The sequence below is a fragment of the Paracoccus sp. R12_2 genome (genome assembly GCF_017744015.1).
Taxonomy (GTDB): domain Bacteria; phylum Pseudomonadota; class Alphaproteobacteria; order Rhodobacterales; family Rhodobacteraceae; genus Paracoccus.
Genome location: NZ_JAGHRA010000004.1, coordinates 1 through 111,792, shown reverse-complemented (window position 1 = coordinate 111,792; position 111,792 = coordinate 1). Strand labels below are relative to the sequence as shown.

Genomic DNA, 111,792 nt, shown 5'->3' with positions numbered 1-111,792 from the left:
AGGCTCTGTGGCTGCGCGGTCGTCCGCCTGATCGCGTTCCGTGCGGGCCTCGACGGTCTCGACAGTCTGGACCTTCTCGGATGGCTTCGGCCCGCCCACAAGCAGCGGCAGCATCTCGGCCCCGGCGCTGTTGACCGCGCCGCGTCTGGTTTCGGGTTCCCGCCATGTCAGCGTATCGAAGCCGCCACAGCTGTCGCAAACCGGTGCCCAGTCCTCCATGACATTGTGGCATTTGTCGCACACCCATTGCGGGCCGCGCGACGCCGTCAGGGCCTTGGCCAGCCAGCCTCGCACCACGCTGTCATCCGCCCCTTCGCCGCGCTCGACCGCCGCCATGATCGACAGCGTCCGCACCGTCGGATGGGTTTCGGCCAGATCCCCCAGGGCGCGGCGCGCTCCGGGAAAATCCTCGGCCGAAAGCAGAAGTTCTGCCTTCAGCAGCCGGGATTCCTCGTTCTCGGGGTTCTTCTTGATCAGCCGGTCGAATCGCTTCAGCCGCGCCGATGGCGTCTCATCGGGCACAATCTCGGCATAGGCGGCTGCCACATCAGGATGCGGGCGGACCGACCAGGTCTTTTCCAGAACCCGCGACGCATTGCGATAGTCCTTCTGCGCGACATAGCTGCGCGCGGCCAGAACAGCGGCGGGGATCAGGTCGGGCGAGGCACGGTTGGCCGAAATCGCGGCCTCGCGGGCGCTGATCGAATTTCCGGAAGCCAGCACCTCGCTTGCCTCCTGCAGGGCCAGCACGGCGTCGCGGCGCAGATGGACATCCTGGGGAAGTTCGCCCTGCTTGCGCTTGTCCTTCAGCAGCTTGCGCGCGCCCTTCCAGTCATGCTCGCGCATTTCCAGATCCAACAGCGTGTCCTGGATCTCTTTGTGGCGCGGTTTCAATGCATACGCCTTCTGCGCAAGTTGCAGCGCGGTCGCGCTGTCACCCTCGGCCAGTTTCTGCCGCATCAGCCCACGAACACCGACGAATCGGGTGCGATCATCCTCCAGCAACTGGCGATAGGCGGCACCGGCCTTCGCATCATCGCCAGCCACCTCTGCCGCCTGCGCCGCCAGAAGGTTGGTCAGATGGGGCTTGTCCAGGTATTTCGCGGCCTTGCTGGCCTTGTCCTGCGCCAGCTTTCCTTCGCCGGACGCCACGGCAAGCATCCCCTCGCCAAGTGCATCATACCCCTTTTGCTCGCGTGATCGGGCGAAATAGCGGTCGATGGCTGTTTCATCCCCCGCCAGAAAGCGAAGAAAGGCCAGTGCCAGCCCGAGGATCTTGAAGACCACCCATGCGGCAATCATCAGCACGATCAGGGCGATGATCGCCTTCAGCGGGCTCAGCACGATTTCGGTGCCCGCATATTCCAGACGCAGCGTCTGACCCGCATCCGACAGATGCATTGCGCCAAGCGCGATGGCCAGCACCGCGGCGAAAAAGAACAGGATCTTCAACAATGACAGAAACATGACCGGGCCCTCAGTTGGAATTGGCCGAAAGATCGGACAAAGCCGACTGTGCATCACGATAGGCATTGGCGCCGGCCATCCAGTCGGCCATTGCCGGGGCCGTTCGCGCGGCTTCAGACAGCGCCTGCATCTGGTCCAGGGCGGCGCCGATGCGGCCCGCCTCGACCTCGGAATTGGCGCGCGACAGGACGGCGTCGGCATCGTCGCCCTCTCGCGGGGCGACCGAACGCGCGCCGGTCTGGGCCCTCAGGAAATTGGTCAGCGGGTTGCCCCCGCCGGTGGTGCTGTCTTCGCGCAGCGAGGCGCGCAATGCGGCACGCGCGGCATCGCCGAAACCGGCTTGCAGACTGTCCAGACTGGGAACCTCGCGGGTCAGCGCATCCGGGGTGTCGATGCCCGCATCCTGCAGCGTCTGACGCGCCTGATCCGGGGTAACGCCGCGATCCAACGCCGCCTGCAGCGCCGAAATGGCCGCCACCGCCTCGGCACGGCGGGTGCTGTCCTCGGCCGCTTCTTGCAATTTCTGAGCCTCTTGCTGGGCGGCGGCGATATCGGTCTGCGCCGTTTCGGCGGCAGACTGGATCTGCTGTTCCAACGCTCCGGCCCGCTCTGCCAGCGCCTGCATGTTCTGCGCGGTCTCGGGATCAATGGTCGGCCGTGCGGCAAGTTCTTCGATGCGGGTGGATTGCTGTTCCAGTTGTTCCTGCAGTGCCTGGATCTGCGCGGCGGCCCGGGCGGCTGTCTCTGAGGCATCCGCGCCGGCATCCCCGTCTTCCTGTGGCGCGGCCGCCTCAGCATCGGCCAGTTCGCTGCGCAGCGCGGCGACTTCCTCCTGCGCGGCGGCACGGGCGGCACTGACGGCATCTGCGCGGATCGCATCGCTGTCGATCTGCGGTGCCACGGCTTCCGGCGTCTTATCGGGCAACCAGCCCGCCGGCAGGTGCGGGAGGGCCCAGATCGTCGCGGCCGCGCCCAGTCCGGCGGCAACGACCCCACCAAAGGCGACCGGCCAGAAGCCAGTTTTTCTGATCGTCACATTCTGTTGGGGCGTGGGCGCGGATGCAGGCGTTTCACGCAGAACAGCTTCTGCCGGCGCCTCGGTCACCGGGTTCGACTTCTTTCCTTCGGCAGGTTCGGCTGCCTTGGTCTCACCTTTGGCGGGCGTCGCGGCTGCGCTGCTGGTCGCCGTCCTGGGCTTGGCTGCAGGACGTCCCTTGCCGGCATCGCCGACTAGGGTCGACTCGACCGTGGCAATCTCGCCCCCCGTGGCGGCCGCAGCGGCACCGTCGCCCGACCCTACATCCTTCGCCTTCACTGTGCCGGGCTTCGCGGCCTGTCGCTTGCCGGCGGTCGGATCCTCGGCATCCTTGCCGGCCTTCGGGCCCTTGGGGTTGCTCGTGGTGTTCTTCTGGTCTGGTTTTGTCACGTCCTGTCCCCGTCATCTCATGCCACGGCGGCACAGCCGTCAAAGGCGTCTGCGCCAGCCTAATCAGGCGCGGCGCTCTGCTCAACCCGCTGTGATCACCATTGTTCCTTGTCTCGCCCCGAGACGAGGCGACGAATCGTCGCGACGACGCCCGGCGCATCGGGGTGCCGTGCGGTCGCGGACCGTGCCATCGGGCCAGTCCAGGCCGACAGGACCCCGGGTGCGATCGCGGCCAGCCACAGCGGCGCGGCTGCCGCAGCCGCCGCCTGGGACAGCAATCCTGCCGACCGGGCCGAAAGCAGCGGCACCACGACCGGATCGTTCTGCCTCAACAATTCCTGCGCCTGCTGCGACAAGGCGCAGGGCTGCTGGTCATAGACGATCACGCCTTCGACCGGCAGAGGACGCGCGACATGGACGCCGCGCGGATGCAGGGCGGCAACCCCCGCGGCGGCAATCAGGGGGGCAAGGCCCTCGGCATCGCCCGGACCTTCGATCACCTCGAAACCAGCCTCTCTGGCCACGGCCGCGCAGCGCGGCCCGACGCAAAAGGCCATGCGGCCGTTTGCCGGCCCGGCCGACGGGATCGCGTGGACCGACGTAAAGACCAGTGCGGCGGCGTTCGCCAACCGGGCCGCGTCGTGTTCGACCGGCACGATCCGCAGAATCGGGGAAATGACGGCCGGCAATTCTGGAAGCATCGCGGCCAGCCGTCGCGAATCCGCAATGGGGCGGGTCAGCAGAAGCGTGGGCGCCTTGCGTGCTGGCATTGGCATCCTCTCTGGCCGGTGCTACCTGATCAGGGGTAAGCGCCCCTTCCCCGCCCGGCAAGAGCATGGACGACCTGATTTTCCTTGGCATCGAAAGCAGCTGTGACGACACCGCCGCTGCTGTCGTCACAGGCGACAGGCGGATCCTGTCATCGGTCGTCAGTAGCCAGACTGACCTGCATGCGGATTTCGGCGGCGTCGTTCCCGAAATCGCCGCACGCGCCCATGCCGAGCGTCTTGATCTGGCCGTCGAACAGGCGCTGAGCGAAGCCGGGATGACACTGCGCGATCTGTCGGGCGTCGCGGTTACCGCCGGGCCGGGCCTGATCGGCGGGGTGATGGCGGGCGTCATGTGCGCCAAGGGCATGGCGGCGGGTGCAGGACTGCCGCTGGTCGGCGTGAACCACCTGGCGGGCCATGCGCTGACGCCGCGCCTGACCGACGGCGTGGCCTTCCCCTATCTGATGCTGCTGGTCTCGGGCGGGCATTGTCAGTTCCTGCGGGTGAGTGCGCCCGAGGACTTCACCCGCCTGGGCGGCACCATCGACGATGCGCCGGGCGAGGCGTTCGACAAGCTGGCCAAGCTGCTGGCCCTGCCCCAGCCCGGCGGCCCCGCGATCGAGTCCGAGGCCGCGCTTGGCGACCCGGATCGTTTCGACCTGCCACGCCCGCTATTGGACCGGCCGGGATGCGACATGTCGTTTTCGGGGCTGAAGACCGCCGCGCTGCGATTGCGCGACCGGCTGATCGCGGAACAGGGCGGCCTGCGGCAATCGGACCGGCAGGATCTGTGCGCCGCCTTCCAAACCGCCGTGGCCGATATTCTGGCCGAGAAATCGCGCCGCGCGTTGGCTGCCGGCCCGGTGCAGCTGCTGGCCGTGGCTGGTGGCGTCGCGGCGAACGGGACGATCCGGGTCGCGCTTGAACGGGTGGCACAGGACCATGGCGCGCGGTTTCTTGCGCCCCCCCTGCGGCTCTGCACCGACAATGCCGCAATGATCGCATGGGCAGGGATCGAAAGGTTCCGACTGGGACACCGCGACGGGATGGACCTGACCGCCCGGCCGCGATGGCCGCTGGACAGCCGCGCGACGCCGATGCTGGGCAGCGGCAAGAAGGGGGCAAAGGCATGAACATCACGATCCTTGGGGCGGGCGCGTTCGGAACGGCGCTGGCGGTGGCCCTGTCGGCCAACGGACCGGTTACACTTTGGGGGCGCAGGCTGGGGTCCGATCGTCAAAGCCCGCGCCTGCCCGGCGTCACGCTGCCGACCGCGATCACCCTGACCGAGGATCTGGACACGGCCCTGAAGGCGCAATGCCTGCTGCTGGGTCTGCCGGCACAGGCCTTGGGTGGATTTCTGGCCGACCATGCGGACGCACTGGACGGCAAGACGCTGGTCAGCACGGCCAAGGGGATCGATCTGACGCATCTGACCGGTCCTTCGTCGCTGATCGCGCAGGCCTGCCCGGCGGCGCATGTCGCGGTGTTGACCGGCCCCTCTTTCGCCGCCGATATCGCACGCGGCCTGCCGACCGCGCTGACCCTGGCCTGTGCAGATCCGCAGATCGGGCGGTCATTGCAGCACGCGTTGTCGACCCCGGTCCTGCGGCTTTACCGCACGACCGACGTGACCGGCGCGGAACTGGGCGGTGCGTTGAAGAACGTCATCGCCATCGCAGCCGGCGTCGTGATCGGCGCAAGGCTGGGCGACAGTGCCCGCGCCGCGATCATCACCCGCGGCTTTGCCGAGATGACGCGACTTGCCGTCCGACTGGGCGCCCGACCCGAAACCCTGACCGGGCTGTCCGGGCTGGGCGATCTGACGCTGACCTGCACCTCGCCGCAGTCGCGCAATTTCCGCTTTGGTCACGCGCTTGGCGAAGGGACCGCGTTCGACACCACGACCACGGTGGAAGGCGTGGCGACCGCCCGCGCCGTCGCGCGGCTGGCCGAACGGATCGGCACGGACATGCCGATCGCCGCGATGGTTGCCCGGCTTGCCGATGGCACGGTTTCGGTGGAAAAGGCGCTGGAAGACTTGATGAACCGCCCGCTGAAGGAGGAATGATGCCGCTTTTCGCCGTGATCTGCCGGGACAAGCCCGGCGCGCTTCAGACCCGTCTGGAGACCCGCGAGGCCCATCTGGCCTATATTGAGGCCACTGGCATCGTCCGCATGGCCGGGCCGCTGATCGAAGGCGGTGAAATGCGCGGTTCGCTGATCATCCTCGAGGCCGGTGATCTTGCGTCAGCGCAAGACTGGGCCGCCAGCGATCCCTACAAGACCGCCGGTCTGTTCGACAGTGTCGAGGTGATCGAATGGAAGAAGGTGATCGGCTGATGGCCTACTGGCTGTTTAAATCCGAACCCGACGTGTTCGGCTGGGACGACCTGATCGCCAAGGGCGAGCAGGGCGAACAATGGGACGGCGTCCGCAACTATCAGGCGCGCAACAACATGCGCGCCATGAGGAAGGGCGAACTGGGGCTGTTCTATCATTCCAATATCGGCAAGGAGGCCGTCGGCATCGTCAAGGTGATCGCCGAAGCGCATCCGGATTCGACTGCCGCCGATCCGAAATGGGAATGCGTGGATGTGAAGGCGGTGAAGCCCCTGCCCCGCCCCGTCTCTCTGGATCAGGCGAAGGAAGAACCGCGCCTGAAGGATATGGTGCTGGTCAACAACAGCCGCCTGTCTGTCCAACCTGTGACCGAAGAGGAATGGGCAGTGGTGATGGAATTGGCCGGGCTGTAGCCGCCTTAGCCCCGCGCACTCCGGCCTGTCCGGACGCCCCCATCCGCATCCCCCCGCAGATCAAAGGGTTCCGGCCGCCAACGACCGGAACCCTTCACCTCACGGCACGCCCCACACCAACGCGCACCGCCGCAGGTTCCGGATCCGGCCTTCTGGCCCGATCTGGTTGAACGATACCCGCAGGCAGCGCGGCTGTGAAATCCAAAGCCCGCAGGGTTTTAGACAAACCCGCTTCATCTTGCTGCGCTGCCGCGTTAGGCTTTGCACATTCCGACAGCCAGGAGGCCACATGAGCCAGCGTCTTCACCTTGTCTTCGGCGGCGAACTGATCGACCCGCAATCCACCCAGTTCCGCAGCACCGACGACATTCATATCGTCGGCATCTTCCCGAACTACGAAACCGCCTACAACGCCTGGAAATCCGAGGCGCAGCGGACCGTGGACAGTGCTCATACGCGATATTTCATCGCGCATCTTCACAGGCTGCGGGACGAGGAAACCGAAGTCAGCCCGACCGAGGAACTGGGCGACTGATGGCAATGTCCGGGTTGGGCAGGCTGGGTCTGTGGCTGCACTTGCGTGGCACGGCCCAGACGGACGCGGCCCGGATATCCTTGCCCGAAGGCAGCGGGCCGGTTCTGATCACGCATGTTTCTGCAGATGCACAGCGGGCGGCAGCGCAGGTCGAAGCACGACTGATCAGCAGCCGGCCCACCCTGCGGATCCTGAGGCTTGGAGATGACGGCAATTCCGGTCCCGGCACCGACATCCACGCCGCGCGGGCCTTGCTGGATGCGGCCAAGCCCGATGCGATGCTGCTGCTGGGAACGGACCTGCCCGCCGCGCTGATCGCGGCTGCCGCGCAGCGTGACCTGCCGATGATCCTGGGCGAGGCACGGCTGGACGGACCCGTCGGAAGATGGGGCCTGCGCGGCGCAATGCAACGCCAATTGCTTGCCAGCATGCGCGCCGTCCTGGTGACCGACCCGGCAAGCCATAGGAACGCGATAAGGATGGGCGCCGATCCGTCCCGCGTCGTGATGACCGGCACCGTGGCCGAGATCCGTGAACCCCTTGGTTGCACCGAGGCCGAACGAGAGGGCTTTGCGGAGCTGCTGCATGGCCGTCACGCCTGGCTTGCAGCAGCTGTCCCCGAGGCCGAGGAACAGGCCGTGCTGAACGCGCATCGGGCGGCGATGCGGCAATCACATCGCGCGCTGCTGTTTTTGTCGCCGCGTGACACGTCCCGCATCGACGTGCTGGCCGAAACGGTCGAGGCACAGGGTTTGCTAACCGGGCGACGCACCAGGGACGAGGAACCGACCGATGAGATTCATGTGATGATTACCGATGGCACGACCGAGATGGGCTTGTGGTATCGCCTTGCCCCGGTGACCTATATGGGCGGCACATTGTCGGGCGACGATGCCACGGCACGCCATCCTTTCGAACCCGCCGCGCTGGGATCGGCGATCGTGCATGGCCCCGCGACCTCGCGCCACCAGACGGAATGGCAGCAACTGGACGGCGCCGGCGCGGCGCGGCTGGTCGCGGACGCGGACGGGCTGGCCACGGCCATTGCGGAACTGACCCAGCCCGATCTGGTCGCGGCGCTGGCAAGCAGTGCCTGGACGGTCAGCACGGGCGGCGCCGATGTCGCGATCCGTATCGCGGCGCCGGTTCTCGATGCCCTGCAAGGTGTCCGCGCATGAGACGTGCCCCCGGATTCTGGTATCGCACCCCCCCCACGGTCGCGGCCCGCATCCTGTCGCCGCTTGGGGCGATCTACGCCCAGGCCACGGCCCGCCGTCTGTCGCAGGGACCGCGGGAACGGGTTGGCGTGCCGGTGATCTGCGTCGGCAATCTGAATGCGGGTGGCACCGGAAAGACCCCGACAGTCATTCATCTGCAGCAACATCTAGAACAGAAGGGCATTGCCGCCCATGTCGTCTCGCGCGGCTATGGCGGGTCCGCCAAGGGTCCGATGCGCGTCAACGAACGTCAGCACGATGCCGCGGAAACCGGCGACGAACCCTTGCTGATGTCGGCTTTCGGCCCCGTCTGGGTTGCCGACGACCGGGCGGCGGGCGCACGGGCCGCCGCGGCCGCGGGCGCCGAGACAATCATCCTGGACGACGGATTTCAGGATCCTGCGCTGGCGCATGACCTGTCGATCCTGGTGGTCGATGCCGCGAAAGGCTTTGGCAATAATCTGTGCCTACCCGCCGGCCCCCTGCGCGAACCCGTGGCAGCCGGGCTGGCCCGCGCCAATCTGCTGCTAAGCATAGGCCCTGCCGAAGCGCAGGCACGCTTTGCGCCTCCGGAAGGCGCGCCGCCGCATCTTCGCGGCGATCTGGCGCCGTTGCAGACGGGCATCGACTGGACCGGGCATCGCGTTCTGGCCTTCGCCGGGATAGGCCACCCCGAGAAATTCTTCGCGACGCTGCAAGGCCTTGGGGCCGAACTTGTTCGCGGCGAATCGCTGGATGACCACCAAAGCTTCACGCCTGCCCTGCTGACCCGCCTAGAAGCCGAGGCACGGGCCAGGGGCGCGCAATTGGTGACCACCGAAAAAGACGCCGTGCGGCTGCCCTTGGCGTTCCGTCCAAAGGTTCTGGCGCTGCCCGTCAGGTTGCGCATCGCGGATCACGGGGCGCTGCACGATGCCTTGTCGAAGCTGTTTCCCCGATCAGACCAAGACAGCTGAGGCGCAGTTTACAGTGGCTTGGGCGTCCTGCCTGGCAGCCCAGCACAACCATCCGCAGATTGCGCGGCCGTGGCTCTACCCGCCCGTCGGTTTCGCAAGGGTCTTTGCAATTCGGCAATCAGTGCCGATATAGAGGCGCGAAGCCCCGCGCGGTCCCGCACCGCACCGACCGCCATGAAAGGACCGACATGTCCCGTAACGCCATGCAGAGGCTAAGCTTTTATCTTCTGGTGCTGCTGACGCTGTACGCGTCGCTTGCCGGTGCGGCCTGAGGGCGGACGCATGGCAACGCGTTTCGGTGGTCGTTTTTCACCCGACATGCCGCGGGATCAGCGCCGCGCCCCACCCGGTCCGATGCGGCACCGGCTGGCATCGCGTCCGAAATGGGTGACAATCGCTGCCAGCCCGTTCCTGCTGACAGCATTCTTTCAGGCGCCGCTTGGCATGGTGACGGATCTGGCCGCATTCGGTGTCATCGCCGCCGCCATGTGGATGACGCGCGAAGGCCTGACCGCCGAGGCAGCCTATGACGCCCGCCGTGTCGCAAGGCGCCCCGCGATCCCCCGCAAGCTGTTCGGTGGCGTGCTGGCCGGTCTGGGCCTGGGTCTTGGCGCGGCCGAGCCCGGCGCGGTCGCGGGCGCATCCGTGATTGGCGTCGCCGGTCTTGCGCTGCACTGGCTTGCCTTCGGCGCCGATCCGATGCGTGACAAGGGAATGGACAGCGCCGACAGCTTTCAGCAGAACCGCGCCGCCCGGATGATCGAAGAGGGCGAGGCGCATCTGGCCGAGATGCAGGACGCCATCGCCCGGATCGGTGATCGCAGGCTTGAGGCCCGCGTGGCAATCTTCGCGGCAACGGTCGAGGATCTGTTCGACAGGGTCCGCGAGAATCCCGGCGATCTGTCCGCGACGCGCCGATACATGGGGGTCTATCTGATGGGGGCGCGCGATGCGACATCCAAGTTCGCGGCGCTGTATCCACGAACCCAGGATCCCGGCACCCGCGCCGCATACGAGACTTTCCTGGACGATCTGGAAAAGGATTTCAGCGCCCAGGCGGACAAACTTCTGGACGGAGATCGCAACGATCTTGAGATCGAGATATCGGTCCTTCGTGAACGCCTGATGCGTGAAGGGGTCCGCCCCGCGCCAGAGCCGGTGGACACCGACGACACCAAGACGCGGATGCTGCGCAGCGAAGATGCGCGCAAGTTCGACGAACTGATCTCGTCGGACCGCGACACGGCAAAATCGCGCCGCTAGACCCGAATGCACCGTTTCGCGCTGAAGATCGAATATGACGGCAGACCGTTTGCGGGATGGCAGGCGCAGGCCGATCAGCCCTCGGTGCAGGAAGCCGTGGAACGCGCGCTGGCGCGGCTGGATCGCGGTTTCGCTGAAGGCGCCCGTATTTCCGCCGCAGGACGAACCGATGCGGGGGTTCATGCCACTTCCCAGATCGCCCATGCCGACCTGCAGCGTGACTGGGACCCGTTCAGGCTGCGCGAGGCATTGAACTTTCACCTCAAGCCCGCGCCGATCGCGATTCTCGATACGGCCCGTACCGATGCAGATTTCCATGCCCGGTTTTCGGCGGTGGAAAGGCGCTATGTGTTTCGTCTGATCGCGCGACGGGCGCCGCTGACGCATCTGCGCGGTCTGGCCTGGCAGGTCCAGAATCCGCTGGATCTGGACGCCATGCGACAGGCCGCCGCGCATCTGGTCGGCCATCACGATTTCACCACGTTTAGATCATCGATCTGCCAGGCGAAAAGCCCGGTCAAGACACTGGATGAAATCGCCATCGACCGGCTGGAACAGCCGCACGGCCACGAATATCGCTTTCACCTGCGGGCACGGTCCTTCCTGCACAATCAGGTGCGTTCCATCGTCGGCACCTTGGAACGGGTCGGCGCGGGTGCGTGGCCGTCCGGGCGTGTCTGCGACGCGCTGGCGGCACGCGATCGCGCGGCTTGCGGCCCTGTCTGCCCGCCCTACGGCCTGTACCTAAGCGGCGTGCGCTATCCGGATGATCCCTTCGCCGCGACCGAACATTCCTAGGCACCCGGCCGCTTTTCGGGTCACCTGACTGCGGCGCCTTCATCCAGCGTGGACCAAAGGTCGCGCAGCCCCTGAATAATATCGATGCTGGCGACGAAACCCAGCTGTTCGCGTGCAAGCGATGGATCGCCACGGGATTCGCGAATATCGCCGGCTTTTGCGGGCGCATGAACGACCTGCGCGGCCCCCTGTCCCGCGATGTCGTCGATGGTCGCAGCCAGATGCAGCAAGGTCGTGCTGTTGCCGGTGCAGATATTATAGACATCCGCCGAAGACGATCCATCCGCCCTGTCCCTTGCGCGGATCAAGCCCTCGACGACGTCCGAGACATGGACGAAATCCCTGCTTTGCAGCCCATCCCCGAAGACAGTGTGCGGCGCATTCGACAATCTGTTGGCACAAAACCGCGAGATCACCCCAGCGTAAGGAGAGCGTGCATCCTGAAGCGGACCATAGATATTGAAGAACCTGAGGCCGACCGAGGGCATGCCGAAGACATGCGCCATTGCCTGCGCCTGATGTTCGCAAGCCAGCTTGTCCGCGGCATAGGGAGAGATCGGCCGAGGACGCATGTTTTCGTGGCAGGACTGGCCCGACAGATCGCCATAGACCGCCGCCGATGAGGCATAGACGATCGGCAGGTTTCCGGCCTGCTGCGCCGCATGCAGGACGTTCATGGTTCCCGACAGGTTGATCTGATGACCCAGGGACCAGTTCGAAATGCAGGATTGGACCGAGACAAGCGCAGCCAGATGAATGATGCCGTCAGCACGCGACGCCAGATCGGCGACCAGATCGCGATCCCGGACATCGCCCCGAACGAAACGGACAGCGGCCGGAAGACCTGCCCCGGTGCCGCCGCCTGACAGATCGTCAAGGACCGTTACTTCCTCGCCGCTTGCCAGCAGCCTGCGCACAAGATGCGTGCCTATGAAGCCCGCACCGCCGGTGACCAGCGTCCGTCGGTTCAAGATTTCAGGCTCTTCAATGTTCGCATCTGGGCGCATCCGCTATGTCGGTCGCAGGGGCGAAATATCGATCAGGTTGGCAAGACTGACAAGAGAGGATCCGCTCTGCAGGATTTTTCGTCCGCAGAGCGCCTAGCGGCGGCCATGACGTTTGGGACGCTCATCCTTGTAGACGACCACCCGCAATGTCTGCCACAGCACCCAGAGATCCAGCGACATCGACCGGTTCCGCTGATAAATCAGGTCCAGCTTCAGCTTGGTCGGCAGGCAGCGGCGGGCATAAGCCAGTTCAGTGGCCTTCGCGCTTTTGCAGCGCGCCAGGACGCGGTCTTCGTGGCGGTGATAGATCAGGGTGGCCAGGCCGGTCACGCCCGGACGGTTTTTCAACACCTGCGCATAGATCGAGGGATAACGCTCGACATATTCGCGGATGGTCGGGCGCGGCCCGACAAAGCTCATGTCGCCCTTCAGGATATTGAACAGCTGCGGCAACTCATCGATCCGGCTGCGGCGCAGAAAACGTCCAAGCGGCGTGATCCGCCAATGCTTGTGAGCGCCGGTCACGCCGAAATCGCCGTCCTGACGCAGCATCGTGCGGAACTTCAGATGTGTGAAGGTCCGATCTGCGGAACGCATGCGCGGGGCCGCGTAGAAGATCGGACGCCCTTGAACCAGAAGCAGGACCACCGCCACGACCACCATGACGATCGACAGCGGGACCAGCAGGGCCAGCGCGAGCGAGATGTCGAAAAGGCGCTTGGACAGCGGCATGTGTTCGCGATCCTGCGCAAACCCATGCCCGTCCCCGACGAACCACGTCATCTTGGGCGCGGCCAGAGCCGTCAGCTCTGCCGCTTCAGCCTTGTCCCAGTCTTGATGGATCGTCACGACGCGGTCCGTTGCCTCGGTTTCTGTGTCGAATTTGCGGTAGCATATTGCCCTGCGCATGGAAACAGCATCAGCGCGTTTTGCCGCAGTCCCTTGCGCGACCATGGCAGTTCGGCCACTGTATCGGCAAGAATCCCCCAAGAACGGCCGAAACATGCGCAAATTCCTGGTGCTTCTGGACGATAGCCGCGAATGCCTGAACGCGATGCGCTTTGCCGCGATGCGCGCCGCGAACAGCGGTGGCGGCGTGGTGATCCTGTCCGTGATCCCCGCCGACGACATTCAGCATGGCTTTGGCGTCGCCGACGTGATGCGCGCCGAAGCCCAGGAACGGATCGAGGCGCATTTCGAGGTTTTTGCGAAATGGATGCGGTCACGCCCCAAGGTCGAGCCCGAGCTGATCATCCGCGAAGGCGACCCGGCCGAAGAGCTGATCGCACAGCTTTCCGACGATCCGGAAATCGGCGTGGTCGTGTTGGGGCTGAATGCGGACAAATCGGGCCAGAACCCTGTGCTGACGCGGCTGCTGCGCGAAGCCGCGACTTTGTCCTGCCCGATCACCATCGTTCCGGGCGATATTCCCAAGGAACGGCTGGAGGCGATCACCTGAGTCTCGCGCGGCTTGACCTGTGTGCCACGCATCGCCATATCAGGTCCAAAGGAGCGCTGCCGATGTTCATTCAGACCGAAACGACGCCCAACCCCGCCACGCTGAAATTCCTGCCCGGAGAAACCGTTCTGGACAACGGGACGGCCGATTTCCCCAGCGCAGATGCCGGCGCCGTGTCACCGCTTGCCCGACGCATCTTCGCGGTCGAGGGTGTGAACGGCGTTTTTCTGGGACGCGATTTCGTGACCGTCACCAAGGCTGACGAACTGCCCTGGGATCACCTGAAGCCTTCGGTTCTGGGTGCGATCATGGAGCATTTCCAATCCGGAGCGCCGGCAATCGAAGGTGGTGCGCCCGACAGTTCGGGCCATGCCGATCACGATGGCCCGGATGCCGAGATCGTGGTGCAGATCAAGGAATTGCTGGATACGCGCGTGCGCCCCGCGGTCGCGCAGGATGGTGGCGACATCACCTTCCACGGCTTTGATCGCGGTGTGGTTTACCTGCATATGCAAGGCGCCTGCGCGGGCTGTCCGTCCTCGACGCTGACGCTGAAGATGGGGATCGAGAACCTGCTGCGCCACTATATTCCAGAGGTGGTCGAGGTCAGGCCCGTTGCCTGACCCTGTCTGCCTTGGCTTTGACACATCGGCCGCGCATTGCGCGGCCGCTTTGCTGCGTGGCGACCGGGTTCTGGGCCAACGCCACGAGGACATGGCCAAGGGTCAGGCCGAGCGGCTGTTTCCGATGCTTGAGGAACTGCTGTCCGAGGCAGGGCTGGGATGGCCGGATATCGGCGTGATCGGCGTCGGCACCGGGCCCGGGAACTTCACCGGCATTCGCGTCGCGGTGGCGGCGGCGCGCGGTCTGTCGCTTGCACTGCGCATTCCCGCAATCGGCATCGGCGTGACCGAGGCCACGGCGTACGGTCTGCCCCGCCCCTGCCGCATCGTCATCCCATCGCGCAAGGACCAGGTGATCTGGCAGGATTTCGGCATCGAGGCTGCGGAGTCCGGGACCGAGGGCCGGCCGCAGCAAGCTGCGACCGGCACGCTGCCGCCCGGCCCCGCGCCGGCTGCGCCGGCATTCCCGCTGGCCGTCGCCGTCGCTGCGCTGGCGCTGGAACGCCGGGCCAGCCCCGGCCCACGGCCCGCGCCGGTCTATCTTCGTCCGGCCGACGCCGCCCCGCCGCGAGAGCCGGCCCCCGTGATCCTTGACCGGTGATCCTTGAATGACGCCCGACGAACTTGCCGCGCTGCATGCAAGTTGCTTCACGGATGCACCCCCTCCCTGGAGCGCGCCCGAGTTTGCCGGATCGCTACAAGGTCATGGCGCGTTCCTTCTGCTGAGGCCGGCGGCGTTCCTTCTGGGACGCGTGATTGCCGGCGAGGCCGAACTGCTGACGCTTGCCGTTGCACCCGACGCGCGTCGGCATGGGCTTGGTCGCGACCTGACGTTGCAATTTGCCGCCACGTCACGCGCACGGGGAGCCGATGTCGCTTTTCTGGAGGTCGCCGAGGACAATCATCCCGCGCGCGCGCTGTATATCGGGCTGGGCTGGACCGAGGTCGGTCGCAGACGCCGGTATTACGGACCGCAAACCGACGCGCTGGTGATGCGAATTCGCCTGCAGGATCACCAAGAAGACGGTTGACCCCCTGTGGGCGATACGCCCTAATCGGGCGATCAGGCGGGCGGCTTGAATCGTCCGCGACAACAGGATGAGACATAGCATGACCTTGATGAAATCGCTGATGGCCGGCTGCGCGCTGACAACCCTCGCCTCGGGCGCCGCCATGGCGGACCCGGCCCTGATCTACGATCTTGGCGGCAAGTTCGACAAATCCTTCAACGAGGCCGCATATGCAGGCGCGACGCGGTGGGTCGAGGAGACGGGCGGCACCTACAAGGAACTGGAAATGCAGTCCGAAGCACAGCGCGAACAAGCGCTGCGCCGGCTGGCAGAGACGGGCGCGAACCCGATCGTGATGACCGGATTCGCGTTTGGCGACGTTCTGAACAAGATCGCCCCTGATTATCCGGACACGCGTTTTGCGATCATCGACATGGTGGTCGATCAACCCAACGTGCAGTCGGTCGTTTTCACCGAAGAGGAAGGCAGCTACCTGGCCGGCGTGATGGCCGGGCTGGCATCGCAGACCGATATCGTCGGCTTCATCGGCGGCATGGACATCCCGCTGATCCACAAGTTCGAATGCGGCTATGCGCAAGGGTTCAAGGCCACCAAGCCCGAGGGCAAGGTTCTGATCAACTATACCGGCACCACCCCGGCGGCATGGAATGATCCGGTAAAAGGCGGCGAGCTTGCCAAGGCGCAGATCAGCCAGGGCGCCGACGTGGTCTATGCAGCGGCGGGCGGCACAGGCATCGGCGTGCTTCAGGCGGTCGCGGATGCCGGAAAGCTGGGCGTCGGCGTGGACAGCAACCAGAACCACCTGCATCCCGGCAGCATGCTGACCTCGATGGTCAAGCGCGTGGACAATGCGGTCTACGATGCCTTCGTGGCAGGCACCGACATGGTCCCCGGCGTTAAGGTCATGGACCTTGCCGCGGGTGGTGTGGACGTCGCCGTGGACGATGCGAACAAGGATCTGGTGACGCCCGAGATGCAGGCCGCCATCGACGAGGCCCGGGCCGGAATCGAGTCGGGCGCGATCGAGGTCCACGACTACATGACCGACAACACCTGCCCGGTCCAGTAAATGGCCGCGGCGGCGCAACAGACGGGGGGGCGGCCGGATACGGCTGCCCCCTATGCCATCGAACTTCGCGGAATCTCGAAGGCGTTCGGGCCGGTTCAGGCGAACAAGGACATCGACCTTCGCGTCAGGAAAGGCACGATACACGGCATCATCGGCGAGAACGGCGCCGGAAAATCCACGCTCATGTCGATCCTGTATGGCTTCTACAAGCCTGATCGCGGCGAGATTCTGGTGAACGGGCAGCCGATCACGATCGCGGACAGCCAGACCGCGATCCGTGCGGGCATCGGCATGGTCTTCCAACACTTCAAGCTGGTCCAGAACTTTACCGTGCTGGAGAACATCATTCTCGGGGCCGAGGATGGGGGGCTTCTGCGACCGTCGCTGACCAAGGCGCGCGGCGTCTTGAAGCAGCTTGCCCAGGAATATCAGCTGAACGTCGATCCCGACGAAACGATCGATGAATTGTCCGTGGGCCACCAGCAGCGGGTCGAGATCCTGAAGGCGCTGTATCGTCAGGCCGATATCCTGATCCTGGACGAGCCGACCGGCGTGCTGACCCCTGCCGAGGCCGATCACCTGTTCCGCATCCTTGAAGGGCTGAAGGCCGAAGGCAAGACGATCATCCTGATCACCCACAAGTTGCGCGAGATCATGGAGATCACCGACAGCGTCAGCGTGATGCGACGCGGTCAGATGGTCGCCTCGGTCGAGACGGACAGAACCAGCCCCGAGGAACTGGCCGAGCTGATGGTGGGCCGCAAGGTCCTGCTGAATGTCGAGAAAGCGCCGCCCCAACCCGGCGCCCCGGTTCTGGAGGTCCGGAACCTGAAACTGGTCGATGACGAGGGCGTCGAACGTCTGCGCGGCGTCAGCTTCGACATCCGTGCCGGCGAGATTCTTGGCATCGCGGGCGTGTCGGGCAACGGCCAGACCCAGTTGCTGGAATTGCTGGGCGGCTTTCCGGAAAAGGGCGCGAAGGTCAGCGGCAGCATTCGCATGAACGGGCAAGAGCTGGACCTGACGGGCACGAAATCCGATGCGGCCACGCGCCGCGCGCGTGGTATCGGCCACGTCCCCGAAGATCGCCAGTCCGAAGGGCTGATCATGGATTTCGCAGCCTGGGAGAACGTCGCCTTCGGATATCATCGCGCGCCGGAGTATAATCGTGGCCTGTTGATGGACAACGCCGCCATCCGTCAGGATGCCGAGCGGAAGATGGAACATTTCGATGTTCGCCCCCGCAACCCCAACCTTGCGGCGCGCAATTTTTCCGGCGGCAACCAGCAGAAGATCGTCGTGGCCCGGGAAATCGAGCGGAACCCGGACCTGCTGCTGGTCGGTCAGCCGACGCGCGGCGTCGATATCGGCGCCATCGAATTCATCCACAAGCGCATCGTCGAACTGCGCGATGCCGGCAAGGCAGTCCTGCTGGTCAGTGTGGAACTTGACGAGATCCTGTCCCTGTCGGATCGCGTGGCGGTCATCTTTGACGGCCGCATCATGGGCGAACGGCTGCCCGATCAGACCACGACCGGGGAACTGGGCCTGCTGATGGCAGGCGTTACGGATACCGAACACCACGACGTCGAAGACGGCATTCCGCCAGCGCATGCCCATGTTGATGAACAGCCCAAGGAGCCCCGCTGATGGACAAGATGCCGAAATGGGCGGACGTGATCCTGACTCCGCTGATCTCCTTGCTGCTTGCCATGATCATCTCGGCGCTGGTCATCCTGGCGATCGGGGAAAGCCCGACCATGGCCCTGAAAACCATGGTGGATGGGGCCCTTGGCTCCAGCTATGGCTGGGGCTTTACACTGTACTACACCACGAATTTCATCTTCACCGGGCTTGCCGTCGCGGTGGCTTATCATGCCAGCCTGTTCAATATCGGCGGCGAGGGTCAGGCGATGGTCGGCGGGCTGGGGGTGGCGCTGGTCTGTCTTGCACTGCCATGGCCGCATTGGGGGATCGCCCTGCCTGCCGCGATGGTGGGGGCGGCGCTGTTCGGTGCGGCATGGGCGCTGATCCCGGCCTATCTGCAGGCAAAGCGGGGCAGCCATATCGTGATCACCACGATCATGTTCAACTTCATCGCCGCCGCGCTGCTGAACTATGTTCTGGTCAACCTGCTGCGTCCGGTAGGCAGCATGGACCCGGCCTCGGCCCGCTTTCCCGAAGGCACGCATCTGCCGGCGCTGACCGACATGGCCGCCGCTTTGGGGATGGAGTGGGGCCGCAACACCCCGGTCAACATCACTTTCTTCATCGCCATCGTGGCCTGCGTGCTGGTCTGGCTGCTGATCTGGCGCACCCGACTGGGATACGAGATCCGGGCGTTCGGACGTTCCGAGCCCGCCGCGATGTATGCCGGCATCTCTCCGGTCAGGATCACGGTGATCGCGATGCTGATCTCGGGCGGGCTGGCGGGCCTGATGGCCATCAACAACGTCATGGGCGAATCCGAACGTCTGGTCCTGAACGCGGTCGAGGGTGCCGGTTTCATCGGCATCGCGGTGGCGCTGATGGGCCGCAACCACCCGTTCGGAGTGTTCCTCGCCGCGCTGTTGTTCGGCTTCCTGTATCAGGGCGGGGGCGAGCTTGCGCTGTGGACCAGCATTCCGCGCGAACTGATCATCGTCATTCAGGCACTGGTGATCCTGTTCACAGGTGCGCTGGACAACATGGTGCGAATGCCGCTTGAGCGTCTGTTCCTGGCGATGCGCAAGCGGGGGGATGCGTGATGGATTTCGCCACGATCATCCAGATCCTCGACAGTGCCGTGCGGCTGATGACACCCTTGCTGCTGGCCTGTCTGGCGGGGCTGTATTCCGAACGCTCGGGCGTCTTCGATATCGGGCTGGAAGGCAAGATGCTGATGGCGGCGTTCACCTCGGCCTCAGTCGCCTTCGTGACCGGCAGCGCATGGCTTGGACTGCTGGCCGGCATCGCCGGGTCGATGGCACTGTCGCTGATCCATGGCTTGGCCTCGATCACCTTCCGGGGCAATCAGCTGATCTCGGGCGTCGCGATCAATTTCCTTGCGTCGGGCATGACGGTGCTTCTGGGCATCAAGATCTTCGGGCTGGGCGGACGGACGCCGGCCCTGACCGACGGCGGCAGGTTCAACGAGGTCACGCTGCCCTTCGCGGATGCGCTGCGCGACGTGCCGTTCTTGGGGCCGATCTATTCGGAACTGATCTCGGGCCACACGATCCTGGTCTATGTCGCCTTTGCCCTGGTGCCGCTGACATGGTGGGTGCTGTTCCGCACCCGCTTCGGCCTGCGGCTGCGCGCGGTCGGCGAGAACCCGGCATCGGTCGATACCGCCGGCGTATCGGTCACGCGGCTGCGTTTCGCCGCCATTGCCCTGGCGGGCATTCTTTGCGGGCTGGCTGGCGCCTATCTGGCCACCGGGCTGTCGGCGGGCTTCGTCAAGGAAATGACCGCCGGGCGCGGCTTTATCGCCCTGGCCGCACTGATCTTTGCCAAGTGGCGACCGTGGAGCGCGCTGTTCGCGACGTTCCTGTTCGGCCTGTTGGAGGCGATCGCCAACCGCTATCCCAACCTTGATCTGGGCATCGTCACGGTGCCGTCGATGTTCATGAACGCGCTGCCCTACATCCTGACCGTCATCATCCTTGCCGGTTTCGTGGGCCGCGCCATCCCGCCACGCGCGGGCGGAGAACCCTATGTCAAAGAGCGTTGATCTTGCCGCCCTGATCCGCGACAGGGCGGGCGACAAGGCCCCGGAATACGGGCTGATCCTTGGTTCGGGCCTTGGCCATCTTTCGGCGCAAGTCGATGGCACGGCCATTCCCTATGACGAATTGCCCGGATTTCCCCATGCAAGCGTGTCGGGCCATGTGCCCCAGCTTGTGATCGGCGAACTGGAAGGTCGGCGCGTCGCAGTTTTTGGCGGACGGTCGCATTATTACGAATCCGGGCGCGCCGACGCGATGCGGCTACCGCTTGAAACGCTGGCGGCGCTGGGAACCAAGAAGCTGATCCTGACCAACGCCGCCGGATCTCTGCGCCCCGACATACCGCCCGGCGGGCTGATGCTGCTGGACGATCACATCGCCTTCGCAGGAACGAACCCGCTGATCGGCGAAGCGACCGACGCCCGCTTCGTGCCGATGACAGACGCCCACGACACACAGATGCGCGACGCCTTCAGCGCCGCGGCACAGGCCGAAGGCATCGATCTGCCCGAAGGCGTCTATTGCTGGTTCTCGGGACCCAGCTTCGAGACGCCCGCCGAAATTCGCGCCGCGCGGACGCTTGGCGCCGACGCCGTCGGCATGTCCACCGTGCCGGAAATCATCCTTGGCCGGTTTCTGGGGCTGCGCTGTGCCGCCATATCGGTGATCACCAACATGGGCGCCGGGCTGTCCGATGAATCGATCAGCCATGACCACACAAAGGCCATGGCACCGATCGGCGCATCGAAACTGGAAACGGTGCTGCGCCGTTTCCTGCGCGACGCTCAGGACAGGTAACGTCCGAACCAGTCCAGAGTCCGCTGCCAGGCAAGTTCCGCCGCCGCCTGATCATAGCGCGGCGTCGAATCGTTGTGGAAACCGTGGTTTACGCCTTCGTAGATATGCGCTTCATAGGTCTTGCCGGCGGCCTTCAAAGCTTCTTCGTAGGCTGGCCAGCCCTCGTTGATCCGCTCGTCGAGACCGGCGAAATGCAGCAGCAGAGGGACCTCGATCTTCGGGACGTCCTCGACCGGTGCCTGCCGTCCATAGAAGGGCACCGAGGCAGAGAGTTCCGGATAGGCGACCGCCAGCGCATTGCAGACGCCGCCACCGTAGCAAAAGCCGACGCAGCCGACCTTGCCGGTCGAATCCTCGCGCGTCAGCAGGTGTTGCGCGCCCGCGAAGAAATCGTTCATCAGCTTTTCCGGATCGACCTGCTGCTGCAGTTCGCGCCCCTCGGCGTCATTGCCCGGATAGCCGCCGACCGAGGTCAGCCCATCCGGCGCCAGCGCCATGTACCCCGCCTTGGCAAGCCTACGCGCCACATCCTCGATATACGGATTGAGGCCGCGATTCTCGTGGATCACCAGAACCGCAGGCAGCCTGCCCTCGGCAGTGGAGGGCCGCGCCAGATAGCCACGCACCTCGCCATGGCCGTCGGGCGACGGATAGGTGATGTATTCCGGCAGAATGTCAGGATCGTTGAAGCTGACCTGCTCGGCCAGCGCATAATCAGGGCTCAGCATGTCCAGAAGGGCCGCTGCCGTCACCGTGCCGACGGTGAACTTCGTGGCACGATCCAAGAACTGGCGCTTGGTGATGCGGCCATGTGCATAGAAATCGTACAAATCCAGCAGCTCTTGCGGGAAGTCTTTCGCTGTCATTCGAGGCATCGGCTTCTCCCAGTTTGCTGGCGCAAGCCTACCCCCGAACCGTCGCCAAACCGGATCACAAACCGGCGACCTGCTTCATGCGCCGACCCAAGGGACAGGACCAGCCGTCCAATCCCCCTTGATCAGCGGGCCAGATCGGCCAGCGCCGCTTCGACCTGCCCGGTCGCTGCGTCCAGATCCTGCAGATCGTTCAGCGCCACGACGGCTTTCTCGCGTTCGGCATATCGCAAGCGGTGCTTGAGATATCTGGGATCATAATGATCGCGCATCAGACCTTCGGCCAGCGCCTGCCACGCGCCGGACGATGCCATCTTCTGCCATGCCAGAATCCGTTCTGCCGGATGCAGCGGCGCAAGCGATGCAAGGATCTCGGCTAAGCGGTCCGGATCGGCCACCAGATCGGCATAGTCATGGGCCGAATAGGCCGCGCGTGCATCGACGGGCACCTGAAGCCTGATCCGGGGGGCCGCGCAGATCGCCTGCCACAGCGCCTTCGGTATCGTGATATCGCCGATCCGGCTGCTTTCGGCCTCGACGATCACCGGACGCGCGGCGTCCAGCCCTTCAAGCTGCGCTGCAAGGCGACCCTCGAACAACTTCTGGCTGGGCTGCCCGCCCGGCATCGCCCCGAACAGGCTGCCACGATGGCGCGCCATCCCCTCGAGGTCGATGCATTGCGCCCCGCGCGCCGCCAATCGCTGCAGGATCGCGGTCTTGGCGCTGCCGGTATTTCCGTCGAGGACAACAACGGGCGCGGCGACGGGGCCATTCTGCACACGATCCACCACCAGCTTGCGCCACGCCTTGTAGCCGCCTTCGATCCGGTCCACGCGCCAGCCGATCTGTCCCAGTATGGTCGCAAAGCTGCCCGAACGCTGCCCGCCGCGCCAGCAATAGACCAGCGCCTTCCAGCCACCGCCGCGATCCGCCAGCGCTCCCGCGATATGCCGCGCCGCGTTCGCGGCGACCAGGGCGGCGCCGATCTTGCGTGCGTCGAAGGGCGAGGATTGCTTGTAGATCGTGCCGACCTGCGCGCGTTCCTGATCGTCCAGCACCGGCAGGTTGATCGCGCCCGGCAGGTGATCCTCGGCGAATTCCTGTGGTGAACGGACATCGATAATGTCGTCGAACCCCGCGAAGGCGGGGTCCGCGACGCTGGTCGGACGAATGGCCAAGATCAGTAGACGTAGACGGGCGTGCCCACGGGAACCTGATCGAACAGGCTCATCACCGCCTCATTGCGCATCCTGATGCAGCCATTGCTGACCGCGCGCCCGATCGATCCGGGTTCCGTCGTGCCATGGATGCGGATCGCGGTATCCTGCCCCTTGTCGTTGTAAAGATACAGCGCGCGCGCCCCCAGCGGGTTGCTTGGCCCGCCCGGCATGCCGTTTTCCCACTTGGCGTATTGGCCGGGATTGCGCTTGATCATGTCCTGGGTCGGCGTCCAGCTTGGCCATTCGACCTTGCGGCCGATGCGTGCCTTGCCCTTCCAGACCAGTTCGTTCTTGCCGACCGCCACGCCATAGCGGACAGCCCTGCCCGGCGCGACGACGTGGTAGAGGAAGAAGTCCTTGCTGACCACGACGATGCTGCCGACTTCGAAATCATTGCGGATCGAAACCTCGGTCGGGGCATAGGGGTCGCGCGCATCGGCGGCGGCGGGGGTCACTTGCGCGGCCTGCGACATCGCCAGCGACGGGGCGACGATCAGCGGCAACGAAAGCGCGATCATTTGACGGCGGTTCATGGTTGGTTGTCCTCAAGCCTGTATGTCTTCTGTATTGCCAGCAAAATACAGGACGGAATGGCCCGCTTGCAACTCAAGAGGCCGTATTTGACATATTTCGACTTGACCGACGCCATCGCCGATCACAACTGTTGCCCCATGAGCAACGTCAGACGCCTTGCTTCCGCCTGTTGCCCGGGCACCAGGTTCCGCCGCGCCACGCGGCGTGCGGCGCATATTTGCCGTGGGCGGGGCGATCGCGCCTGCCGGTGTCATGTCGATGCGCGCCCGGCGATCGCGGGCCCGATCCGGTATCCCGACCCATCGACGATGGACGAGGCCGCGCCACGCATCCAGATCCCGCGAGTTGTCCCCCGCGGTCCCCAGGCGCCACCTGTTTTCCCAACCATGCCGACATATAACCGCATGATCTGGGGAAACGGACATGACCACCCATACCGAAATTGACCTTGCCATACCCGGCATCAACTGCGCGTCCTGCGCAGGCCGGGTCGAACGTGCGCTGAACGGCCTTGGCGGCCTCCGCGACATCGCCGTAAGCCCAGTGACCAAGCGCGCGCATATGCGACTGGACGGCGCGACCCTGCCACAGATCGACGCCGCGCTGACGCAGGCCGGCTATCCGCCCGAGCTGACGACGACCACGCTGGATGTCGCGGGGATGAGTTGTGCGTCCTGCGCCAGTCATGTGCAGCGTGCGCTGTCCGCGCGGCCGGATGTCGTCTCGGCCAGTGTCAATTTATTGACGAATTCGGCCAGCGTCACGCACGCGCCCGGACTGGCTCCTACGGAACTGGTGCAAACCGTGACCCGGGCGGGCTACGCGGCCCAGACCCCGGATGGTCGCACCGCCCCTCATCCGCAGCGGGACGAAGCCCTGATGCTGCGGGGTGATTTCCGCCTGGCGCTGATGCTGACCCTGCCCGTCTTCATTGCGGAAATGGGCGGGCATGTATTCCCGGGATTTCATCACTGGCTGATGGGTCTGGCCGGGACGACACCGCTGTGGCTTGCCGAAATGCTGCTGACGGCGATCGTCCTTACGGTGCCGGGACGGCGCTTTTTCACGATCGGCGTGCCCGCGCTGTTGCGTGGCAGGCCCGAGATGAACAGCCTTGTGGCGCTGGGGGCCGGGGCGGCCTTCCTGTTTTCCTCGGTCGTGACGCTTGCGCCGCAGATCGTGCCTGCGGCCTCTCGCCACGTCTATTTCGAGGCGGCAGCGGTCATCGTCACGCTGATCCTGATGGGTCGATGGTTGGAAGCACGGGCCAAGGGACAGGCGGGCGAGGCGATCAGGCGCCTTGTCGAACTTGCCCCGGATCAGGCCACGCTTATTCGTGACGGACGCGACATGCAGGTAGCCGTGTCCGACCTGCAACCCGGCGATCTGGTCCGGCTGGCGCCGGGAGAACGCGTCGCCGTCGATGGCCAGATCACCGAGGGGCATGGCCATATCGACGAAGCGATGCTGACCGGAGAGCCTGTGCCCGCTGAAAAGGCGCCGGGCGATCCCGTCACCGGCGGCACGGTCAACGGAATGTCGGCGCTGACTTATCGGGTGACCGCGACAGGAAAGGACACGGCCCTGTCGCGCATCGTCGCGATGGTCGAAACCGCACAGTCCGCCAAGCTGCCGGTGCAGGCGCTGGTGGATCAGATCACACGGATCTTCGTGCCGGCTGTGATGTCGCTGGCGGCGCTGGCCTTCGCCTTGTGGCTAGCGTTCGGGCCGGGACTGGCCGAGGCCGTTGTCGCAGGCGTCGCTGTCCTGATCATCGCCTGCCCCTGCGCGATGGGACTGGCGGTGCCGGTGTCAATCATGGTCGGAACAGGTCGCGGGGCAGAGCTGGGCGTTCTGTTCCGGCGCGGCGAAGCACTGCAAAGGATGGCCGAGGCCGACCGGATTGCCTTCGACAAGACCGGCACGCTGACCCTTGGCCGCCCGACGCTGACACGCATCGTGACGACCGGAATATCCGAAGCTGACGCATTGCGGCTGGCCGCGGCGGCCGAGGCGCGATCAGAACATCCGCTGGCGGCGGCGATCCTGTCCGCGGCCACGGCCAGAGGGCTGGATCTTCCCGACGCACAGCTTGCGAAAGCCACCGCAGGGCGCGGCCTGTCCGCGCGCACCGATGGCCGCGACTTGCTGATCGGCAATCTCGATGCGCTGAAAGAAGCTGGCGTTCCCGCCGGCCCGGCGCTCGTTGATGCGGCCGATCGCGCCGCAGCCGACGGGGCGACGCCCGCACATCTGGCGATCGACGGTGTCCACCGGGCCTGCTTCCTGCTGGCCGACCCCGAACGTCCCGAGGCCGCGCAAACGATCGCGGAACTGGGTCGCATGGGTCTGCGCTGCGCGATGCTGTCGGGCGACCTGCAGGCCACGGCTGACGCGGTTGCCCGACGTCTGGGCATCGACGAGGCCCAAGGCGCGCTGCGGCCCGATGACAAGCTTGAGGCGATCGAAAGGATGGGACCGCGCACGATCTTCGTCGGCGATGGAATCAACGACGCGCCCGCGCTTGCCGCGGCGGGCAGCGGCATCGCCATTGGCAGCGGGACCGACATCGCCATCGAATCGGCGGACGCGGTGCTGATGTCGGGCGATACCTCGGGTGTGGTTCGCGCGATCCGGCTGGCCCGCGCGGTGATGCGCAATATCCGGCAGAACCTGTTCTGGGCTTTTGCCTACAATATCGCCTTGATCCCGGTCGCAATGGGGGTTCTGGTGCCCTTCGGTGGCCCGGCATTGTCGCCGATGCTGGGCGCCGGGGCGATGGCGCTGTCGTCGGTATTCGTCGTCGGCAATGCCCTGAGACTGAGGAGAGCGACGTGATCGGAAGACGACTATTCCTTGCACTGACGGCCCTGAGCGTTCTGGCCATTCCCGCCCCCGCGCAAGAGGCGCCGCGCCTGCTGATCCTGGGCGACAGCCTGGCCGCAGGCGATGGGCTTGCACCCGATGACCAGCTTGTTCCGGTGCTGTCGCGCTGGCTGGACCGGCATGGCATCCAGGCCCGGATCGACAATGCCAGCCTGCCCGGCGACACGACGGCTGGCGGACTGGCCCGGCTTGGCCCGGAAATGCTGGATCAGGCGGACGCGGTAATGGTCGAGCTTGGCGGCAACGACATCCTGCTGGAGATCCCGCCTGCGAAGGCCGAGGCGAACCTGGATGCGATCCTGACACGCGCGGGCGCGGACGGTCGTCCGGTCCTGCTGGTCGGCATCATGGCGCGCCCGACCGACCCGCCAGCCAAGCAGCGGGCCTGGGCACAGATGTGGCCGCGATTGGCCGAACGCCATGATGCGCTGCTGCTGGAAAACCTGTATGCGCCGCTGATCGTACTGCCGCCCGAACGCCAGCCCGAGATGATCCAGCCCGATGGGATCCATCCCACGGCCAAGGCGGTCAATCTGATCGTCGAAGATCTTGGCCCCAAGGTCGCCCAGCTTCTGTCACGCATCACACCCTGACATCGCGCCGCGCCTTTCGGGCGCGGCGCATCAAAGGGATCAAAGGATCAATGGTCGGCTTTTTCCATGTCGCCCATCTTGTGCATGGCCTTGCCGTGCGCGGGCTTGCGGTGGTTGTCCACCGGCACATCGACCTGTTCGGTCCCGCAATCGCCGAAATCCAGCGTCAGCGGAATCGTCTGGCCATCCTCAAGCGGTGATTTCAGCCCAAGGAACATGACGTGATCGCCGCCGCGTGCCAGTTCGTGCGTGCCATAGGCAGGGATCTGAAATCCCTCCTCGACCTCGGTCATCTTCATCACCCCGTCAACTTCGCGGTGCGTATGCAGTTCGACCCGCTCGGCCACATCCGAGGACACCCCGGAAAGGCGGCAATCGCGATCCGCATGGTTGCTGAGAACCATGAACGCAGCACCGGTCACGGGGTTCGCGCTGCGGGCATATGCGTCCTGCACGTCGACTCCGTCATGGGCGGCGGCAGCAACGGGAATCAGTGCCGCGACAGCGGCAAGATATATGGACTTCATGTTGATCTTCCTGAATGTCGTGTTGTCAGACTGTTATGATGAAAGACAATCACGCCGGAGGATCGCGCGCCGCGGCGGGCGGCGCCTGACGCGTGGGCATCGTGGTCGCGGGCTGAAACGCCTGAACGGGCCTCACCCGCGGCGACGGCGCCGGGGGCGGATCTGGCGACACTGCCGCGGCCATCATCGCCAGTGCCATGTCAGGGCACACATGCGCCCGACCGTCAGGCCGGCCATCCGCGCCGAAGCTGACAACGACCCCTTCGCCGGTGCACAGGACCATCTGCCCACCGATCTGAACCGTGCCGCGCGCCGCGCCCAGCCCGATGCCGGTCAACATCAGGCCAAGGATCAGGCAAATTCTCAACGCCGAGTTCATGCGTGACAGAATGGCGCAGTCACCGTGTTTCTTCCAGAAGCCATTCTGTCGCATCCGGTGTGGTCGCAACCAGGTGCCAGGTGATCACCGGCAGGTCATAGGGATGCATGTCCCGGATCAGCGCGATCAGCGCGTCGCGCCGCCCCTCATGAGTCTTGAGGACCAACCGGATCTCGGTTTCGTGCTTGATCGCACCCTGCCAGTGGAACAGGCTGACGATCTCTGGCTCAACATGCGCGCAAGCCGCCAGCCGCCTTTTCAGCGCCGCGCGGGCGATGTCTTTCGCCACCCCGGACCCGGGACAGGTCGTTTCAAGATGCAGCATTCGTTCACCCCCTGATGCCACCCATAAAGCCCAGAACAGAGGGACGACAAGAGGTCAGGACAAACGCGAAAGCCCCGCCGAAGCGGGGCAGGCCTAGGCGCCAGTTCGCAAGGATCAGGCCTGAAGTTCGGCCGGCCCTTCTTTCTTGGCGATCTCGCGCTTGATCTTCAGCGCGCGGGCCGACAGGTCGATGTCTTTCGACTTGGCCAGGAACTCGTCCAGGCCGCCACGGTGATCGACCGAGCGCAGCGCGGAAGCCGAGATGCGCAACGAATAGCTGCGACCCATCTTTTCCGAGGTCAGCGTCACGTCATTCAGGTTCGGCAGGAACCGCCGACGGGTCCTGTTGTTGGCGTGGCTGACATTGTTACCGGTCATCGGGCCTTTGCCGGTCAGTTCGCAGACGCGCGACATGGTGTTTATCCTTCGTCTCAACTTGGCGGGCGTCCCCTGCAGACGGGTCCGACCCAATGTGAAAGGGCGCCGCGTCGCAGCGCCCGAAAATCCGTTCGCGGGTGATTACAGCGCGCGACGGGCCGCGTCAACCGGGAATTGCCGCAAATCAGGGGATCGGTTGCCCGCCTGACGCCTGCCACTGGTCAGGCATAGCGACGTTCGGCCTCGATCAGTTTCTCCTTGCGCCACAATCCACCAGCATACCCCGTCATGCTGCCATCCGCGCCTATGACGCGATGACACGGCACGACCAGCGCGATTCGGTTCGTCGCATTGGCACGTGCCACAGCGCGTGTCGCGGTCGGCTGTCCGATCTGGTCCGCAAGCTGGCCATAGCTTCGGGTCTGACCCGCCGGAATATCCTGCAAGGCGCGCCACACCCGACGCTGAAACTCCGTGCCGTGCAGATGAACGGGGATCGAGAAACGCGGAAGATCGCCTGCAAAGTAGGCGCCAAGCTGCGCCTCGACCCGGTCGATCACCCCGCTGCGCCCCAGACCCACGCGCCCGCCGACAAGGCCCGACAGCTTTCGCAGCCCTTCGGGCAGGGCCTTGCGGTCGATGAACTCCAACAGATGCAGCGCCTCATCGTCTGCGATCGCGATCATGCCGCCAAGTGGCGTGTCGATCCAGTCGGCACGAAGATCGCCGCCGCCCCGCATTCGATGCGGCGGGTGGCCGAACAGTCGGGCGAACGCGGTCCGAAACCCGCTGGCCGAATCAAACCCCGCGTCAAGCTGTGCCTCGATCATCGCCGCCCCCTTTGTCAGTATCCGCATTCCGTGCTGCAGCCGCGCCGCCCGCGCCATCTGCAGAAAGCTTTGTCCGAAATGTCTTTGAAATGCACGTCGCACCGTGGACGGATCCAGCCCCATGCCGATCAGATCGGCCTCGGACCAGCGGCGGCCCGGATCATCCTTCAGATCCGCCATCAGTCGCATGACAAGCGCCTCTCCTTCCGCGGTCGCCCCGATAGGACGGCAGCGCAGACAGGGGCGAAATCCCGCCGCGCGCGCCTGTGTCGCGTCTGCGAACCAACGACAGTTCTCGGGGCGGGGCTTGCGCGCCGGACAGGTCAGGCGGCAAAAAATGCCGGTTGTCGTCACGCCGACCAGCGCCCGTCCCTCGTAGGCCGGATCACGTGCAAGCAGCGCGTCGTAAAGCGTGTCGGGCGGCGGCAAATCAAGCATGGCAGAATCCTTGTTCATGCCCTTTTCTAGCCGATTCGCTGCCGGAATGGGGCGCGAAATCGGGCGTCTAATCCACCCGACGCGACAAGTCTTCCAGCATTCGCGATGCCGCCTCGCCCGGCGCCATCTCGCCCGCCGCCACGGCGTCGCCCAGCCTGCCAAGCCGTGCCTTCGCATCAGCTTCGTCCAGCCTTGCCAGCAATCCGGCGCGCAGTTCGGCCATGAACCAGTGACGCGCCTGCGCGGCGCGGTTGCCGTCGAAATGCCCATGTTCGCGCCGCCAATCGGTCAGCGTCGTCATGTCGTCCCACGCGCTTTCCAGGCCGTGTCCGGTCGCAGCCGACACCGCCACGGCCTTGGGAAACCCGTCCGGATCCTGTGGTCGCTTGCGCAGCAGGCGCAGGGCCCCGGCATAATCGGCCACGGTGCGGCGCGCGGTCGGCAACAGGTCGCCATCGGCCTTGTTCACAAGGATCAGATCGGCCATTTCCATGATGCCGCGCTTGACGCCCTGCAATTCGTCGCCCCCGGCAGGTGCCAGCAGCAACACGAACAGATCCGACATCTCGGCGACCAGCGTTTCGGACTGTCCGACCCCGACGGTCTCGATCAGCACCACGTCGAACCCTGCCGCCTCGCACAGCCGAATCGCCTCGCGCGTGCGCCGTGCGACGCCGCCAAGCTGGGCGTTGGACGGGGTCGGCCGGATGAAGGCGGCAGGATTGCGCGACAACGTCTCCATCCGGGTCTTGTCACCCAGGATCGAACCGCCCGAGCGGGTCGAGGACGGATCGACAGCCAGCACCGCGACCCGCAGGCCGCGTTCGGTCAACATGGTTCCGAACGCCTCGATAAAGGTCGACTTGCCGACGCCAGGCGTACCCGACAGCCCGATCCGCAACGCCTGGCGATCGGGCAGCGCGGACAACAAGGCGATGGCCCGTTCGCGATGATCGGGTCGCGTCGATTCGATCAGGGTGATCGCGCGGGACAACGCGCGCCGGTCGCCCCTGATCAGCGGTTCAAGCAATTCGTCCATGCGTCCCCAACGGAAACGAAGACCGGATGTCTCCGTATCATCGTGGATATTTGCATGGCGGCGAAATGCCAAGCCTTACGGGTGCGCGCGCAGATAGGCGATCACGGCGTCGATGTCCTCGGTCTTCTTCAGCCCCGCGAACGCCATCTTGTTCTTGGGAAGAAAACCCTTGGGATCGGCCAGATAGCCATGCAACGCCTCGTCGTCCCAGACCATGCCGCCCTCAGCCGCTTCCTGCATGGCCGTCGAATACTTGTAGTCATCGACGGCGCCCACCTGACGATCGACGACGCCGTTCAGCATCGGGCCGACGCGGTTCTTCGCGCCTTCGCCGACCTGGTGACAGGCCTTGCATTTCTTGAACACGTTTTCGCCCGCCGCGACCAGTTCCGGGTCTGGTTCGGTGGCCGCCGCCTGTGCGTCGCCGTCACCTGCCGCAGCGTCGGCCGTTTCGACCCCGGCAGCAGCTTCGGTCGCCTGCTCGGCAGAGGCGTCCTCGACCGGCGCGTTATCAGCCGGCGGATCTTCCGAGTTTTCCTGGACCGACTCTTCGTCGCCATCACCGTCGTCCGGATCGTCCGGCGTCACGTCCAGAACCGAGGCATGCATGGTAATCTCGACGCTGTCCTTGCAGTTTTCCATGCAGGGTTCGCCGCTGAATTCGGGGTATTCCGTTTCTTCGCGGTCATCGACGATGAAGCCATCCGCGTTGGGCATCGCGACGTCCAGAAAATTGTCCCGGGACAGCACGAAGTCATCCTCGACCAGATAGTTCGAATAAAGGATATAGGCGGTGATCGCATAGGTTTCGTCGGGGGTCAGGATCTGCGCCTGCCCGAAGGGCATCGAGCGATGGACATAATCCCAGACGGTCGAAAGATGCGGCCAGTAGCTGCCCACCGTCTTGACCGGATCCCTGCGATCCAGCGTATCCTCGCCGCCTGCCAGCTTGGGCCAGTTTCCCAGCCCCTCGGCAAAGTCGCCATGGCACGCGGCGCAATGTTCAAGATATTTTTCCTCGCCGGTCATCACATCGCCCGACCCTTCGGGCAAACCGCGCCCGTCGGGCATGATCTTCACATCCCATGCGGCGATTTCCTCGGGCAGGGCCTCGCGGCCAAGTCCCATCCGGCCTGCATCATCCTGTGCCAGCGCCGGACCGGACGTTACCACGCCAAGCGCCACGGCCTTAAGAAACTTCGACATTTTCCGCGCTCCCGTCTTGCTTGATCCACCAGGTCTGAATGGCATTGTTGTGATAGACCGAGTTCTCGCCGCGGATCGCACGCAGCGCCGACTTGGTCGGCTGCACATAGCCGGTGTCGTCCATCGCGCGCGACTGCAGCAGCATCTCTTCGCCCTGCCAGTCGTGATCCAGCCAGAACCGTGTCATCTGCATCGGCTGCCCTGGCGCTGCCAGCCGGGCCGTCTTCCATGTCTTGCCGCCATCGACCGAGACATCGACGCGCGTGATCGCGCCCCTGCCCGACCAGGCCAGTCCGGTAATCACCAGCGGCCCGTTGCCATGCCGGATCGGCACCTGCGGGCTGGGTGCGGTGACGACCGACTTCGCATCCATCACCCAGGTCCATTTGCGGCTGGTGCCATCGGCCAGCGTGTCGGTGTATTTGCTGGTCTCTTCGCGGCTTTCCACCGGACCGTCCGTCACTTCGATGCGGCGCAGCCACTTGACCCACAGGTTGCCTTCCCAGCCGGGCACGACCAGCCGTGCGGGATAGCCATGTTCCTTGCGCAGCGCCTCGCCGTTCGCCTTGAAGGCCAGCATGCAATCGTCCAGCGCCTTCTCGATCGGGATCGAACGGCCGTTCGAGCTGGCATCGGCCCCCTCGACATAGATCCACTTGCCCTCGGGCTTGACGCCGGCTTCTTCCAGCAGCGTCTTCAGCGGGATGCCGACATATTCCATGTTGTGGATCATACCGTGAGTGAACTGCGAACCGTTCAACTGCGCGCCAGCCCATTCCATGCCGGTATTGGCCGCGCATTCGCAGAAATAGACGCCCGAGTGCCGTGGGAAACGCTCCAGATCCTCGTAGGTGAAGACCAGCGGGCGATCGACAAGCCCGTTGATCATCAGCCGGTAATCGGGCTTGGCCAGTTCGATTGCGCCGGAATGGTGACGCTCGAACGCGCAGCCGGCCGGGGTGATCGTGCCGTCCAGCGCGTGGATCGGCGTGAAGTTGATCGAACTGATCGGATCGGCGGTCAGCCAGGGCACGTTGCGGCGCACCACATCGGATTCGAAGCGGATCGGCAGGCCATAGGGCGTCTCATCGACGCCCTCGCCCGTATAGCGGGCCCAGTCCTGAACTTCGGTGATCAGCGGATCGGGGCCGCCTTGCGCGCGGGCGGACAGGGCGGCGGCAGGCAATGCGACACCAGCCGCCAGCCCCGCCCGCAAGATGCCGCGGCGGCTGGTCGTGACAGATTTTCCGGCCATGTGGGTGGGTCCTTCCTCAGTCTCCCGTGACGGTGATAGAGTTGTTGGGCGCGGTTGCGACCGTGCCCTGTTTGCGGATGTAATCCTCGACCACATCCCAGATCTGCGGCCCCTCGGTGCCTTCGTTGACCGAGGCCCAACCGGCGATGACATAGTTCCGGGCCGGATCGATCGGCGCATTTTCCTTCAGCAGCATCATGTTGCTGATCCGGTTTCCGATCTCGGCATAGGGGTCGATGGTGTAGCCAAGCCCACCCACGCGAACCATGTCGCCGCCCTGCTGGTAGTAGGGATCTTCGTTGAAGATATTGTCGGCCACGTCTTCCATGACCGTCTTCAGCATCTCGCCCGACATCTCGGTGCGGTAACACTCGCCATAGGTCATTGACGTGACCGAATGGATGTCCTCGCGCGTGATGTCGCCCGGCAGGACCGAGGCGCCCCAGCGGACGCCGGGTGACAAGGCGATCTCGGAGTCGCGTTCGGACAGCATGGCCTCGCAGATCAGATCGTCCCAGCTGCCGTTGAAATTGCCGCGCCGATACAGCAAGCCTTCCGACTTGCCGATCACTTCGGTCAGATCGGCCTCGTAGGGGGCGCGGATCTCGTCGATCAGACCGGCCATCTCGGCATCCGGTTCGATCACGTCCGAAAAGATCGGGATCAGCTTGTGGCGGAAACCCATCATCTTGCCACCCTGAACGTCCAGATCGACCCGGCTGACGAATTTGCCGTGGCTGCCGCTGGCGATGATGATCGTCTCGCCGACCAGCACGGGTTCGGGAATGGCGTCGTGGGTATGGCCGGACAGGATCACGTCGATCCCCTTCACGCGGCCAGCCATCTTGTGATCCACGTCAAAGCCGTTATGCGACAGGCAGACAACCAGATCGACGCCCTCAGCGCGCAGATCGTCCACCACCTGCTGCATCCGTTCCTCGCGGATGCCGAAGCTGTATTCGGGGAACATCCAGCTTGGATTGGCGATCGGCAGATAGGGGAAGGCCTGACCGACAACGCCCACGCGCAGGCCGTTCGTCTCGAAGATCTTCGATGGCTCGAACGCCGGCTCGTCCCATTCGACGTCGAAGATGTTCGCCCCCAGCAGTGGCTGATCCATCATCTGCATCAGTTCCTGCACGCGTTCGGTGCCAAGGGTGAATTCCCAATGCGCGGTCATCGCCTGCGAACCCAGCAGGTTCATCACCCGCACCATATCCTCGCCGCGGGTCTGCAGGCTGGTATAGGAACCGTGCCAGGTGTCGCCGCCATCCAGCAGCAGCGAGTTCGGACGGGCCGCGCGGATCGCCTTCACAACTGTTGCCACCCGGTCGAAGCCACCCATCCTGCCATAGGTCTTGGCCAGGTCGACGAAATCCGGATATGTCAGCGCATAGGCGTCGCGGCTGCCCGGCTCGATTCCGAACATCTTCTGATACGCCTCGCCCACGACATGCGGCGCCCGGCCCTTGGCTTCGCTTACGCCGATATTGGTGTCCGGCTCACGGAAATAGATCGGCTTCAGATGCGCGTGACAATCGGTGACGTGGATCAGGGTCAGATTGCCGAAATCGTCGAACTGCAGCAGTTGGTCCTGCGTCAGTGCCTGCTGTGCAAAGGCCCGCGGCAGGTTGCCGAACCCCAAACCCGCAAGCGCGGCCGAGCTGGCAAGACCAAGCTGCAACATTTCGCGGCGAGAGATCATCGGCATTCTCCGTAAATATTCATATACGTGCAGTCGTTAAGGCGAAAAAACCCGCGCGACCGATCGGACGCGCGGGCATGGTTCAGTGACGGACGCTGACGCCCTCGACCGGCAGGCCGTTGCCGCGCGACGCGACATACAGTTCCAGCGCACGGAATTCATCGCTGCCCATGGGAAAGGTTTCGGCACGGGTATCGCGGATGCAGCCCCGGAAACGGTTGTGCTGCGAAACCAGACCGGCCTGCTTCAGACGATAGACGGGAAAGCCGTTGGTCTGACCCTGGCTCAGGTGGTCCGCACGGATCCAGTCACCGAAATGGTCCTCGTGACAATTGGCGCAAGCCAGTTCAAGCTGCCCATACCGCGTATAGTACATCTCCTTGCCCTGCTCCCAGAAGGGCTGGGCAGGGCCGTCGATCGCGACGTCCATCGGCATGCCGCGCGACTGCATCGAGATCAGGGCGGTCAGGTTCTTCATCCTGTTACCGTTCCAATCCAAGGCTTCGGCCTGCATGCGGTTGGTGCGGCAGTCGTTGACATAATCCTCGACCGACCACAGCGCGCCGTCCTTGTTGACCTTGGGTGTGGTCGCACGAACGCCTTTCATCGACTCGGACACATCCTCGTGGCAGGACGCGCAGCTTTTTCCGGCCTCGCCCTCGACCATGTTCCATTCGTCCATGCCCTGATCGACGAAGATCATGCCGGGATTTTCGAAATCATCCGTCTGCATGGTCTGCGTGTCCGGGTCCCGGAACAGCCAGCCCGAATAGATCTCGTCCAGCGCCCCGTCCAGGTGTTCGGGGGCGGGTGCGGCGGTCTGCAGTTCGACCTCACCCCCGTTGATGACGATCGGATCGGTCGATTCCGGGACCGTCTCGGCCAGCGCCGGCAGGGCCAAGGCGCAGGCCATCGCGGCCAGTGCAGCCCTGCGAAGCGGGATTGTCATGTTCTCTCCTCCCTTGGTTGGCACCCGGCCGATCATTGTTCGCCGGCCGGGGCGACCTTGCCTGGGGTTTCGTCCCGTGTCGTCAGGACACCTCGACCGAATGCTTGTCCTCGTAGACCGAGCCGTCGTCGTCGTACCAGGTAAAGACGAACTCGCCCGATTCCGGCACCTTGGCCTCGAACTCGAAATACGGGTTCGTGCTGATGGCAGGCTCCATGGTGACATCGATGACGTCGGTGCCGTTGAAGGTCACATGGAACCGGTTGATGATAGAACGCGGGATGATATTGCCATCCTTGTCCTTGCGCTGACCCGATTCCATCGGATGCGAGATCAGCGTCTTGATCTGGATCACCTCATCCTTCGAGGCGGTCTTCGGGACGCGAACACGGGGTTTGACGTTGTCTGCCATATCTTGTTTCTCCTTCCCGCTCAGCCGCCGCAGCCGCCGATGGTGACCTTCACATTCGACGATGTCCGGACGAACGATCCGTCGGCCAGTTTCGCGACGGCCACGACATCCTGCGTTTCTGCAAGCCGAATTCGGGTCGAGGCCATATGGGCGCCAGCCAGTTCACCGAACTTGAAGGTTGCAACGGGGGGCGTCGGGTTGCCCGGTGCAAGGACCAGGATCTCCGAGGCGCCCTCGGCTTCGACGCTGATCGGCACCGTATTGCCATTCTCGGCGATCTCGGGCGCGGTCAGGGTGACGCCATCGCCTTCGGCGACCTCGGCCCCGCCAGTGAATTCGGCGATCAGTTCGTCGGCGGTCTTCTCGGCCGCGCCGTCCTGCGCCATCGCGGTCAGGGGCAACGAGGCAAGCGCCGCCGCCCCAGCACCCACGACCAGAACTTCTCGTCTGTCGATCTTCATTGCTGCAATCACTCCTTCAGCGTCGCGATATAGGCGACGACGTCTTCGATCTGCTGCGCGTTCAGCAACGGCGGCAGCGGCTCGGTCCCGGCCTTGCCGGTGAACGCGTCGCCGGGCCGGACATAGCCAGCGGTCTTGTACAAGCTGGGCATCATCGATTCGGGGAAGGTCCGCTTGGCGTCCGCCACGATGCCGCGCAACTGTTCGACCGACCAGCGATCGCCGGCACCGTCCAGCGACGGCCCTATATTGCCCTGAAATTCGGCATCGGTCCGTGCACTGATCGCGTGGCAGGCAACGCAGTTGCCGGTGCCCTTGTCGGCATAGATCTTTGCGCCTTCTTCAGGATCGCCTGCGGTATCGGACAAGGGCTCAGCAATTGCACCGATATCGTCAAAAGCTACATCCTGCGGCGCGGTCTCGGCGGCAAGGGGCATGGCCGACGCCATCGCCACAAGTGCCGCCGCTGCCGTAAACGCGGCATGGCGTGGCATGAGTTTCCTCCCTCTCGTCTTCTCCCTGTTGCGACAAAGGTAAGGGGCATCGCGCACATAATGCAACATAAAATTCGCATTTGAGTATATGACTTTTCGCAACGCATCCGGTAAGCCGCTGAAACTGCGGCGCGTTCGCGCGCCACCCCCTGCAACGCTTGCCAGAACCGGGCCAAGCGCCTAAGTCTTGTGGATCGTCTTTGAAGGAATTTCGCCCATGCGGCGCCCTGTATCCTGTCTGGCAATCGCCTGTGCCGCGCTGCTTTCGTTGCCTGCGGCGGTTTCCGTGACGGCTGTCGCACATGCGGCCCAGATCGCGCGAGACAGCGTCGACTGGCAAGCCGCCCCGGTGCGGCTGCTGATGGTCGAGGCCAAGGGCTGTATCTATTGCGCCGCTTGGAACCGCGAGATCGGCCCCGGCTATCCCAACTCAGCCGAGGGAAAGGCCGCGCCCTTGCTGGTGACGGATATCGACGGTCCGTGGCCCGATGGTGTCGTTCTGGACCGACGCCCGACCATCACCCCGACCTTCATCCTGCTGCAAAATGGCGACGAGGTCGCGCGGCTTGAGGGATACCCGGGCGATCAGTTCTTCTATCCGCTGATCGACGACATGCTGTCAAAGGCGGGCTTGCAGGCCGCAGACATGAGGGAAGACGGATGACACGTTCCGCACAAGACATGATGATCGGCGAGCAATCCCCCGCCGTCCCACTGCCTATGGACGAGAACTGCGGCAGCCTTGCCCCGGCCGACATGATCGAACGGGCAACCGAGGCCGCCGCCTTCATGAAGGCGCTGGCCCATGAGGGCCGCATGATGATCCTGTGCCATTTGTCCGCAGGCGAAAAGACCGTGACCGAACTGGAACGTCTGCTCGGCCAGCGTCAGGCCGCCGTCAGCCAGCAGCTGGCACGCCTGCGCGCCGAAGGGCTAGTCAGTTGCCGCCGCGACGGCAAGGCGCGGCTTTATTCCGTGTCGGATCCCCGTGCCGAAGAGGTGGTCGGCCTGATGTACCGGCTGTTCTGCGCGGGCTGAGACGACGGCGCCGGATATTGCGATCGCAGGTGATCCATCACATCGGGATCGGTTTATTCATCCGATAGCTTTTCGCCGGGCTTTCGCCCCGCGCGCGCTTGGGCTAGGCAGCGGTCAAGCAATTCCAGCCAAGACGGTAAAACGCCATGCATGACATCCGTGCCATCCGTGAAAATCCCCAGGGCTTCGACAACGCGCTGACCCGGCGCGGCGGCGTGGCGATGTCGGCGCAGGTGTTGGCACTGGATGCCGACAGGCGGGCAAAGATCGCCGCCGCGGAAACCGCACAGGCCGAACAGAACCGGGCCAGCAAAGAGGTCGGTGCCGCCAAGGCCAGCGGGAACGAGGCGGAGTTTCAGCGCCTGCGTCAACTGATGGCCGACAAGAAGGCAGATATGGCCAAGATGCAGGCCGAGGCTGCGCTGCTGGACGGGCGGCTGCGTGATCTGCTGATGGGCATTCCCAACCTGCCGCTGGACAGCGTTCCAGACGGTGCTGATGAAGATGACAATGTCGAACTGAAACGCTGGGGCGCCCCACGCAATTTCGATTTCGACCCGGTCGAGCATTTCGAGATTTCTGGCGTTCGGCCCGGCATGGACTTTGAGACCGCCGCAAAGCTGTCGGGCAGCCGCTTCGTCCTGCTGAAGGGCGCGGTGGCGCGCCTGCATCGCGCGCTGGCGCAGTTCATGCTGGACCTGCACGTCACCCGCCACGGGCTGGAGGAAACCTGGACCCCGGTTCTGGTGCTGGAAGAGATGATGGTCGGGACCGGACAGCTGCCGAAATTCGGCGAGGACAGCTATCAGACCCGCGACGGATACTGGCTGATCCCCACCGCCGAGGTGACGCTGACGAACACCGTGCATGGCGATCTGGTCGATCAGGCGACTTTGCCCCGCAGGATGGTTGCGCACAGCCAGTGTTTCCGGTCCGAGGCCGGCAGCGCCGGGCGCGACACGACGGGGATGCTGCGCCAGCACCAGTTCGAGAAGGTCGAGATGGTGTCGATCACCGATGCAGAAAACGGACTTTCGGAACACGCGCGGATGACCGGTTGTGCCGAGGCGATCCTCGAGGCGCTGGACCTGCCCTATCGCACCATCGCCCTGTGCACCGGCGACATGGGATTCGGCGCACGGATCACCCACGATATCGAGGTGTGGCTGCCCGGCCAGAACAGGTATCGCGAGATCAGCAGCGTCAGCTATTGCGGTGATTTTCAGGCGCGCCGCATGAATGCGCGGTATCGCCCCGAAGGTGGCGGCAAGCCGGAATTCGTGCATACGCTGAATGGCTCGGGGCTGGCGGTTGGCCGCGCCCTGATCGCCGTGCTGGAGAATGGCCAGCAGGCAGACGGATCGGTGAACTTGCCGGCGGCGCTGCACCCATATCTGGGCGGCGCGACGGTTCTTGCCGCGAACGGTATCTTGGCCTGAGGCCTTGTCGGGCCCGCCTCGGCGACGACGACGATATCCGAAACCTAAGGCCACCGTGCTGCGTTGGCCTGTATGTCTCGCGCTGGCCACATCACGCATATCCTGATCGCCACTGGCTTTGTCGCCAGTGGCCTGGCGGTCGTGATGCATTCGCGTGGCCTGCCCCGACTGGAGGAAACCTACGGTTCGGGCGGTGCGCTGACGTCGCTGTCACCCGACCTCGCGGGGCGAACCTCCTCGGACCTGATCCAGCACCTGTATCTGCGTCCGGAAAATCCCGTGATGTGGGCGCTTCTGGTCGTCCTGTTCCTGCTGGTTCTGCTTGACGCAGGCGGAGAGGTTATTGAATCGCCTGCAAGGAAGCGGCGTGGCGGACATGGCGTTTGTCCGGCACTTGCCCTGGCGCTGATCGGGGGCGCATTGTGGCCTTGGCTGGACGGTCAGGAACCGCTGATCGCGGCCGTTTGCGCCATCCTGACAGCGATCAGCGCAACAGTCGCATCGGTTCGCGCATCAAACCAGCACCGGCCCGCGATCGGTTTTCTGGCAGGATGGAGCACCGGTCTGGCCGCCGCCTCGCTGGCTGCCGTCATCGCAGAGCAAGCCAGCTTGGGGATAAGCCAGACCGCGATTGTTGCCATACTGCCGGCGGCGATCATGGGTATGGCGGTCCAGCACAGGCTGGGACGCAGCTTCAGCTATTCCGTCGCGCTGATCTGGGCGTTCTGCGGACTTGCCGCGACCACGATGGGAACCGCGCCGATGGCGGCGCTGGCGGCGATCCTTGGGATTACCGCCATGACCGCCGCGCTGATCCGCGCCGCAAGCTAAGCCAGCGATCAGCCCCCTTTGGGTCGCTGGCGGTTCTTGTGTTTGGACAACGCGCCCGACTGGCTGATCTTCGTGGCTTTGTGGCGATACGGGTTGTCGCCGCCCTGATCGCGGAAGAACAGCCGGATCGGCGTGCCCGGCATATCAAAATCCTCGCGCAAGCCATTGACAAGATAGCGCTGATAGCTGTCCGGCAGCTTGTCGGTATGGGTCGCCTTGACGATGAATGCAGGCGGACGGGTCTTGACCTGGGTCATGTAACGCAGGCGAATCCTCCGCCCACCCGGCGCGGGCGGTGGGTGGCTTTCGGTCATCGCCTCCAGCCAGCGGTTCAGCTTGGCGGTGGACACGCGGCGGTTCCAGACATCGTGCGCCTTCAGCACCGCGGCATGCAACCGATCCAGCCCCTTGCCGGTCCGCGCCGAGACCGTGACCAGAGGCGCGCCTTTCAACTGCGGCAGAAGCTTTTCGAAACTTGCGCGCAGTTCGTTCAGCTTGTGCGGCTTGTCGTCCTCCAGATCCCACTTGTTGGCGGCGACGACGACGGCCCTGCCTTCGGATTCGGCGAAATCGGCGATCCGCAGATCCTGCTGCTCGAACGGGATGGCGACATCCAGCAGCACGACGACAACTTCGGCAAAGCGCACAGCACGCAGACCGTCCGCCACCGACAATTTCTCGACCTTGTCGGTGACGCGCGCCCGTTTGCGCATCCCGGCGGTGTCGAAGATCCGCATGGGCGTGCCCATGAAGTCGGTCGTGACACTGATCGAATCGCGGGTGATCCCGGCCTCGGGACCGGTCAGCAGCCGATCCTCGCCGATGATCCGGTTGATCAGTGTGGATTTTCCCGCGTTCGGCCGCCCGATCACGGCCAGTTGCAGCGGTCGCGCGGCCGAGGGGCGCCAGTCCTCTGCGCCCTCGCCCGCCTCGGCCTCGGCTTCGGTCAGATCCACGTCGGTTTCGGCGGCGACCGGCGCCGGGCGCGCGGCCTCTACCGCATCGGACAACGGCACCAAGACGCGATACAGGTCGTCCATCCCCTCGCCATGCTCGGCCGAGATCCGCAGCGGCTCTCCCAGGCCCAGAGAAAAGGCCTCCATCGCGCCGTCTTCGCCCGCGCGTCCTTCGGCCTTGTTGGCGGCCAGAATGACATGGCGGGCGCGGCGGCGCAGGATTTCGGCGAAATATTCGTCTGCCGCCGTGACGCCCACCCGCGCATCGATCACGAACAGGCAGATATCGGCCTCGTCCACCGCGCGTTCGGTCAGCCGGCGCATGCGTCCCTGCAGGCTGTCGTCATCGGCCATTTCAAGGCCGGCGCTGTCGATCACGATAAAGCGCAGGTCGCCCAGACGACCGGCGCCTTCACGCAGGTCACGAGTGACGCCGGGCTGATCATCGACCAGCGCCAGACGTTTCCCAACCAGACGGTTGAAAAGGCTTGATTTACCGACATTCGGCCGGCCAACGATGGCGAGGGTGAAACTCATCTGAAGGCGTGCAACTGGCCGTCGCGCGACAGCACGAACAGGGTTTGACCGGCGACCACCGGGGCCGATGCCGCGCCGCCCGGGATTGCAGCCTGACCGACCAAGCCGCCCGAGGCTGGATCGAAGGCGCGCAAGACCCCGTCAGAGGAGGCAACAAACAGACGACCGCTGGCCAGCACAGGCCCGTAATGGCCATAGATGCGATCCTGCTTCTTGATCTTCTCATCGGTGTAATAGGGCAGATCGACCCGCCAGATGACCCCGCCCGTTGCGGCATCAAGCCGGATCAACTGCGCCTGGTCGTTGACCGCAAAGACCGATCCACCGGCGACCGTGACGGGGCTGTTCGCGCCGTCCTTGGCGGACCAGGCCTCGACGCCACTGCCCATCTCGACCGCATTGATGCGCCCGGAAGACGTTCCCCCATAAACAGCACCGCCAGAAATGACCGGATCCCCGGTCATGTCACGCACCCAGGTGATCGCACGACCGATACGGCTGCCAGCAACCTGCGCTGTCCACAGCGTCGCGCCGGACTGCGTGTCCGCCGCCATAAGCTGCCCCGACGAGAACGGGAAGATCACGGTATTGCCCTGAACCGCAGGAACCGCCACGCCCATCACGCCAGAGCTGGACCGCGTTCCGGCGGTCTGCCAAAGCACCTTGCCGTCGGCGGCACGAACCGCCCATCCGACATTGTTGCGCGCGACCGTATAGACGACACCGTTCGCGACGGCGGGACCGCCACCGATCGGCGCGTCCACCCGTTGACGCCACAGCACCTGCCCCGAGGCGGCATCCAGTGCGACCAGCTCGCCGAAGCCGGTGGTCACGAAGACCCGACCGCCTTCATAGGCCAGACCACCGCCGGATGCGCTGTTGCCGTTCTCGCGGACCGGGGTGATGTCGGTGCTCCAGGCGGTACCGCCGGACAGGGCGCTGGCCGTCACCCTTGCACGACTGTCCAGCGTGAAGACACGGCCCCCGCCCACGATGGGATCGGCGGCGATGCGATGACGGCGATCATTGCCCTGACCTATTCCCGATGACCAGATCCGTGTCGTTCCGCCGCCGCTTAGCGCGACGTGTCCGGGCTGATGGGCGGCGTTTCCGCCGCGATGGGTCCACTCGGCGTTCGCGCGCGGTGCCGCCAGCGACAACGCGGTAGAGCTGACCGGAGCAGCCCCTTCGACGGCCGGCCCGTCCGGCGAAGTGACGGCCAGCGGGTCCAGCCTTTCACCGGGCAGGATCACTTCGCGGTCGCCGCAGGCCGACAGGCTCAGGGCGGCCGCAAGGGTCATGGTCAGTCGCAGCGTGGCGGTCATGCGCGCCTCTCCCTCGTCGTTCGTCGTTGGCCGGGCTTATCTGTCAGCCGGCTTGCATGCTGTCGGTCGGCTCGGGCTCGACCCCAAGCGCGATCATCATCTCGGAGAGGCGGCGACGCAAGGCTTCGCTGAGGCCATCCTTCTGCTGAATCTGCCGGATCAGCGTGATCGCGTCATCGGTCCGCCCCGCCTCGATCAACGCGACGGCCTTCTGTTCCAGCGCCAGCAGTTCGAACGGCGCACCGGATCGTGACAGCCGCGCCAGAATCGCGTCCCGTTCGGACGGATCCATTTGCGACCCGTTCAGCATGACCAGCTTCAACTCGGCCAGATCGTGCAGCACGGAATCCTGCGCCTCGGCGCCGGCGACGCCCCGCAGCGCTTCGGCCGCCGCGTCATTGCCGCCGTCGCGGACCCAGCCCGAAGCCGCCAGCAGCGCAGACAACGCCTCGCGCCCCTGTGATCCGTCTGTATCGACGGCCAGCAGTGCCGCCGGATCTTCCGACGATTCGGCCGTCAGCACGGCGTCGCCCCACGCCTCGGCGTCGGCACGCTGCCGGGCCTGATCGTATTCATACCAGCTGACACCGATGACCAGCAGCAGGATCAGCGCCAGCGCGATCCAGCCATAGCGCCGGTAAAGGCCGAACAGCCTGTCGCGCCGAAGATCCTCGGTCACCTCGTCGATGAAGCTGTCGTTCTGATTGGCCATCGCCGCAAAATCCGCAGTTTTTCTTTCGCAGGCAGTCTTATACCGTGCAGAGTGGGATTGCCAATGCCGCGACGCCCGGTTCATCGAACCACGCCACTGGCGGCCGGATGTGCGAGACGCGAGGAAACAAGGGGACTGTCACGATGTTCACGGGGTACATGTTCGAGTTGATGTCTTGGTGGTTGCTGTTCGGCGGCGTCATGGCAACAGCCTTCATCCTGCACAACGATGATGACGACGACAGAATCGATGTGGACGATTCTCCGTTCGGCGGACTGGACGATTTCGACGTGGACAGATTCCGCGCCTCCGCCATCGGCACCGAGGACGCCGACATGCTGACAGCGGGCGACGAAACCCCGACAGCCATGGCCGGGCTTGACGGCGACGACACCATCACCGGGTCCCGCGACAGCGACTATATCCTTGGCGGCGCAGGCGATGACCAGATCGACGCACGGGTCGGCATCGACACCATCCGTGCCGGCGACGGAGACGACGCGGTGTCAGCCGGCCTGGGCACGGATTCCGTGTTCGGCGACGCGGGTGACGATACGTTGGACGGCAGCGGCCAGAACGATTTTCTGGACGGCGGCGCCGGAAACGACGTGCTGATCGGGGGTATCGGACCTGATTCGCTGGCAGGCGGGGACGGTGACGACACTCTGTCCGGCCTCGCCGAAGATCGCGCGGCGGCGCGCAATGCGACCGAGGCAGATGAGGACGGTCCCGATATCCTGGACGGTGGCGAGGGCGATGACGTGCTGTGGCTGGGCATGGACGACATCGGCTCCGGTGGCGAAGGCGCGGACGAATTTGCGGTCGATCACCGCGGCGATCACGATGACGGTGTTCGCACCATCACCGACTACAATCCGGAAGAAGACGTGATCACGCTGCATCTTGACCCGACCGGGGCCGGCGAGACACCACCCGAGATTAGCCAGAATATCAGCGAAGATGGCGCCGACAGGCTGATCTCGGTCGATGGGGTCGAGGTGCTGCGCGTTGTTGGTGCCGGGTCAGGTGATCCGATTGAAATAGAAACCCCATCGCCCGAAAGCGAGGATGAGGACGAGAGTGAGGAGGCCTAGTCTTCGGGTCGCTCTTCCAGAACCGTCCGGTCTCAATTGAAAAGCCTGCCGCGACAGCGGCAGGCTTTTCCTTTTCGGTGACGGGCTTGTGGTTCCGTCAGCTATCGCAGCTTACATGCGCGACGCGACGTTTTCCCAGTTCACCAGATTGTCGAGGAAGTTCGACAGGTATTTCGGGCGCGCGTTGCGGAAATCGATGTAGTAGCTGTGCTCCCACACATCGCAACCCAGCAGGGCGGTCTGCCCAAAGCAAAGCGGATTGACGCCGTTCTCGGTCGAGGTGATTTCCAGGGAACCGTCGGCGTTCTTGACCAGCCACGCCCAGCCCGAACCGAACTGTCCGCCACCCTTGGCCGCGAACTGTTTCTTGAACTCATCCACCGAGCCGAAATTCTCGCTCAGTGCCTCGACCAGCGTGGAGGGAATTTCACCGCCATTCGGGCTCATCATTTCCCAGAACTGGCTGTGGTTCCAGTGCTGGCTGGCATTGTTGAAAATTCCGTTCTGCGCCACGGCACCCTTTTGGTAGGTGCCCTTGATGATATCTTCCAGCGACTTGCCTTCCCACTCGGTGCCCGAGATCAGCTCGTTCAGCTTCTCGACATAGGCATTGTGGTGCTTGTCGTGGTGATATTCCAGCGTCTCCTTGGACATGCCTGCGTCTGCCAGAGCGTCATGTGCATAGGGAAGATCGGGAAGGGTAAAAGCCATTTTCCTCTCCTTTCTGAAAGGGTTGAGCTTGCGGGTCGGGCGCACAGTCCCGCATTCGCGGGGTCAACGCAAGGGGGCGGGGCGGGTTCCTGAACCGTGACAGAAAAAGGGGCTATCCTGCCCCTTTTGACCTGCGGGCGAATTTCCCCAAAGGATCTGTTCCCAATGCGAGGGCTTATCGCGGGGCGAGACCGGAACCCGGACAGGCGGCCGATTGCAGCACCAGATCCAGATAATCTGCGGTCGAGCGAAAACCGATCAGGCGAAAGCCGCCATCGACCCGCCAGAACGCCGCCGCCGTCTGCGCAGCGCGGGATCTGCGCAGCCCATCTTTTGGCAATGCATCAAGATCGGCAGGGCTCAGCTTGGCGATCACGTCGCTGGCATGATCCCCGATCACTTCGAAGACCGCCCGTGCGTCCGAGACATCGGCGATCAGCGCGTGTTCCCCGGTCAGCGCCTGTTCCAGCGCCACGATGGCCTCAGGCGTTTCCTGCGCGGGCAGGATCAATAGCAATTCGTCCGGCGACATCCAGCCAAGACTGCGGCTGCCATCGGTGGTGATCCGGGTCGCGTCCGGGATCGCAAGACCGGCCGCCTCTGCGATGGCATCGCCCGCACGCGACAGGTCGGCGCGGATCGTGATCATGCCCAGCCCGTCCAGCCGGGCGACGGTTGCAAGTGCCTCAGCCATTCAGACGTGCCCCTTCCTTGTCGTAGAACACCGGATCGCAGATCCGTCCCTTCAGCACCTCGCCCGAGGGCAGCGGAAATTCCAGCACCTGCCCCATCCGGCCGGTGCCGTGGCGCACCAGCGCCATCGCGATGGGTCGGCCAAGCGTCGGAGAATGATAGCTGGAGGTCACGCGCCCCTGGGTCTTGCGCTGCCCGTTGGGATTGGTGCCCTCATCCACCGCCAATGCGCCATCCGGGATCACCCGGTCATCCAGGCTTTCCAGCCCGACAAGCTGCCAGCGCGCCCCGTCCTTCATGTGGCTGCGCGACTGCGCGCGCTTGCCGATATAGTCGGACTTCTTCTTGCTGATCGCCCAGTCCAGGCCCAGATCCTGGGGGATGATGGTGCCATCGGTTTCATCCCCGATCATGATGAAGCCCTTTTCCGCACGCATCACATGCATCGCCTCGGTGCCATAGGGCGTGATGCCCAGATCGCGCCCCGCCTCTTGCAGGCGTTCCCACAATTCAAGGCCGCGCCCGGCCGGCACCGCGATCTCGTAGCTGAGTTCGCCCGAAAAGCTGATACGGTAAATGCGTGCCGGCATCCCCGCAATGTCGCCTTCGACCCATTGCATGAACGGCAATGCCTGCTGCGACAGATCGATGCTGCCGGGCAGACGTTCCAGCAGATCGCGCGCCTTCGGGCCGGCCACGGCGATCTGCGCGTATTGTTCGGTCACATTGGCGGTATAGACCTGCCAGTCCCACCATTCACATTGCAGCCAGTCTTCCATATGGCCATGTATCCGGTCCGCACCGCCGGTGGTCGTGTGGCATAGCCAGGTATCCTCTGACAGCCGGGCCACCACGCCATCATCCATCAGGAAGCCGTTTTCGCTGCACATCAGGCCATAGCGGCATCTCCCGACCGGCAGGCTGGACATCATGTTGGTGTACATCATGTCCAGGAACTTGCCCGCATCCGGGCCCTTGACCAGGATCTTGCCAAGGGTCGACGCATCCAGCGTCCCGACCGAATTACGCACCGCCAGGATTTCGCGATTGACCGCAGCATGACGATCCTCGTCCCCGCGGGGGTAACAATAGGGACGGCGCCATTGGCCGACCGGCTCCCACGACACGCCGTGGCGTTCATGCCATGCGTGCAGGGGCGTCTTGCGCAGCGGCTGGAACGCCTCGCCCCGGGCGTCGGCGGCGATCGTCGCCAGTGTCAGCGGCGTATAAGGTGGCCTGAACGTCGTCGTGCCCGTCTGCGGGATCGGCTGGTTCAAGGCATCCGACAGGATCGCAAGCCCGTTGATATTGCTGACCTTGCCCTGATCGGTGGCCATCCCCAGCGTGGTGTAGCGCTTGGTGTGTTCGACACTGGCATAGCCCTCGCGCGCGGCCAGTTGCACGTCGGTCACCTTCACGTCGTTCTGATAATCCAGCCACATCTTCGCCCGCAGCTTGTAGGGGGCATTCTTGGGCATGCACCAGACCGGCATGGTCGCGCCCTCGGCGCGTTCAATATCGCCCGCACAGCGCAAATCGCCGCTGGCTGCACCCGTCGAGGTGACGTTCCCCCGCCCATCCGCGCCCAGAGGCGGGCGATCCGGGTCGGGGCGGAACATCGCCTGTTCCTCGTCCCACAGCAGCTTGCCACCACAATGGCTGTAAAGATGCACGACCGGCGACCAGCCGCCCGACATCGCCACCACGTCACAGTCGATCGTGCCGGTATGCTTGCCTTCGCCGTTCTGGTCGCAGACCGCGACGCTTTCGACATGGCGACCGCCCGTGACCTTGGCAATCGCGCTGCCGGTCAGCACGGTGATGTTCTGCGCGCGTGCCGCCTGCGGCAGATCGCCATCGGCGCTGTCGCGGGCGTCCAGCACCGTGACATCCAGCCCGGCATCCTGCGCGATCAGCGCGGTGCGATAGGCATCGTCGTTGTTCGTCACGACCACGATCCGCTGACCCGGCGCAACGCCATAGTCCACGATGAAATCGCGCACAGCCGAGGCCAGCATGACCCCCGGCACGTCGTTGCAGGCGAATGCCAGCGGACGTTCCAGCGCCCCGGTCGCGGTGACGATATGGCCCGCGCGGATCCGCCACAAGCGCTGTCGCGGGATGCCCTGGTTCGGATCATGGTCGGCCAGCGCCTCTCGCGCCAGAAGATAACCGTGATCGTAAAGCCCGGTTGCCATCGTATTGCGGCGCAGCGTGACATTTGCCCGCCCGCGCAGATCGTCCAGCAACGCCTGGATCGTCGCCTCGCCCGCCTTGTGATCGACCGGCGTGCGGCCGCCCCAGACCGGGTTCTGTTCAAGAACCAGAACCTTGCCGCCCTTCTCCGCAGCCTCGCGTGCGGCGGTCAGTCCGGCAATGCCGCCGCCAACGACGACCGTATCGTAATGCGCATAGGCCTGTTCATAGCGATCGGGATCGGGATCGGTCGGGGCACGTCCCAGACCGGCGCTGCGGCGGATGATCGGCTCGAACAGATGTTTCCAGAACGGGCGCGGATGGATGAAGGTCTTGTAGTAAAACCCCGCCGGAAGCATCGGCGACAGCCAGTTGTTGACCGCGCCGATATCGGCATCCAGCGAGGGCCAGCAGTTCTGGCTGCGCAGCATCATGCCGGGAACCAACGCAGTGGTGGTGGCACGCTGGTTCGGTTCGAACCTGCCGCCCTGCCCCAGACCGAACAAGGCGTTCGGTTCCTCGGCCCCCGAGGCGACGGGACCGCGCGGGCGGTGATACTTGAACGACCGACCCATCAGCATCTGGCCGCTGGCCAGCATCGCCGAGGCCAGCGTGTCGCCGCGCAGCCCGCGCAGGTGCCGCCCGTCAAAGCGGAACGGAATCTGGAAGGCGCGGTCGATCAGGCGGCCGCCACGGGCCAGACGAAAAGGAGGCGTGTGGGTCATTCGGCATGGCTCCAGTCTGGCTGCCAGTCGGGGCGGACCTTGCGGATCGCATCGACGATATCCTGAGGCGGGGTATGGGTCTGCGCGCGATAGGTGCCATAGACCTGCAAGTTCGCCGTGTCGCGCGCGGCCAGAAACCACTTGCCGCAGCCATAGGCATGCCGCCAGCGTTCGAAATGCACGCCCTTGGCGTTCTTGCGCGCGAACATGTAATCCTCGAATTCCTCATCCGACCCCTCGGGGCCGACGCGTTTCAGATGCGCCTCGCCACCGGGATGAAGTTCGGTTTCCTCGGCGTCTAGCCCGCAATAGGGACAGGTCAGGATCAGCATTCAGGCATCCTTGGGCGGAAGGGTGGAAAGATATTCGCAGGCCATCCCGGCAAGTTTCCCGCGGATGGCGTCATCAGACAGGGCGGGGCCGGACAACCAGACGAAGCCCGGCTTGGCGCGACCACCCTGCGACATGGGTTCGGTGCCCGGCAAGGCCAGCGCGGCGGCCTCGGCGGACTTGCCGACGCGAAACATCGCACGACCCTCGCGCGCGGCGGCCAGCATGTTGCCGTTCATCAGAAAGCACCAGCCCCCGAACATGGGCTTGCCCGACAGGTTGTCGGGATGTCCGAAATCTTCGCTCAGCTGCGCCTCGAGACCGGTGTCGCGGGTCATGATCCGACCCGCCGACATGCGGAAGCCGGGGGCATGGCCCCCGGCAAGAAGCTGCGAAACCGCGACGCACCCAGGGCGCGGCGCAATGTCGTCACGCTTGCCTCAGTTCGAGGTCGGCTCGGTGCCGCCATCGGCCGGCGCAGGTTCTGCCGGGGCAGGATCTGCCGGTGCGGCATCAGCCGGCTCGGCTGCATCGGGCGCCGAATCGACATTGACGGTCGTATCCGCGCCCGCCGGGGCGGTGGTGTCTGTCGCGGTATCCATGTCGCCGCCCGACATGAAGAAGAACAGCAATGCGACGACCACCACGACGGCGCCGACGATGAAATACAGAGCGTTGTTGTTATTGCCTTCGGCCATGAGTGTTCCTTTCTCTCAACAGCGTGTCGAGGGAACAATGACGCGTGACCGGTATCCGTTCCGAGGCGATGAGGCATTGGCGAAAGCTTGCCTAATGCGCCACGCCGGCGGCAACCGATTCGTCGATGAACCGGCCCTCGCGGAAGCGATTCAGCCCGAAATCGGCCGCCAACGGACCGGGTCGGCCATTGGCCACCAGTTCCGCCATCGCCCAGCCCGATCCGGGAATCGCCTTGAAGCCACCGGTACCCCAACCGCAATTGACGAAAACCCCGCCCACCGGCGTCGTGGACAGGATCGGCGAACGATCGCCCGTCATGTCGACGATGCCGCCCCATTGACGCAGCATTTTCAGGCGCGAGATCATCGGAAAGGTTTCCACCAGCGCCCGGACGGTTTCCTCGACATGGTGCCAGGAACCCCGCTGGGTGAAGTTGTTGTAACCGTCGGTGCCGCCGCCGATCACCATTTCGCCCTTGTCGGATTGCGACAGGTAACCGTGGACGGTGTTGGCCATCACCACCACATCCATGCAGGGCTTGATCGGCTCGCTGACCAGCGCCTGCAATGCGACGCTTTCGATGGGCAGGCGGAAACCGGCCATCTCGGCCAACTGCGAGGAATGACCCGCGACGATAAGCGCCAGCTTGTCACAGCCGATCCGGCCCTTCGAGGTGTTGACGGCGCGGACTTGCCCGGCCTCGGTTTCCACGCCCTGCACCTCGCAGTTCTGGATGATGTGCATGCCCATGTCGGAACAGGCGCGCGCATAACCCCAGGCCACCGCATCATGGCGTGCCGTGCCGCCGCGCGCCTGATAAAGCCCGCCAAGCACCGGATAGCGCGGGCCGTCCAGGTTGATGATCGGCACCAGTTCCTTGACGCGGGCGGGTTCGATCCATTCGGTCGACACACCTTGCAGGTTGTTGGCGTAGACGGTGCGCTTGTAGCCGCGCACCTCGTGTTCGGTCTGGGCCAGCATGATCAGGCCGCGTGGGCTGAACATGATGTTGTAGTTCAGGTCCTGTGACAGCGTCTCGTAAAGGCTTAGCGACTTGTTATACAGCGCCGCCGATGGATCCTGCAGATAGTTGGACCTGATGATCGTGGTATTCCGGCCGGTATTGCCGCCGCCAAGCCAGCCTTTCTCGATGACCGCGATATCGGTGATGCCGAAATTCTTGCCCAGGTAATACGCGGTCGCCAGCCCGTGCCCGCCCGCGCCGACGATGACGATCTTGTATCTGTCGCGCGGCTGGGGGCTGGCCCAGGCCCTGCCCCATTGCTGGTGCTGTCGAAACGCCTCGCGCGCAATGGCGAACACGGAATAGCGGCCGGAGCGTGAAGCAGCTGGCATCTGGATCCCCTTCCTCGGTCGCGGACAGAATGGCCGCGCGGCGGCGCGCGAACAAGACGTGATGCGGCAGCTTCAGTTCAAATTCCGACATCGCCTACGGCGATCGTCGCGCACGATTTTGTCAGCACGATGCCTTTTGGCGCCAAATTCCGTGCAAATCCGCCTGCATTCGGCGATCTCAGCCGGGGATGCGGCACCACGCCACTTTCGGATCTTCCGTGACACGACTACAGATGTGGCAAGCGGAGGAATGCGATGTTCTGGATTTTCTGCACGGTTCTGGTGCTGTGCGTTGCAGCGGCGATCTTTGCCCCGATCTGGCGGACACGGCAAAGCGGCACGGCGGCTGCCATGCCTGCAGCGGCCTATGACCTGCAGGTCTATCGCGACCAGCTGCGTGAGGTTGAACGCGACCTGGAGCGCGGCGTGATCGCCCCCGAGGATGCCGACCGGCTGCGCACCGAAATCGGCCGCAAGGTCCTGGACGCTGACCGCCGGCAGGGCGATGCGGCCCCGCCATCGCGCGGCGGCGCCGGTGCCGGGGCGGCGCTGGTCCTGCTGGCGCTGCTGGCCGGGGCGGTGGCGCTGTATCTGCGCGAAGGGGCGCCGGGCGCGCCCGACCTGCCCATCGCAAGCCGCATCGCGATGGCGGAACGCGCCTACGACACCCGCCCCAGTCAGGACCAGGCCGAGGCGCAGGCAACCGCACCCGCCGATCTGCCCGACCCTGATCCCGAATACATGGCGCTGGTCGAACAGCTGCGCGCGGCGGTCGCGCGCAATCCCGACGACCCTCAGGGGCTGACCCTTCTTGCCACCAGCGAAATGCGGCTGGGAAACATCACGGCGGCGCGCGAGGCGCAGCAGCGACTTGTCGCGGCGCGCGGCGACGCGGCCAGCGCCGAAGAGGTGATGCGGCTGGCCGCCCTGATGATCGAGGCAGCCGGTGGAATCATAACCCCCGAGGCCGAGCAGGTTCTGGCCCGTTCGCTTGGCAAGGATCCCAACCAGCCGCAGGCGCGATACCTGCTGGGATTGCTGCAACTGCAGAATGGCCGGCCCGACCGTGCCTTCCCGATCTGGCGCCGGCTGATCGAGGAAGGACCGGCCGACGCACCGTGGATCACCCCGATCCGCAACGGCATTCAGGATCTGGCGTGGCTTGCCGGTCAGCCCGACTATGTTCCGCCCGAACCGTCAACGCCCGGAATGCCGTCACTTCCCGGACCGGATGCCGGCATGCTGGATGCGGCCGAAGACATGTCGCCCGAACAGCGCCAAGAGATGATCGGCGGCATGGTCGCACGGCTGGAAGCCAGACTTGCCGATCAGGGCGGCACCCCCGAGGAATGGGCCCGGCTGATCTCGTCGCTTGGCGTGCTGGGGCAGACGGACCACGCACGCGACATCTGGACCGAGGCGCAAACCCGCTTTGCCGCCTCGCCCGAGGCGCTGCAGACGGTTCGCGCGGCGGCGCAGGCGGCGGGACTGGTCGAATGATCTTCGCCGACATCGCCGAATTCGCCGGCGCCCTGCCCCGGATCGGCGGGCTGGCGGGGCTGGATCTGGGCACCAAGACGATCGGCGTTGCGGTCAGCGACGGGCTGCGGCAGGTCGCCTCGCCGCTGTCGGTGATCCGGCGGCGAAAATTCACGCTGGATGCCGAAGACCTGCTGAAGATCACCGAGAATCGTGGCCTGGTGGGCTTGATCCTTGGGCTGCCGCGCAACATGGACGGCAGCGAAGGCCCGCGCGCGCAATCAACGCGAGCCTTCGCACGCAATCTTTCGCGGCTGACCGACCTGCCGATCGGCTTCTGGGATGAGAGGCTGTCGACCGTCGCGGCCGAGCGTGCCCTGCTCGAGGCGGACACGTCGCGCCGACGCCGCGCGGAAGTCATCGATCAGGTCGCCGCCGGGTATATTCTTCAGGGCGCGCTGGACCGTCTGCGATATCTGGGCTGAGGTTTCGTGTATGCACGGGCGGCGCGCGCAGCGCGCGCCCGTCCAAGCGGCAGCGACCGGGCCGGGCCCTGCCCGGCCCGTGCCCTTCACGCCCTTCGGACCACACCGTCAGACAGGGCAGAAAGCCACCGGGCGCGCTTGCGGCGATGGAATGCCGCCTCTAGTCTCGTCGAATGAACGACGATCCTCCCCAAAGCCCCTGCAACAACATCTGCGTCATGCACCCGCGGCATGGTATCTGCGCAGGCTGCTATCGCACGCTGGACGAAATTGCCTGCTGGGGCGGGATGTCGCCGCAGGAACGTCGCGATGTGATCGACATGCTGCCCTCCCGCAGGCCACTGCTGAAGAAACAACGCGGCGAGTCCGCGCAGAAAGCGCTTCGGGGCTGATCGGACGGGGGACGAGGATGATAAGAAAATCTTATCCGAACCCGAAGAAAAAGCAATTTTTCCTTTGCGAATAATTGCCGTTAGACTTCTCGCGACGGATGGTTGCCGATATCGGCCATCATGCCATCTTCACGAACGCGCGCTACGCAACGAACGCAGCCACTCGGAGGAACTATCATGGACGGAAGCGATATCCCTGCCGGCAAATGCCCGGTGATGCATGGGGGCAATACCGCCACCGGAAGCTCGGTGATGAGCTGGTGGCCCAACGCGCTGAACCTGGACATCCTGCACCAGCACGACAGCAAGACGAACCCTCTGAAGGGGTTCGACTATCGCGAGGAACTGAAGAAGCTGGACGTCAAGGCGCTGAAGCAGGATCTGCACGCGCTGATGACCGATAGTCAGGATTGGTGGCCTGCCGATTATGGCCATTACGGCGGGTTGTTCATCCGGATGGCGTGGCACGCGGCAGGATCCTATCGCCTGGCCGATGGCCGCGGCGGCGGCGGCACCGGCAACCAGCGCTTTGCCCCGCTGAACAGCTGGCCGGACAATGTCAGCCTGGACAAGGCAAGGCGGCTGCTGTGGCCGATCAAGCGGAAATACGGCAACAAGGTGTCCTGGGCGGACCTCATCATCCTTGCCGGCACCATCGCCTATGAATCGATGGGTCTGAAGACCTTCGGCTTTGCCTTCGGCCGCGAGGATATCTGGCATCCGGAAATCGACACCTACTGGGGTGCGGAAAAGGAATGGCTGGCGCCGTCCGACGAACGCTATGGCGATGTCGAGACCCCCTCGACGATGGAAAACCCGCTGGCCGCCGTGCAGATGGGCCTGATCTACGTCAACCCCGAGGGCGTGAACGGCAAGCCCGATCCGCTGAAGACCGCCGAACAGGTGCGCGAGACGTTCAAGCGCATGGCGATGAATGACGAGGAAACCGCCGCGCTGACCGCCGGAGGCCACACCGTCGGCAAGACCCACGGCAATGGCGACGCCACCGCGCTGGGTGCAGATCCCGAATCTGCCGGTCCTGAAATGCAGGGCCTGGGCTGGGACAATCCCGACATGCAGGGACAGGCTGCCCGTGCCGTGACATCCGGTCTGGAAGGCGCATGGACGACACATCCGACCAAGTTCGACATGGGCTTCTTCGAGATGCTGTTCGGCCATGAATGGGAACTGCGCAAATCGCCCGCCGGGGCCAATCAGTGGGAACCCGTCGACATCCGCGAAGAGGACAAGCCGGTCGATGCGACCGACCCGACCAAGCGGCGCAACCCGATGATGACCGACGCCGACATGGCGATGAAGATGGACCCGACCTATAACGCGATCTGCCAGAAATTCATGGCAGACCCCGCCTATTTCCAGGACATCTTCGCCCGTGCATGGTTCAAGCTGACCCACCGCGACATGGGTCCGAAGGTCCGTTATCTGGGCCCGGATGTCCCGGCAGAAGACCTGATCTGGCAGGATCCGATTCCGGCCGGACCGACGGGCTATGACATCGCTGCCGTGAAAGGAAAGATCGCGGAAAGCGGCCTTTCGCTGGCTGATATGGTGTCCACCGCATGGGACAGCGCCCGCACCTATCGCGGCTCGGACATGCGCGGCGGCGCCAACGGCGCCCGCATCCGCCTGGCCCCGCAAAAGGACTGGGAAGGAAACGAGCCGCAGCGCCTGGCCCATGTGCTGTCGGTGCTGGAACCGATCGCCGCAGAGAGCGGCGCTTCGGTCGCCGACGTCATCGTTCTTGCCGGCAATCTGGGGGTCGAACAGGCCGCCAAGGCCGCGGGCTTTGAACTGGAGCTGCCATTCTCGCCCGGTCGCGGCGACGCCACCGACGAGATGACGGACGCCGAATCCTTCGATGCGCTGGAGCCTCTGGCCGACGGCTATCGCAACTGGCAGAAGCAGGATTATGCCGTCAGCCCCGAGGAATTGATGCTGGACCGCACCCAGCTGATGGGTCTGACCGCGCCCGAGATGGTCGTCCTGATCGGCGGCATGCGCGCGATGGGCACCAATCACGGCGGCACCCGGCATGGCGTCCTGACCGAACGCGAAGGCGCGCTGACGACGGACTTCTTCGTCAACCTGACCGACATGGCCTATAAATGGGCGCCTGTCGACGGCGGGATCTATGAAATCCGCGACCGCAAGACCGGCGCTGTCAAATGGACCGCAACGCGCATGGACCTTGTGATCGGATCGAATTCTATCCTGCGCGCCTATGCCGAGCTGTATGCCCAGGACGACAGTGCCGAGAAGTTCGTTCAGGACTTTGCGTCGGCCTGGACCAAGGTGATGAACGCAGATCGGTTCGACCTGCGCTGAGCACGCTGCGTGTCCGGCCCCACCGGGCCGGGCACGCCATTCTGACGGACCAACAACTGTCTGATTGTCAGCCGATAAGCGCCATCGCGCGCGGCAGGCGGTCTGCCAGCACATCCAGTTCCGGCGCTGGTGCACAGCTGATCCGGATACAGCGATCCAGCGGTGCAACACCCGGCATCCGGATGAACACGCCCTGCCCCTGCAGCGCTTGCACCAAGGCGCGGGAATATTCGCCATCCCGGCCTGTATCGACGGCGACGAAATTCGTGGCGGACGGCAAGGCGTGCATGCCGTTATCGGCGCCGATCTTGCCGATCCTGTCGCGCGCCGCTACCACGTTCGCCAGCACGTCCGCCAGCCATGCCTGATCGCGCAGCGCGGCCAGAGCGCCAACCTGCGCGATCCGGTTCACGCCAAAATGGTTGCGGATCCGGTCGAACCCGGCGATCAGATCGGGGTGACCGACCGCATATCCGATCCGCGCACCGGCCAGCCCGTAGGCCTTCGAAAACGTGCGCATCCGGATCACGCGCGGATCGTCGGAGGAAATCTGCGGCACGGCCTCGGCAGGCGCGAATTCGGCATAGGCCTCGTCCAGGACCAGCAGCGTGCCCTCGGGCAGTTCGTCCAGCATATCCTGGATCAGCTTGCCCGAATGCCAGCTTCCCATCGGATTGTCGGGGTTTGCCAGATAAACCAGCTTTGCGCCCGTCCGTCGCGCTTCGTGGACCAGCGCCTGCGGGTCTTCGGCATCATGGCGATAGGGCACCTTGTGCAGAACGCCACCGAAGCCCGCGACATGATAGTTGAAGGTCGGATAGGCCCCGTCCGAGGTGACGACCGCATCGCCCGGTCCGACCATCAGACGGACAAGATTGCCCAGAAGCCCGTCCACGCCTTCGCCCACCGTGATGTGGACCCCCGGCACGTCAAGATGCTCTGCCAGCGCCTCGACAAGCTGGTGACTGGTCGAATCGCCATATTGCCACAGCCTGGGCAGTTCGGCCTGCATCGCCTGAATCGCATGCGGACTGGGGCCGAAGCCGCTTTCGTTCGCGCCGATCCGCGCGTCGAAGACAGACCCGATCCTGCGTTGCAGTTCCTCGGGTCCGACAAAGGGAACGGTGGCGGGCAGCGCGGCGGGGATCGGGGCAAAGCGGGGACGTCTCATGGGCGCGATTCGTGGCCCATTTTCGCCCGCATCGCAAGCGTCAGTCCTTCGGATCCCCGCCCTGCCCGTCCAGCATCGCGCGGTCGTCGCGCAGTTCCAGCCAGATCGCGTTCACGACCGCCAGCAGCGCGGCCAGCGGCAGCCCCAACATCCATGCGAAATACCACATGCGCGGTTCCTTTCCTCAGTAGCTGTGCGTATCGGGGTTCGACACGTCGTCTTCCGTTACCTTGCCCCACAACACGCGATAGACCCACGCCGTGTAGATCAGGATCAGCGGCATGAAGATCGCCGTCGCGACCAGCATCACGAACAACGTCTGGTGCGAAGATGACGCGTCCCAGATGGTCAGCGAACTGTCGGGATTGGTGTTGGACGGCAACAGGAACGGATAGATCGTCAGACCCACCGACGAGATCATCCCGAAGACGGCCATCTTCGACCAGCCAAGCGGCGACAATTCTCCGCCGGATCGCAGGGCCCGGCCCGCCATCACCGTGCCGAGAAACCCCATGACAGGCGCGATCACGATCCATGGCCGGTCGCCATAGGCAGCCAGCCAGCTTCCCGAATGCGCGACCGCCGATGCCAGGGGGTTCGACGGGCCGTCATGGGGCGGTTCGGCCACGAAGGCGTATCCGTCGATGAAAAACGCCAGCCAAAGCCCGGCCAGCGCATATCCCGCCAGCACGACCTTGGATGCGATGCTGCCAAAGCGACGGGCGCGCGCGGCAATCGCCCCTTCGGTCTTCAACACGATCCAGCCCGCGCCATGCATGACCAGCATCGCCAGCGACACGATCCCGCAAAGCAGCGCGAAGGGGCGCAACAGGCCGAACAGCTTCCCGAACGCTCCGCCCTCATAGACCGAATGCAGATCAGGCGTCAGGTGAAACGGCACACCCAGAAGCACGTTGCCGACCGCCACGCCGAACAGCAGCGCGGGCACCGCACCGCCGAAGAACAATGCCCAGTCCCACCGGGCACGCCATGTCGGATCTTCCCGCTTGGACCGATACTTGAAGGCCACCGGACGAACGATGAACGCGCTGAGGATCAGGAACAGCGCAAGGTAGAACCCCGAGAAGCTGACGGCGTAAAGCGGCGGAAACGCCGCGAAGATCGCGCCGCCGCCAAGGATGAACCAGACCTGGTTGCCTTCCCAGACCGGTCCGACGGTGTTGATGACCACGCGGCGTTCGGTGTCGGTCTTCGCGACAAAGGGCAGCAGCGCGCCGGTGCCCATGTCGAAACCGTCGGTCAGCGCAAAGCCGATCAGCAGGACACCCAGAAGCAGCCACCAGATCAGGCGCAGATGCTCGAACGAGACAAGTTCATACAGGATCATGGCATCACTCCGCAGGCGCCAGACGGGCGCGGTGGGCGGTATTCCAGTCTTCGGTCAGTTGCACATCCTCGGTCGGACCCTTGCGGATGTATTTCAGCAGCAGCTTGACCTCGATCAGGAACAGCACGGTGTAGAAGGTCGCGAAGCCCGCGATGGTCAGCAGAAGCTCTGTCACCGACAGCGCGCTGACCGACAGCGCGGTGGGCAGGATGCCGTCCACCGTCCAGGGCTGGCGCCCGTATTCTGCGACGATCCAGCCCAGTTCTGCCGCGATCCACGGCGCCGGGATGATCAGCACCGCAAATCGCAGCGCCCAGACGGGATATCGCCCCCCCCGGAACGAGGACTGCACGAAGAAATAACCCATCGTGGCGATGAACAGGAAACCCAGCCCGACCATGATGCGGAACGCCCAGAAGATCGGCCAGACATGCGGGATCGTGTCCTCGGCCGCCTGGGCGATCTGCGCATCGGTCGCCTCGCGCGGATCATCCAGATAGCGGCGCAGCAGCAGCGCATAGCCCAGATCATCGGAATGGTCCTCGAAGCTCTGCATCACCGCGCGGTCGGTGGCCTCGCGGTCCTGCTGGATGGTCATCAGCGCATCATAGGCGATCAGCCCGGACCGGACGCGGCGTTCCGCCTCTTCCTCAAGCTGGTTGATGCCGGGTATCTCTTCGGTCAGCGACCGGGTGCCGATCAGTCCCATGACATAGGGCACATGCAGGGCCCATTTGGTCTCGCGCGCCTGCTGGTCGGGGATACCTACCAGCGTGAACGGCGCGGGGGCGGGCTCGGTCTCCCACATGGCCTCGATGGCTGCCAGCTTCATCTTCTGGTTCAGCCCGGCATCATAGCCGGATTCGTCGCCCAGCACGACGACCGACAACGCCGCCGCCAGCCCGAAGCTGGAGGCCACCGCGATCGAGCGGCGGGCCAGCCCGACATGACGCCCCTTCAGCAGGAACCACGCCGACACGCCCAGCACGAAGACCGAGGCGGTGACATAACCGGCGCTGACGGTGTGGACGAATTTCGCCTGCGCGACGGTGTTGAACATCACCTCGAAGAAGCTGGTCATCTCCATGCGCATGGTCAGCGGATTGAATTCGGCGCCGACCGGGTTCTGCATCCAGCCATTCGCGATCAGGATCCACAGCGCCGAGAAGTTCGACCCGAAGGCGACCAGCCAGGCGACGACCAGATGCCCGACCTTCGACAGACGGTCCCAGCCGAAGAACCACAGGCCCACGAATGTGGCCTCCAGGAAGAACGCCATCAGCCCCTCGATCGCCAGCGGGGCGCCGAAGACATCGCCGACATAATGGCTGTAATAGGACCAGTTCATGCCGAACTGGAATTCCATCACCACGCCCGTCGCGACGCCCATGGCGAAGTTGATCCCGAACAGCGTTCCCCAGAACTTGGTCATCTGACGCCAGATCGGGCGGTCGGTCATGACATAGACCGTCTCCATGATCGCCACCAGGATCGACAGGCCAAGCGTCAGAGGAACGAACAGAAAATGGTACAATGCGGTCATGGCGAATTGCAGCCGCGACAGCTCGACGACACCGATATCCATGGGCGCGATCCTTGTTTTCGATATCCCGATCATAGCAAGGCGCGCAGCCGATCCCAAGCGTCGGACCGCGTGGCAGGCTGTCGCTGCGACCGCATGTCGCATTCAATGATTTGAATTTATCAAACCACCCATGCAGCCCGCAAAAAGCTTGATGCAATGGGACCACGAATTTCACTATCGCAGCCAACTGTCAGACAGGTCGGAATCCCAAGCCCATGTCCTCTGCCCGGCCTGCAACCCAGCGGCGCGGGGCGATTCGGTGATGCGGCGCGCGTCTAGAACGCGCGGAAGGTCATGGTGGTCAGCGTGCGGCTGATATGGGGGATGTCGAACAGGCGATCCGACAGGAACCTTCCGACATCCTCATCCTCGGGAATATAGACCTTGGCCAGCAGGTCGTAATCGCCCGAGGTCGAATAAAGCTCGCTGACGATCTCGCGATCATAGATCGCTTCGGCGACCTCGTAGGTCCGGCCGGGCTCGCAGCGGAACTGGACAAAGACGGGGCGCATCGCGGTCTCCTGCTGGTCGTGTCGGGCCGCAGGTTAGACCGCGGGCGGCTGCGCGGTCCAGTCCCCGCGACGCCAGCCGCGCCAGAACCGGATCAGCAGCAGGACCGCCGCGACCGACAGCCCGGCGACCAGCCCCAGCCACAGGCCGGGCGCGCCGAATCCCAGCGGAAAGGCCAGGCCCCAGGCGATCGGCATGCCGACCACCCAATAGCTGAAACCGGCGATCCACATCGGCACCCGCGTGTCATGCACCCCGCGCAGCAGCCCCAGCGCCACCACCTGCAGCGCATCGGTCAGCTGGAACAGCGCGGCATAGAACAGCAGCATCGCGCCGATCGCCACGATGACCGGCGTCTCGGGATCGGCCGGGTCCAGATACATCCGCACCAGCGCGTCGGGAAAGATCAGATACAGCGCAACGGCCAGAACCGCGAACCCCATCGACAGCGCCGTGACCGTCACCCCGGCATCGCGCATCCATGCGGCATCGCCGCGCCCCTTTGCCTGCCCGATCCGCACCGTCGCGGCGTTGGACAGCCCAAGATGCGCCATGAAGGTGATCGATGCGATCTGTATCGCAATGCCATGCGCGGCCAGTTCCTTGGTCCCGATCCAGCCCATCATCACGTTCGAGGCGACAAACAGCCCGCCCTCGGCCAGCATGGTGACGCCGATCGGCAGGCCCAGACGGAAGATCGCCCAGAATGCCGGCCAGTCGGGCCGCCAGAACCGCTGGAACAGGTTGTATTTGCGGGCCACGGGCAACCACGCCGCATAGCCCACCAGCATCAGCAATTGCGTCACCTGCACCGACAGGCTGGCGATGGCCGCGCCGCGCACACCCAGTTCGGGCGCACCCAGATTGCCGAAGATGAACACCCAGTTCATTGCCACGTTCAGCGGCAGGCCGGCCAGCGTCACCCACATCACCACCTGCGTCCGCTCCAGCGCCGCGAGGTAGGAATTCAGCGTCAGCCCGGCCAGCATCGGCAACAGGCCCCAGCCGGCGATCCGCAGATAGTCCTGCGACATCTCGGAAATCAGCGGCGTCTGTCCCAGCGCCAGCAGGATCGGCTCGGCAAACCACATCGGCGGCATCACCAGAAGCGAGAAGATGCCCGACAGCCACAGCGCCATGCGGGTGCCGCGCCGCACCTCGGTCTCGTCGCCGCGGGCAATGCTGGTGGCGATCAGCCCCATCACGCCGGTGCCGAATCCCATGCCAAGGAAGAACAGGATGATCAGGAACGAGGTCGCGATGACCAGCGCGGCCAGTTCCTCGACCCCGTACCAGCCGATCATCACCGTATCGCTGACACCGATGGCCATGCGCGCCAGATGGCTGCCGATCAACGGCAGACCCAGCGACAATGTCGCCACGACATGAGGGCGATAGCGTGACCAGAACATCCCGATCCCATATCCGGGCCACGGTGAACGGGCAATCACCAGATTTGCACGACATGCAGGAATCTGCCTGTCGCGTTCATTGACAATCCGACGCGTCCCTGGCGCCGCGCCGAACCGCCCTGCCCGCTTGCCGCGTGATGCGCCATCTGCGATAGAAGGCGCGTCCCGATCCTGCCAGAGGCCGCCCATGACATTTCGCGCCCGCCACCTTCTGGGCATCGACCATCTCGCGCCCTCGGACATCGTGCAGCTTCTTGATCTGGCCGAGGAATATGTGGCGCTGAACCGCCGCACCGTGAAACATTCCGACGCGCTGGCCGGGATGACCCAGATCAACATGTTCTTCGAGAACTCGACCCGCACCCAGGCCAGTTTCGAACTGGCGGGCAAGCGGCTTGGGGCCGACGTGATGAACATGGCCGTCGCACAATCTTCGGTGAAGAAGGGCGAGACGCTGATCGACACCGCCCTGACCCTGAACGCCATGCAGCCCGACCTGCTGGTGGTGCGCCACCAGAACTCTGGCGCGGTGAACCTGCTGGCGGAAAAGGTGAACTGCGCGGTCATCAACGCCGGCGACGGACGCCATGAACATCCCACCCAGGCACTGCTGGACGCGCTGACGATCCGCCGCGCCAAGGGCCGGTTGCAGCGCCTGACCGTGGCGATCTGCGGCGACATCGCCAACAGCCGGGTGGCGCGGTCGAACCTGATCCTTCTGGGCAAGATGGAAAACCGCATCCGCCTGATCGGCCCGGCGACGCTGATGCCCGCTGAGGCCGCCGAGATGGGTGTCGAGGTCTTCCAGGACATGCGCGCCGGTCTGGCCGGCGCCGATGTGGTGATGATGCTGCGGCTGCAGAAGGAACGGATGGATGGCGGCTTCATCCCGTCCGAGCGGGAATACTATCACCGCTGGGGACTTGACGCCGAGAAACTGGCCTTGGCCGCCGAGGATGCCATCGTCATGCATCCCGGCCCGATGAATCGCGGCGTCGAGATCGACGGCACCATCGCCGACGACATCAACAGATCCGTCATTCAGGATCAGGTCGAAATGGGCGTCGCGGTGCGCATGGCCGCGCTGGATCTTCTGGCCCGGAACCTGCGCGCCGAACGGGGCCGCGCGGCGGCGGGGGTGATGGTTTGAGTTCGACCCTCTTCTCCAACGCCCGGCTGATCGATCCGCAGGCACAGACCGACCGGATAGGCAGCCTGCTGGTCCGCGACGGGCGCATCGACGGCGTCGGGGCCGCTGACGAGGCCGCGCCGGAAGGCGCGACCGTGATCGACTGTCAGGAGCGCGCGCTGGCGCCGGGGCTGGTCGATTGGGGCGTCAAGATCGGCGAACCGGGCGAGCGTCACAAGGAAAGTTTCCGCAGCGCCGGGCTGGCCGCCGCCGCCGGCGGTGTGACCACGATCATCGCCCGGCCTGACACGATGCCGCCGATCGATACGCCGGAATCGCTGGAATTCGTCACCCGTCGGGCGGCCGATGCGCCGGTCAACATCCATCACATGGCCGCGCTGACCAAGGACCGCGCGGGCCGCGAGATGGTCGAGATCGGGTTCCTGACCGATCTGGGCGCGGTCGCCTTTACCGACGGGGTGCGCGTCGTCAACGATACGCGGGTGCTGTCGCGCGCGATGACCTATGCGCGCGGGCTGGATGCGCTGATCGTCGGCCATCCGCAGGATGCGAGCCTGTCCAGGGGCAGCGCGGCGACCAGCGGGAAATTCGCCTCGCTCTACGGTATCCCGGCGGTGTCGCCCGTGGCCGAGGTGATGGGGCTGGACCGCGATCTGTCGCTGGTCGCCATGACCCGCTGCCGCTGGCATGCCGACCAGATCACCACGGCGGGGGCACTGCCCTCACTGACCCGTGCGCGGCAGGCCGGGCTGGATGTCAGCGCCGGAATCTCGATCCACCACCTGACGCTGAACGAATTCGATGTGGGCGACTACCGGACCTTCTTCCGCTTCACTCCGCCCCTGCGGTCGGAAGAGGACCGGCAGGCGATGGTGCAGGCGGTGGCCGAGGGGCAGATCGACGTGATCGCCAGTTTCCACACTCCGCAGGACGAGGAATCCAAGCGCCTGCCCTTCGAGGCTGCCGCCCCCGGCGCAGTCGGCCTGCAAACACTGCTGCCTGCCGCGATGCGGCTGTATCATCAGGGCGGGCTGTCCCTGCCGCAATTGTGGCGGGCCATGTCGCTGAACCCGGCCCGCCGGCTGGGGCTGGACGCGGGCCGGATCGATCGTGGCGCACCCGCCGATCTGGTGCTGTTCGATCCCGACGCCCCCTTCGTTCTGGACCGCTTCAAGCTGCTGTCGAAATCGAAGAACACGCCCTTCGACGGCGCAAGGCTGGAAGGTCGGGTGCTGGGCACATGGGTCGCGGGGCGCCGCGTTTTCGGAGGTGACGCATGAGCCTGATCCTGTGGACCGTGCTGGGGTATCTTCTGGGGTCGATCCCGTTCGGCATCGTTATCGCCCGCGCGCTGGGGCTGGGCGATCTGCGCAAGATCGGGTCCGGCAATATCGGTGCGACCAATGTCCTGCGCACCGGCAACAAGCCCGCCGCGCTTGCCACGCTGCTGCTGGATTCCGGCAAGGGCGCCATCGCGGTGCTGCTGGCGCGCCATTTCGCCGGCGAGACGGCGGCGATCATGGCCGGCGGCGCGGCATTTCTGGGCCACTGCTTTCCGGTCTGGCTGGGCTTCAAGGGCGGCAAGGGCGTCGCGACCTTTCTTGGAACGCTGATCGCGCTTAACTGGCCCCTTGGGCTGATCGCCTGCGGGATCTGGCTGCTGACGGCACTGGTCAGCCGGATCAGTTCCCTGTCGGCCCTGATGGCTGCCGCCTTGTCGCCGGTCTTCGCCTGGGCGCTGGGACGGACCGACCTGATCCTTGTGTGCCTGTTCATGGCCGCGCTGATCTTTCTGCGCCATAAGGCCAACATCGCCCGGCTGATGGACGGCAGCGAACCGCGGATCGGCAAGAAGGGCTAGCGTTCGGCGACCAGCTTGCGTCCGGACGGGCGCGCCGGACGCGCAGGCGCGGCCACCGGATCCTGTTCGGACTCGGGCTGCTGCGCCACCTCGCGCAGCGCGCTTGCCGAGAACGGGCGCGCGCCGCCCGACACAGATGCGGCCACAGGGCCAGCCACCGGCGCAGCACCCCCCGGCTGGGACGCAAGACGCCGCAGCGCATCGGTTCCCCGCCGTGCCGAAATCGCGATCGAGATCAGCGCCATGCACGCCCCGGCCAACAGCAGCAGTGCGACAAGCCCAAGCAACCCGACAAAGACCGGCAGCGGTGGCACGCCTTCCGCCTGCCGCACCAGCGTCACCACCGTCGCGCCCAGACCGACCACCCCGACCACGAAGACAGCCGCCACCAGCCGCTGGGTCCACACCATCAGATCCGCCCGCATCACACCCTCGCCTTTTCTTGCCTTTCGACTCGGGTGCCACCGGACGGGGCGCATTTCAAGACTGCAGCGGGCGTGCCCCTGTCACCTTGTCGTGCGCGGATCAAGGCCGGTCGGCCAAACGTTCGATCGCTTCGGCGGTCCGACGGGTGTTGTTGTAGATGCCCAGCCCCAGATAGATCATGCCGCCCAACAGGATCATGTAGATCGTTCCGCCGATCAGCACGGCCAGCCCCTGCAGGATACCGCCCTGCGGGCTGAACATCGCGGCGATGGCGCCGATCAGGACGCCGATCGCGCCCAGGATCACCACGACATTGACGATCCGTTCCATCCAGACAATGAAGAAATCACGCATTGAAAACGCTCCGCTTGGTTGAAATCGCGGGACGCTTGGCACGCCGACAGGGGCGAGGCAAGATCAGTAGGAATATTCGGCGTAGATCCGGTTCAGATCGCCCTGCCATTCGCCGCGATATTTTTCCAGCAGCTCGTCGGCGGGCACCTTGCCGCTGTCGATGCTTTCCTTCAGCGCATTCAGGAAATGCGTCTCATCGGGGACAAGCCCACCGGCGCCGGGACACGCGCGGGCCTTCAACCCGGCCTCGGCGATGTCCAGAACGTGGCGCGCCAGATCGTGCATCCGGATGCCATTTGCCTCGCCCTGCAAGGCATCGCGTCCGGCCGCGCGGCGCAGCCCTTCGCGCGTCTCGTGGTCCCAGTCCTTGACCAGATCCCAGGCAGCATCCAGCGCGGTCTGGTCATAGGTCAGGCCGACCCACAGGGCCGGCAGCGCGCACAGACGCCGCCACGGCCCGCCATCAGCACCGCGCATCTCGATGAATTTCTTGACACGCGCCTCGGGGAACACGGTGGTCAGGTGATCCGCCCAGTCCGACAGGGTCGGGACCTGGCCTGGCAGCGCGGGCAGTTCGCCCTTCAGGAAATCGCGGAAGGATTGTCCCAACGCGTCGATATACTTGCCGTCGCGATAGACAAAATACATCGGTACATCAAGAACATAGTCAACCCACGCCTCGTAGCCGAAGCCATCTTCGAAGACAAAGGGCAGCATGCCGGTGCGCGCGTCGTCCAGATTCTGCCAGATATGCGCGCGCCAGCTTTTCATGCCGTTCGGCTTGCCATCAAGGAAGGGTGAATTGGCGAACAGCGCATTCGCCACCGGCTGCAAGGCCAGCGCGACCCGCAGCTTCTTGACCATGTCGGCCTCGGACGCGAAATCCAGATTCACCTGCACCGTGCAGGTGCGATACATCATCTGCGTTCCCAGCGTGCCGACACGCCCCATGTAATCGGTCATCAGCCGATAGCGCCCCTTGGGCATCATCGGCATCTGATCCTGCGTCCAGATCGGCGCGGCCCCCAGCCCGATGAACCCCGCGCCGATCCGGTCGGCGACGGCCTTGACCTCGGCCAGATGGCTGTTCACCTCGTCACAGGTCTGGTGGATGTTCTCCAGCGGCGCGCCGGACAGTTCCAACTGCCCGCCCGGCTCAAGGCTGACATTCGCACCGTCGCGTTCCAGACCGATGATATTGCCCTGCTCCAGCACCGGCGCCCAGCCAAAGCGTTCCTGCAGGCCGGTCAGCATCGCCTTGATCGAACAGTCGCCCTCGTAGGGCAACGGCAGATTCTGCGCGTGGCAATAGCCGAATTTCTCGTGCTCGGTGCCGATCCGCCACGCCTCGCGCGGCTTTTCACCGGCGGCGATATAGGCGGCAAGCTGGTCGCGGCTTTCGATGGGGCCTCCGCCCTGCTGGGGAATCGACATGGCTGAGGCCTCTTTGGGGTTTCAAGTCGGTCACAGGTGGCAACAGGCGCGGTCCAAGTCAACCCGCCTCAGACCGGCCTCCGCCAAACGGTGCGCACCGCATCGGGCTGATCGGCGACATGCGCGAGCGCGGCAGAGACCGCGCCCATGTCCAGACCGGGCAATGCCGCGAAGCCATGCGCCAGCGCATCGGCCCCCGCCGCGTCGACCGGGATCAGCAATGCCTCGCCCGCGCGGCTGCGCAGACGCCAGTGACCATGGCCGCGCAATCGCAGCAGCCGGATTTCGACCAGATCGCGCAGGGCGATCTCGCCGCCAAGCGAGGCCGCACCGTAGTAACGCACCGCGCCTTCGACCAGCTCGACCACGCCGGGGGCGTCGATCGGTCGCTGGAACGGCAACCGCCGCCACGCGCCGACCAGCAGCGCAGCCCCGACCAGCAGAACCGCAGCGCCAAGCGCGCCCAGAAACCAGCCGCCGCGCAGCGCCAGCCAAAGCCCGGCCGCGCAGACCGCCAGCGCGACCAGCGCCTCGGCGCGGCGACTGACCCAGTTGCGGATCTCGGGACGGATCAGGGGGACCATCGGCAATGCTCCTTCAGGGGCGGTTCGCAGAACCTAATATCGCGCCCCAGGGCTTTCGAGATCAAATCCGACGGCCCCGAGCCTCACGGCCCCGAACCTCACGGCATCGGGCACGATACGCGCCAAGATGTGATCGGGTTCGGCTGGACGGCTGATACCCGCCGATAAAAGCCTGACGGATCAACCGGTTTCGGCGAGGATCTGCGCCGATTACCCGCCCTGCGCAATCGCTTGAACTCTTGCCCGACGCCCCGTGTTAATCCCCCGAGCGCGTCGGATGGCGCGCCTGATTGACGGAAAAACAGGAGTTTTCACATGTTCCGCCATATCGCCTTTGCTCTGGGCCTCGGCCTGACCGCCACCACCGCCGTCGCGCAAGAGCAGCAGGCCCCAAACCCCGCCGCGCTGGATCAGGCGGCCACCTACGAGGCCGCACGCAACCAGTTGGGACTGCTGAAGTTCTGCCAGCAGCAGGGTTTCTCGGGCGGTGAAGCCGTCGCTGCACAGGAAAAGATGGTCGGCATGCTGCCCCAAGGCGACTCCGACGCGGGCGCTGCCGCCGAAGCGAAGGGCGCGGAAGGCACGGTCTCGGTCGCCGGATCGCAGGTCACGCTGCAGGACGCCGCCAGCCAGCAGGGCAGCAATGTCGAGGAACAGTGCCGCCAGATCGAAGCCGCGGTGAACCAGGTCGCCGAACAGCTGCCGGCCGGCTGATCGGGGATCAGGGGTCACGAATGGCGCTGTTCAAAAACAGCGATCCGAATAAAAAAGCCCGGCGGTAACGCCGGGCTTTCGCGTGTGGGGCCGGGTCGCGATCAGTTGCGCGACCGGTCCACCATCTTGCCCTTGGAAATCCACGGCATCATCTCGCGCAGCTTTGCGCCGACCTGTTCGATCTGGTGTTCGTCGTTGATGCGGCGTGTGGCCTTGAACGACGGCTGACCGACGGCGTTTTCCTGCATGAAATCACGCACGAACTTGCCGGTCTGGATGTCGCGCAGCACGGCCTTCATGCGGGCCTTGGTCTCGTCATAGGGCAGGATCCGCGGGCCGCTGACATATTCGCCGTACTCGGCGGTGTTGCTGATCGAATAGTTCATGTTGGCGATGCCGCCTTCATAGATCAGGTCCACGATCAGCTTCACTTCGTGCAGGCATTCGAAATAGGCCATTTCCGGCTCGTAGCCGGCCTCGACCAGGGTCTCGAAGCCCATGCGGATCAGTTCGACCAGACCGCCGCACAGCACCGCCTGTTCGCCGAACAGGTCGGTCTCGCATTCCTCGCGGAAATTGGTTTCGATGATGCCCGAACGCCCGCCACCGATGGCCGAGCAGTAGGACAGGCCCAGATCCATGGCCTTGCCGCTGGCATCCTGATGCACGGCGACCAGGCAGGGCACGCCGCCGCCCTTGACGTATTCGCCGCGGACGGTGTGGCCGGGCCCCTTGGGCGCCATCATGATGACATCGACGCCGGGCTTGGGTTCGATCAGGCCGAAATGCACGTTCAGGCCGTGGGCGAAAGCGATCGCCGCGCCGTCACGCAGATTGTCATGGACGTATTTCTTGTAGGTTTCGGCCTGCAGTTCGTCCGGCATGGTGAACATGATCAGGTCGCACCAGGCGGCGGCCTCGGCGATGCCCATGACCTTCAGGCCCTCGGCTTCGGCCTTCGCGGCCGATGCGCTGCCCTCGCGCAGGGCGACGACGACGTTCTTGGCGCCCGAATCGCGCAGGTTCAGCGCATGGGCATGGCCCTGGCTGCCATAGCCCAGAATCGCGACCTTCTTGTCCTTGATCAGGTTCACGTCGCAATCGCGATCATAGTAAACGCGCATGATGGTTCCTTTCCTCTGCAATTGTCCGTCGTTCTAACGGTGTCGCGACGTTGCGGATGTTCAATCTTCGCGGAATATGCAAGATATTTGCGACACTCATGCCCGGTTTAACGCCTGAACGGATAAATCATGCCCGATGCCACCGATCGCCGCATCCTGCGCCAGATGCTGGCGGATCCCAATGCCTCGAATGCCGATCTGTCGCGCCGCGCCGGCGTGACGCAGGCCAGCCTGTGGCGCCGGCTGGACAAGATGCGCGAAACAGGGGTCATCGCGGCGATCCAGTCGCGCATCGACTGGCGCGCGCTGGGATGGGAGGTCGAGGTCAGCCTGCGCTTTACCCTGGACAAGACCAATCCTCGCGCCTTCGATGATTTCATCGCCGCCGCCCGCGAGGTGCCCGAGGTGATCGAGATCCAGACCTTCCTTGGCAGCGTCGATCTGCGCCTGTCGGTGATCGCCCGCGACATGGCGCATTGGCAGCAGGTCTATCGCGACCGCATCCTGACCCTGCCGCATGTGTCCGACAGCGACGCGCTGATGCTGGTCTCGACCATCAAGGACAGCGCCGAGTTGGCGCTGTGAGCGGGCTGGATGCGACCGATCTGGCGATCCTGCGCATCCTGGCGGCGGATGCGACCACAAGCGCGGCCGAGATCGGGCGGGCGGTCGGCATCGGCCAGCCGGCGGCCTGGCGTCGCATCCGCAAGCTGGGCGAACAACGGATTCTGGCCGGGCGCAGGGTCGTCGTGGACAATGCCGCGCTGGGGTTCGGGGTGACGGTTTTCCTGGGCGTGCGCCTGGCTGCAAAGGGCCGCACCAGCCTGGAAGATTTCGAACGTGCCGTGACCGCCATCCACGAGGTGCAGACGGTTCAGCATGTGCTGGGGCAGTTCGACTATCGCCTGCGCATTACCGCCCGCGATATCAGCGATTTCGAACGTATCCTGCGCCGCCGGATCATGACCCTGCCCGGCGTCGGGCAGGTTGAGGCCAATGTGATGCTGTCCGAGGAACGCCGACCGGGACCGCTGGGGGCATCGGGTCCGGAATCCCGCTGATCGCGCAGTGTTGCCGGGCGTCCGACGTTGCCGCGGGCGGGTGCGTGCCCTGCCGCCCCCATCGAGGGGGCGCCAGGGCAGTCGGGGCTGAGCCCCTCCGCCCCCCCTCCGATGGGGGCCCGGTCAATCGCCGCCCAGACGTCTTGCCGCGTCAACCGAGGCATCCAGCCCTTCGGCCAGTTCGGCGGCGATACCCGAGACCTGCAACCGTTCCAGCCCGGCCGCGGTGGTCCCGGCATAGGCGATCATGCCGGCGACATGATCCGCCGCGCCTGGGCCGCCCCTGGCCAGCATATGACCCGCGCCCAGAAACAGCTGTCGCGTCGCCAGGTCCGCCAGATCGGGGTCCACGCCGCGCGACACCGCGTAATCGCTGACACATGCGGCGAAGAACGCCACGAACCCCGGCACCGGGCCTGTCAGCGCCGTGAAGATGTCCAGCTGATCTTCCGACGGCAGTTCGACGGTCGTCCCGCAACAGCGGAAGATCGCCGTCACGCGTTCACGGTCGGCCCGGGTGACCGCCGCGTGCGCGCACCATGGCGAGAAGGCAAGCCCCTCGGCGGCCGCAGGGCTGGTCATCGCGCGGATCACGCGCGACGTGCCCGACAGATCGGCGATACGCGCCAGCGTCTGGCCCGCCATGACCGACACGACCAAACGTCCATCAGCATGGATGTCCAGATCGCGCGCCGCCTGTGGCGGCACGCAAAGAATGACGGTGTCGCAGGCATCCACCAGTTCCTGATTATCCGCGGTGATGCACACGCCTTGCGCCACGTCATCCGCCACGCCCGACCGGCACGAGATCCACAGATCGCCCGGCACCACGCCACCGCGACGCAACAGTGCGGCCGCAAGCGCCCGCCCCAGCATGCCGTTGCCGCCGATGATCCCGATCCTGCCGATCCCGCCGTCGTCCATGACTGCCCCCGATCTTCGTCAATTCCGCCAGCGACCCATGCATCAGGACGCAAAGGGACGATCGCCGCGTGCGCGGGCTAGACCAAATTGTCGCGAAAGGCCGCGATCACCTGGCGATACACGTCGCGCTTGAACGGCACGATGCTGTCCAGCAGATCATCCGCCCGGATCCAGCACCAGCGGTCGAATTCCGGGTGATCGGTCTGGATGCAGACATCACCATCCTGACCCAGGAATCGCATCAACACCCATTTCTGACGCTGGCCGCCGTATTTGCCCTTCCAGACCTTGCCGACCAGCTCTGGCGGAAGATCGTAGAAAACCCAATCCTCGGCCTCGGCGACGATCTCGACCTTGTCGGCGCCGATCCCGGTTTCTTCGGTCAGTTCGCGCAGCGCCGCCTGACGCGGGGTTTCGCCCGTGTCGATCCCGCCCTGCGGCATCTGCCACGCATCGGGCCGATCAAGGCGCTGGCCCGCGAACACCAGCCCCTCGCTGTTGATCAGCACGACGCCCGCGCAGGGCCTGTAGGGCAGGCCCTGCGGTCCTGCCGGTTCAGCCATTTTCTTTCGCGGCTCCGGTTTCGCCCTTGCCCGACCCCTCGCCGGTCACGGCGGGCTTCGCCCCGGCCGGAACCTGTTCGGCCTCGAAGTTCACGGCTGCCAGCCCCTTCAGGATATCCACCGCATAGGCCATCTGATAATCTTCTTCGCGCAGCTTGGCGGTCGCCTCGACCTCGTTTGCCTCTTCCTCCATCTGCTTCTTTTCGTCGTCGCTGATCGAATCGTTGTTCAGCGCGCCGCGCAGATCCGCCTCGGACCGGCCGAAATTCGATTCGCTGCGGGGGCCGTCCTCGTCGTCCTCGGCATCGGCGGGTGGGCGGGGCTGGGCGACCAGGATATCGGGCTGAATGCCCATCGCCTGGATCGACCGGCCCGACGGCGTGTAATAGCGCGCCGTAGTCAGCCGGATCGCGCTGTCCGAGGTGACCGGCATGACCGTCTGCACGCTGCCCTTGCCGAAGGACTTCTCGCCCACGACGATGGCGCGGCGATGATCCTGCAATGCGCCGGTGACGATCTCGGACGCGCTGGCGGATCCGCCGTTGATCAGCACCACCATCGGCTTGCCCTGCGCCAGATCACCCGTCTCGGCGTTCCAGCGTTCGCTGTCCTCGGACTTGCGGCCGCGCGTGCTGACGATCTCTCCGGCATCAAGAAACGCATCCGACACCTCGATCGCCTGGTTCAGCAGCCCGCCGGGGTTGTTGCGCAGATCCAGCACGAAGCCCGTCACCTTGTCGATCCCGCCGACGTCCTTCACGGCCTTGTCCAGTTCGGACTTCATCGTGTCATAGGTTTCGTCGTTGAAGGTCGAGACGCGCAGCACCACCGCGTGCCCCTCGATCCGGGTCTTCACGACGGTCAGCTTGATCGTGTCGCGCGTCATCGTCAGGTCGAACGGCTCGTTCTCGCCTTCGCGCAGGATCGTGACGGTGATTTCGGACCCGACCGGGCCGCGCATCATGTCCACTGCGTCGTCCAGTGTCAGCCCCATCAGGGATTCGCCGTTCACATGGGTGATGAAATCGCCCGACTTGACGCCGGCCTCGGCGGCGGGCGTTTCGTCGATCGGCGAGACCACCTTGACCAGACCGTCTTCCTGGCTGACCTCGATGCCCAGCCCGCCGAAACTGCCGCGCGTCTGGGTCTGCATGTCCTCGTAATCGCTGGCCGACAGGAAGCTGGAATGCGGATCCAGCGAGGTCAGCATGCCGTTGATCGCCGATTCGATCAGGGTCTTGTCGTCAGGCGCCTCGACATAGTCGGCGCGCACCCGCTCGAACACGTTTCCGAACAGTTCCAGCTGCTCATAGACCGAGCTGTTCTTGCCTGCCTCTTGCGCGACCAGCGGTCCCGCGATCTGGGTGGTGAACAGCGCGCCGGCCAGCATCCCCCCGACCCCTGCGATCAGATAATGTTTCATGACGGCCTTTCCTGCCTCAGTCCTGTTGCACCCCGACGACCGGATTCAGCACGAACCAGTCCGCCGGGTCCAGCGTTTCGTCGCCGCGCCGCAGTTCAAGATACAGTGTCTCGGTCCGACCCGCATCTGCGCCACGCGCGGCATTCGCGACGAACTGCGCTCCGAATTCCTGCGCCGGAGCCTCGGAGCCACCCATCAGCCCGACCGGATCCCCTGCCCCCAGCACGTCGCCGACTTCTCCGAACACCTGCGACATGCCCGCAAATATCAGAAGATAGCCGCCCGCGGGCTCCAGAATCATCACATTGCCGTAATCCAGCAGCGGCCCGCGATAACGGATCGTGGCGGGCCATGGCGTCGTGACCAGCGCGGCGGGCGCAGTGGCGATCACCCAGCCGGGGCGCCGGACCCCGGCGGCATCGGGTTCGTCGTAGGGGCGCAGAACACTGCCGACCGCCGGAAGCGGCAGGCTGCCCTGCGCGCCCTCGAAATCCTCCATCGGCGCGCCGATATCGGTCTCCATCCCGTCGATGCCGCGGGCGAAATCGTCCAGGCTTTGCGTCGCATCGCGCAATTCCTGCAGTTCCTCGGGCGCCTCGGCAAAGCGGACCGGCATCGTCGAACGGTCGGTGACGGCGCTGGCCAGCAGGCGCCGCGCCTCCTGCACCGACGCAAGCCCGGATCCCAGCATCTCGGCCGCTGCCGCCTGCAGCGCCCGGACGGTGCTGATCTCGTTCAGATCGTCCTGCAGCCGTTCAGCCTCGCGCCGCAATCCGGGCGTGACATCGCTGAGGATCATGCCGGTTCGCGCATTCGCCAGCGCGCCCGCCGGATGCAGCAGCATCGTCGCCTCGGGTGATTGCTGCAGAGCGGTCATGGCGCCCAGCACCCCGGCAAGCCGCGACCGTTCTGCCTCGAAGCGGCCGTGCAGTTCGGCCTCGCGGGCGCTGGCCAGTCGCAGCCCCTCGCGCAACGCGGCCAGACCCTGCTCATAGCCCCGGATCACCTCGGTCAGCGCGGTCACCTGATCGTCCGCCGTTACCGCCTCGGCCAGCTTGCCGATCGCGCCGCGCAGCTGCGCGGCGGCGTCCTCGGCCTCGGCCACGGCCTGATTGGCGGGCGTGACGGCCATCGCCGGCGCGCCCAGCATCGCCGCCGACAGGATCATCGCCGCAAGCAGTCGTTGTTTCATGCGCTCTCGATCAGGCTTTCGCCGGTCATCTCGGCAGGTTTGTCCAGCCCCATCAGGTCCAGCACCGTCGGCGCGACATCGGCCAGCCGCCCGTTGCGCAGAACGGCCCCGCGCGGACCGCCAAAGACGATGACCGGCACCGGATTGGTGGTATGCGCGGTATGCGGGCCGCCGCTTTCGGGATCGACCATCGTCTCGCAATTGCCGTGATCGGCGATCACCACCGCGGCACCGCCGGCGCGCTCCAATGCCTCCAGCATCCGTCCCAGCCCGGCATCGACCGCCTCGCAGGCACGCTTGGCCGCCGCCAGGCTGCCGGTATGCCCGACCATGTCCGGATTGGCATAGTTCACCACGATCAGGTCATAGCCCGCGTCGATCACCTCGACCAGCTTGTCGCTGACCTCGCCTGCCGCCATCTCGGGCGCCAGATCATAGGTCGCGACCTTGGGGCTTTGCGGCATATGGCGATCCTCGCCCGGCTCGGGCGTTTCCTTGCCGCCATTCAGGAAGAAGGTCACATGAGGATATTTCTCGGTCTCGGCCAGCCTGAACTGACGCAGACCCTTCTGCGCGACCCAGGCGCCAAGCGTGTTGACCACCTGCGCCTTGGGATAGGCGGTGGACATGAAATCGTTGTGCCGTTCGCTGTAATCGACCATCCCCAGCAGCGTCGACCAGTCGGGGCGGTCCGCCACGTCGAATTCGGCGAAATCCGGATCGGCCAGTGCCGACAGGATCTCTCGCGCGCGATCGGCGCGGAAATTCAGGCAGAAGAACCCGTCCCCGTCATGCACGCCGTCATAGCCGTCGATCACGAAGGGCTGGATGAATTCGTCGGTCTCATCACGCGCATGCGCCGCCGCGACGGCCGCATCGGCGCGGTCGGCGGCCTCGCCCTTGCCCGCCACGATGGCGCGATAGGCCCGTTCCACCCGGTCCCAGCGCCGGTCACGGTCCATGGCAAAATAGCGCCCGATCACGGTGCCGATCCGGCATCCCTTGGGCAGATTGCCCTGCAATTCGGTGACGAAACCTTGCGCGGATTGCGGGGCGACGTCACGGCCGTCGGTGATGGCGTGGATGACGACCGGCACGCCAGCCTCGGCGATCGATGAGGCGGCCGCCAGAAGATGCCGGATATGCCCATGCACGCCGCCGTCCGACACCACACCCATCAGATGGGCGGTGCCGCCCGTGTCCTTCAGCCGCGCGATGAAACCATGCAACGCGTCATTCTGGAAAAAGCTTCCATCCTCGATGGCCAGATCAATCTGGCCCAGATCCATCGCGACCACGCGGCCGGCGCCGATATTGGTATGGCCGACCTCGGAATTGCCCATCTGCCCGCTGGGAAGCCCGACATCGGGCCCGAACGTGGTCAGCGTCGCATGCGGGCATTCGCGCATCAGCCGGTCGAAATTCGGTGTCGCGGCCTGGTCGGGCGCGCTTTGCTCGGGCCGGTCCGAGATGCCCCAGCCGTCAAGAATGCACAGGATCACGGGTGTCGTCATGCGGGCCTCGCTGTGATTTGCGCCTTGTTACGCCGCCGCCGCCGCTGCGACAACCTCCCCGAAGGCTCGCCGCAGGCCAATCGGCCCGATCTTCCTTGCCCCAATAGCCTCGGAAAGCAGACCTGCCAGCGTCGAGCGGCGGACAGACCCGTTCCGGGCCTTGCAGCGATCCTGTCCATGTCTCCTCGCGCCTCTCAGGCGCGATGATAGGGCGATCCGGCCAGAATCGTCGCCGCGCGGTAAAGCTGTTCGGCCAGCATGACCCGCACCAGAACATGCGGCCAGACCATGCGGCCAAAGCTGATCGACCAGTCGGCGCGGTCCCGCAGCGACGGATCCAGCCCGTCCGCCCCGCCGATCACGAAACAGGGATCGCGGGCGCTGTCGCGAAACTCCGCCAGCCGCGCGGCGAAATCCGGCGATGTGGGCTGATCGCCCCGTTCGTCCAGCATCACCAGCACCGAACCCTGCGGGATCGCCCGCATCAGCAGGTCGGCCTCGGCCGCCATGCCACCGCCGCGCCGATCCTCGACCTCGATCATCCCGATGGCGGGCAGGCCAAGGCTGCGGCCGGTCCGGGCGAAACGGTCGAGATAATCCGCGACCAGCGCCGCCTCGGGGCCCTTCTTCAGCCGCCCCACGGCGGCGATGTCGATGCGCATGAAGCCGGATGGCCCCTCAGGTCAGGGGACGCGACGCCTCGCGCACGCGGCTCAGCGTGTCGGCGGGCATCCACATCTTTTCCAGCTGATAGAAGTCGCGCACCTCGGGGCGGAAGACATGAACGATCACATCGTCCGTATCGACCAGCACCCAGTCGCCGGCGTCCTTGCCTTCGATCCGGGGCGTCCGGCCCGTCGCCTGCTTGACCTTCTCGGCCAGATGCTCGGCGATGGCGCCCACCTGGCGTGCGCTGCGGCCCGATGCGATCACCATGTGATCCGCCATGGCCGACCGTCCGCGCAGGTCGATCGTCACGATGTCCTCGGCCTTGTCGTCTTCAAGCGAGGACAGGATGCGGGCCAGGCGCGCTTCGGCACCTTCCTGGTCGCCCGCGGCGGTCGCAGCCGGCCTTCCGGCCGACGAAGCGTCTTGTGACAGGGTTGTATCCTCCGGTCAGCGCGCCGATCGCCCCCGGCGCAGGGGTACCCCCAAGATAGCATCTTTTCGGGCCATCTCAATCACCGGTCACGGATTCGGGACTTGCGCCGTCCGCGCGCCCGCCGCCGTGCTGCCGGATGGCGATCTGGTCGTTCAGCAGCCGCACCTCGCGCTGCGGGAACGGGATCGACACGCCGTGTTCCCGAAACGCGTCCCACAGCGCCAGATAGACCTGACCGCGCACATTGGTCAGCCCGCCCTGCGCGTCACCGATCCAGAACCGCAGCACATAATCCACGCTGCTGTCGCCGAAGCCCGTGACCCAGCAGACCGGCTTGCGCTGCGCAAGAACCCGCTTGACCGACAGCGCCGCGTTGATGGCGATTTCGCTGACCTTGTGGGGATCGTCGCCGTAAGATGTACCGAACGGGATATCCAGCCGCACGAAATTGTTGGTGTGCGACCAGTTGACCACCTGCCCGGTGACCAGATCCTCGTTCGGGATCAGATATTCCTTGCCGTCACGGGTGACGACGCTGACATAGCGCGCGCCCAGTTCCTCGATCCAGCCGAACGTGTCGCCCAGGCTGATCACGTCGCCGGGCTTGATCGACTTGTCCAGCAGGATGATCACCCCCGAGACCAGGTTGGACACGACCTTCTGCAGTCCGAATCCCAGCCCGACCCCGACCGCGCCCGAAAACACTGCCAGCCCGGTCAGATCGAACCCCACCGCCTTCAGCCCGACGATGATCGCCAGGCTGAACAGGAAGATCTGCAGCAGCTTGGCGGTCAGCACCCGCATCGTCGGCGAAATGTCGTCGTTCTGCGACAGCCGCCCGGTGATGACCCGAGACAGCATCCGGGCGCCCGCGATCATCAGCCCGGTGATCGCCAGCGCCTTCAGGACGGTCAGCGCCGACAGCCTGAAATCGCCCAGGCTGATCGCGATGCTTTCCAGAAACGCCGCAGCGGGTTCGGTCAGGTTCAGCAGATGCAGCGTCACCCAGATCCATGCCGCCCAGCTGACGATCCGGCGCAGGAAACGGTTGGTGATCACCCGCATCAGGAAAAAGATCCCGACCCAGGCGGCGGCGATGGTCGCGGCCAGTTCGATCACCTGGCTTCGGAAGGAATAGGTGACCTCGCGCATGACCAGCACGACCGCCCATGCAAGTATCGTGAACACGATCAGCGTCAGGCGACGATCGATCAGCAACCCCACGCGCAGTCGCCATTTCGGCCAGTTCTCGCGCGACCGCAGCCAGCCGGTCAGGCGCGGGGACAGAAGCCGGGCGATCAGCCACGAGATCAGGACAAGCCCGGCGATGGCCGGCAGCTGATACATCCGCGACGGGATCAGCAGCATGTCGACGAACAACGAGATCCGGTACCACAGCCCCTGGGCGGCATCGATGACCTCGGGGTTCAGCTCTTCCATCCGCGCATCTCCTTTGTCGCGATTACATATCGCGGCGGGCCGGTGGACAAGCCCCGGCGATCTTGTGTCAACGCGGAATCGGCCTTATTACATCAGGCATGACCGGGTTTATCTATTTCGACATTCACGACCGCGCGCGCCTGCCGTCGCGGTTCTTCGGCGAGGCGCTGTGCGTCACCGCGCGACTGTGACGGGCTGCGGTCCGGCCGCAGCCATTTCCCGCGCCATCGAAGCCACACAGCCGAAAGCCAATCACCATGACCGAACCCTCCCCCGCCCCGCGCACGCTTTATGACAAGATCTGGGACGCGCATGTCGTGGACCGTCAGGAAGACGGCACCTGCCTGCTGTATATCGACAGGCACCTCGTCCACGAGGTGACCAGCCCGCAAGCCTTCGAGGGGCTGCGGATGACGGGCCGCAAGGTGCGCGCGCCTGAACGCACCATCGCGGTGCCCGATCACAACGTTCCCACGACGCTGGACCGCCAGAACGGCATCGACAACGAGGAATCGCGCATCCAGGTCGATGCGCTGGACCGCAACGCCCGCGAATTCGGGGTGAACTACTATCCCGTCAACGACATCCGTCAGGGCATCGTCCATATCGTCGGTCCCGAACAGGGCTGGACCCTGCCCGGCATGACCGTCGTCTGCGGCGACAGCCATACGGCGACGCATGGCGCCTTCGGCGCGCTGGCCCACGGCATCGGCACGTCCGAGGTCGAGCATGTGCTGGCCACCCAGACGCTGATCCAGTCGAAGTCGAAGAACATGAAGGTGGAAATCACCGGACGCCTGGCGCCCGGCGTCACCGCCAAGGACATCGTGCTGCGCATCATCGCCGAAACCGGCACGGCAGGCGGCACCGGTCATGTCATCGAATACAGTGGCGAGGCGATCCGCAACCTGTCGATGGAAGGCCGCATGACGATCTGCAACATGGCGATCGAGGGCGGTGCCCGCGCGGGCCTGATCGCGCCGGACGAGACGACCTTCAACTACGTCAAAGGCCGCGCCCACGCCCCCAAGGGCGCCCAGTGGGAGGCTGCGGTGGCGTGGTGGAAGACGCTGTTCAGCGACCCCGACGCGCAGTGGGACAAGGTCGTGACCATCCGGGCCGAGGATATCGCCCCGACGGTCACCTGGGGCACCAGCCCCGAAGACGCCCTGCCGATCACCGCCACGGTTCCCGCGCCCGAGGATTTCAGGGGCGGCAAGGTCGATGCCGCCCGCCGGTCGCTGGACTATATGGGCCTGACCGCCGGCACCAATCTGACCGACATCGCCATCGACGCCGTGTTCATCGGGTCCTGCACCAACGGGCGGATCGAGGATCTGCGTGCCGCCGCCGAGGTGCTGCGCGGCCGCAAGCTGGCGCAGGGCGTTCGCGGCATGGTCGTCCCCGGCTCGGGCCTTGTCCGCGCGCAGGCCGAGGAAGAGGGGCTGGACCGCATCTTCCTGGACGCGGGATTCGAATGGCGGCTTGCCGGGTGTTCGATGTGTCTGGGCATGAACCCCGACCAGCTTGCACCTGGCGAACGCTGCGCCGCGACCTCGAACCGCAATTTCGAGGGGCGTCAGGGCTACAAGGGCCGCACCCACCTGATGTCGCCCGCGATGGCGGCGGCGGCGGGCGTGACCGGCCACCTGACCGACGTGCGCGACCTGATGGCCGAGACGGTCTGAGGGGTCGGCCATGCCCGCCCGCCCGACCAAGCCGGCGTCCGATATGGCAGGGTTCTGCGGCGCGGCCTCAGCCGCGTCGCAGCAGCCAGACGGCGTTCAGCGCGATCAGCACCAGACCGGCATTCTCGAACAGGTAGTTGGTGCTGAGACCGAACTGCCGCTGCCCGATCAGCGCGTCCATGTGGTGAAACCCGACCGCCCGGACAGCCACGAAGGCGCACAGGATCGCCAGCCCCAGCAGCGCGATCCCGTGTCGGCCAAGCTGGCCGCGCATCCGCCGCATCAGGACAAGAAGTCCCGATCCGATGCCCCACAGCAGCAGAAGGATGAACGCCACCTGCACGACCCTGCGGTAATCATACCACCCCTGCGCCTCGGCAAGGCAGCGTCCCAGCGCGGTCATCGCGCTTTGCAGATCCATCTGCTTGTTGATCGCCAGAAACAGCATCAGCGCCGCGATCACGCCCCAGAATCCGCGCCCGCGCTGCCCGCGCAACCTGCGCCACACCTGCGCAGCCAGCACGAAGCACAGCAGATAGGCCAGCACCGTCAACCATCCGGTCGCGTCCGGATCGCCGATGCGGGGCTGCCATGCCCGGCCTACACACTCGATCAAACTCATCGTCCCGTCTTCCAGCGCGTCCCGGACGGAACCTAGCAGCCCGCCCGACACTCAGGCCAGACACAATTTTCCGAGGATCCCATGGACAAGTTCACAACCCTGACCGGCATCGCGGCCCCCATGCCGCTGGTCAATATCGATACCGACATGATCATCCCCAAGCAGTTCCTGAAAACGATCAAGCGTTCCGGCCTTGGCGTGAACCTGTTCGACGAGATGCGCTATGACCGGGACGGCAACGAACTGCCCGATTTCGTCCTGAACCAGCCGGCCTGGCGCGACGCGCAGATCCTTGTCGCGGGCGACAATTTCGGCTGCGGCTCGTCGCGCGAACACGCGCCCTGGGCGCTTCTGGATTTCGGCATCCGCTGCGTGATCTCGACCAGCTTCGCCGACATCTTCTTCAACAACTGCTTCAAGAACGGCATCCTGCCGATCACCCTGCCCCAGGATGCCGTCGATGTGCTGATGGAGGACGCCCGCAAGGGCGCCAATGCCCGGATGACCGTCGATCTGGAAAACCAGACCGTCAGCACTTCGGACGGGCAGGAATTCCATTTCGACATCGACCCGTTCCGCAAGCATTGCCTGCTGAACGGCCTCGACGATATCGGGCTGACGATGAAAAAGGCGCCCTCGATCGATGCCTACGAGGATCAGATGGCGCAGGCCCGTCCTTGGGTCTAAGGGCCGCAGCCCTTCTGTGGCTGCTGAGCGCCGCGGTGGCGGTCCCCACGGCCGCCGATCCGATCCGCATCGCCACCTGGGATCCGGGCCTTTCGCGCAAGGGCCCCGGCCTTCTGCTGCGCGACATCGCCCGCGACGACCCACAGGTGCTGGCGGCGGCAACGGTGATCGCCGCCGCCGCGCCGGATGTGATCCTGCTGACCGGGATCGACTGGGATCATGACGCCCGCGCCTTGGAAGGTTTTTCAAAGGTTCTGGCGAAAACCGGGCTAAAGCTGCCCTACAGCTTAACGGCACGCCCGAACAGCGGCATGGCGACCGGCCTCGATCTGAACGCGGATGGCCGTCTTGGCCGGGCCGACGACGCACAGGGCTGGGGGCTGTTCACCGGCCAGAACGGCATGGCGGTGCTGTCGCGTCTGCCGCTTGGCCCGGTCACCGATCACACCGACAGGCTGTGGCGCGACCTGCCGGGTGCCCTGATGCCCGACACCGCGCCCGATGTGGCGGCGGTCCAGCGCCTGTCCTCGACCGCACATTGGGACATTCCGGTGCAGACACCCGACGGGCCGTTGCATCTGCTGGCATGGTCCGCCACCCCGCCGGTCTTCGACGGCCCCGAGGATCGCAACGGCCGCCGCAATCACGACGAGGCCGCGTTCTGGCTGCACCACCTGCCCGACGCGCCGTTCGTCCTGATCGGCAATATCAATCTGGACCCTGTCGATGGCGAGGGTCGTGCCGAAGCCCTTCGAAACCTGCTAAGCGTCGCACAGGACCCAGAACCACGCGGCGCATGGCAACCCCCGCAGACCGGCGCGAATGCCCGCCATCGGGGCGACCCGGCGCTGGATACCGGCGATTTCGACGATGACGGCCCCGGCAATCTGCGCGTCGATTACATCCTGCCGGACAAGGCGCTGACCGTCAGGGACAGCGGCGTGATCTGGCCTGCCCCCGACCAGCCGCTTGCCCAGGCGGTCGATACCGCATCGGATCACCGCCTGGTCTGGGTCGATCTGGATCTTCAGACCTCGAAGGACGCCACCGCACCCCAGGCCAGATCCAGATCCTCGTCGGTCACGCAATAGGGCGGCAGCACATAGACCGTGTTGCCCAGTGGCCGCAGCAACACGCCGTTTTCCAGGAAATGCGCCCGCATCCGTGGCCCGGTTTCGGCCAGGTAACCGGCATCGCCGACCTGCAGATCCATCGCCGCGATGGTGCCGCATTGACGCAGATTGTGGAAACGCGGATCGCCCGCGAACCGCGCCAGCCGCGCGGCCTGCATCGCGGTCAGCGATTCCAGCCGCGCCTGCATCGGGCTTTGCTGCCACAACCGCACCTGCGCCAGCGCCGCCGCGCAGGCAATCGGGTTCGCCGTATAGCTGGAGGAATGATAGAACGTCCGCCGACGGTCGGTCGAATAATGCGCCTGAAAGATCCTGTCGCTGGCCAGCGTTGCGGCCAACGGCACGACCCCGCCGGTCAGACCCTTGCTGGTGCACAGGATGTCCGGCGCGATCCCGGCATGATCGCAGGCCCACAGACGACCGGTGCGGCCCCAGCCGGTCATCACCTCGTCCGCGATCATCAGCACATCATGCCGGTCGCAGATCGCGCGCAGCTCCGCCAGAACCTGCGGCGAGTACATCCGCATTCCCCCCGCCCCCAGAATCAACGGCTCAAGGATCAGCGCCGCCATCTTTCCGCTGGCCGCCAGTTCCTCGAACGCCGCCAGTGTCGCGGCACCATCGCCGGTCGGAAAGGGCAGCTTGTCCACCGCGAACATCAGCGGGTCATAGGCCGCGTTGAACACGCCCCGCTCGCCCACGCTCATCGTGCCGATCGTGTCGCCGTGATAGCTGTCCTCGATCACCGCAATCCGGTGCCGTCCGTCGCCCTCGTACCGCCAGTATCCCAGCGCCATCTTCAACGCGACCTCGACAGCGGTCGAACCGCTGTCGCTGTAGAACACGCGCGTCAATCCCTTGGGCGCCATGCCGACCAGCGCCTCGGCCAGTTCCTCGCCCGGCGCGTGGGTCAGCCCGGCAAAGATCACCTGATCCATCCGACCGGTGGCATCCCTGATGGCCGCGACGATCTCGGCCTGACGGTGCCCATGTGTGACCACCCACCAGCTAGAGATGCCGTCCAGCAGACGCCGGCCGTCGGCGGTTTCCAGATACGCGCCTTCGGTCCCGACGATCCGGGGCGGGACAGGTTCGGTCGCGTGCTGCGTAAAGGGATGCCAGACCGCGCTCATCGATAATCCTCCGGGTCAAAGTTTTCGGCCATCGCGCGGCTCAGGCTGTCGCGATCCAGCCGCGTCAAGCGCGGCAGCCGGCCCAGCACCTTCACCGCGCCAAGCTGTCCGATCGTCGCGACATTGTCCCGGTTCTCGTCCCCCACGAAGGCGACGCCATGGACCGGCACCTGTCGCGCCCGCAGGCTTTCCAGCGCGGTCAGGCTGTGGCTGATCGTGCCCAGCCCGGTCGTGGCGACCAGGATCACCGGGATCTGCCATTCGGCGAACAGGTCGGCGAACAGAACCTTGCGCGTGACCGGCACCAGGACACCGCCTGCCCCCTCGATCACCAGCGGATCGATGTCGGGCGGCGTCAGCGTGCCGGGATCGACCTCGATCCCCTCAAGTTCGGCGGCGCGATGCGGCGACAGCGGCTCGCGCAGCAGCCACGCCTCGGGGTGGACCTGCGCGCCGGAAAGCCGTGCGACCTCGGCGGCGTCGGTATCGGGCCGGGGGACGTGTTGCGGCGCAACGCGCGTTAGCTGTGTACACCCTGTGCTCGTGCTGTGCATGTCCGGTGCATGGCCGGTGCGACCCGGATTGGGGATGTTTCCGGCCAGCCCCGACTGCACCGGTTTCCAGTAATCTGCCCCGATCAACCCGCACAGACCGGCCGCGAACACTGTCTTTCCGACATCCGTTCCGGTGCCCGTGATCACAAATCTGGCCATAGCTCCTCCAGCGTCTCTGCCAGCCGGATCACATCCGCAGGCGTGGCGTTCAGGGTCAGCGAAACCCGCAGCCGCGAGGTGCCTTCGGGCACCGTCGGCGGGCGAATCCCCCTGACATCAAAGCCCCTTTGCTGGATGCGCGCGGCCAGATCCATCGTGGCGGATTCCGGCCCGACGATCAGCGGGATGATCTGGCTGCCGCTGACCGACAACTGCGGCAGGCGGCGGGACAACTCGGCCCCGAACGCGGTGACATGGTCCCGCAACGCGTCGCGCCGCCACGGTTCGTCCCGCAGAATGTCAAGCGCCTCGCTGCCCGCCACCGCCATCAAGGGCGACGGTGCGGTCGCGAAGATGAATGGACGGCAGCGATTAATCATGAAGTCGATCAAGCACTTGGCCCCGCAGACCAAAGCCCCTGATCCGCCCAGCGCCTTGCCCAGCGTGTGCAGGGTCAGCACATTTTCGCGGCCCTCCAGGTGATGCGCCAAGCCTCGCCCATCGGCGCCGTAAACCCCGGTCGCGTGTGCCTCATCGACCAGCAGGAAACCGTGCTGATCGGCCAGTTTGGCAAGCTGGTCCAACGGCGCTGCATCGCCATCCATGCTGTAAAGGCTTTCGACCGCAATCCAGACCGCGCCGATATGCCCGGCCCGCCGCCACGCCTGGATCAGGTCGCGTGCATGTTCCACGTCGCCGTGCCGGAAAAGCTGGACTTCGGCCCTGCCGGCCCGCGCGCCCTCATGCGTGCTGGCATGCGACAGCGCATCCATCAGCAAAAGGTCGCCGCGTTGCGGCAAGGTTGTGATCACAGCAAAGTTCGCGACATAGCCGCCGCCGAACCCCAAAGCCGCCTCGGCCCCGAAGAACCGCGCTGCCTTGTCTTCGAACGCCGCATGCGCGTCCGTGTGTCCCCGCAACAGCCGCGATCCCGCCGCCCCGACCGGCACGCCGTGGTTCAAGGCTTCGCGAATCGCGTCGGACAGCCTTTCTGAGCCCGCCAGCCCGATGTAATCATTCGAGGAAAAGTCGATCCCGCCGCGTGCGATCAACGATCTTCGCCGCGTCTGACGGGTCAATCCGTCAAGCTGTTCCCGAAACACCGACAGCCGATCCACGGTGCGGTCCGATTCTTCGCGTCGCAGGTGATCGCTCATGTCCTACCGCAGGACCGGGATTGCCGGATCGGCCTCCAACAATGCCGCGCGATGCGCCTCGGCCGGATCCATTTCGGGCATGTGTTCGTGGACCTGCATCGGCTCAAGTCCCAGCTTGGCGAACAGACGCATATCCTGATCCTCGCCGGGATTGTCCTTGGTCAACAGGGTGTCCCCCACGAAGATCGAGTTTGCCCCGGCAAAAAAGCAAAGCGCCTGCATCTCATCCGACATCGCGGTCCGGCCCGCCGACAATCGCACATGGCTTTCCGGCATCATGATACGCGCCGTGGCGATCGTGCGGACGAAATCGATCGGATCGACGGGGGCGGCGTCTTCCAGCGGTGTTCCCTCGACCGGGATCAACATGTTGACGGGCACGCTTTCGGGCGGCTCGGGCAGATTGGCCAGCGTCACCAGCATATCGACGCGATCCTGTGTGCCCTCGCCCAGCCCAAGAATACCACCCGAACAGACCTTGATCCCGCTGTCGCGAACATTCTGAAGGGTTTGCAGGCGATCATCGAAGCTGCGCGTCGTGATCACATTAGAATAATAGGATTCGGATGTGTCGATATTGTGGTTGTAATAATCCAGCCCCGCGGCCTTCAGGCGCTTTGCCTGGTCGGCATCCAGCATCCCCAACGTCATGCATGTTTCCAGCCCAAGCGCCTTCACGCCTTCGACCATCGCAACGATCTGCGCCATGTCACGCGCTTTCGGGCTGCGCCAGGCAGCCCCCATGCAATAACGGGTCGCCCCGGCATCCCGCGCCCGCTTCGCCTCGGCGATCACGCGCTGGACCTCCATCAGCTTCGAGGCAGACAACCCGGAATCGTAGCGCGCCGACTGACTGCAATAGGTGCAATCCTCAGGGCAGCCGCCGGTCTTGATCGACAGAAGACGGCTCATCTGGACACGATTGGGGTTGAAATTCTGGCGATGCACGGTCTGGGCGCGAAACAGCAGTTCCATGAACGGCAGGTCAAAGATCGCCCGTGCGGTCTTGGCGGTCCAGATCAACCGCTTCTCCTCGTCGTGACCACGAAGACTTGCCTGCGACATGTCGATCCTCCTGCGAACGCTGCGATGCGTGTCCTAGCAGCTTGTCGCATGCCTGTCCAACCGGCATGGTGAACATGATCGTGCATCAATAGCGCGGTTTTCCAGCCTCTCGGATCTGCCGGTTCGCAAGATCAAGAAGCGCCTCGGCCCGGCCGAACTCTCGCACGGCGTCCTGCCTTGCGGCTTCATATCGCGGTGTCATCCGGGCAAGATCCTGATCAGCCTTTCGCAGTTCGCGGGCGGCACGACCCGCCTGAGCACTGGCGATCCGTGCCTCGGACACGGTCAGGGGCGCGACGCTGCGATAGCTTTGGTCAAGCGCCGCCTGCGATGCATCGACCCTTTGCCGGGCGGACGCCATGTGGTTGCTGAAAGCCGCCAGTTTCTTCAACTCCTGTTCGGCCTTCAGGCGCGCGATACGTTCAAGCTGCGCAAGCTTGTGGGAAACACCTACCATCCCGCACGGGCCTTCTGGCGCATTTTCTCGGCAAATCGGATCGCGGCCGCGACCGCCGCAAAGTGATCGCGCCTGATTTCCTGCCCGATCTCGACGCTGGCGTGAATTGCCCGTGCGCAAGGGGGATCCGACCAGATCGGCACCTTCGCCTCGCGGGCCTTGGCGCGGATACGTGCAGCAACCTCGTCCGTGCCCTTGGCCAGACACACCGGCGCCCTGCCGCTGCCACGCTGCCATTCCAAGGCCACCGCGTAATGCTTCGGGTTCACGATCACGACATCCGCTTTCGCGACATCTGCAAGCATCTGCTTCATGGCGATATCCACAGCCCGCTGGCGCCGCGCCGCTTTCAGATGCGGATCTCCTTCGGCCTCCTTGTGCTCATCCTCCATCTCCTTGCGTGACATGCGGTTCTTGCGGCGGTGCTCGTGCCACTTCCACAGCATGTCCAGCGCCGCGAAGCCGACCGATATCGCAACCGCCATCAGCAGAACCTGCGCCAGCAGTAGGCTCAGCCCGATCACCCAGCGATCCCCCGTCATCGCGCTGCCCGCCAATCTGTCCAGCAGGGCCGCGAACAGGTACCACCCGCCAAGGCAGACCAGCGCGGCCTTGCCGAAGGAAATCGCGAAGGTCACCAGCCCGGAAGCACCGAACTTCTGGGCTGCGTTCTTGATCGGATTCAGCCTGTTGAAATCGAGGGCCAGCTTGCCGGTGGCGAAGATCAATCCTCGTTGCATCACAAGGCCGACCAGGATGGCCATGGCGGGAACCACCGCCAGGGCGATTGCGGCAAGGCTGGCATAGTGCCCCAGCGATGCCGCCAGCCCGAAGGCCGTGTCAAGCGGCCAACCGTCCGACCCCATCGCGCGGCTTGCCATCGACAGCCACTGTTTCACAGCAAAACCGGCACCCACCGCAAGCGACAGCCAGGCGCCGACATACATCGCCGCCGCATTCAACTCGGTGGAACGCGGAACATCGCCCTTCTCGCGCGCCTTACGCAGCTTCTGATCGGTCGCCTCGAAGGGCTTGTCGTTGTGGTCTTCTGTCATCAGGGCCTCGGCAAGACAAAGCTCAGCACCGCGTCCGCCCAGATCGCGATCAACATGGGGGCCAGCAGCGTCAGCGCGACAAGCGCCAGCATGATCGAGGCAGGAGAGCCGATAAAGACGACCGGCAGCGCCGGCATGACGCGGTTGATGACACCAGACAGCGCCTGGAACAGAAAGCCGCCCAGGGTAAAGGGCGCGGCCAGCATCATCGCCAGCCCGAAACTTTGCGCGACCAGTGCGACGGCTGCGGGCGCAAGCGTGTCGATGTCGGGCCAACCCGCCGGCGGCCAAAGCGTGAAGCTGTCGGCCAGCAGCTGCACCAGCATCACCGGCAAACCAAGCGCCATCAACACGGCCATGCCACCCAGATGCATCAGGTTCCCGACCGGATGCGGGGCGGCTTCGTTCTGGACACCAATGATCTGAGACAAGGACGCGGTCGCGGCGATTGCCGTGGTGGCCACGTCCAAGGCAAGGGCCAACAGCCGCAGCAAGCCCCCGGTTGCCAGGCCGATCACCATCTCGGCACCGCTTTGGACGATCAATTGCAACGGCACCGACGGCGACGCCACCGGCCCCGTCAACCCCGCCAGCAACGGCGTGACCGCCATCGCGGCCGCTACCCGCACCCGGACCGGAATCAGCCTTTCGCCCAGCCCCGGCAGGATCAGCAGACATGCCTGGACCCGCAGATAGACAAGGACGACGCCCCAATCCAGGCCGGGCACCCATTGGGCAAGCTGCTGCCACATCACGCGGCCTCGATCGTTCCGACCAGGTGTAGTTCGGCCCCCGGGTCGATCTCCTCCAGGCCCAGGACCGGCGCAGAGACGCCATTCGATCCCAGCACGGCACGGATCATCCGTCGCCGATGATCGGGCGCAATGACGACGGTGCGTGCGCCCGGCTGAGCCGTGGCCAGGGCGCGACGGGTGGCGTCGAGCAGTTTCTGCGACAACCCCGGCGTGATGGCCCCGCCGCCGGTTCGGCCCGTCTCGCCATCCGCACGAACAAATTCCGCCTCCCATGCAGGGTGCAGCTGCAACGCCGAGATGCGCCCGGAATCGTCCGAATATTGCTGCGTGATCTGGCCGCGCAGCCGCTTTCGCACCATTTCGTAGACCGTTTCGATCGAGTCGATCGAACGAAATTCGTAGATGGCGTCGATGATCAGCGGCAGGTTGCGGATCGACAGGCGTTCCTCCAGCAACGCCCGCAGGACAGCCAACAGGCTTTCGGGGCTGACCTTGTCAGGGATCATGCTGTCAAGGTAACGCCTGTTGCGTTCCGCTCGAGCGGGGTCCGAAAGCGTCTTCAGTTCCTCGATCTGGCGCTGCATCGCGGCCAGTGTCAGCAAAGACGACAGGTTCGCCTTCACGACCTCCATCAGATGCGTGGACAGCACCTCCATCGGTGTCACCACGGTCGCACCCATGGTCGCGGCCTCGTCCTGATCCTCGCGCGCAAGCCAGCGCGCGGGGCTGGAATAGACCGGTTCGCGGACGGTCACGCCCCGCAACTGTTCCAGCAGCCGGTCCGGGCCCAATGCAAGAACCTCACCCGGTCTCAGGCTGCCGCGACCACGCACCACGCCATGGACCCGGATCAGATAGTCGCCAGGCGCCAGTTCGTCCGTATCGGTGATGCGAACATCCGGCAGGATCAGCCCGAAACCGCGTGCGATGTGAATTCGCAGGTTGCTGATCCGGCTGCCCAGGCCGCGCGCCTGATCCAGCGCCGTCACGATCAGATCGGACCCTATCTCGACGCTGATATCGTCGGTATCCAGCACGTCGCCGATCCGGCTGGCGGGCCGTGACGCCGGTTCGTCATCGGCCGGGATCTCGGGTTGGTCCATGTCATGCCTCAACCTGCGCGCGATCTGAAACGAGGCCATAGCCATCGCCATGGCCAGCGCAATAAACAGTAGACGCGGCATGCCGGGAACGAAGGACATCAGCAGCATCGCCGCCGCAACCATTGCCGCAGGCTGCCAGCCGCGCGCGAATTGCTGCGACAGAAGTTGCGCGGTCGTGTCGGTCGCCCCGCCGCGCGACAGCAGCAACGCCGCCGCCATCGAGGTGATCAGCGCCGGGATCTGGCTGACCAGACCGTCGCCGATCGTGAGGTGTGAATAGGTCGAGACGGCATCCCCGACGCTCATGCCATGGACGGCGATCCCCACTGTCAGACCGACAAGAAGATTGATCAGTGTGATCACGATCCCCGCGACAGCATCGCCCTTGACGAATTTCGATGCGCCGTCGAGCGATCCGAAGAAGCTGATCTCGCGCTGTTCCTGGGCACGGCGCCGCTTGGCTTCCTGATGATCGATCGCGCCTGCATTCAGGTCTCCGTCAATCGCAAGCTGCTTGCCGGGAAGCGAATCCAGCGCGAACCGCGCCGCAACCTCGGCCATGCGCCCTGAACCCTTGGTGATGACCATGAAGTTCACCACCGAGATGACTGCGAACACGGTCAGCCCGACCAGAAGTGAACCGCCCGCCACAAAGGCCGCGAATCCGTTGATCACCTGCCCCGCAGCATCGTTGCCGGTGTGCCCTTCCGTCAGGATAAGCCGGGTCGAGGACACGTTCAGCGAAAGCCGGATGACCAGACTTACCAGCAGCAGAACCGGGAACGCCTGAAAATCGGTCGGCTTGTCCACCAGCGATGCCATGACCAGCACCAGCGTCGCGGTCGCGATGGACAAGGCGATTCCGAAATCCAGCAATCCCGGCGGAAGCGGGATCACCAGCGAAATGACGATCAGGACCAGACCGCCGGTAACCAGCAAAGGTGCATCCAGCATGCGCCGGGACTTACGGGCGACAGCGCCGACACTGTTCATTCCATGTCCTCCTGCGCCGTGATCGCGGGCTTCAGAATATCCTCGAGCGGCCAGGGATCTGCCGTCAGCAGCCCCGCGCGGCGCAGAAAGACCAGAGCCTGCAGCCGTACCGATGGCTCCATGCCCATCAACCGCACACGATAGTCGCGCGGCAGCGTTTCGCCGGCCAGCAGCAGGTCGGACGCCTCTTGCGCGTAGCCGGCGATTTCGGGAGGCAATGACGCCGTCGGCTCGCCCGCATTCGCAGCCACGACGAGAAAGGCCATTGTCAGCATCACGCCGCCTTCTTCAGATCTCGAAGCGCGGTCTCCAGCGTATCGAAGCTGGGGCGCAGATGTTCCGGGGCGGTCTGGCGACCGACCTCGACGCACAGATTGGTGGCATGCTGATGCAGGCCGGCGACCAGCACCGACTTGATCACATCATAGAAACCAAGATCCTGCTTGATGACGCCCCCAAGCCGGTTGGCCAGCGGCGCGACAAAGCCATAGGCCAGAAAGACGCCCAGAAACGTCCCCACCAGGGCGCCGCCGATCATCTTGCCCAACACCTCGGGCGGTTGGTCGATCGAACTCATCGTCTTGATGACGCCCAACACGGCGGCGACGATTCCCAGCGCCGGCAATGCATCGGCCACACTTTGCAGCGCATGTGGAAGGTGCATCTCTTCCTCGCGCAGCGTCGCGATGCGGCGGGACAGCATCTCTTCGACCTGATAGGGATCGTCATAGTTCAGGCTGGCCGAGCGCAGCGTATCGGCGATCAACGAGACGATATTGTGATCGGCCAGCAGTCGCGGATAAGCCCCGAACACGGTAGATTCCCGCGGGTTTTCGATGTGCTGTTCCAAGGCGACCGGATTTTCGCGCGCGATCTTCAGCAGTTGAAACATCAGGCAAAGCACATCCTGATGATCCTGCGCCGACCACATGGGGCCCTTGAAGGCGCGTATCAGCCCCTTCGGCGTCGCCTTCAGGATATGGCTGTCGTTGGACAACAGGTATGATCCGATCGCGGCACCCATAATCATCATCATCTCGAATGGCAGCGCATGGGTGATGACACCCATCTTGCCGCCCGCGAGCAAATAACCGCCGAAGACCATCGCCATGGTCAAGAAAATGCCTACAAAGCCGAACATGACTGTCGCTCCTCAGTTCTTTCTGACGCTGCGGGCGCCCATCTGGGCGGTCAGCAGCGCCGCCTGACGCGGCTCGACCGCGGCAATGATCCGCGCCCCCGTTTCCGGCCGAACCCGCATCAGGATCTCGGCCGCGAAATCCGCGGGCAGGTTGGTCAGCACGGCGGCTGCCTCGGCTGGCTTCATCTGATCGTAGAGCGCGACGAGGCGCTGGATATCGTCTCGAACAGCTTCGGTGGCCGTATCCCGCCGCGCGCGGATTCCGCCCTTCTGCGACTTCAACTGCACAAGCCGTTCACGCAATGTCTGTTCGGCCTGCGCCAGTTCGGCCTTTCGGTCTTCGATACTTTCCATGTAGCGCTCGATCCGAAGGGCGCGATCGCGCAATTCCTCGGCCAAGGCGACCGCCTCGGGAACGTCGCCGCAGCCTTGCAAAAGACCGCTGGGTGCGGCGAACGCCGCAAACACCCGTGAAAGATCCTGGGATTTCCAGACCGCGGCGGCGGCAGGAACGGCCAGAATCAATGCCAGGGCCGGCAGGAACGATCTACGCATCGAATATCTCCGACTTCTTGCGAAGACGCCGTTGCGGTGCGGGTCGATCCTCGGGCATCGCCGCCTGGCCGATCCGCTGGCGCAGATCCCACAGCGCGCGTTCCTTCCGTGCCCGTGATATTTCCTCGGAAAGCTGTTCGCTTGCTTCGGTGGCCTCGGCGCGGGCCGACCGGATCGCACGTTCCAGCCTGTCCACTTCGGCGGCCATCACCGCGATCGCCCCGCCCAGACCCGATTCCAGATCGTTCAGCCGACGCAGCCGGCGCGCCAGCAGCAGGCAGAAACAGGCAAGTCCCACAGAGGCCGCGGCCAGCGCGGCCTGAAGCAGTGTCTCGATAGTCATCTGATCAGAAACTCCGTTATCAAGAGATCCTTCACCGGCGTCTCACCCAGCACATAGCGGGTCCGCGTCACCAGTTCGGCGCGGATGATCTCCAGGACGCCCCGCTTGTCGTAGGCTGCGGGATCGACGCCCGAGAGGAAGCCCGTAAAGGCGTCCAGAACGCGTGGCATGAGATGTTCGACCTCAGCGCGGTGGGTCGCATCCGTTTCAATCGATACAGCCAGGATCAGACTGCGTCCGCGACCGCCCGGTACACTCAATTCGATGCGCGGAATCTCGACGAATACCGCTGGCGAAACGGTCGTCACGGCAGGGGCGCCTGACGAACCCGCAAACAGCCCCATAGGGGACCAGAACCCCAGATAGGTCGATGCAAAGCCGCCACCGCCCAGAAGGATCGCGGCCGCGACAGGTAGCAGTTTCCCCCTCTTCCTGGGGGCTTCCTCCGTGGGGTCGACGACTGCTTCGGACATGGTGATTCTCCGTCGTGATGAAACGGATTTAGCACCTCGCGACTAACCAAATCTTAACATCGGCCATGTCATCAAGACGATGACGAACAACCTGAAGATGATTCGGAAAGGGCCGGTTTTGCAAAAACTGCAGGACTATTGGAACGAGCGAAGCTCGCAGCAGAAACTGATTCTCGCGGCTGCATTCCTGACCACCTTCCTCGCGATCGCGGGATTTGGCTGGATGGCCAGCAGGCCCGGTCTTTCGATGCTGTATGGCGGTCTGGACGCTGCGCAGTCCGGCGAAGTGATTGCTGGAATTGAACGCGCGGGTGTCGCCTACGAGGTACGCGGCGACGCGATCTGGGTCGATGACAGTCAGCGCGACCGGCTTCGCATGGACCTTGCGGCGCAGGGCCTGCCGGCTTCGGGAAGCGCAGGATACGAGTTGCTGGACGGGATGTCGGGCTTCGGCACCACCTCGCAGATGTTCGACGCCGCATATTGGCGCGCCAAAGAGGGTGAGCTTGCGCGCACCATCCTGGCGTTGCCGAACGTCAAGACGGCACGCGTGCATCTTGCGGTCGAGAACGGTCGCGGATACCGCCGCGACATCACCGGAAGCGCCTCGGTCACGCTGACCACGAGTGGCGGGCAGATCACGCGTGAACAGGCGGCCGCACTGCGCTATCTGGTCTCGTCCGGCGTCCCGGGAATGCAACCTGAGGCGGTGACGGTCATCGACAGCCAGCGTGGCATCGTTTCAGCGACCGAGGATACCGCGGGCCATGATCGCGCGACCGAGATGAAGCGAAATGTCGAACGCATCCTCGAGCCCCATGTGGGCATTGGCAATGCGATCGTCGAGCTGAACCTGGATCTGGTCACCGAATCTGAAATGCTGACCGAGCAGCGATTCGATCCCGATCAGCGCGCGATGATCTCGCAAGTCACCGAGGAAACGACCGATCAAAGCCAATCGTCGGGTTCCGGGGCGGTCACGGCGGCGTCGAACCTGCCGGATACGGAAGAAGCCGCCGGCGATACGTCACAGGCATCCCGGTCCGAAAACCGCCAGCAGGCGAATTTCGAGGTCAGCCAGATCACGCGCGAGATCCAGCGGCAGCCAGGCGCAACCCGCCGCCTTACGGTCGCGGTTCTGGTCAACGGCGTCGCGCAGGCTGATGCGCAGGGTGACACTCAGCTGGTCCCGCGCCCGGAACAGGAACTTGCGGTATTGCGCGAACTGGTCGCTTCGGCGGTCGGCTATGATGAGACGCGCGGGGATCTGATCACCGTGAAATCGCTGCCCTTCGCAACGCTTGGCCAGAACGGCACACTGGCGCAGCCCGGACTTCTGGACCGGCTGGATCTGAACACATTGGTCCGGATTGCCCTGATCGGTATCTTCGCGCTGGCGGTGATCTTTGCGATCCTGCGTCCCGCGCTGCGGGGCCGCGCGTCGCCTCAGGCCGTGCCCGCTTTGCTGGACGACAGCGGTCCCGCAGCCGAGGCCGTCACCGGTACGATCGAAACGGACCAGCCCCAGATCATCGGATCGGACAGACTGCTACCGCTCCAGCCGGAACCTGCCGAACCCCTGTCCCTGCCCCATGGGGATCCGGTGGCGCGACTGCGCGGCATGATGCGCGAGCGGCATGAGGAAAGCGTGAAGATCCTGTCCGGCTGGATCGAAAACAAGGAGAGCGCGAGGTGACACTGGCGATGTTCAAGCTTGAATCTTTCACGACAGCGCTTGCGGGGCACGGGGCCAAGCTGTGCTATGACCGGCAGGCACTTGAAAAGGCTCACGCGGATGGCGTGGCCGAAGGGCTGGCGCGTCAGGAAGACGATCAGATGCGCAATCTTTGTGCGGGAATGGACCGTCTGGCACGTGCGCTGAGCGACGATGAGCAGCGCCGCGCGGCCCTGAGGTCGGAGGCAGTGACTGCGCTAAGCCCTATCTTCGATGCCATTCTCGACAACCTGGCGCCCGCTGCCGAATCAAAGCGCCTGGAAATCGCGCTGACCGAGGAATTGTCGCGCCTGGCGCAGATGGCCACGCCGTTACGGGCGCAGATAGCCTGTGGCGCAAGTCTGCGTGATCTGGTCGAGCGCTGCCTGACGGAAAGCGGTCTCGACAACATCGAAATCAGCGAGGTGCCCGCCGATCGTATCAGCCTGTCGCTGCAAGGCGGGCATATCGAGTTCGCGCCCGATCGGATCGCCGCCGGAATTCGGGCACTGATCGCGGAAATCAAGGAGAACGAGACACCATGGACGCACTGAAACATCTGATCGACACCGACAATATCCAGGTCGAGGTGACGATCCGCCTTGGAAAGACTCACCAGACCGTCGCGCAGCTTTCCTCGCTTCGCGCCGATGATGTCCTGATCCTGGAGCAGTCGATCGAGGACGGGGTCGAGATTTGCGTCGGCGACAAGGTCATCGCGCGCGGCGAACTGACAGGCGACGGGTCCCCCGAAGACCGACTTTGCGTTCGGATCATCGGCGCAACGGAGGCGATGTGACCGCGCGGTTGCTGATCCTGATCGCCGGTCTGGCGTTGACCCCTGCAGCGTCACTTGCGCAGGATCCGGGAATGATGGATCAGGCGGCGGCAGGGCTGGGCCAGAACGCCGTGATGCTGGTTCTGGCACTGACCGCCCTGTCGCTTGCGCCCGGCATCGCCATCATGGTGACGTGTTTTCCGTTCATCGTCACCGTACTGTCGATCCTGAGACAGGCAATCGGGCTGCAACAATCCCCCCCCAACATGCTGATCGTCAGCCTGGCGATGTTCCTGACGTGGTTCATCATGGACCCCGTGTTGCGAGAGGCATGGCAGTCCGCGGGCGCGCCGTTGCGCGACGGCACGATCGGCATCGCCGAGGCTTTCCAGCGCGGCATTGTCCCGTTTCAGGGTTTTATGGCGGCGCGAACGGATCCTGACACGCTGGCCGGTCTGGCGGAGATCGCACCGGGCGCGGACAGCGAAGCAAACCGGCTGTCGGTCATGATCCCGGCCTTCATGCTGTCCGAGATCCAGCGCGCTTTCGAGATCGGCTTCCTGATCGCGTTGCCGTTCCTGATCATCGATCTGGTGGTGTCGGCAGTGCTGATGTCGATGGGCATGATGATGGTACCGCCGGTCGTCGTATCGCTGCCGTTCAAGCTGGCGTTCTTCGTCGTGGTGGACGGTTGGTCAATGATCGCGGGCGCACTGGTCCGCAGCTATCAATAGCTGCCCATCGCACGCCCTTTACGCGCGCCCGCTTGACCCTCAGGCGCGGCGACCGGCCAGATGTTCGACGCCCAACACACTCAGCACCTTCGCTTCGATGTGGCACGCGTTCAAGGCCGAGTCATCATACATGGCAAGCGGCGCACCATGTTCGACGAAGCGATCCGGCAGCACCATCGACCTGTATTTCAAACCACTGTCGAACACGCCTTCCTCGGCCAGCAGCTGGGCAACATGGCTGCCGAATCCTCCGATCGCCCCTTCCTCGATCGTGATCAGAGCCTCGTGTTCCCGGGCAAGTTCAAGGATCAGGTCCCTATCCAGAGGCTTGGCGAAACGCGCGTCGGCAACGGTCGGACGGATGCCGCGCGCAGTCAACGCCTCGGCCGCCTCCAAGACTGATGCAAGCCGCGTTCCGAACGATAGCAGAGCCACGCCTTTGCCTTGCCGCACGATGCGACCCTTGCCAAGCGGCAGAACCTCGCCCCGTTCCGGCAGGTCGATCCCGACGCCCTCGCCACGCGGGAAACGGAACGCAATCGGGCCGTCGTCATGGGCGGCGGCCGTCGCGACCATATGCATCAGTTCGGCCTCATCGGCGGCGGCCATCACGACGAAACCCGGCAGATTCGCCAGGAAGGCAATATCGAACGCGCCTGCATGCGTCGGTCCGTCCTGCCCCACCAAACCGGCGCGGTCTATGGCAAAGCGCACCGGCAATCCCTGCACCGCCACGTCGTGAACAATCTGATCGTAGCCGCGCTGCAGGAATGTCGAATAGATGGTGCAGAAGGGTTTCAGCCCGCCAGCCGCCAACCCTGCCGAGAACGTCACCGCATGCTGCTCGGCGATCCCCACGTCGAAGCAGCGCCGCGGGAAACGTGTCGCGAATTGCTTGAGCCCGGTTCCGTCAGGCATCGCCGCGGTGACGCCGACAATATGGTCATCGCGCGCGGCTTCGTCGATCAGCGCGCTCGCGAAGACCGAGGTATAGCTTGGTGCGTTCGGCTTGGACTTGGTCTGCTTGCCTGTCACAAGATCGAATTTCGCGGTCGCATGGCCCCGATCGGCAGCATTCTCGGCCGGGGCATAGCCCTTGCCCTTGCGTGTGACGGTGTGGATCAGGACCGGGCCCGATGCCCGCGCCTTGACGGTCCGCAGCAGGGGCAGAAGCTGTTCCATGTCGTGGCCATCGACCGGACCGATATAGGAAAAGCCAAGCTCTTCGAACAACGTCCCGCCGACGGCCATTCCCTTCAGCATTTCCTTGGCCCGGCGCGCGCCTTCCTGCAGGGCTTCGGGCAGCATTCCGACCGCGCCTTTCGCCGCAGCCTTCAGTTCCTGGAACGGCCCGCCGGTGTACAGCCTGGTCAGATAGGAGGACATAGCACCGACGGGCGGCGCGATCGACATCTCGTTGTCGTTCAGGATCACGATCAGGCGCTTGCCCAGATGGCCCGCATTGTTCAGCGCCTCATAGGCCATCCCGGCGCTCATTGCGCCGTCGCCGATGACCGCGATCGAATCGCCCGGATCGCCGCCCAGATCGCGGGCTACCGCAAACCCCAGCGCGGCGGAAATCGAGGTCGAGGAATGCCCCGCGCCGAACGGGTCGAACGGGCTTTCGGCACGTTTGGTGAATCCGGCAAGGCCGCCGCCCATGCGCAAGGTGCGGATCCGGTCGCGCCGACCGGTCAGGATCTTGTGCGGATAGCACTGATGCCCGACATCCCAGATGATCTTGTCCCGGGGCGTGTCGAACACCGCATGCAGAGCCACGGTCAGTTCGACAACACCCAGGCCCGCGCCCAGATGTCCGCCGGTTTCGCTGACCGCGCTGATCGTCTCGGCGCGCAGTTCGTCGGCAAGCTGCCGCAGTTCGCGGTCGGACAGGTTCTTCAGGTCCGCCGGCAGGCTGACCCGATCAAGGACGGGTGTCTTCGGGCGTTCGGTCATGGCTGGCCCTCCGGGCGGGCGTCATTCAGGTGTCGCGTTCGATAACGAAACGCGCAAGCTCTCGCAAGTTTCCCGCAGCCTCGCCGTAACTTTCCAGCGCCGCTTCGGCGTCCTGCACCAGCCGACGGGCTTCACCCCTGGCGCCGTCCAGCCCCATGATCGACACGAAAGTGGCCTTTCCGGCCGCATCATCCTTGCCGACGCGCTTGCCGGTCACGTTCTCGTCACCAATCACGTCAAGGATGTCGTCCATGATCTGAAAGGCCAGTCCCAGCTTCGCGGCATAGCGGTCCAGATTATCTGGGTCTTCGCCCGCGATCAGCGGACCGGCCGTCGCGGCAAAGCGGATCAGCGCGCCGGTCTTTGCACCCTGCAATCGCTTGATCGCCTTCATGTCCAGCGGTTCGATCGAGGTTTCGGCCGCGATGTCCAGCGCCTGCCCCCAGACCATTCCACCTGCGCCGACCGCATCCGCGAATGCACGGATCAATCGAATGCGCGCCTCTGCATCCGCGACGGCATCATCGGCCAGCAGCCGAAAGGCCAGCGTCTGCAACGCGTCCCCGGCAAGAATCGCGGTCGCCTCGGACCATTGCACGTGGCAGGTGGGCATCCCCCGCCGCAGGTCGTCATCATCCATCGACGGCAGATCGTCATGGACAAGGCTGTAGGCATGCAGCGCCTCGACGGCCGCTGCGACCGGCAATGCGGCGTCATCGGAGACACCGTGCAGCCGCGCCGATTCCATCACCAGGAAAGCCCGGATCCGCTTGCCGCCGACCGTGGCATAAGCCATCGCGTCGGCCAGTTCGCCCGACGGCAGCAAGGCAATCGCCGAGTCCAGCGCGGCCTGAACCTGCGCCTTCACCTCGTCCATACGGGTCTGCATCACAAGCCCTCGGCCGGTTCCGATCCGGTCGGCTGACCGCTTGCGGACAAGGTGATCTTCTCGACACGCTCCTCGGCCTCGCGCAGGCGCTTTTCGCAATGCGCGCGCAGTTTCGCGCCGCGCTCGTACAGAGCGATGGATTCCTCCAGCGTCGCCTCGCCGGTTTCCAGCTTGCCAACGGTCGTTTCCAGTTCGCGCATGGCGTCCTCGAAAGACAGTTTCTCGATCTCGCTCATTTTCCGGCCTCCATCAGCACCTCGACATGGGCACGGACCGACCGTCCCAAGGCGGCCAGATCATAGCCACCTTCCAAACAGGATACCACCGGCGCACCGCACCATCCCGCCACGTCGCATATCATCCGGGTGATCGCGACGAAATCGTCTTCAGTCCAGTTCAACTGGGCAAGCGGATCGTCGCGATGCGCGTCGAACCCGGCGGACAGCAAGACCAACTGAGGCGAAAATTCACGGCACCGGTCAAGGATCACTTTCCATGCCTGCCGTGCCTCGGCGCCCCCCGACCCGGCAGTCAGAGGCACGTTCAGGATCTGATCATGCGCGCCCCGCTCGGCCGCAGAGCCCGTACCGGGGAACAATGGCATCTGGTGGCTGGACGCGAAGAAGGCCCGCTTTTCGTCCCACAGCAGATCCTGCGTGCCATTCCCGTGATGCACGTCAAAATCAAGAACCGCGACCCGGTCCAGCCCGTGATGATCCATCGCCCGCCTTGCCGCGATGGCGACCGTGCCGAGGAAACAGAAGCCCATCGGCGTCTCGCGTTCGGCGTGATGACCCGGCGGGCGCATCGCGACAAAGGCGCTGTCGGCCTCGGACGCCAGAACGGCGTCAACCGCGGCGCAGGCGCCGCCGACGGCACGCGATGCCGCCTGAAGGCTGCCCGGGGACATGCTGGTATCGGCGTCCAGCATCCGGAATCCGTCCTCTGGCCGTGCCGCGCGCAGCCGGTCCAGATACGAGCCGGGATGACAGCGCAGGATGTCCCGATCTTCGGCCAGTGGCGCGTCGCGCACCACAAGGTCCAGCCCGGCCAGCGCAGACGTGACGGCGCCGTATCGGGCGACCTGTTCGGGATGGCTCGGTGGCATCAGATGTGCCTCGGCGTCGGAATGCGAAAACAGCAGGGTCGTCATTCGGCTCTCCTCCCAGAATGCCTGCGTTGCACTGTCGCCAGATTATCCGTGTGTGCAAGGTCAAGCAGTTCGGGGATCAGGCAACAAGCCGCTGCCCGTCATGCCCCACGATGTCGGTCTCGATCAGCGTTCCTTCCTGCTGATCCTCGGCAAAGCTCACCTCGGTGAACTGTTCGGTTCGACCAAGGCGTGGCCCTTCGGTCAGCACCCGATGCCTGTGCCCGATCTGCGCCTCGAGATGGCGGCGCAGCGCCGCATCACCCGCCTCGCGCAGGCGCGCCGCGCGATCACGGATCGCTGGCCCCTGCACGGCGGGCATCCGCGCCGCAGGGGTGCCCTTGCGCGCCGAATAGGGAAAGACATGCAGAAAGGTCAGGCCGCAATCCTCGACCAGTTTCAGGCTGTTGGCGAACATCGCCTCGGTTTCGGTCGGAAAGCCCGCGATGATGTCGGCACCGAAGACGATATCGGGCCGCAAGCTGCGCGCGTCCTCACAGAACCGGATGGCGTCATCGCGCAGATGGCGGCGCTTCATCCGCTTCAGGATCATGTCGTCGCCGGCCTGCAACGACAGGTGCAGATGGGGCATCAGACGCGGTTCCGACGCGATGGCCAGCATCAGGTTTTCGTCCGCCTCGATGGAATCGATGCTGCTGATTCGCAGGCGCGGCAGATCCGGCACAAGGCGCAGGATTCGCATGACCAGATCGCCAAGGCGCGGCGTGGCGGGCAGATCCGCCCCCCAGCTGGTCAGATCGACGCCGGTCAGCACCACTTCGTTGAAGCCGCGCCCGACCAGCCGCTTGATCTGTTCAACCACGACCCCGGCGGGGACCGAGCGCGAATTGCCGCGACCGTAGGGAATGATGCAGAAGGTGCAGCGGTGATCGCAGCCGTTCTGCACCTGCACATAGGCGCGATGGCGACCAAACCCGTCGATCAGATGACCCGCTGTTTCCGTGACCGACATGATGTCGTCCACCCGGATCTTTTCGGTGTCGCCGATCAGGTCCGGCGCGCGCATGGCGTTCCAGGTATCGGGCTGCATCTTTTCGTGATTGCCGATGACCTTGGTCACCTCGGGCATCGCCGCGAAGGTTTCGGGTTCGGTCTGCGCCGCGCAGCCGGTGACGATGACAGGTGCGCCCGGATTTTCGCGGGCAAGCCTGCGGATTTCCTGCCGCGCCTTGCGCACCGCCTCGGCCGTCACCGCGCAGGTGTTGACCACAACGGCACCGGTCAGACCGGCAGCGTCCGCCATCTCGCGCATCGCCTCGGTCTCATAGGCATTCAGCCTGCAGCCAAGTGTCGAAAATACGGGCGCACTCATGCCGACAACCACTGAGGCGTCAGCACGCCCGAAAAGACATGTGCGGTCGGACCCTGCATCCAAACGCCGTCCTCGCGCCAGTCGATCATCAGCACGCCGCCCGGCACGTTGACCTTGACGCGACGTCCGGTCAGGCCGCGCCGCGCCGCCGCAACGGCCGCCGCGCAGGAACACGACCCCGAGGCCAGCGTCGGCCCGGTTCCACGTTCCCATATCCGCAGCACGATCTCGTCCTGCGCGATCACCTGCACGATCTCGACATTGGTGCGCTGCGGATAGAGGGGATGATGTTCGTGTTCGGCGCCGAAGCGTTCCAGATCGACGCTTGCAGCATCCTCGACGAAAAAGGTCATGTGCGGATTGCCCATGCCGGTGGCGACCGGATCACCGGGTAGCGGCAGGTGATCGATGTCCACGGGCTGCGCCAGCGGGATCGCCTGCCAGTCCAGAACCGGATGCCCCATGTTCACCCGTGTCAGCCCGTTCCCGGCATCCTCGGCGATCAGGATGGCATGATCCGTTCTCAGACTCAGCCGGTCTGTGCCGGTCTCGTCCATCACGAATCGCGCAATGCAGCGCGTCGCGTTCCCGCAGGCAGAGCTGAGCGAGCCGTCGGCATTCCAGAATCTCAGTCTCAGATCGGCCTGGTCATCGGTGCCGATTGCGGCGAACTGATCGAAACCGACCCCGCGATGCCGGTCCGCAAGTCGCGCAATCACCTCTGGCGCAGGGACTTCGCCACCTGCGCGCAAATCGATCACTACAAAGTCGTTGCCCAGCCCATGCATCTTCATGAAGGGCATTCCGGCGGCGAAAAAATCACTCATCGAGGCGCATATAGGCCTCTTTCAAGAATTCCGCCAGTGGTCGCGACTTTTCCGCTTGACGCCCAAAGTCACCGCACCTAGTAAGCGCCCCGTGTCCGGTCCGTAGCGTGTTCGCTGGAACAGCTAGCCAGCAGGAAACGGATCAAGACACGATAACTGGTTGGTCTTTTGGAAGTAATCAGTTTAGGACAAGAAGCTAGGACGACCGTTAAGGTAGTCCGGCACAGAGGATGGGCCGTTAGCTCAGTTGGTAGAGCAACTGACTTTTAATCAGTGGGTCGCAGGTTCGAATCCTGCACGGCTCACCATCTTCCCTAACAGAATGGTCGATTTGGCGATTTCGATTATTCGGATGCGTCCGACACCCCCGGCAGGGTCCACGACGGACGGTTCTGGCAGTCTGTCCAGTCGTGCTGTTCCGAACGCAGTTCATCTGGCAGCGGAACCTCATCGGCGCGTTTCCCTGACCACCGCCCCATCGCAGATCGCAATCCTCACCGACACAGGTCGTACCGCTGTGATTGACGATCGCCCTCCGGCGGCGCGCGAGATCCGATATAGTGGCGTTGCCCGCTTTCCGCGGTCGCCACGCGGCAGCTCCGCAAGAGAGCGCCCCAGAGAAGCGGGTCATGCCGATGATGGCGGGAACGGATGCCAGAGGCGAAAAAACTCAGCGCCCGGTGACCATGCCGACGGCCCGGACGGGTCAGAAATCTGACGGAAAGCCAGAAATATCTGACCGGCGATAGTAGCGGTGTCAGATGTCAGTGATTCTTGACTCAATCAGGTCCAGTTTCTTGGAGATCGGCGGAAGCCCTGTCAGGCACTTCTGCCCCAAACTTCAAGCATTTCCACCCCATGTTACTGCCGACCGCTAGCTGCCTTTGGGGGTGAACTCGGCCCAAATCCAGCATTGATCCGGAGATCGGACGCCACCTTCACCGATTCGGACGTTCTATGCAGACCGCAGCATTGCGGACGAAGCTGACGTTCCCCGCTGCTTAAGCAAGGACAGGAGCTGACCCAATGCCACCGAACGTTCGATCGCGAGAATCGGGCTTCCAAAGATCTTCAAGAATTACTCGCCGAGGATCAACCGGATAAGATCTGCGACATGGCAGATCCCAAGGTCATTCGCGTTCCTCTGGTGCCACGCGAGGTGCAGAGGAAAGGCATCGACCGCGAGCGGCGGCGGAACCCCGACGAGGTCGTCGTTGCGCCGTTCCTGAAACGATCTTCGGGGCAACATGGCAAGCAGATCGGTTGACAAGAGTATATCCGGGACAAGTTGAAATGACGGGACCACAAGCCCGACCTGACGGAAAAGGCCCATCGCATGGAGGCTCTCGTCCAGGGGCGTGTGCCGCTCGCCTCGTCCCGGCGTCAAGTGCATGGTGAAGGGAGTTGCGGGCTGAGGTCTAGATCAGGCTTCGGAAGAAGGTCGAGATGCTCTTGGCGCACCTCAAACGCATCCTTGGCCTCGGCCGGCTTCGATTGCGTGGCCCATGTGGCGCAAACTACAAATTTCTCCGCGCCGCTACCGCCCGGAACCTCCGGAAGCTGGCGAAGATCTTTCCCGCACCGCAGCAAACTCGAAAAGCCTGACAAAAAAGGCTTCTGCACCAATCACCAGTCCCAACCTTCTGCACTCGCGAACGGCTGTTTTTCCACAGAGCAATCTCAGAGCGGCGATGCGGCAGACGCGGCCCGCGATTGTCGCTCTGCAGCGTAGGGGATTTGCTATGTTCGGGCATCGGCGTGGTGCCGAAGACGAGGCGTGCTTGGTGGATCGGAGGAACCGCCATGCCGACTATAGACCTGCCAGCCATCCGCGCCTGCCTTCCCACTTGGAACAGGGGCCGCATCGTCGGCCAGAAGCGTCCGCTCGAAGCGAAGCATGTCTGGGCGATCCGGGTCCGCCTCGAGATCGCTCAGCGGACTCGCGAGCTGGCGCTTTTCAATCTCGCCGCCGAAAGCAAGTTGCGCGGATGCGACCTGGTGAAGCTGAAGGTCAGCCGAGGTCTATGCGGCCGGAAATGTCAAGCGCCGCGCCTCGATCATACAGAGCAAAACCTGGGCATTGGTCAGCTTTGAAATTACCGAGGGGACGCGAAAAGCCATCGCGACTTGGCTCGAGGCTCCGCTTATGGTCGGATCGGAGCATCTTTGGCCGGGGCGCTTTCACCAACCCCGGCATATTTCTAGAAGGCAATATGCCCGCCTCATGCGGGGCTGTGTGACCTCGATCGGTCTCGAGCCAAGCGCCTACGGAACCCGGCGAACCAAGGTTGCGTAGATATATCGCAACAATGGCAGCCTCCGCGCGGTGCAGCTTCTGTTCGGCCATACGAAGATGGATAGCACGGTGCGCTACCTCGGCGTCGAGTTCGAAGATGCGCTCGCCATCGGGGAGGCGGTGGAACACTGAGAAACCGGGCTGGTCGGTAGCGCCCGGTCCACAACTGCCGATAGGGCGACCCAGATTGGCTCTCCGAAGCTGCCGTTGGAGCAGGTCGGGATGAAAGGACCGTGCGGCCGTTCCGTTGACAACCTCGTCGTTCAAGCCGACCTGATCTGAAATCATCAAGGTCCGCGACCAAAGTCCACCATCGCACCAGCGTATCCTGGTTGTACTATGGTGCGAGGAGGAAGTTTTCATGGTCGAACGTCATCACGTCGACGAGATCGCGCAGGTTCTGGACGGTCATGCGACAGGCCGCGACAGTTATGTGGATGCCTCCTGGCGGCGATGCGTCGAGATCTACGGCATGGACCCGACACGCCGTGATCCGGCCCACATCGTCACGGAAGCCGAGTTTCGCACGCACCGCGAGCAGGCCGATTGGATGATCGGGGCGGCACGCTCCTGTCTCCAAAATCTGTTCCGGCAGGTCGCCGGGCAGAATTACGTGCTGCTGCTGACGGATGCCAAAGGCGTCTGCGTCGATTTTTTCGGTGACGATCTCTTTCTGGACGATTTGCGCGGAGCAGGCCTTTACCTGGGCTCGAACTGGTCCGAGGATCTCGCCGGAACATGCGGCGTCGGTGCCTGCATCGTGACCGGCGAACCGGTGACTGTCCATCAGGATGACCATTTCGGAAATGCGCATACGGATCTGTCCTGCACGTCCGCGCCGATATACGACAGTCTGGGTCAACTGGCGGCGGTGCTCGATATCTCGCTGCTACGATCGCCGTCCCCCAAAAGCAGCCAGAACCTTGCCATGTCTCTGGTCATGGCGGCTGCGCGACGCGTCGAGATGGCGAACCTCATGGCTGCAAGCCGTCGAGAATGGGTGCTACGGTTTTCATCCAGTCCCGAGTTCCTTGATGTGGACCCGGAAGCGGCCGTTGCCCTTGATGGTTCAGGCAAAGTGATCGGCGCCACCCGCGCCGCAACCCGGATGCTTTCGGGCGGCAGGAACCTGATCGGCGCGCCTATCGACAGCCTGTTGGGGCTGAGTGTCGATGACTTGCCCGACCTGATGCGCGACCGTCCGACAGAGGAACGGGTCGTGGCTCTGGGCGATGGCGGCGCAGTTTTCGGACATGCGATTGCACCGCAGGCGCCGCGACGGATGCAAAAGGTGAACCACGCTCTGCAAAGACGGGCGCAGGGCTGGTTTGGCGGGGCATTGGCAGGAAGCGATCCGACCATGTCACGCGTTCTGTCGCAAGCAGAGCGGCTTGCGTCGACATCTGTCCCCCTGGTGATCTGCGGCGAGAGTGGCAGCGGCAAGACCAAGCTTGCGCGCGCCATTCACATGGCCTCTCGTCGCAGAGGATTCGCGGTTCTGGACTGCGCCGGAGCAGGGCCGAAGGATATGCGCGAAGCACTGACTGCTCAGAGCGGACCGACAACATTGCTGTTGCTGCGCATCGAGAATTTGTCACCAGAGACCGCGCAGTTGCTGCCAGGCCTTCTGGATGCGAATCCCGATCTGCGTCCTGTCGCAACCAGCGGTCAGTCCCATACACCACTTGCCTCACGAGAGGCGCTGCCGTCGGAGCTTTTGTTCCGGCTTTCGGGGTCCGTGCTCGAACTTCCCCCTCTGCGCGAGCGGCAGGATCTGGGCTGGTTGATCGACCGGCTGCTCGGTCGGCGCAGCGGTGGTGAAATGCGCCTGACGCCTTCGGCACGGGCCGAGTTGATGGCTCGCGACTGGCCGGGAAACCTTCGCGAACTCGGGAATGTTCTCGATGTCGCCTGCGCATTGGCAGAGAGCAATGTGATCGACCTTCCGGATCTTCCTGCCGCCCCGCAGGCACGCGAGCAAGAGCAGAATCTGGAAGCGGTGCTGGACGCCTGCAACTGGAACATGGCCCGCGCCGCGCGCCGTCTGGGGGTCAACCGTTCAACCGTTCTGCGCCGTATCCGCAAGGAAAGGTTGCGCGCGCCGGACTGAGATGTTGCGCGGCGTTGCATGTGCAACATGCTGCATTGCAGCAGCGCCGAAAGCAGGGATTTCTGCCAGATTAGCGTGGAGCTGATGCAGGTCCTTTCGCCACTGTCTGCTCATCACATTGCCGATGAGGAGGAAACGCAATGCTAGACTCGACAGTAAATGCGCAGATGCAGCAGACGCTCGACAGCTTGAACGCCGCCTTGCAGGCTGACGACGCACAGGCTGCAAGCGCGCTGTTTGCCACCGACAGCTACTGGCGCGATCTGGTCGCCGTGACATGGAACCTGAAGACGGTAGAGGGGCCGTCCGGTGTTCAGGACATGCTGACGGCGCAGTTGAAACACACCAAACCGCGCGACTTTGCCGTTCAGGATGGCGAAATTCCCGACGAAGATGGGGGTGTCATCACCGCATGGATTACCTTCGAGACCGCCGTGGGCCGGGGATGGGGCCTGATGCGCCTTAAGGATGGGCGGATCTGGACGCTGCTGACCGCACTTCAGGAATTGAAGGGCTTTGAGGAGAACAGGGGCAATCGGCGCCCGATGGGTGCGGAACACGGCGCCGCAAAGAACCGGAAATCGTGGAAGGAAATGCGCGAAGCCGAGGCGGCCGAACTGGGGTATGCCAAGCAGCCATACACGGTGATCGTCGGTGGCGGACAGGGCGGCATAGCCCTTGGTGCGCGGCTGCGCCAACTTGGGGTACCGACCATCGTTCTCGACAAGCACGACCGGCCCGGCGATCAATGGCGGTCGCGTTACAAGTCGCTCTGCCTGCATGATCCGATCTGGTATGACCACCTGCCCTACATCAAGTTCCCCGACAACTGGCCGGTCTTCACGCCCAAGGACAAGGTCGGAGACTGGCTTGAGATGTATACCAAGGTGATGGAGATCAATTACTGGACCCGTTCCGAGGTTCAGAGCGCGCAGTACGACGAGGACACCGGGACCTGGACGATAAAGGTCAACCGCGATGGCGAAGAGGTCACGCTGCGTCCGACGCAACTCGTGTTGGCCACCGGCATGTCGGGCAAGCCTAACATGCCGGAGTTTCCGGGAATGGACAGCTTCAAGGGCACAATTCAGCACAGTTCACAACATGACGGCCCGGATGCCTGGAGCGGCAAGAAGGTGGTCGTCGTGGGCTCGAACAATTCGGCCCATGACATCTGTGCCGCGCTCTGGGAAGCGGATGCCGATGTGACGATGGTCCAGCGATCGTCAACGCACATCGTGCGCTCGGACACGCTGATGGAAATCGGACTGGGTGCCTTGTACAGCGAAGAGGCGGTGGCTTCCGGGATGACCACGGAAAAGGCCGACATGGTCTTTGCCTCTCTGCCCTACCGGATCATGCACGAGTTTCAGATCCCGCTCTATGACCAGATGAGGGAACGCGATGCCGCGTTCTACGCAGGGCTAGAGAAGGCGGGCTTCGATCTTGACTGGGGCGACGATGGTTCGGGCCTGTTCATGAAATACCTGCGGCGCGGTTCCGGTTACTACATCGATGTCGGTGCAAGCCAGTTGATCATCGACGGCGAGGTGAAGCTTGTGAAGGGCCAGTTGGAGCGCTTTGACCAGACCGGGGTGGTGCTGTCGGACGGCACACATCTGGATGCCGATCTGGTGGTCATGGCGACCGGTTACGGTTCGATGAACGGATGGGCTGCCGACCTCATCAGTCAGGACGTCGCTGACAAGGTGGGCAAGGTCTGGGGCCTTGGTTCTGACACCACGAAGGATCCGGGTCCTTGGGAAGGCGAGCAGCGCAACATGTGGAAACCGACCCAGCAGGAAAACCTGTGGTTCCATGGCGGCAACCTGCACCAGTCGCGGCATTACTCGCTGTATCTTGCACTGCAACTGAAGGCGCGAATGGAAGGGATTGATACCCCCGTCTACGGTCTTCAGCAGGTGCATCACCTGTCGTGACACGCGTGGCGGTGTGCCGGACAGCGGCACGCCTGAGCGCCTGGCCAGATCATTCCGCCGGGCGCAACCTTTGACAGACATGGGAGAAAGACACATGAAAGCAGCACGTTGGCATGGCGTGAAGGACATCCGCGTCGAAGACATCCCTGATCCAAGCCCCGGCCCGGGCGAAATCAGGATAAAGGTCGCCTGGACCGGAATCTGCGGAAGCGACCTGCACGAATATCTTGCCGGACCAATCTTCATCCCGGTTGGCGTGGACCATCCTCTCAGCCACGATCAGGCTCCGATAACGATGGGTCACGAATATTGTGGCATCGTTGCCGAACTGGGTGAAGGCGTCACCGACCTTTCAGTCGGAGATCGCGTCGCCATCGAACCGATCTTCGCCTGCGGGGAATGTCCCGCCTGCCTCGAAGGCAAGTACAACCTGTGCGACAGCTTGGGTTTCGTCGGCCTGTCCGGTGGCCATGGCGGTTTTGCCGCCTGCAGCGTCGTCCCGGCACGCATGGCTCACCGGATGCCGGACGGTCTGTCGGTGGAACAGGGGGCGTTGGTCGAACCAGCCGCGGTTGCCCTGCACGCGGTCCGACTGTCCAGGATCAAGGCCGGTGACAAGGCCGCGGTCTTTGGCGCAGGTCCGATCGGGCTGTTGGTGGTGGAATCGCTGCGCGTTGCGGGCGCGTCCGAGATCCACGTCGTGGAACCTTCCGAGGTGCGGCGGCAAAAGGCACTGGATCTTGGCGCGACCTCGGTGATTGACCCATCGGCAACGGATGCGGTCGCGGCGATCCGCAAGGCGACGGGCGGTGCCCATGTGACGTTCGAGGTGACCGGGGTGCCGCAGGTTCTGCCTCAGTGCATCGACGCCACGCGCCACGAGGGACAGGTTCTGATCGTGTCGATCTGGGAAACCGAAGCCTCATTCCAGCCCAACACAATTGTTCTCAAGGAGCGTCAGCTGCAGGGCACGATTGCTTACCGCAATGTCTATCCAGCCGTCATGGCGCTGATGCAGCAGGGCTATTTCAGCGCCGATCAACTTGTAACAAAGCGGATCGCGCTGGATGATATAGTCGCTGAAGGGTTCGAGGCGCTTGTCGCTGAGAAATCTCACGTGAAGATTCTGGTCGAGGCACCCGACTGACGGACCTCAGGAAAGAAAATCCGGCCGCCCTGATACGAAAAAAGCGGCCGGAGCGCCGGCATTTCGGCGCGGCATGACAAGCCTCACCTGCTGCCAGGGTAATCCCCCCATTTTTGTGGGGGCTTGGTCGTAGAATTTACGCGGCCATTCTCAGTTTCTGTGCGGGTGTCATCCCGCCGTTGCCCATGTTTGGGCGCTCATTGTTGTAGGACCAGAGCCATTCA

The 111,792-nt window shown here is 64.5% G+C and carries 116 protein-coding genes, 1 tRNA gene and 2 pseudogenes (1 of these 119 only partly in view); 48 read left to right on the top strand and 71 right to left on the bottom strand.

Annotated elements, in window-relative coordinates:
- The 3 genes from J7359_RS06630 to J7359_RS06620 all read right to left on the bottom strand — a co-directional run.
- Positions 1-1,467, bottom strand: partial view of a heme biosynthesis HemY N-terminal domain-containing protein gene (locus J7359_RS06630; protein WP_209055841.1) — the 5' portion only. Its footprint begins 303 nt before the window's first position; only the first 1,467 of its 1,770 coding nucleotides appear in the window; it begins with the start codon at positions 1,465-1,467; the stop codon falls past the left edge of the window.
- Between the two features lie 10 nt (positions 1,468-1,477).
- Entirely contained in the window at positions 1,478-2,893 is a 1,416-nt protein-coding gene (locus J7359_RS06625; protein WP_209055839.1) for a hypothetical protein, read from the bottom strand.
- Positions 2,894-2,988: 95 nt separating this feature from the next.
- A complete protein-coding gene (locus tag J7359_RS06620; protein ID WP_209055837.1) occupies positions 2,989-3,663 on the bottom strand; it encodes a uroporphyrinogen-III synthase in 675 nt (224 codons plus the stop codon).
- Positions 3,664-3,728: 65 nt separating this feature from the next.
- Here J7359_RS06620 and tsaD point away from each other — a divergent pair, with 65 nt between their 5' ends.
- The 9 genes from tsaD (at position 3,729) to truA (ending at position 11,188) form a co-directional block, all read left to right on the top strand.
- Entirely contained in the window at positions 3,729-4,796 is a 1,068-nt protein-coding gene (tsaD, locus tag J7359_RS06615) for a tRNA (adenosine(37)-N6)-threonylcarbamoyltransferase complex transferase subunit TsaD (RefSeq protein WP_209055835.1), read from the top strand.
- On the top strand, positions 4,793-5,734 hold the full coding sequence (locus tag J7359_RS06610) for an NAD(P)H-dependent glycerol-3-phosphate dehydrogenase (protein ID WP_209055833.1): 942 nt from the start codon (positions 4,793-4,795) through the stop codon (positions 5,732-5,734). Before tsaD ends, J7359_RS06610 begins: the two co-directional genes overlap by 4 nt.
- Positions 5,731-6,006 carry a YciI family protein gene (locus J7359_RS06605; RefSeq protein WP_209055831.1) on the top strand — a complete coding sequence of 92 codons (276 nt, stop codon included), beginning with the start codon at positions 5,731-5,733 and terminating at the stop codon, positions 6,004-6,006. Before J7359_RS06610 ends, J7359_RS06605 begins: the two co-directional genes overlap by 4 nt.
- Positions 6,006-6,419 carry an EVE domain-containing protein gene (locus J7359_RS06600; RefSeq protein ID WP_209056042.1) on the top strand — a complete coding sequence of 138 codons (414 nt, stop codon included), beginning with the start codon at positions 6,006-6,008 and terminating at the stop codon, positions 6,417-6,419. The genes J7359_RS06605 and J7359_RS06600 overlap by 1 nt, the downstream gene beginning before the upstream one ends.
- A gap of 289 nt (positions 6,420-6,708) precedes the next feature.
- Entirely contained in the window at positions 6,709-6,954 is a 246-nt protein-coding gene (locus tag J7359_RS06595) for a DUF4170 domain-containing protein (RefSeq protein ID WP_209055829.1), read from the top strand.
- Positions 6,954-8,132 (top strand): glycosyltransferase N-terminal domain-containing protein, encoded by a 1,179-nt coding sequence (locus tag J7359_RS06590; RefSeq protein WP_209055827.1) that lies wholly within the window; start codon positions 6,954-6,956, stop codon positions 8,130-8,132. The genes J7359_RS06595 and J7359_RS06590 overlap by 1 nt, the downstream gene beginning before the upstream one ends.
- Positions 8,129-9,127 carry a tetraacyldisaccharide 4'-kinase gene (gene lpxK, locus J7359_RS06585; RefSeq protein ID WP_209055825.1) on the top strand — a complete coding sequence of 333 codons (999 nt, stop codon included), beginning with the start codon at positions 8,129-8,131 and terminating at the stop codon, positions 9,125-9,127. Before J7359_RS06590 ends, lpxK begins: the two co-directional genes overlap by 4 nt.
- Positions 9,128-9,409: 282 nt before the next feature.
- The gene (locus J7359_RS06580; RefSeq protein ID WP_209055823.1) at positions 9,410-10,390 is read left to right on the top strand and encodes a 5-bromo-4-chloroindolyl phosphate hydrolysis family protein; all 981 of its coding nucleotides are present in this window, start codon (positions 9,410-9,412) and stop codon (positions 10,388-10,390) included.
- Positions 10,391-10,396: 6 nt separating this feature from the next.
- Positions 10,397-11,188, top strand: a complete 792-nt coding sequence (gene truA, locus J7359_RS06575) for a tRNA pseudouridine(38-40) synthase TruA (protein WP_209055822.1) — start codon at positions 10,397-10,399, stop codon at positions 11,186-11,188.
- Positions 11,189-11,208: 20 nt separating this feature from the next.
- Here truA and J7359_RS06570 read toward each other — a convergent pair whose 3' ends face one another.
- Both J7359_RS06570 and J7359_RS06565 read right to left on the bottom strand, forming a co-directional pair.
- Complete coding sequence (locus tag J7359_RS06570; RefSeq protein WP_209055820.1) at positions 11,209-12,159, bottom strand: NAD-dependent epimerase/dehydratase family protein; 951 nt, start codon at positions 12,157-12,159, stop codon at positions 11,209-11,211.
- A 129-nt stretch (positions 12,160-12,288) separates the two neighbouring features.
- Complete coding sequence (locus J7359_RS06565; RefSeq protein WP_209055818.1) at positions 12,289-13,044, bottom strand: sugar transferase; 756 nt, start codon at positions 13,042-13,044, stop codon at positions 12,289-12,291.
- Positions 13,045-13,198: 154 nt separating this feature from the next.
- On the opposite strand from J7359_RS06565, the gene J7359_RS06560 reads away from it, so the two are divergent.
- From J7359_RS06560 to J7359_RS06520, 9 genes are all read left to right on the top strand, one after another.
- Positions 13,199-13,654 (top strand): universal stress protein, encoded by a 456-nt coding sequence (locus J7359_RS06560; protein WP_209055816.1) that lies wholly within the window; start codon positions 13,199-13,201, stop codon positions 13,652-13,654.
- Positions 13,655-13,716: 62 nt separating this feature from the next.
- Positions 13,717-14,277 (top strand): NifU family protein, encoded by a 561-nt coding sequence (locus tag J7359_RS06555; RefSeq protein ID WP_209055814.1) that lies wholly within the window; start codon positions 13,717-13,719, stop codon positions 14,275-14,277.
- Positions 14,270-14,878 carry a tRNA (adenosine(37)-N6)-threonylcarbamoyltransferase complex dimerization subunit type 1 TsaB gene (gene tsaB / locus J7359_RS06550; RefSeq protein ID WP_209055812.1) on the top strand — a complete coding sequence of 203 codons (609 nt, stop codon included), beginning with the start codon at positions 14,270-14,272 and terminating at the stop codon, positions 14,876-14,878. Before J7359_RS06555 ends, tsaB begins: the two co-directional genes overlap by 8 nt.
- A 7-nt stretch (positions 14,879-14,885) precedes the next feature.
- Complete coding sequence (locus J7359_RS06545; RefSeq protein ID WP_209055811.1) at positions 14,886-15,308, top strand: GNAT family N-acetyltransferase; 423 nt, start codon at positions 14,886-14,888, stop codon at positions 15,306-15,308.
- Between the two features lie 79 nt (positions 15,309-15,387).
- Positions 15,388-16,377, top strand: coding sequence for a BMP family ABC transporter substrate-binding protein (locus tag J7359_RS06540; protein ID WP_209055809.1), 990 nt, complete (start codon positions 15,388-15,390; stop codon positions 16,375-16,377).
- Positions 16,378-18,027: an ABC transporter ATP-binding protein gene (locus J7359_RS06535; protein WP_209055808.1), complete on the top strand. Its 1,650-nt coding sequence runs from the start codon at positions 16,378-16,380 to the stop codon at positions 18,025-18,027.
- A complete protein-coding gene (locus J7359_RS06530) occupies positions 18,027-19,124 on the top strand; it encodes an ABC transporter permease (RefSeq protein WP_209055806.1) in 1,098 nt (365 codons plus the stop codon). Before J7359_RS06535 ends, J7359_RS06530 begins: the two co-directional genes overlap by 1 nt.
- Positions 19,124-20,089 carry an ABC transporter permease gene (locus tag J7359_RS06525; protein WP_209055804.1) on the top strand — a complete coding sequence of 322 codons (966 nt, stop codon included), beginning with the start codon at positions 19,124-19,126 and terminating at the stop codon, positions 20,087-20,089. Before J7359_RS06530 ends, J7359_RS06525 begins: the two co-directional genes overlap by 1 nt.
- On the top strand, positions 20,073-20,882 hold the full coding sequence (locus J7359_RS06520) for a purine-nucleoside phosphorylase (protein WP_209055802.1): 810 nt from the start codon (positions 20,073-20,075) through the stop codon (positions 20,880-20,882). Before J7359_RS06525 ends, J7359_RS06520 begins: the two co-directional genes overlap by 17 nt.
- Here the strand turns inward: J7359_RS06520 and yghX are convergent.
- The 3 genes from yghX to J7359_RS06505 all read right to left on the bottom strand — a co-directional run bounded on the left by yghX (position 20,870) and on the right by J7359_RS06505 (position 23,507).
- Positions 20,870-21,757 carry a YghX family hydrolase gene (gene yghX / locus J7359_RS06515; protein WP_209055800.1) on the bottom strand — a complete coding sequence of 296 codons (888 nt, stop codon included), beginning with the start codon at positions 21,755-21,757 and terminating at the stop codon, positions 20,870-20,872. The genes J7359_RS06520 and yghX overlap by 13 nt on opposite strands.
- Positions 21,758-21,879: 122 nt before the next feature.
- Positions 21,880-22,932 (bottom strand): tRNA 2-selenouridine(34) synthase MnmH, encoded by a 1,053-nt coding sequence (mnmH, locus tag J7359_RS06510; RefSeq protein WP_209055798.1) that lies wholly within the window; start codon positions 22,930-22,932, stop codon positions 21,880-21,882.
- Positions 22,933-22,934: 2 nt separating this feature from the next.
- The gene (locus J7359_RS06505) at positions 22,935-23,507 is read right to left on the bottom strand and encodes a L,D-transpeptidase (RefSeq protein WP_209055796.1); all 573 of its coding nucleotides are present in this window, start codon (positions 23,505-23,507) and stop codon (positions 22,935-22,937) included.
- A 424-nt stretch (positions 23,508-23,931) separates the two neighbouring features.
- On the opposite strand from J7359_RS06505, the gene J7359_RS06500 reads away from it, so the two are divergent.
- Positions 23,932-26,346, top strand: a complete 2,415-nt coding sequence (locus tag J7359_RS06500) for a heavy metal translocating P-type ATPase (RefSeq protein WP_209055794.1) — start codon at positions 23,932-23,934, stop codon at positions 26,344-26,346.
- A complete protein-coding gene (locus J7359_RS06495; protein WP_348524343.1) occupies positions 26,343-26,987 on the top strand; it encodes an arylesterase in 645 nt (214 codons plus the stop codon). Before J7359_RS06500 ends, J7359_RS06495 begins: the two co-directional genes overlap by 4 nt.
- Before the next feature lie 47 nt (positions 26,988-27,034).
- On the opposite strand, the gene J7359_RS06490 is transcribed toward J7359_RS06495, so the two are convergent.
- The 13 genes from J7359_RS06490 to soxX all read right to left on the bottom strand — a co-directional run bounded on the left by J7359_RS06490 (position 27,035) and on the right by soxX (position 37,385).
- Positions 27,035-27,514 carry a copper chaperone PCu(A)C gene (locus J7359_RS06490; RefSeq protein ID WP_209055793.1) on the bottom strand — a complete coding sequence of 160 codons (480 nt, stop codon included), beginning with the start codon at positions 27,512-27,514 and terminating at the stop codon, positions 27,035-27,037.
- A gap of 49 nt (positions 27,515-27,563) precedes the next feature.
- Positions 27,564-27,947, bottom strand: a complete 384-nt coding sequence (locus J7359_RS06485) for a hypothetical protein (RefSeq protein ID WP_209055791.1) — start codon at positions 27,945-27,947, stop codon at positions 27,564-27,566.
- Positions 27,913-28,218, bottom strand: coding sequence for a divalent-cation tolerance protein CutA (gene cutA / locus J7359_RS06480; RefSeq protein WP_209055789.1), 306 nt, complete (start codon positions 28,216-28,218; stop codon positions 27,913-27,915). The genes J7359_RS06485 and cutA overlap by 35 nt, the downstream gene beginning before the upstream one ends.
- Positions 28,219-28,332: 114 nt before the next feature.
- Positions 28,333-28,632, bottom strand: a complete 300-nt coding sequence (gene rpmB, locus J7359_RS06475) for a 50S ribosomal protein L28 (RefSeq protein WP_209055787.1) — start codon at positions 28,630-28,632, stop codon at positions 28,333-28,335.
- A 185-nt stretch (positions 28,633-28,817) separates the two neighbouring features.
- A complete protein-coding gene (locus tag J7359_RS06470; protein ID WP_209055785.1) occupies positions 28,818-29,864 on the bottom strand; it encodes a trifunctional transcriptional activator/DNA repair protein Ada/methylated-DNA--[protein]-cysteine S-methyltransferase in 1,047 nt (348 codons plus the stop codon).
- A 67-nt stretch (positions 29,865-29,931) separates the two neighbouring features.
- Positions 29,932-30,903, bottom strand: coding sequence for a methylmalonyl Co-A mutase-associated GTPase MeaB (meaB, locus tag J7359_RS06465; RefSeq protein ID WP_209055783.1), 972 nt, complete (start codon positions 30,901-30,903; stop codon positions 29,932-29,934).
- Between the two features lie 75 nt (positions 30,904-30,978).
- On the bottom strand, positions 30,979-32,109 hold the full coding sequence (locus J7359_RS06460) for a c-type cytochrome (protein ID WP_209055782.1): 1,131 nt from the start codon (positions 32,107-32,109) through the stop codon (positions 30,979-30,981).
- A complete protein-coding gene (soxC, locus tag J7359_RS06455) occupies positions 32,093-33,364 on the bottom strand; it encodes a sulfite dehydrogenase (protein ID WP_209055780.1) in 1,272 nt (423 codons plus the stop codon). Before soxC ends, J7359_RS06460 begins: the two co-directional genes overlap by 17 nt.
- A 16-nt stretch (positions 33,365-33,380) precedes the next feature.
- The gene (soxB, locus tag J7359_RS06450) at positions 33,381-35,069 is read right to left on the bottom strand and encodes a thiosulfohydrolase SoxB (protein WP_209055778.1); all 1,689 of its coding nucleotides are present in this window, start codon (positions 35,067-35,069) and stop codon (positions 33,381-33,383) included.
- A gap of 82 nt (positions 35,070-35,151) precedes the next feature.
- Positions 35,152-36,018 (bottom strand): sulfur oxidation c-type cytochrome SoxA, encoded by an 867-nt coding sequence (gene soxA / locus J7359_RS06445; RefSeq protein ID WP_209055776.1) that lies wholly within the window; start codon positions 36,016-36,018, stop codon positions 35,152-35,154.
- An 82-nt stretch (positions 36,019-36,100) separates the two neighbouring features.
- Positions 36,101-36,430: a thiosulfate oxidation carrier complex protein SoxZ gene (soxZ, locus tag J7359_RS06440; RefSeq protein ID WP_209055774.1), complete on the bottom strand. Its 330-nt coding sequence runs from the start codon at positions 36,428-36,430 to the stop codon at positions 36,101-36,103.
- Between the two features lie 20 nt (positions 36,431-36,450).
- Positions 36,451-36,891: a thiosulfate oxidation carrier protein SoxY gene (gene soxY / locus J7359_RS06435; protein ID WP_209055772.1), complete on the bottom strand. Its 441-nt coding sequence runs from the start codon at positions 36,889-36,891 to the stop codon at positions 36,451-36,453.
- A gap of 8 nt (positions 36,892-36,899) precedes the next feature.
- Entirely contained in the window at positions 36,900-37,385 is a 486-nt protein-coding gene (soxX, locus tag J7359_RS06430) for a sulfur oxidation c-type cytochrome SoxX (RefSeq protein ID WP_209055770.1), read from the bottom strand.
- A gap of 217 nt (positions 37,386-37,602) precedes the next feature.
- On the opposite strand from soxX, the gene J7359_RS06425 reads away from it, so the two are divergent.
- The 4 genes from J7359_RS06425 (at position 37,603) to J7359_RS06410 (ending at position 40,693) form a co-directional block, all read left to right on the top strand.
- Positions 37,603-38,049, top strand: coding sequence for a thioredoxin family protein (locus J7359_RS06425; RefSeq protein ID WP_247740225.1), 447 nt, complete (start codon positions 37,603-37,605; stop codon positions 38,047-38,049).
- Between the two features lie 56 nt (positions 38,050-38,105).
- Complete coding sequence (locus J7359_RS06420) at positions 38,106-38,423, top strand: metalloregulator ArsR/SmtB family transcription factor (protein WP_209056039.1); 318 nt, start codon at positions 38,106-38,108, stop codon at positions 38,421-38,423.
- A 146-nt stretch (positions 38,424-38,569) separates the two neighbouring features.
- Positions 38,570-39,862, top strand: a complete 1,293-nt coding sequence (gene serS / locus J7359_RS06415) for a serine--tRNA ligase (RefSeq protein WP_209055768.1) — start codon at positions 38,570-38,572, stop codon at positions 39,860-39,862.
- Positions 39,863-39,934: 72 nt separating this feature from the next.
- The gene (locus tag J7359_RS06410) at positions 39,935-40,693 is read left to right on the top strand and encodes a hypothetical protein (RefSeq protein WP_209055766.1); all 759 of its coding nucleotides are present in this window, start codon (positions 39,935-39,937) and stop codon (positions 40,691-40,693) included.
- Positions 40,694-40,701: 8 nt separating this feature from the next.
- Here the strand turns inward: J7359_RS06410 and der are convergent, their stop codons facing one another.
- Genes der through J7359_RS06395 form a run of 3 tightly spaced genes read right to left on the bottom strand, consistent with a single transcriptional unit; the run spans position 40,702 to position 44,223 of the window.
- Positions 40,702-42,186 carry a ribosome biogenesis GTPase Der gene (gene der, locus J7359_RS06405; protein ID WP_209055765.1) on the bottom strand — a complete coding sequence of 495 codons (1,485 nt, stop codon included), beginning with the start codon at positions 42,184-42,186 and terminating at the stop codon, positions 40,702-40,704.
- On the bottom strand, positions 42,183-43,511 hold the full coding sequence (locus J7359_RS06400; protein ID WP_247740224.1) for a PQQ-binding-like beta-propeller repeat protein: 1,329 nt from the start codon (positions 43,509-43,511) through the stop codon (positions 42,183-42,185). Before J7359_RS06400 ends, der begins: the two co-directional genes overlap by 4 nt.
- Positions 43,512-43,554: 43 nt before the next feature.
- A complete protein-coding gene (locus J7359_RS06395; protein ID WP_209055763.1) occupies positions 43,555-44,223 on the bottom strand; it encodes a tetratricopeptide repeat protein in 669 nt (222 codons plus the stop codon).
- A gap of 143 nt (positions 44,224-44,366) precedes the next feature.
- On the opposite strand from J7359_RS06395, the gene J7359_RS06390 reads away from it, so the two are divergent.
- Entirely contained in the window at positions 44,367-45,317 is a 951-nt protein-coding gene (locus J7359_RS06390) for a calcium-binding protein (protein ID WP_209055761.1), read from the top strand.
- Between the two features lie 111 nt (positions 45,318-45,428).
- Here the strand turns inward: J7359_RS06390 and J7359_RS06385 are convergent, their stop codons facing one another.
- The 7 genes from J7359_RS06385 to J7359_RS06355 all read right to left on the bottom strand — a co-directional run bounded on the left by J7359_RS06385 (position 45,429) and on the right by J7359_RS06355 (position 52,027).
- Positions 45,429-46,028: a superoxide dismutase gene (locus tag J7359_RS06385; protein ID WP_209055759.1), complete on the bottom strand. Its 600-nt coding sequence runs from the start codon at positions 46,026-46,028 to the stop codon at positions 45,429-45,431.
- Positions 46,029-46,203: 175 nt separating this feature from the next.
- On the bottom strand, positions 46,204-46,722 hold the full coding sequence (locus J7359_RS06380; protein ID WP_209055757.1) for a sarcosine oxidase subunit gamma family protein: 519 nt from the start codon (positions 46,720-46,722) through the stop codon (positions 46,204-46,206).
- Complete coding sequence (locus tag J7359_RS06375) at positions 46,715-49,642, bottom strand: sarcosine oxidase subunit alpha family protein (RefSeq protein ID WP_209055755.1); 2,928 nt, start codon at positions 49,640-49,642, stop codon at positions 46,715-46,717. Before J7359_RS06375 ends, J7359_RS06380 begins: the two co-directional genes overlap by 8 nt.
- Positions 49,639-49,974 (bottom strand): sarcosine oxidase subunit delta, encoded by a 336-nt coding sequence (locus J7359_RS06370; RefSeq protein ID WP_209055753.1) that lies wholly within the window; start codon positions 49,972-49,974, stop codon positions 49,639-49,641. Before J7359_RS06370 ends, J7359_RS06375 begins: the two co-directional genes overlap by 4 nt.
- Entirely contained in the window at positions 49,975-50,310 is a 336-nt protein-coding gene (locus tag J7359_RS06365) for a TfoX/Sxy family protein (RefSeq protein ID WP_209055751.1), read from the bottom strand.
- A gap of 102 nt (positions 50,311-50,412) precedes the next feature.
- Positions 50,413-50,670 carry a hypothetical protein gene (locus J7359_RS06360; RefSeq protein WP_209055749.1) on the bottom strand — a complete coding sequence of 86 codons (258 nt, stop codon included), beginning with the start codon at positions 50,668-50,670 and terminating at the stop codon, positions 50,413-50,415.
- Between the two features lie 91 nt (positions 50,671-50,761).
- Positions 50,762-52,027 carry a sarcosine oxidase subunit beta family protein gene (locus J7359_RS06355; RefSeq protein WP_209055747.1) on the bottom strand — a complete coding sequence of 422 codons (1,266 nt, stop codon included), beginning with the start codon at positions 52,025-52,027 and terminating at the stop codon, positions 50,762-50,764.
- Positions 52,028-52,282: 255 nt separating this feature from the next.
- Between J7359_RS06355 and ccmI the strand changes: the two genes are divergently transcribed.
- The 4 genes from ccmI (at position 52,283) to katG (ending at position 56,729) form a co-directional block, all read left to right on the top strand.
- Positions 52,283-53,527: a c-type cytochrome biogenesis protein CcmI gene (ccmI, locus tag J7359_RS06350; RefSeq protein ID WP_209055746.1), complete on the top strand. Its 1,245-nt coding sequence runs from the start codon at positions 52,283-52,285 to the stop codon at positions 53,525-53,527.
- Entirely contained in the window at positions 53,524-53,991 is a 468-nt protein-coding gene (ruvX, locus tag J7359_RS06345; protein WP_209055743.1) for a Holliday junction resolvase RuvX, read from the top strand. Before ccmI ends, ruvX begins: the two co-directional genes overlap by 4 nt.
- A 173-nt stretch (positions 53,992-54,164) precedes the next feature.
- Positions 54,165-54,383, top strand: a complete 219-nt coding sequence (locus J7359_RS06340) for a DUF1289 domain-containing protein (protein WP_209055742.1) — start codon at positions 54,165-54,167, stop codon at positions 54,381-54,383.
- A 177-nt stretch (positions 54,384-54,560) separates the two neighbouring features.
- Positions 54,561-56,729, top strand: coding sequence for a catalase/peroxidase HPI (gene katG, locus J7359_RS06335; RefSeq protein ID WP_209055740.1), 2,169 nt, complete (start codon positions 54,561-54,563; stop codon positions 56,727-56,729).
- Positions 56,730-56,796: 67 nt separating this feature from the next.
- Here the strand turns inward: katG and J7359_RS06330 are convergent, their stop codons facing one another.
- The 6 genes from J7359_RS06330 to J7359_RS06305 form a co-directional block, all read right to left on the bottom strand.
- Complete coding sequence (locus tag J7359_RS06330; RefSeq protein WP_209055738.1) at positions 56,797-57,900, bottom strand: pyridoxal phosphate-dependent aminotransferase; 1,104 nt, start codon at positions 57,898-57,900, stop codon at positions 56,797-56,799.
- A 40-nt stretch (positions 57,901-57,940) separates the two neighbouring features.
- Positions 57,941-58,069: a cytochrome bd-I oxidase subunit CydX gene (gene cydX, locus J7359_RS06325; RefSeq protein ID WP_209055736.1), complete on the bottom strand. Its 129-nt coding sequence runs from the start codon at positions 58,067-58,069 to the stop codon at positions 57,941-57,943.
- A gap of 15 nt (positions 58,070-58,084) precedes the next feature.
- The gene (cydB, locus tag J7359_RS06320) at positions 58,085-59,248 is read right to left on the bottom strand and encodes a cytochrome d ubiquinol oxidase subunit II (RefSeq protein ID WP_209055734.1); all 1,164 of its coding nucleotides are present in this window, start codon (positions 59,246-59,248) and stop codon (positions 58,085-58,087) included.
- Positions 59,249-59,252: 4 nt separating this feature from the next.
- Positions 59,253-60,833, bottom strand: coding sequence for a cytochrome ubiquinol oxidase subunit I (locus J7359_RS06315; RefSeq protein WP_209055732.1), 1,581 nt, complete (start codon positions 60,831-60,833; stop codon positions 59,253-59,255).
- 275 nt (positions 60,834-61,108) lie between these two features.
- Positions 61,109-61,345: an Lrp/AsnC ligand binding domain-containing protein gene (locus tag J7359_RS06310; RefSeq protein WP_209055730.1), complete on the bottom strand. Its 237-nt coding sequence runs from the start codon at positions 61,343-61,345 to the stop codon at positions 61,109-61,111.
- A 33-nt stretch (positions 61,346-61,378) separates the two neighbouring features.
- Entirely contained in the window at positions 61,379-62,755 is a 1,377-nt protein-coding gene (locus tag J7359_RS06305) for an MATE family efflux transporter (RefSeq protein WP_209055728.1), read from the bottom strand.
- 187 nt (positions 62,756-62,942) lie between these two features.
- Here J7359_RS06305 and J7359_RS06300 point away from each other — a divergent pair, with 187 nt between their 5' ends.
- From J7359_RS06300 to plsY, 3 genes are read left to right on the top strand one after another with little or no spacing between them, the layout of a single operon-like run.
- Positions 62,943-63,905: an aspartate carbamoyltransferase catalytic subunit gene (locus J7359_RS06300; RefSeq protein WP_209055726.1), complete on the top strand. Its 963-nt coding sequence runs from the start codon at positions 62,943-62,945 to the stop codon at positions 63,903-63,905.
- The gene (pyrC, locus tag J7359_RS06295; protein ID WP_209055724.1) at positions 63,902-65,185 is read left to right on the top strand and encodes a dihydroorotase; all 1,284 of its coding nucleotides are present in this window, start codon (positions 63,902-63,904) and stop codon (positions 65,183-65,185) included. Before J7359_RS06300 ends, pyrC begins: the two co-directional genes overlap by 4 nt.
- Positions 65,182-65,766: a glycerol-3-phosphate 1-O-acyltransferase PlsY gene (gene plsY, locus J7359_RS06290; RefSeq protein WP_209055722.1), complete on the top strand. Its 585-nt coding sequence runs from the start codon at positions 65,182-65,184 to the stop codon at positions 65,764-65,766. The genes pyrC and plsY overlap by 4 nt, the downstream gene beginning before the upstream one ends.
- Here plsY and J7359_RS06285 read toward each other — a convergent pair.
- The 4 genes from J7359_RS06285 to J7359_RS06270 form a co-directional block, all read right to left on the bottom strand.
- A complete protein-coding gene (locus tag J7359_RS06285; protein ID WP_209055720.1) occupies positions 65,763-66,191 on the bottom strand; it encodes a hypothetical protein in 429 nt (142 codons plus the stop codon). The genes plsY and J7359_RS06285 overlap by 4 nt on opposite strands.
- A gap of 100 nt (positions 66,192-66,291) precedes the next feature.
- Positions 66,292-66,546, bottom strand: coding sequence for a hypothetical protein (locus tag J7359_RS06280; RefSeq protein ID WP_209055719.1), 255 nt, complete (start codon positions 66,544-66,546; stop codon positions 66,292-66,294).
- A 63-nt stretch (positions 66,547-66,609) separates the two neighbouring features.
- On the bottom strand, positions 66,610-67,980 hold the full coding sequence (locus J7359_RS06275; protein WP_209055717.1) for a glutamate--cysteine ligase: 1,371 nt from the start codon (positions 67,978-67,980) through the stop codon (positions 66,610-66,612).
- 68 nt (positions 67,981-68,048) lie between these two features.
- On the bottom strand, positions 68,049-68,564 hold the full coding sequence (locus tag J7359_RS06270) for a hypothetical protein (protein WP_209055715.1): 516 nt from the start codon (positions 68,562-68,564) through the stop codon (positions 68,049-68,051).
- A gap of 315 nt (positions 68,565-68,879) precedes the next feature.
- Between J7359_RS06270 and J7359_RS06265 the strand changes: the two genes are divergently transcribed.
- Complete coding sequence (locus J7359_RS06265; protein WP_209055713.1) at positions 68,880-69,278, top strand: pore-forming ESAT-6 family protein; 399 nt, start codon at positions 68,880-68,882, stop codon at positions 69,276-69,278.
- Positions 69,279-69,379: 101 nt separating this feature from the next.
- On the opposite strand, the gene ilvC is transcribed toward J7359_RS06265, so the two are convergent.
- Positions 69,380-70,402, bottom strand: coding sequence for a ketol-acid reductoisomerase (ilvC, locus tag J7359_RS06260; RefSeq protein ID WP_209055711.1), 1,023 nt, complete (start codon positions 70,400-70,402; stop codon positions 69,380-69,382).
- 129 nt (positions 70,403-70,531) lie between these two features.
- On the opposite strand from ilvC, the gene J7359_RS06255 reads away from it, so the two are divergent.
- Both J7359_RS06255 and J7359_RS06250 read left to right on the top strand, forming a co-directional pair.
- Positions 70,532-70,987, top strand: coding sequence for an Lrp/AsnC family transcriptional regulator (locus J7359_RS06255; protein WP_209055709.1), 456 nt, complete (start codon positions 70,532-70,534; stop codon positions 70,985-70,987).
- The gene (locus J7359_RS06250) at positions 70,984-71,463 is read left to right on the top strand and encodes an Lrp/AsnC family transcriptional regulator (RefSeq protein WP_209055707.1); all 480 of its coding nucleotides are present in this window, start codon (positions 70,984-70,986) and stop codon (positions 71,461-71,463) included. The genes J7359_RS06255 and J7359_RS06250 overlap by 4 nt, the downstream gene beginning before the upstream one ends.
- 123 nt (positions 71,464-71,586) lie before the next feature.
- Here the strand turns inward: J7359_RS06250 and J7359_RS06245 are convergent, their stop codons facing one another.
- From J7359_RS06245 to J7359_RS06210, 8 genes are all read right to left on the bottom strand, one after another.
- Positions 71,587-72,387 carry a pyrroline-5-carboxylate reductase dimerization domain-containing protein gene (locus J7359_RS06245; RefSeq protein ID WP_209055705.1) on the bottom strand — a complete coding sequence of 267 codons (801 nt, stop codon included), beginning with the start codon at positions 72,385-72,387 and terminating at the stop codon, positions 71,587-71,589.
- Positions 72,388-72,464: 77 nt separating this feature from the next.
- Positions 72,465-72,950: an RNA pyrophosphohydrolase gene (locus tag J7359_RS06240; RefSeq protein ID WP_209055703.1), complete on the bottom strand. Its 486-nt coding sequence runs from the start codon at positions 72,948-72,950 to the stop codon at positions 72,465-72,467.
- Positions 72,943-74,373, bottom strand: a complete 1,431-nt coding sequence (locus tag J7359_RS06235) for a S41 family peptidase (RefSeq protein WP_209055701.1) — start codon at positions 74,371-74,373, stop codon at positions 72,943-72,945. Before J7359_RS06235 ends, J7359_RS06240 begins: the two co-directional genes overlap by 8 nt.
- Before the next feature lie 16 nt (positions 74,374-74,389).
- On the bottom strand, positions 74,390-75,565 hold the full coding sequence (locus J7359_RS06230; protein WP_209055700.1) for a peptidase M23: 1,176 nt from the start codon (positions 75,563-75,565) through the stop codon (positions 74,390-74,392).
- Positions 75,562-77,079, bottom strand: coding sequence for a 2,3-bisphosphoglycerate-independent phosphoglycerate mutase (gpmI, locus tag J7359_RS06225; RefSeq protein ID WP_209055698.1), 1,518 nt, complete (start codon positions 77,077-77,079; stop codon positions 75,562-75,564). Before gpmI ends, J7359_RS06230 begins: the two co-directional genes overlap by 4 nt.
- A gap of 194 nt (positions 77,080-77,273) precedes the next feature.
- Positions 77,274-77,741, bottom strand: coding sequence for a 23S rRNA (pseudouridine(1915)-N(3))-methyltransferase RlmH (gene rlmH / locus J7359_RS06220; protein ID WP_209055696.1), 468 nt, complete (start codon positions 77,739-77,741; stop codon positions 77,274-77,276).
- 16 nt (positions 77,742-77,757) lie between these two features.
- Entirely contained in the window at positions 77,758-78,105 is a 348-nt protein-coding gene (rsfS, locus tag J7359_RS06215; protein WP_247740238.1) for a ribosome silencing factor, read from the bottom strand.
- Between the two features lie 151 nt (positions 78,106-78,256).
- Positions 78,257-79,621: a mechanosensitive ion channel domain-containing protein gene (locus tag J7359_RS06210; protein WP_209055694.1), complete on the bottom strand. Its 1,365-nt coding sequence runs from the start codon at positions 79,619-79,621 to the stop codon at positions 78,257-78,259.
- A 257-nt stretch (positions 79,622-79,878) separates the two neighbouring features.
- Between J7359_RS06210 and leuC the strand changes: the two genes are divergently transcribed.
- Positions 79,879-81,309 carry a 3-isopropylmalate dehydratase large subunit gene (gene leuC / locus J7359_RS06205; protein ID WP_209055692.1) on the top strand — a complete coding sequence of 477 codons (1,431 nt, stop codon included), beginning with the start codon at positions 79,879-79,881 and terminating at the stop codon, positions 81,307-81,309.
- A 67-nt stretch (positions 81,310-81,376) separates the two neighbouring features.
- Here the strand turns inward: leuC and J7359_RS06200 are convergent, their stop codons facing one another.
- The gene (locus J7359_RS06200; protein ID WP_209055690.1) at positions 81,377-81,931 is read right to left on the bottom strand and encodes a hypothetical protein; all 555 of its coding nucleotides are present in this window, start codon (positions 81,929-81,931) and stop codon (positions 81,377-81,379) included.
- A gap of 81 nt (positions 81,932-82,012) precedes the next feature.
- On the opposite strand from J7359_RS06200, the gene leuD reads away from it, so the two are divergent.
- Both leuD and J7359_RS06190 read left to right on the top strand, forming a co-directional pair.
- On the top strand, positions 82,013-82,618 hold the full coding sequence (gene leuD / locus J7359_RS06195) for a 3-isopropylmalate dehydratase small subunit (protein ID WP_209055688.1): 606 nt from the start codon (positions 82,013-82,015) through the stop codon (positions 82,616-82,618).
- A gap of 35 nt (positions 82,619-82,653) precedes the next feature.
- Positions 82,654-83,709 carry an endonuclease/exonuclease/phosphatase family protein gene (locus tag J7359_RS06190; RefSeq protein WP_348524342.1) on the top strand — a complete coding sequence of 352 codons (1,056 nt, stop codon included), beginning with the start codon at positions 82,654-82,656 and terminating at the stop codon, positions 83,707-83,709.
- Here J7359_RS06190 and J7359_RS06185 read toward each other — a convergent pair.
- The 13 genes from J7359_RS06185 to J7359_RS06125 form a co-directional block, all read right to left on the bottom strand.
- The gene (locus J7359_RS06185; protein ID WP_209055684.1) at positions 83,646-84,884 is read right to left on the bottom strand and encodes an adenosylmethionine--8-amino-7-oxononanoate transaminase; all 1,239 of its coding nucleotides are present in this window, start codon (positions 84,882-84,884) and stop codon (positions 83,646-83,648) included. The two genes, J7359_RS06190 and J7359_RS06185, sit on opposite strands and share 64 nt — an antisense overlap.
- Positions 84,881-85,597 carry an ATP-dependent dethiobiotin synthetase BioD gene (gene bioD / locus J7359_RS06180; RefSeq protein ID WP_209055683.1) on the bottom strand — a complete coding sequence of 239 codons (717 nt, stop codon included), beginning with the start codon at positions 85,595-85,597 and terminating at the stop codon, positions 84,881-84,883. Before bioD ends, J7359_RS06185 begins: the two co-directional genes overlap by 4 nt.
- Positions 85,582-86,754: an 8-amino-7-oxononanoate synthase gene (locus tag J7359_RS06175; protein ID WP_209055681.1), complete on the bottom strand. Its 1,173-nt coding sequence runs from the start codon at positions 86,752-86,754 to the stop codon at positions 85,582-85,584. The genes bioD and J7359_RS06175 overlap by 16 nt, the downstream gene beginning before the upstream one ends.
- 3 nt (positions 86,755-86,757) lie before the next feature.
- Positions 86,758-87,819 carry a biotin synthase BioB gene (bioB, locus tag J7359_RS06170; protein ID WP_209055680.1) on the bottom strand — a complete coding sequence of 354 codons (1,062 nt, stop codon included), beginning with the start codon at positions 87,817-87,819 and terminating at the stop codon, positions 86,758-86,760.
- Between the two features lie 85 nt (positions 87,820-87,904).
- Entirely contained in the window at positions 87,905-88,276 is a 372-nt protein-coding gene (locus J7359_RS06165) for a hypothetical protein (RefSeq protein WP_209055679.1), read from the bottom strand.
- Complete coding sequence (locus J7359_RS06160; protein ID WP_209055678.1) at positions 88,270-89,331, bottom strand: flagellar type III secretion system protein FlhB; 1,062 nt, start codon at positions 89,329-89,331, stop codon at positions 88,270-88,272. Before J7359_RS06160 ends, J7359_RS06165 begins: the two co-directional genes overlap by 7 nt.
- Positions 89,331-90,083, bottom strand: a complete 753-nt coding sequence (locus J7359_RS06155; protein WP_209055677.1) for a flagellar biosynthetic protein FliR — start codon at positions 90,081-90,083, stop codon at positions 89,331-89,333. Before J7359_RS06155 ends, J7359_RS06160 begins: the two co-directional genes overlap by 1 nt.
- Positions 90,083-92,182 carry a flagellar biosynthesis protein FlhA gene (locus J7359_RS06150; RefSeq protein ID WP_247740223.1) on the bottom strand — a complete coding sequence of 700 codons (2,100 nt, stop codon included), beginning with the start codon at positions 92,180-92,182 and terminating at the stop codon, positions 90,083-90,085. The genes J7359_RS06155 and J7359_RS06150 overlap by 1 nt, the downstream gene beginning before the upstream one ends.
- On the bottom strand, positions 92,179-92,457 hold the full coding sequence (locus tag J7359_RS06145) for a hypothetical protein (protein ID WP_209055676.1): 279 nt from the start codon (positions 92,455-92,457) through the stop codon (positions 92,179-92,181). The genes J7359_RS06150 and J7359_RS06145 overlap by 4 nt, the downstream gene beginning before the upstream one ends.
- Positions 92,457-93,323: a flagellar motor stator protein MotA gene (gene motA, locus J7359_RS06140; protein WP_209055675.1), complete on the bottom strand. Its 867-nt coding sequence runs from the start codon at positions 93,321-93,323 to the stop codon at positions 92,457-92,459. Before motA ends, J7359_RS06145 begins: the two co-directional genes overlap by 1 nt.
- A 12-nt stretch (positions 93,324-93,335) precedes the next feature.
- The gene (locus J7359_RS06135) at positions 93,336-93,878 is read right to left on the bottom strand and encodes a hypothetical protein (protein ID WP_209055674.1); all 543 of its coding nucleotides are present in this window, start codon (positions 93,876-93,878) and stop codon (positions 93,336-93,338) included.
- Complete coding sequence (locus J7359_RS06130) at positions 93,871-94,221, bottom strand: hypothetical protein (RefSeq protein WP_209055673.1); 351 nt, start codon at positions 94,219-94,221, stop codon at positions 93,871-93,873. The genes J7359_RS06135 and J7359_RS06130 overlap by 8 nt, the downstream gene beginning before the upstream one ends.
- Complete coding sequence (locus J7359_RS06125; protein ID WP_209055672.1) at positions 94,218-94,694, bottom strand: flagellar basal body-associated FliL family protein; 477 nt, start codon at positions 94,692-94,694, stop codon at positions 94,218-94,220. Before J7359_RS06125 ends, J7359_RS06130 begins: the two co-directional genes overlap by 4 nt.
- Positions 94,695-94,812: 118 nt before the next feature.
- On the opposite strand from J7359_RS06125, the gene fliF reads away from it, so the two are divergent.
- Genes fliF through fliP form a run of 4 tightly spaced genes read left to right on the top strand, consistent with a single transcriptional unit; the run spans position 94,813 to position 97,920 of the window.
- On the top strand, positions 94,813-96,390 hold the full coding sequence (gene fliF, locus J7359_RS06120) for a flagellar basal-body MS-ring/collar protein FliF (protein WP_247740222.1): 1,578 nt from the start codon (positions 94,813-94,815) through the stop codon (positions 96,388-96,390).
- Between the two features lie 8 nt (positions 96,391-96,398).
- Complete coding sequence (locus J7359_RS06115; protein ID WP_209055671.1) at positions 96,399-96,962, top strand: hypothetical protein; 564 nt, start codon at positions 96,399-96,401, stop codon at positions 96,960-96,962.
- Positions 96,950-97,207 (top strand): FliM/FliN family flagellar motor C-terminal domain-containing protein, encoded by a 258-nt coding sequence (locus tag J7359_RS06110; RefSeq protein WP_209055670.1) that lies wholly within the window; start codon positions 96,950-96,952, stop codon positions 97,205-97,207. Before J7359_RS06115 ends, J7359_RS06110 begins: the two co-directional genes overlap by 13 nt.
- The gene (fliP, locus tag J7359_RS06105) at positions 97,204-97,920 is read left to right on the top strand and encodes a flagellar type III secretion system pore protein FliP (protein WP_348524341.1); all 717 of its coding nucleotides are present in this window, start codon (positions 97,204-97,206) and stop codon (positions 97,918-97,920) included. The genes J7359_RS06110 and fliP overlap by 4 nt, the downstream gene beginning before the upstream one ends.
- A gap of 39 nt (positions 97,921-97,959) precedes the next feature.
- Here fliP and dxs read toward each other — a convergent pair whose 3' ends face one another.
- From dxs to dapF, 6 genes are all read right to left on the bottom strand, one after another.
- Complete coding sequence (gene dxs, locus J7359_RS06100; protein WP_209055669.1) at positions 97,960-99,876, bottom strand: 1-deoxy-D-xylulose-5-phosphate synthase; 1,917 nt, start codon at positions 99,874-99,876, stop codon at positions 97,960-97,962.
- Between the two features lie 25 nt (positions 99,877-99,901).
- Positions 99,902-100,765: a farnesyl diphosphate synthase gene (locus J7359_RS06095; RefSeq protein WP_209055668.1), complete on the bottom strand. Its 864-nt coding sequence runs from the start codon at positions 100,763-100,765 to the stop codon at positions 99,902-99,904.
- Positions 100,765-101,001 (bottom strand): exodeoxyribonuclease VII small subunit, encoded by a 237-nt coding sequence (locus J7359_RS06090; RefSeq protein WP_209055667.1) that lies wholly within the window; start codon positions 100,999-101,001, stop codon positions 100,765-100,767. The genes J7359_RS06095 and J7359_RS06090 overlap by 1 nt, the downstream gene beginning before the upstream one ends.
- Entirely contained in the window at positions 100,998-101,918 is a 921-nt protein-coding gene (locus J7359_RS06085; RefSeq protein WP_209055666.1) for a histone deacetylase family protein, read from the bottom strand. Before J7359_RS06085 ends, J7359_RS06090 begins: the two co-directional genes overlap by 4 nt.
- Before the next feature lie 76 nt (positions 101,919-101,994).
- Positions 101,995-103,248, bottom strand: coding sequence for a tRNA (N(6)-L-threonylcarbamoyladenosine(37)-C(2))-methylthiotransferase MtaB (gene mtaB, locus J7359_RS06080; RefSeq protein ID WP_209055665.1), 1,254 nt, complete (start codon positions 103,246-103,248; stop codon positions 101,995-101,997).
- Positions 103,245-104,075 carry a diaminopimelate epimerase gene (gene dapF, locus J7359_RS06075; protein WP_247740221.1) on the bottom strand — a complete coding sequence of 277 codons (831 nt, stop codon included), beginning with the start codon at positions 104,073-104,075 and terminating at the stop codon, positions 103,245-103,247. Before dapF ends, mtaB begins: the two co-directional genes overlap by 4 nt.
- A gap of 232 nt (positions 104,076-104,307) precedes the next feature.
- Here dapF and J7359_RS06070 point away from each other — a divergent pair.
- Positions 104,308-104,383 (top strand) — tRNA-Lys (locus J7359_RS06070).
- Positions 104,384-105,153: 770 nt separating this feature from the next.
- On the opposite strand, the gene J7359_RS06065 is transcribed toward J7359_RS06070, so the two are convergent.
- Positions 105,154-105,408 carry a hypothetical protein gene (locus J7359_RS06065; RefSeq protein ID WP_247740235.1) on the bottom strand — a complete coding sequence of 85 codons (255 nt, stop codon included), beginning with the start codon at positions 105,406-105,408 and terminating at the stop codon, positions 105,154-105,156.
- A gap of 98 nt (positions 105,409-105,506) precedes the next feature.
- Between J7359_RS06065 and J7359_RS06060 the strand changes: the two are divergent.
- From J7359_RS06060 to J7359_RS06040, 5 genes and pseudogenes are all read left to right on the top strand, one after another.
- A pseudogene (locus tag J7359_RS06060) lies at positions 105,507-105,680 on the top strand (IS5/IS1182 family transposase); the annotation flags it as partial.
- 198 nt (positions 105,681-105,878) lie between these two features.
- Positions 105,879-106,503: pseudogene (locus J7359_RS06055) on the top strand (tyrosine-type recombinase/integrase).
- A gap of 229 nt (positions 106,504-106,732) precedes the next feature.
- A complete protein-coding gene (locus tag J7359_RS06050; protein ID WP_209055663.1) occupies positions 106,733-108,481 on the top strand; it encodes a sigma-54-dependent Fis family transcriptional regulator in 1,749 nt (582 codons plus the stop codon).
- 140 nt (positions 108,482-108,621) lie between these two features.
- A complete protein-coding gene (locus J7359_RS06045) occupies positions 108,622-110,421 on the top strand; it encodes an NAD(P)/FAD-dependent oxidoreductase (RefSeq protein ID WP_209055662.1) in 1,800 nt (599 codons plus the stop codon).
- Positions 110,422-110,515: 94 nt separating this feature from the next.
- Entirely contained in the window at positions 110,516-111,568 is a 1,053-nt protein-coding gene (locus tag J7359_RS06040; RefSeq protein WP_209055661.1) for a 2,3-butanediol dehydrogenase, read from the top strand.
- The last annotated feature ends 224 nt before the right edge of the window (positions 111,569-111,792 follow it).

Bases quoted from the DNA above. Each gene is read 5' to 3' on its own strand.
- bioB (WP_209055680.1), bottom strand. From the start codon at position 87,819: ATGTCGCAGGCAAGTCTTCGTGGTCACGACGAGGAGAAGCGGTTGATC.
- J7359_RS06145 (WP_209055676.1), bottom strand. From the start codon at position 92,457: ATGCTGACAATGGCCTTTCTCGTCGTGGCTGCGAATGCGGGCGAGCCG.
- cydB (WP_209055734.1), bottom strand. From the start codon at position 59,248: ATGATCCTGTATGAACTTGTCTCGTTCGAGCATCTGCGCCTGATCTGG.
- plsY (WP_209055722.1), top strand. From the start codon at position 65,182: ATGAGCCTGATCCTGTGGACCGTGCTGGGGTATCTTCTGGGGTCGATC.
- J7359_RS06500 (WP_209055794.1), top strand. From the start codon at position 23,932: ATGACCACCCATACCGAAATTGACCTTGCCATACCCGGCATCAACTGC.
- J7359_RS06245 (WP_209055705.1), bottom strand. From the start codon at position 72,387: ATGGACGACGGCGGGATCGGCAGGATCGGGATCATCGGCGGCAACGGC.
- J7359_RS06090 (WP_209055667.1), bottom strand. From the start codon at position 101,001: ATGAGCGAGATCGAGAAACTGTCTTTCGAGGACGCCATGCGCGAACTG.
- J7359_RS06310 (WP_209055730.1), bottom strand. From the start codon at position 61,345: ATGCGCCCCGTCTTTGTCCAGTTCCGCTGCGAGCCCGGCCGGACCTAC.
- J7359_RS06605 (WP_209055831.1), top strand. From the start codon at position 5,731: ATGATGCCGCTTTTCGCCGTGATCTGCCGGGACAAGCCCGGCGCGCTT.
- soxC (WP_209055780.1), bottom strand. From the start codon at position 33,364: ATGGCCGGAAAATCTGTCACGACCAGCCGCCGCGGCATCTTGCGGGCG.
- J7359_RS06375 (WP_209055755.1), bottom strand. From the start codon at position 49,642: ATGACCCACACGCCTCCTTTTCGTCTGGCCCGTGGCGGCCGCCTGATC.
- tsaD (WP_209055835.1), top strand. From the start codon at position 3,729: ATGGACGACCTGATTTTCCTTGGCATCGAAAGCAGCTGTGACGACACC.
- J7359_RS06300 (WP_209055726.1), top strand. From the start codon at position 62,943: ATGACATTTCGCGCCCGCCACCTTCTGGGCATCGACCATCTCGCGCCC.
- J7359_RS06560 (WP_209055816.1), top strand. From the start codon at position 13,199: ATGCGCAAATTCCTGGTGCTTCTGGACGATAGCCGCGAATGCCTGAAC.
- J7359_RS06555 (WP_209055814.1), top strand. From the start codon at position 13,717: ATGTTCATTCAGACCGAAACGACGCCCAACCCCGCCACGCTGAAATTC.
- J7359_RS06125 (WP_209055672.1), bottom strand. From the start codon at position 94,694: ATGTCCGAAGCAGTCGTCGACCCCACGGAGGAAGCCCCCAGGAAGAGG.
- J7359_RS06185 (WP_209055684.1), bottom strand. From the start codon at position 84,884: ATGAGCGCGGTCTGGCATCCCTTTACGCAGCACGCGACCGAACCTGTC.
- J7359_RS06240 (WP_209055703.1), bottom strand. From the start codon at position 72,950: ATGGCTGAACCGGCAGGACCGCAGGGCCTGCCCTACAGGCCCTGCGCG.
- J7359_RS06160 (WP_209055678.1), bottom strand. From the start codon at position 89,331: ATGACAGAAGACCACAACGACAAGCCCTTCGAGGCGACCGATCAGAAG.
- truA (WP_209055822.1), top strand. From the start codon at position 10,397: ATGCACCGTTTCGCGCTGAAGATCGAATATGACGGCAGACCGTTTGCG.
- motA (WP_209055675.1), bottom strand. From the start codon at position 93,323: ATGTTCGGCTTTGTAGGCATTTTCTTGACCATGGCGATGGTCTTCGGC.
- J7359_RS06065 (WP_247740235.1), bottom strand. From the start codon at position 105,408: ATGGGCCTTTTCCGTCAGGTCGGGCTTGTGGTCCCGTCATTTCAACTT.
- katG (WP_209055740.1), top strand. From the start codon at position 54,561: ATGGACGGAAGCGATATCCCTGCCGGCAAATGCCCGGTGATGCATGGG.
- J7359_RS06530 (WP_209055806.1), top strand. From the start codon at position 18,027: ATGGACAAGATGCCGAAATGGGCGGACGTGATCCTGACTCCGCTGATC.
- J7359_RS06620 (WP_209055837.1), bottom strand. From the start codon at position 3,663: ATGCCAGCACGCAAGGCGCCCACGCTTCTGCTGACCCGCCCCATTGCG.
- soxX (WP_209055770.1), bottom strand. From the start codon at position 37,385: ATGCCACGCCATGCCGCGTTTACGGCAGCGGCGGCACTTGTGGCGATG.
- J7359_RS06380 (WP_209055757.1), bottom strand. From the start codon at position 46,722: ATGGCTGAGGCACTTGCAACCGTCGCCCGGCTGGACGGGCTGGGCATG.
- J7359_RS06210 (WP_209055694.1), bottom strand. From the start codon at position 79,621: ATGGAAGAGCTGAACCCCGAGGTCATCGATGCCGCCCAGGGGCTGTGG.
- J7359_RS06485 (WP_209055791.1), bottom strand. From the start codon at position 27,947: ATGCGACAGAATGGCTTCTGGAAGAAACACGGTGACTGCGCCATTCTG.
- soxZ (WP_209055774.1), bottom strand. From the start codon at position 36,430: ATGGCAGACAACGTCAAACCCCGTGTTCGCGTCCCGAAGACCGCCTCG.
- J7359_RS06255 (WP_209055709.1), top strand. From the start codon at position 70,532: ATGCCCGATGCCACCGATCGCCGCATCCTGCGCCAGATGCTGGCGGAT.
- J7359_RS06470 (WP_209055785.1), bottom strand. From the start codon at position 29,864: ATGCTTGATTTGCCGCCGCCCGACACGCTTTACGACGCGCTGCTTGCA.
- J7359_RS06330 (WP_209055738.1), bottom strand. From the start codon at position 57,900: ATGAGACGTCCCCGCTTTGCCCCGATCCCCGCCGCGCTGCCCGCCACC.
- J7359_RS06420 (WP_209056039.1), top strand. From the start codon at position 38,106: ATGGACGAGAACTGCGGCAGCCTTGCCCCGGCCGACATGATCGAACGG.
- J7359_RS06490 (WP_209055793.1), bottom strand. From the start codon at position 27,514: ATGAAGTCCATATATCTTGCCGCTGTCGCGGCACTGATTCCCGTTGCT.
- J7359_RS06610 (WP_209055833.1), top strand. From the start codon at position 4,793: ATGAACATCACGATCCTTGGGGCGGGCGCGTTCGGAACGGCGCTGGCG.
- ilvC (WP_209055711.1), bottom strand. From the start codon at position 70,402: ATGCGCGTTTACTATGATCGCGATTGCGACGTGAACCTGATCAAGGAC.
- J7359_RS06050 (WP_209055663.1), top strand. From the start codon at position 106,733: ATGGTCGAACGTCATCACGTCGACGAGATCGCGCAGGTTCTGGACGGT.
- cydX (WP_209055736.1), bottom strand. From the start codon at position 58,069: ATGTGGTATTTCGCATGGATGTTGGGGCTGCCGCTGGCCGCGCTGCTG.
- J7359_RS06340 (WP_209055742.1), top strand. From the start codon at position 54,165: ATGAACGACGATCCTCCCCAAAGCCCCTGCAACAACATCTGCGTCATG.
- J7359_RS06540 (WP_209055809.1), top strand. From the start codon at position 15,388: ATGACCTTGATGAAATCGCTGATGGCCGGCTGCGCGCTGACAACCCTC.
- ccmI (WP_209055746.1), top strand. From the start codon at position 52,283: ATGTTCTGGATTTTCTGCACGGTTCTGGTGCTGTGCGTTGCAGCGGCG.
- J7359_RS06580 (WP_209055823.1), top strand. From the start codon at position 9,410: ATGGCAACGCGTTTCGGTGGTCGTTTTTCACCCGACATGCCGCGGGAT.
- J7359_RS06590 (WP_209055827.1), top strand. From the start codon at position 6,954: ATGGCAATGTCCGGGTTGGGCAGGCTGGGTCTGTGGCTGCACTTGCGT.
- J7359_RS06410 (WP_209055766.1), top strand. From the start codon at position 39,935: ATGTCTCGCGCTGGCCACATCACGCATATCCTGATCGCCACTGGCTTT.
- J7359_RS06355 (WP_209055747.1), bottom strand. From the start codon at position 52,027: ATGCCAGCTGCTTCACGCTCCGGCCGCTATTCCGTGTTCGCCATTGCG.
- J7359_RS06600 (WP_209056042.1), top strand. From the start codon at position 6,006: ATGGCCTACTGGCTGTTTAAATCCGAACCCGACGTGTTCGGCTGGGAC.
- J7359_RS06235 (WP_209055701.1), bottom strand. From the start codon at position 74,373: ATGAAACATTATCTGATCGCAGGGGTCGGGGGGATGCTGGCCGGCGCG.
- J7359_RS06280 (WP_209055719.1), bottom strand. From the start codon at position 66,546: ATGCGTGATTTCTTCATTGTCTGGATGGAACGGATCGTCAATGTCGTG.
- soxB (WP_209055778.1), bottom strand. From the start codon at position 35,069: ATGATCTCTCGCCGCGAAATGTTGCAGCTTGGTCTTGCCAGCTCGGCC.
- J7359_RS06155 (WP_209055677.1), bottom strand. From the start codon at position 90,083: ATGTGGCAGCAGCTTGCCCAATGGGTGCCCGGCCTGGATTGGGGCGTC.
- leuC (WP_209055692.1), top strand. From the start codon at position 79,879: ATGACCGAACCCTCCCCCGCCCCGCGCACGCTTTATGACAAGATCTGG.
- gpmI (WP_209055698.1), bottom strand. From the start codon at position 77,079: ATGACGACACCCGTGATCCTGTGCATTCTTGACGGCTGGGGCATCTCG.
- dxs (WP_209055669.1), bottom strand. From the start codon at position 99,876: ATGACCGAACGCCCGAAGACACCCGTCCTTGATCGGGTCAGCCTGCCG.
- J7359_RS06095 (WP_209055668.1), bottom strand. From the start codon at position 100,765: ATGCAGACCCGTATGGACGAGGTGAAGGCGCAGGTTCAGGCCGCGCTG.
- J7359_RS06305 (WP_209055728.1), bottom strand. From the start codon at position 62,755: ATGTTCTGGTCACGCTATCGCCCTCATGTCGTGGCGACATTGTCGCTG.
- leuD (WP_209055688.1), top strand. From the start codon at position 82,013: ATGGACAAGTTCACAACCCTGACCGGCATCGCGGCCCCCATGCCGCTG.
- J7359_RS06175 (WP_209055681.1), bottom strand. From the start codon at position 86,754: ATGAGCGATCACCTGCGACGCGAAGAATCGGACCGCACCGTGGATCGG.
- J7359_RS06315 (WP_209055732.1), bottom strand. From the start codon at position 60,833: ATGGATATCGGTGTCGTCGAGCTGTCGCGGCTGCAATTCGCCATGACC.
- J7359_RS06505 (WP_209055796.1), bottom strand. From the start codon at position 23,507: ATGAACCGCCGTCAAATGATCGCGCTTTCGTTGCCGCTGATCGTCGCC.
- J7359_RS06525 (WP_209055804.1), top strand. From the start codon at position 19,124: ATGGATTTCGCCACGATCATCCAGATCCTCGACAGTGCCGTGCGGCTG.
- J7359_RS06520 (WP_209055802.1), top strand. From the start codon at position 20,073: ATGTCAAAGAGCGTTGATCTTGCCGCCCTGATCCGCGACAGGGCGGGC.
- J7359_RS06165 (WP_209055679.1), bottom strand. From the start codon at position 88,276: ATGGTAGGTGTTTCCCACAAGCTTGCGCAGCTTGAACGTATCGCGCGC.
- J7359_RS06135 (WP_209055674.1), bottom strand. From the start codon at position 93,878: ATGCGTAGATCGTTCCTGCCGGCCCTGGCATTGATTCTGGCCGTTCCT.
- J7359_RS06395 (WP_209055763.1), bottom strand. From the start codon at position 44,223: ATGGCCAATCAGAACGACAGCTTCATCGACGAGGTGACCGAGGATCTT.
- bioD (WP_209055683.1), bottom strand. From the start codon at position 85,597: ATGGCCAGATTTGTGATCACGGGCACCGGAACGGATGTCGGAAAGACA.
- soxA (WP_209055776.1), bottom strand. From the start codon at position 36,018: ATGACAATCCCGCTTCGCAGGGCTGCACTGGCCGCGATGGCCTGCGCC.
- J7359_RS06270 (WP_209055715.1), bottom strand. From the start codon at position 68,564: ATGGTCCCCCTGATCCGTCCCGAGATCCGCAACTGGGTCAGTCGCCGC.
- serS (WP_209055768.1), top strand. From the start codon at position 38,570: ATGCATGACATCCGTGCCATCCGTGAAAATCCCCAGGGCTTCGACAAC.
- J7359_RS06200 (WP_209055690.1), bottom strand. From the start codon at position 81,931: ATGAGTTTGATCGAGTGTGTAGGCCGGGCATGGCAGCCCCGCATCGGC.
- J7359_RS06230 (WP_209055700.1), bottom strand. From the start codon at position 75,565: ATGAAACAACGACTGCTTGCGGCGATGATCCTGTCGGCGGCGATGCTG.
- rlmH (WP_209055696.1), bottom strand. From the start codon at position 77,741: ATGCGCATCGACATCGCCGCCGTGGGGCGGCTGAAGAAGGGCCCCGAG.
- J7359_RS06085 (WP_209055666.1), bottom strand. From the start codon at position 101,918: ATGACGACCCTGCTGTTTTCGCATTCCGACGCCGAGGCACATCTGATG.
- J7359_RS06400 (WP_247740224.1), bottom strand. From the start codon at position 43,511: ATGACCGCCACGCTGCGACTGACCATGACCCTTGCGGCCGCCCTGAGC.
- J7359_RS06595 (WP_209055829.1), top strand. From the start codon at position 6,709: ATGAGCCAGCGTCTTCACCTTGTCTTCGGCGGCGAACTGATCGACCCG.
- J7359_RS06390 (WP_209055761.1), top strand. From the start codon at position 44,367: ATGTTCACGGGGTACATGTTCGAGTTGATGTCTTGGTGGTTGCTGTTC.
- J7359_RS06110 (WP_209055670.1), top strand. From the start codon at position 96,950: ATGGACGCACTGAAACATCTGATCGACACCGACAATATCCAGGTCGAG.
- ruvX (WP_209055743.1), top strand. From the start codon at position 53,524: ATGATCTTCGCCGACATCGCCGAATTCGCCGGCGCCCTGCCCCGGATC.
- der (WP_209055765.1), bottom strand. From the start codon at position 42,186: ATGAGTTTCACCCTCGCCATCGTTGGCCGGCCGAATGTCGGTAAATCA.
- J7359_RS06370 (WP_209055753.1), bottom strand. From the start codon at position 49,974: ATGCTGATCCTGACCTGTCCCTATTGCGGGCTAGACGCCGAGGAAACC.
- rpmB (WP_209055787.1), bottom strand. From the start codon at position 28,632: ATGTCGCGCGTCTGCGAACTGACCGGCAAAGGCCCGATGACCGGTAAC.
- J7359_RS06265 (WP_209055713.1), top strand. From the start codon at position 68,880: ATGTTCCGCCATATCGCCTTTGCTCTGGGCCTCGGCCTGACCGCCACC.
- J7359_RS06040 (WP_209055661.1), top strand. From the start codon at position 110,516: ATGAAAGCAGCACGTTGGCATGGCGTGAAGGACATCCGCGTCGAAGAC.
- J7359_RS06460 (WP_209055782.1), bottom strand. From the start codon at position 32,109: ATGTCGAAGTTTCTTAAGGCCGTGGCGCTTGGCGTGGTAACGTCCGGT.
- J7359_RS06115 (WP_209055671.1), top strand. From the start codon at position 96,399: ATGTTCAAGCTTGAATCTTTCACGACAGCGCTTGCGGGGCACGGGGCC.
- J7359_RS06285 (WP_209055720.1), bottom strand. From the start codon at position 66,191: ATGCGGGCGGATCTGATGGTGTGGACCCAGCGGCTGGTGGCGGCTGTC.
- J7359_RS06150 (WP_247740223.1), bottom strand. From the start codon at position 92,182: ATGAACAGTGTCGGCGCTGTCGCCCGTAAGTCCCGGCGCATGCTGGAT.
- yghX (WP_209055800.1), bottom strand. From the start codon at position 21,757: ATGCCTCGAATGACAGCGAAAGACTTCCCGCAAGAGCTGCTGGATTTG.
- J7359_RS06360 (WP_209055749.1), bottom strand. From the start codon at position 50,670: ATGGCCGAAGGCAATAACAACAACGCTCTGTATTTCATCGTCGGCGCC.
- J7359_RS06045 (WP_209055662.1), top strand. From the start codon at position 108,622: ATGCTAGACTCGACAGTAAATGCGCAGATGCAGCAGACGCTCGACAGC.
- mtaB (WP_209055665.1), bottom strand. From the start codon at position 103,248: ATGAGTGCGCCCGTATTTTCGACACTTGGCTGCAGGCTGAATGCCTAT.
- soxY (WP_209055772.1), bottom strand. From the start codon at position 36,891: ATGAAGATCGACAGACGAGAAGTTCTGGTCGTGGGTGCTGGGGCGGCG.
- J7359_RS06535 (WP_209055808.1), top strand. From the start codon at position 16,378: ATGGCCGCGGCGGCGCAACAGACGGGGGGGCGGCCGGATACGGCTGCC.
- cutA (WP_209055789.1), bottom strand. From the start codon at position 28,218: ATGCTGCATCTTGAAACGACCTGTCCCGGGTCCGGGGTGGCGAAAGAC.
- J7359_RS06130 (WP_209055673.1), bottom strand. From the start codon at position 94,221: ATGACTATCGAGACACTGCTTCAGGCCGCGCTGGCCGCGGCCTCTGTG.
- meaB (WP_209055783.1), bottom strand. From the start codon at position 30,903: ATGGACGAATTGCTTGAACCGCTGATCAGGGGCGACCGGCGCGCGTTG.
- lpxK (WP_209055825.1), top strand. From the start codon at position 8,129: ATGAGACGTGCCCCCGGATTCTGGTATCGCACCCCCCCCACGGTCGCG.
- J7359_RS06385 (WP_209055759.1), bottom strand. From the start codon at position 46,028: ATGGCTTTTACCCTTCCCGATCTTCCCTATGCACATGACGCTCTGGCA.
- J7359_RS06425 (WP_247740225.1), top strand. From the start codon at position 37,603: ATGCGGCGCCCTGTATCCTGTCTGGCAATCGCCTGTGCCGCGCTGCTT.
- J7359_RS06275 (WP_209055717.1), bottom strand. From the start codon at position 67,980: ATGTCGATTCCCCAGCAGGGCGGAGGCCCCATCGAAAGCCGCGACCAG.
- J7359_RS06545 (WP_209055811.1), top strand. From the start codon at position 14,886: ATGACGCCCGACGAACTTGCCGCGCTGCATGCAAGTTGCTTCACGGAT.
- dapF (WP_247740221.1), bottom strand. From the start codon at position 104,075: ATGAGTGATTTTTTCGCCGCCGGAATGCCCTTCATGAAGATGCATGGG.
- J7359_RS06365 (WP_209055751.1), bottom strand. From the start codon at position 50,310: ATGACCCGCGACACCGGTCTCGAGGCGCAGCTGAGCGAAGATTTCGGA.